The organism is Streptomyces sp. S.PB5, assembly GCF_030403745.1.
Classification (GTDB): Bacteria; Actinomycetota; Actinomycetes; order Streptomycetales; family Streptomycetaceae; genus Streptomyces.
Window position 1 is genome coordinate 170,739 of the sequence record NZ_JAQMWP010000001.1, and the last position, 112,496, is coordinate 283,234.

103 protein-coding genes, 2 tRNA genes and 2 pseudogenes (1 of these 107 only partly in view) are annotated in these 112,496 nt (G+C 70.3%); 51 read left to right on the forward strand and 56 right to left on the reverse strand.

All coding sequences use genetic code 11. The features are described 5' to 3' along the window. The 3 genes in view from PH203_RS00795 to PH203_RS00805 are tightly spaced (each overlapping or abutting the next) and all read right to left on the reverse strand, a layout consistent with a single transcriptional unit that may run on beyond the window. Positions 1 to 559, reverse strand: the 5' end (the start) of a protein-coding gene (locus PH203_RS00795) for an FAD-dependent oxidoreductase (protein ID WP_289914887.1). It extends 845 nt beyond the left edge of the window; the window shows 559 of its 1,404 coding nt (coding positions 1-559); the start codon lies at positions 557 to 559; its stop codon lies off the left edge, out of view. Next, positions 552 to 1,784 carry an MAB_1171c family putative transporter gene (locus tag PH203_RS00800; RefSeq protein WP_289914889.1) on the reverse strand — a complete coding sequence of 411 codons (1,233 nt, stop codon included), beginning with the start codon at positions 1,782 to 1,784 and terminating at the stop codon, positions 552 to 554. Before PH203_RS00800 ends, PH203_RS00795 begins: the two co-directional genes overlap by 8 nt. Further along, entirely contained in the window at positions 1,781 to 2,389 is a 609-nt protein-coding gene (locus PH203_RS00805) for a toxin-antitoxin system, toxin component family protein (RefSeq protein ID WP_289914891.1), read from the reverse strand. Before PH203_RS00805 ends, PH203_RS00800 begins: the two co-directional genes overlap by 4 nt. A 213-nt stretch (positions 2,390 to 2,602) precedes the next feature. Here PH203_RS00805 and PH203_RS00810 point away from each other — a divergent pair, with 213 nt between their 5' ends. Beyond that, entirely contained in the window at positions 2,603 to 4,120 is a 1,518-nt protein-coding gene (locus PH203_RS00810) for an alpha-N-arabinofuranosidase (RefSeq protein ID WP_289914893.1), read from the forward strand. Positions 4,121 to 4,136: 16 nt separating this feature from the next. Here PH203_RS00810 and PH203_RS00815 read toward each other — a convergent pair whose 3' ends face one another. Together PH203_RS00815 and PH203_RS00820 are read right to left on the reverse strand one after the other, a co-directional pair. Beyond that, positions 4,137 to 5,255, reverse strand: a complete 1,119-nt coding sequence (locus tag PH203_RS00815) for a hypothetical protein (protein ID WP_289914895.1) — start codon at positions 5,253 to 5,255, stop codon at positions 4,137 to 4,139. A gap of 30 nt (positions 5,256 to 5,285) precedes the next feature. After that, a complete protein-coding gene (locus PH203_RS00820) occupies positions 5,286 to 8,234 on the reverse strand; it encodes a beta-galactosidase (protein WP_289914897.1) in 2,949 nt (982 codons plus the stop codon). A gap of 92 nt (positions 8,235 to 8,326) precedes the next feature. On the opposite strand from PH203_RS00820, the gene PH203_RS00825 reads away from it, so the two are divergent. The 5 genes from PH203_RS00825 (at position 8,327) to PH203_RS00845 (ending at position 12,603) form a co-directional block, all read left to right on the forward strand. Next, positions 8,327 to 8,785 carry an Rrf2 family transcriptional regulator gene (locus tag PH203_RS00825; RefSeq protein ID WP_289914899.1) on the forward strand — a complete coding sequence of 153 codons (459 nt, stop codon included), beginning with the start codon at positions 8,327 to 8,329 and terminating at the stop codon, positions 8,783 to 8,785. Between the two features lie 169 nt (positions 8,786 to 8,954). Then, the gene (locus PH203_RS00830) at positions 8,955 to 9,605 is read left to right on the forward strand and encodes a DUF4360 domain-containing protein (protein WP_289914900.1); all 651 of its coding nucleotides are present in this window, start codon (positions 8,955 to 8,957) and stop codon (positions 9,603 to 9,605) included. A gap of 131 nt (positions 9,606 to 9,736) precedes the next feature. Next, complete coding sequence (locus PH203_RS00835; protein ID WP_289914902.1) at positions 9,737 to 11,173, forward strand: ATP-binding protein; 1,437 nt, start codon at positions 9,737 to 9,739, stop codon at positions 11,171 to 11,173. Positions 11,174 to 11,258: 85 nt separating this feature from the next. Further along, complete coding sequence (locus PH203_RS00840) at positions 11,259 to 11,687, forward strand: MerR family transcriptional regulator (RefSeq protein WP_289914905.1); 429 nt, start codon at positions 11,259 to 11,261, stop codon at positions 11,685 to 11,687. 76 nt (positions 11,688 to 11,763) lie between these two features. Beyond that, positions 11,764 to 12,603: a carboxymuconolactone decarboxylase family protein gene (locus PH203_RS00845; RefSeq protein ID WP_289914907.1), complete on the forward strand. Its 840-nt coding sequence runs from the start codon at positions 11,764 to 11,766 to the stop codon at positions 12,601 to 12,603. An 82-nt stretch (positions 12,604 to 12,685) separates the two neighbouring features. On the opposite strand, the gene PH203_RS00850 is transcribed toward PH203_RS00845, so the two are convergent. Together PH203_RS00850 and PH203_RS00855 are read right to left on the reverse strand one after the other, a co-directional pair. Continuing rightward, positions 12,686 to 12,880 carry a DUF397 domain-containing protein gene (locus PH203_RS00850; protein WP_289914909.1) on the reverse strand — a complete coding sequence of 65 codons (195 nt, stop codon included), beginning with the start codon at positions 12,878 to 12,880 and terminating at the stop codon, positions 12,686 to 12,688. Then, on the reverse strand, positions 12,877 to 13,662 hold the full coding sequence (locus tag PH203_RS00855) for a helix-turn-helix transcriptional regulator (protein ID WP_289916583.1): 786 nt from the start codon (positions 13,660 to 13,662) through the stop codon (positions 12,877 to 12,879). The genes PH203_RS00850 and PH203_RS00855 overlap by 4 nt, the downstream gene beginning before the upstream one ends. A 173-nt stretch (positions 13,663 to 13,835) precedes the next feature. On the opposite strand from PH203_RS00855, the gene PH203_RS00860 reads away from it, so the two are divergent. After that, positions 13,836 to 14,357 carry an ATP-binding protein gene (locus tag PH203_RS00860; RefSeq protein WP_289914911.1) on the forward strand — a complete coding sequence of 174 codons (522 nt, stop codon included), beginning with the start codon at positions 13,836 to 13,838 and terminating at the stop codon, positions 14,355 to 14,357. Here PH203_RS00860 and PH203_RS00865 read toward each other — a convergent pair. Both PH203_RS00865 and PH203_RS00870 read right to left on the reverse strand, forming a co-directional pair. After that, entirely contained in the window at positions 14,300 to 14,722 is a 423-nt protein-coding gene (locus tag PH203_RS00865; protein ID WP_289914912.1) for a hypothetical protein, read from the reverse strand. The genes PH203_RS00860 and PH203_RS00865 overlap by 58 nt on opposite strands. Positions 14,723 to 14,911: 189 nt before the next feature. Then, positions 14,912 to 16,528 (reverse strand): histidinol-phosphate transaminase, encoded by a 1,617-nt coding sequence (locus PH203_RS00870; protein ID WP_289914914.1) that lies wholly within the window; start codon positions 16,526 to 16,528, stop codon positions 14,912 to 14,914. A 334-nt stretch (positions 16,529 to 16,862) separates the two neighbouring features. Here PH203_RS00870 and araB point away from each other — a divergent pair, with 334 nt between their 5' ends. Genes araB through araD form a run of 3 tightly spaced genes read left to right on the forward strand, consistent with a single transcriptional unit; the run spans position 16,863 to position 20,844 of the window. Further along, positions 16,863 to 18,557 carry a ribulokinase gene (gene araB, locus PH203_RS00875; protein WP_289914916.1) on the forward strand — a complete coding sequence of 565 codons (1,695 nt, stop codon included), beginning with the start codon at positions 16,863 to 16,865 and terminating at the stop codon, positions 18,555 to 18,557. A 12-nt stretch (positions 18,558 to 18,569) separates the two neighbouring features. Next, positions 18,570 to 20,087, forward strand: a complete 1,518-nt coding sequence (gene araA / locus PH203_RS00880; protein WP_289914917.1) for an L-arabinose isomerase — start codon at positions 18,570 to 18,572, stop codon at positions 20,085 to 20,087. Between the two features lie 31 nt (positions 20,088 to 20,118). After that, complete coding sequence (gene araD, locus PH203_RS00885) at positions 20,119 to 20,844, forward strand: L-ribulose-5-phosphate 4-epimerase AraD (protein WP_289914918.1); 726 nt, start codon at positions 20,119 to 20,121, stop codon at positions 20,842 to 20,844. A gap of 4 nt (positions 20,845 to 20,848) precedes the next feature. Here araD and PH203_RS00890 read toward each other — a convergent pair whose 3' ends face one another. From PH203_RS00890 to PH203_RS00920, 7 genes are all read right to left on the reverse strand, one after another. Next, the gene (locus PH203_RS00890; RefSeq protein ID WP_289914919.1) at positions 20,849 to 21,895 is read right to left on the reverse strand and encodes an aldose epimerase family protein; all 1,047 of its coding nucleotides are present in this window, start codon (positions 21,893 to 21,895) and stop codon (positions 20,849 to 20,851) included. Positions 21,896 to 21,966: 71 nt separating this feature from the next. Next, complete coding sequence (mmsB, locus tag PH203_RS00895; RefSeq protein ID WP_289914920.1) at positions 21,967 to 23,211, reverse strand: multiple monosaccharide ABC transporter permease; 1,245 nt, start codon at positions 23,209 to 23,211, stop codon at positions 21,967 to 21,969. Continuing rightward, positions 23,208 to 24,758, reverse strand: coding sequence for a multiple monosaccharide ABC transporter ATP-binding protein (gene mmsA, locus PH203_RS00900; RefSeq protein WP_289914921.1), 1,551 nt, complete (start codon positions 24,756 to 24,758; stop codon positions 23,208 to 23,210). Before mmsA ends, mmsB begins: the two co-directional genes overlap by 4 nt. A gap of 32 nt (positions 24,759 to 24,790) precedes the next feature. Beyond that, entirely contained in the window at positions 24,791 to 25,903 is a 1,113-nt protein-coding gene (gene chvE, locus PH203_RS00905) for a multiple monosaccharide ABC transporter substrate-binding protein (RefSeq protein WP_289914922.1), read from the reverse strand. Positions 25,904 to 26,035: 132 nt separating this feature from the next. After that, complete coding sequence (locus PH203_RS00910) at positions 26,036 to 27,004, reverse strand: hypothetical protein (protein ID WP_289914923.1); 969 nt, start codon at positions 27,002 to 27,004, stop codon at positions 26,036 to 26,038. Between the two features lie 162 nt (positions 27,005 to 27,166). Beyond that, entirely contained in the window at positions 27,167 to 28,171 is a 1,005-nt protein-coding gene (locus PH203_RS00915; protein ID WP_289914925.1) for an alcohol dehydrogenase catalytic domain-containing protein, read from the reverse strand. After that, positions 28,168 to 29,328 (reverse strand): mandelate racemase/muconate lactonizing enzyme family protein, encoded by a 1,161-nt coding sequence (locus PH203_RS00920; RefSeq protein ID WP_289914926.1) that lies wholly within the window; start codon positions 29,326 to 29,328, stop codon positions 28,168 to 28,170. The genes PH203_RS00915 and PH203_RS00920 overlap by 4 nt, the downstream gene beginning before the upstream one ends. A gap of 299 nt (positions 29,329 to 29,627) precedes the next feature. On the opposite strand from PH203_RS00920, the gene PH203_RS00925 reads away from it, so the two are divergent. The 5 genes from PH203_RS00925 to yjfF all read left to right on the forward strand — a co-directional run bounded on the left by PH203_RS00925 (position 29,628) and on the right by yjfF (position 35,635). Next, positions 29,628 to 30,647, forward strand: a complete 1,020-nt coding sequence (locus PH203_RS00925; RefSeq protein ID WP_289914928.1) for a LacI family DNA-binding transcriptional regulator — start codon at positions 29,628 to 29,630, stop codon at positions 30,645 to 30,647. Positions 30,648 to 30,772: 125 nt separating this feature from the next. Then, the gene (locus PH203_RS00930; RefSeq protein WP_289914929.1) at positions 30,773 to 31,777 is read left to right on the forward strand and encodes an ABC transporter substrate-binding protein; all 1,005 of its coding nucleotides are present in this window, start codon (positions 30,773 to 30,775) and stop codon (positions 31,775 to 31,777) included. Positions 31,778 to 31,953: 176 nt separating this feature from the next. Next, the gene (locus tag PH203_RS00935; protein ID WP_289914930.1) at positions 31,954 to 33,492 is read left to right on the forward strand and encodes a sugar ABC transporter ATP-binding protein; all 1,539 of its coding nucleotides are present in this window, start codon (positions 31,954 to 31,956) and stop codon (positions 33,490 to 33,492) included. Next, positions 33,489 to 34,604, forward strand: a complete 1,116-nt coding sequence (locus PH203_RS00940; RefSeq protein WP_289914931.1) for an ABC transporter permease — start codon at positions 33,489 to 33,491, stop codon at positions 34,602 to 34,604. Before PH203_RS00935 ends, PH203_RS00940 begins: the two co-directional genes overlap by 4 nt. Continuing rightward, positions 34,604 to 35,635: a galactofuranose ABC transporter, permease protein YjfF gene (gene yjfF, locus PH203_RS00945; RefSeq protein ID WP_289914932.1), complete on the forward strand. Its 1,032-nt coding sequence runs from the start codon at positions 34,604 to 34,606 to the stop codon at positions 35,633 to 35,635. Before PH203_RS00940 ends, yjfF begins: the two co-directional genes overlap by 1 nt. Before the next feature lie 200 nt (positions 35,636 to 35,835). Here yjfF and PH203_RS00950 read toward each other — a convergent pair whose 3' ends face one another. Next, entirely contained in the window at positions 35,836 to 36,300 is a 465-nt protein-coding gene (locus PH203_RS00950; RefSeq protein ID WP_289914933.1) for a hypothetical protein, read from the reverse strand. A gap of 81 nt (positions 36,301 to 36,381) precedes the next feature. Here PH203_RS00950 and PH203_RS00955 point away from each other — a divergent pair, with 81 nt between their 5' ends. Further along, positions 36,382 to 36,750 carry a hypothetical protein gene (locus tag PH203_RS00955; protein ID WP_289914934.1) on the forward strand — a complete coding sequence of 123 codons (369 nt, stop codon included), beginning with the start codon at positions 36,382 to 36,384 and terminating at the stop codon, positions 36,748 to 36,750. Between the two features lie 700 nt (positions 36,751 to 37,450). On the opposite strand, the gene PH203_RS00960 is transcribed toward PH203_RS00955, so the two are convergent. Next, positions 37,451 to 37,918: a MarR family transcriptional regulator gene (locus PH203_RS00960; protein WP_289914935.1), complete on the reverse strand. Its 468-nt coding sequence runs from the start codon at positions 37,916 to 37,918 to the stop codon at positions 37,451 to 37,453. A gap of 89 nt (positions 37,919 to 38,007) precedes the next feature. Between PH203_RS00960 and PH203_RS00965 the strand changes: the two genes are divergently transcribed. Together PH203_RS00965 and PH203_RS00970 are read left to right on the forward strand one after the other, a co-directional pair. Then, the gene (locus tag PH203_RS00965) at positions 38,008 to 39,006 is read left to right on the forward strand and encodes an NADP-dependent oxidoreductase (RefSeq protein ID WP_289914936.1); all 999 of its coding nucleotides are present in this window, start codon (positions 38,008 to 38,010) and stop codon (positions 39,004 to 39,006) included. 97 nt (positions 39,007 to 39,103) lie between these two features. Continuing rightward, the gene (locus tag PH203_RS00970; RefSeq protein ID WP_289914938.1) at positions 39,104 to 39,532 is read left to right on the forward strand and encodes an organic hydroperoxide resistance protein; all 429 of its coding nucleotides are present in this window, start codon (positions 39,104 to 39,106) and stop codon (positions 39,530 to 39,532) included. A 69-nt stretch (positions 39,533 to 39,601) separates the two neighbouring features. Here the strand turns inward: PH203_RS00970 and PH203_RS00975 are convergent, their stop codons facing one another. Together PH203_RS00975 and PH203_RS00980 are read right to left on the reverse strand one after the other, a co-directional pair. Continuing rightward, entirely contained in the window at positions 39,602 to 40,753 is a 1,152-nt protein-coding gene (locus tag PH203_RS00975) for a serine hydrolase domain-containing protein (protein WP_289914941.1), read from the reverse strand. A 24-nt stretch (positions 40,754 to 40,777) separates the two neighbouring features. Continuing rightward, entirely contained in the window at positions 40,778 to 43,342 is a 2,565-nt protein-coding gene (locus tag PH203_RS00980; protein ID WP_289914943.1) for a M14 family zinc carboxypeptidase, read from the reverse strand. A gap of 257 nt (positions 43,343 to 43,599) precedes the next feature. Here PH203_RS00980 and PH203_RS00985 point away from each other — a divergent pair, with 257 nt between their 5' ends. The 3 genes from PH203_RS00985 to PH203_RS00995 all read left to right on the forward strand — a co-directional run bounded on the left by PH203_RS00985 (position 43,600) and on the right by PH203_RS00995 (position 45,991). After that, positions 43,600 to 44,463, forward strand: coding sequence for a hypothetical protein (locus tag PH203_RS00985; protein ID WP_289914945.1), 864 nt, complete (start codon positions 43,600 to 43,602; stop codon positions 44,461 to 44,463). A 101-nt stretch (positions 44,464 to 44,564) separates the two neighbouring features. Continuing rightward, positions 44,565 to 45,380: an EI24 domain-containing protein gene (locus PH203_RS00990; RefSeq protein ID WP_289914947.1), complete on the forward strand. Its 816-nt coding sequence runs from the start codon at positions 44,565 to 44,567 to the stop codon at positions 45,378 to 45,380. Continuing rightward, positions 45,377 to 45,991 carry a LysE family transporter gene (locus PH203_RS00995; RefSeq protein WP_289914949.1) on the forward strand — a complete coding sequence of 205 codons (615 nt, stop codon included), beginning with the start codon at positions 45,377 to 45,379 and terminating at the stop codon, positions 45,989 to 45,991. The genes PH203_RS00990 and PH203_RS00995 overlap by 4 nt, the downstream gene beginning before the upstream one ends. Here the strand turns inward: PH203_RS00995 and PH203_RS01000 are convergent. The 3 genes from PH203_RS01000 to PH203_RS01010 form a co-directional block, all read right to left on the reverse strand. After that, entirely contained in the window at positions 45,963 to 47,216 is a 1,254-nt protein-coding gene (locus tag PH203_RS01000; protein ID WP_289914951.1) for a pyroglutamyl peptidase, read from the reverse strand. The genes PH203_RS00995 and PH203_RS01000 overlap by 29 nt on opposite strands. Before the next feature lie 92 nt (positions 47,217 to 47,308). Continuing rightward, positions 47,309 to 47,575: a hypothetical protein gene (locus PH203_RS01005; RefSeq protein WP_289914952.1), complete on the reverse strand. Its 267-nt coding sequence runs from the start codon at positions 47,573 to 47,575 to the stop codon at positions 47,309 to 47,311. Positions 47,576 to 47,623: 48 nt separating this feature from the next. Further along, complete coding sequence (locus PH203_RS01010; protein WP_289914954.1) at positions 47,624 to 48,610, reverse strand: LysR family transcriptional regulator; 987 nt, start codon at positions 48,608 to 48,610, stop codon at positions 47,624 to 47,626. A gap of 58 nt (positions 48,611 to 48,668) precedes the next feature. On the opposite strand from PH203_RS01010, the pseudogene PH203_RS01015 reads away from it, so the two are divergent. Beyond that, positions 48,669 to 49,115, forward strand: a pseudogene (locus PH203_RS01015) (NAD(P)-binding domain-containing protein); the annotation flags it as partial. A 390-nt stretch (positions 49,116 to 49,505) separates the two neighbouring features. Then, complete coding sequence (locus PH203_RS01020; RefSeq protein WP_289916584.1) at positions 49,506 to 49,895, forward strand: RidA family protein; 390 nt, start codon at positions 49,506 to 49,508, stop codon at positions 49,893 to 49,895. Here the strand turns inward: PH203_RS01020 and PH203_RS01025 are convergent. Continuing rightward, positions 49,892 to 50,402: pseudogene (locus tag PH203_RS01025) on the reverse strand (TetR/AcrR family transcriptional regulator). The gene PH203_RS01020 and the pseudogene PH203_RS01025 overlap by 4 nt on opposite strands. A 106-nt stretch (positions 50,403 to 50,508) precedes the next feature. Between PH203_RS01025 and PH203_RS01030 the strand changes: the two are divergent. Further along, a complete protein-coding gene (locus tag PH203_RS01030) occupies positions 50,509 to 52,944 on the forward strand; it encodes a glycoside hydrolase family 3 C-terminal domain-containing protein (RefSeq protein WP_289914956.1) in 2,436 nt (811 codons plus the stop codon). A 98-nt stretch (positions 52,945 to 53,042) separates the two neighbouring features. Here PH203_RS01030 and PH203_RS01035 read toward each other — a convergent pair whose 3' ends face one another. Together PH203_RS01035 and PH203_RS01040 are read right to left on the reverse strand one after the other, a co-directional pair. After that, positions 53,043 to 54,017 (reverse strand): aldose epimerase family protein, encoded by a 975-nt coding sequence (locus PH203_RS01035; RefSeq protein ID WP_289914958.1) that lies wholly within the window; start codon positions 54,015 to 54,017, stop codon positions 53,043 to 53,045. Between the two features lie 15 nt (positions 54,018 to 54,032). Continuing rightward, on the reverse strand, positions 54,033 to 54,935 hold the full coding sequence (locus PH203_RS01040) for an SGNH/GDSL hydrolase family protein (RefSeq protein WP_289914961.1): 903 nt from the start codon (positions 54,933 to 54,935) through the stop codon (positions 54,033 to 54,035). Between the two features lie 281 nt (positions 54,936 to 55,216). Between PH203_RS01040 and PH203_RS01045 the strand changes: the two genes are divergently transcribed. Then, the gene (locus PH203_RS01045; RefSeq protein WP_289914963.1) at positions 55,217 to 55,711 is read left to right on the forward strand and encodes a DUF3145 domain-containing protein; all 495 of its coding nucleotides are present in this window, start codon (positions 55,217 to 55,219) and stop codon (positions 55,709 to 55,711) included. Positions 55,712 to 55,781: 70 nt separating this feature from the next. Here PH203_RS01045 and fabF read toward each other — a convergent pair whose 3' ends face one another. The 5 genes from fabF to PH203_RS01070 all read right to left on the reverse strand — a co-directional run bounded on the left by fabF (position 55,782) and on the right by PH203_RS01070 (position 60,720). Further along, positions 55,782 to 57,053 carry a beta-ketoacyl-ACP synthase II gene (gene fabF, locus PH203_RS01050; protein WP_289914965.1) on the reverse strand — a complete coding sequence of 424 codons (1,272 nt, stop codon included), beginning with the start codon at positions 57,051 to 57,053 and terminating at the stop codon, positions 55,782 to 55,784. An 84-nt stretch (positions 57,054 to 57,137) separates the two neighbouring features. Continuing rightward, positions 57,138 to 57,386: an acyl carrier protein gene (locus PH203_RS01055; RefSeq protein WP_015660680.1), complete on the reverse strand. Its 249-nt coding sequence runs from the start codon at positions 57,384 to 57,386 to the stop codon at positions 57,138 to 57,140. A gap of 81 nt (positions 57,387 to 57,467) precedes the next feature. Next, entirely contained in the window at positions 57,468 to 58,469 is a 1,002-nt protein-coding gene (locus PH203_RS01060; protein ID WP_289914993.1) for a ketoacyl-ACP synthase III, read from the reverse strand. A gap of 17 nt (positions 58,470 to 58,486) precedes the next feature. Next, a complete protein-coding gene (locus PH203_RS01065; RefSeq protein WP_289916587.1) occupies positions 58,487 to 59,425 on the reverse strand; it encodes an ACP S-malonyltransferase in 939 nt (312 codons plus the stop codon). Between the two features lie 89 nt (positions 59,426 to 59,514). Further along, positions 59,515 to 60,720 carry a helix-turn-helix domain-containing protein gene (locus PH203_RS01070; RefSeq protein ID WP_289914995.1) on the reverse strand — a complete coding sequence of 402 codons (1,206 nt, stop codon included), beginning with the start codon at positions 60,718 to 60,720 and terminating at the stop codon, positions 59,515 to 59,517. A gap of 126 nt (positions 60,721 to 60,846) precedes the next feature. Between PH203_RS01070 and PH203_RS01075 the strand changes: the two genes are divergently transcribed. Beyond that, a complete protein-coding gene (locus PH203_RS01075; protein ID WP_289916589.1) occupies positions 60,847 to 61,497 on the forward strand; it encodes a pirin family protein in 651 nt (216 codons plus the stop codon). On the opposite strand, the gene PH203_RS01080 is transcribed toward PH203_RS01075, so the two are convergent. Continuing rightward, complete coding sequence (locus PH203_RS01080; RefSeq protein WP_289914997.1) at positions 61,494 to 62,309, reverse strand: serine hydrolase domain-containing protein; 816 nt, start codon at positions 62,307 to 62,309, stop codon at positions 61,494 to 61,496. The two genes, PH203_RS01075 and PH203_RS01080, sit on opposite strands and share 4 nt — an antisense overlap. Positions 62,310 to 62,394: 85 nt before the next feature. Between PH203_RS01080 and PH203_RS01085 the strand changes: the two genes are divergently transcribed. Beyond that, a complete protein-coding gene (locus PH203_RS01085; RefSeq protein WP_289914999.1) occupies positions 62,395 to 62,868 on the forward strand; it encodes a MerR family transcriptional regulator in 474 nt (157 codons plus the stop codon). Continuing rightward, positions 62,865 to 63,881: an aldo/keto reductase gene (locus tag PH203_RS01090; RefSeq protein WP_289915001.1), complete on the forward strand. Its 1,017-nt coding sequence runs from the start codon at positions 62,865 to 62,867 to the stop codon at positions 63,879 to 63,881. Before PH203_RS01085 ends, PH203_RS01090 begins: the two co-directional genes overlap by 4 nt. Positions 63,882 to 63,884: 3 nt before the next feature. Here the strand turns inward: PH203_RS01090 and PH203_RS01095 are convergent, their stop codons facing one another. The 3 genes from PH203_RS01095 to PH203_RS01105 form a co-directional block, all read right to left on the reverse strand. Continuing rightward, complete coding sequence (locus tag PH203_RS01095) at positions 63,885 to 64,748, reverse strand: DUF4429 domain-containing protein (RefSeq protein WP_289916590.1); 864 nt, start codon at positions 64,746 to 64,748, stop codon at positions 63,885 to 63,887. A gap of 66 nt (positions 64,749 to 64,814) precedes the next feature. After that, positions 64,815 to 66,023: an alpha/beta hydrolase gene (locus PH203_RS01100; RefSeq protein WP_289915003.1), complete on the reverse strand. Its 1,209-nt coding sequence runs from the start codon at positions 66,021 to 66,023 to the stop codon at positions 64,815 to 64,817. Between the two features lie 82 nt (positions 66,024 to 66,105). Next, positions 66,106 to 66,732 (reverse strand): TetR family transcriptional regulator, encoded by a 627-nt coding sequence (locus PH203_RS01105; protein WP_289915006.1) that lies wholly within the window; start codon positions 66,730 to 66,732, stop codon positions 66,106 to 66,108. A 67-nt stretch (positions 66,733 to 66,799) separates the two neighbouring features. Here PH203_RS01105 and PH203_RS01110 point away from each other — a divergent pair, with 67 nt between their 5' ends. Both PH203_RS01110 and PH203_RS01115 read left to right on the forward strand, forming a co-directional pair. Beyond that, positions 66,800 to 68,419, forward strand: coding sequence for an MFS transporter (locus PH203_RS01110; RefSeq protein WP_289915007.1), 1,620 nt, complete (start codon positions 66,800 to 66,802; stop codon positions 68,417 to 68,419). Positions 68,420 to 68,667: 248 nt separating this feature from the next. Further along, positions 68,668 to 68,943: a small hydrophobic protein gene (locus tag PH203_RS01115; protein ID WP_289915009.1), complete on the forward strand. Its 276-nt coding sequence runs from the start codon at positions 68,668 to 68,670 to the stop codon at positions 68,941 to 68,943. Between the two features lie 36 nt (positions 68,944 to 68,979). On the opposite strand, the gene PH203_RS01120 is transcribed toward PH203_RS01115, so the two are convergent. Together PH203_RS01120 and aceE are read right to left on the reverse strand one after the other, a co-directional pair. Continuing rightward, positions 68,980 to 69,720: a potassium channel family protein gene (locus tag PH203_RS01120; RefSeq protein WP_289915011.1), complete on the reverse strand. Its 741-nt coding sequence runs from the start codon at positions 69,718 to 69,720 to the stop codon at positions 68,980 to 68,982. Between the two features lie 71 nt (positions 69,721 to 69,791). Beyond that, entirely contained in the window at positions 69,792 to 72,524 is a 2,733-nt protein-coding gene (gene aceE, locus PH203_RS01125) for a pyruvate dehydrogenase (acetyl-transferring), homodimeric type (protein WP_289915013.1), read from the reverse strand. A gap of 364 nt (positions 72,525 to 72,888) precedes the next feature. On the opposite strand from aceE, the gene PH203_RS01130 reads away from it, so the two are divergent. From PH203_RS01130 to PH203_RS01155, 6 genes are all read left to right on the forward strand, one after another. Next, positions 72,889 to 73,326, forward strand: a complete 438-nt coding sequence (locus PH203_RS01130; protein WP_289915014.1) for a DUF3052 domain-containing protein — start codon at positions 72,889 to 72,891, stop codon at positions 73,324 to 73,326. A gap of 183 nt (positions 73,327 to 73,509) precedes the next feature. After that, positions 73,510 to 73,968 (forward strand): peroxiredoxin, encoded by a 459-nt coding sequence (locus PH203_RS01135; protein WP_079309780.1) that lies wholly within the window; start codon positions 73,510 to 73,512, stop codon positions 73,966 to 73,968. Between the two features lie 113 nt (positions 73,969 to 74,081). Then, positions 74,082 to 74,657: a calcium homeostasis/redox stress adaptation protein gene (locus tag PH203_RS01140; RefSeq protein WP_289915020.1), complete on the forward strand. Its 576-nt coding sequence runs from the start codon at positions 74,082 to 74,084 to the stop codon at positions 74,655 to 74,657. 142 nt (positions 74,658 to 74,799) lie between these two features. After that, positions 74,800 to 75,375 (forward strand): TerD family protein, encoded by a 576-nt coding sequence (locus tag PH203_RS01145; protein WP_289915022.1) that lies wholly within the window; start codon positions 74,800 to 74,802, stop codon positions 75,373 to 75,375. A 125-nt stretch (positions 75,376 to 75,500) separates the two neighbouring features. Further along, the gene (locus tag PH203_RS01150; protein WP_289915024.1) at positions 75,501 to 76,640 is read left to right on the forward strand and encodes a DUF475 domain-containing protein; all 1,140 of its coding nucleotides are present in this window, start codon (positions 75,501 to 75,503) and stop codon (positions 76,638 to 76,640) included. Positions 76,641 to 76,755: 115 nt separating this feature from the next. After that, positions 76,756 to 77,493: a Tellurium resistance gene (locus tag PH203_RS01155; RefSeq protein WP_289915027.1), complete on the forward strand. Its 738-nt coding sequence runs from the start codon at positions 76,756 to 76,758 to the stop codon at positions 77,491 to 77,493. A 40-nt stretch (positions 77,494 to 77,533) separates the two neighbouring features. Here the strand turns inward: PH203_RS01155 and PH203_RS01160 are convergent, their stop codons facing one another. Further along, on the reverse strand, positions 77,534 to 78,334 hold the full coding sequence (locus PH203_RS01160; RefSeq protein ID WP_289915031.1) for a TerD family protein: 801 nt from the start codon (positions 78,332 to 78,334) through the stop codon (positions 77,534 to 77,536). Between the two features lie 197 nt (positions 78,335 to 78,531). Here PH203_RS01160 and PH203_RS01165 point away from each other — a divergent pair, with 197 nt between their 5' ends. Genes PH203_RS01165 through PH203_RS01175 form a run of 3 tightly spaced genes read left to right on the forward strand, consistent with a single transcriptional unit; the run spans position 78,532 to position 83,047 of the window. Next, on the forward strand, positions 78,532 to 79,698 hold the full coding sequence (locus tag PH203_RS01165; RefSeq protein WP_289915033.1) for an HpcH/HpaI aldolase/citrate lyase family protein: 1,167 nt from the start codon (positions 78,532 to 78,534) through the stop codon (positions 79,696 to 79,698). A 56-nt stretch (positions 79,699 to 79,754) separates the two neighbouring features. Next, the gene (locus PH203_RS01170) at positions 79,755 to 82,226 is read left to right on the forward strand and encodes a phosphoribosyltransferase (protein ID WP_289915035.1); all 2,472 of its coding nucleotides are present in this window, start codon (positions 79,755 to 79,757) and stop codon (positions 82,224 to 82,226) included. After that, positions 82,226 to 83,047: an HAD family hydrolase gene (locus tag PH203_RS01175; RefSeq protein WP_289915036.1), complete on the forward strand. Its 822-nt coding sequence runs from the start codon at positions 82,226 to 82,228 to the stop codon at positions 83,045 to 83,047. Before PH203_RS01170 ends, PH203_RS01175 begins: the two co-directional genes overlap by 1 nt. Positions 83,048 to 83,149: 102 nt before the next feature. On the opposite strand, the gene PH203_RS01180 is transcribed toward PH203_RS01175, so the two are convergent. The 4 genes from PH203_RS01180 to PH203_RS01195 form a co-directional block, all read right to left on the reverse strand. Further along, a complete protein-coding gene (locus PH203_RS01180; protein ID WP_289915038.1) occupies positions 83,150 to 83,797 on the reverse strand; it encodes a DedA family protein in 648 nt (215 codons plus the stop codon). 51 nt (positions 83,798 to 83,848) lie between these two features. After that, positions 83,849 to 84,070: a zinc ribbon domain-containing protein gene (locus tag PH203_RS01185; RefSeq protein WP_289915039.1), complete on the reverse strand. Its 222-nt coding sequence runs from the start codon at positions 84,068 to 84,070 to the stop codon at positions 83,849 to 83,851. 25 nt (positions 84,071 to 84,095) lie between these two features. Continuing rightward, positions 84,096 to 85,466 (reverse strand): hypothetical protein, encoded by a 1,371-nt coding sequence (locus PH203_RS01190; protein WP_289915040.1) that lies wholly within the window; start codon positions 85,464 to 85,466, stop codon positions 84,096 to 84,098. A 74-nt stretch (positions 85,467 to 85,540) separates the two neighbouring features. Then, positions 85,541 to 86,308 (reverse strand): DUF4097 family beta strand repeat-containing protein, encoded by a 768-nt coding sequence (locus PH203_RS01195; RefSeq protein ID WP_289915042.1) that lies wholly within the window; start codon positions 86,306 to 86,308, stop codon positions 85,541 to 85,543. 217 nt (positions 86,309 to 86,525) lie between these two features. Between PH203_RS01195 and PH203_RS01200 the strand changes: the two genes are divergently transcribed. After that, positions 86,526 to 86,597, forward strand: a tRNA-Val gene (locus tag PH203_RS01200). Positions 86,598 to 86,710: 113 nt separating this feature from the next. Here the strand turns inward: PH203_RS01200 and PH203_RS01205 are convergent. The 3 genes from PH203_RS01205 to PH203_RS01215 form a co-directional block, all read right to left on the reverse strand. Continuing rightward, positions 86,711 to 86,791, reverse strand: a tRNA-Trp gene (locus tag PH203_RS01205). 73 nt (positions 86,792 to 86,864) lie between these two features. Continuing rightward, positions 86,865 to 87,152: a hypothetical protein gene (locus PH203_RS01210; RefSeq protein ID WP_289915045.1), complete on the reverse strand. Its 288-nt coding sequence runs from the start codon at positions 87,150 to 87,152 to the stop codon at positions 86,865 to 86,867. A gap of 30 nt (positions 87,153 to 87,182) precedes the next feature. Continuing rightward, positions 87,183 to 87,509 carry a hypothetical protein gene (locus tag PH203_RS01215; RefSeq protein ID WP_289915046.1) on the reverse strand — a complete coding sequence of 109 codons (327 nt, stop codon included), beginning with the start codon at positions 87,507 to 87,509 and terminating at the stop codon, positions 87,183 to 87,185. 127 nt (positions 87,510 to 87,636) lie between these two features. On the opposite strand from PH203_RS01215, the gene PH203_RS01220 reads away from it, so the two are divergent. Continuing rightward, positions 87,637 to 87,828, forward strand: coding sequence for a hypothetical protein (locus PH203_RS01220; RefSeq protein ID WP_289915048.1), 192 nt, complete (start codon positions 87,637 to 87,639; stop codon positions 87,826 to 87,828). A 50-nt stretch (positions 87,829 to 87,878) separates the two neighbouring features. On the opposite strand, the gene PH203_RS01225 is transcribed toward PH203_RS01220, so the two are convergent. Both PH203_RS01225 and PH203_RS01230 read right to left on the reverse strand, forming a co-directional pair. Beyond that, the gene (locus PH203_RS01225) at positions 87,879 to 88,784 is read right to left on the reverse strand and encodes a 2-dehydropantoate 2-reductase (RefSeq protein WP_289915049.1); all 906 of its coding nucleotides are present in this window, start codon (positions 88,782 to 88,784) and stop codon (positions 87,879 to 87,881) included. Between the two features lie 67 nt (positions 88,785 to 88,851). After that, on the reverse strand, positions 88,852 to 89,607 hold the full coding sequence (locus PH203_RS01230; protein WP_289915050.1) for an MBL fold metallo-hydrolase: 756 nt from the start codon (positions 89,605 to 89,607) through the stop codon (positions 88,852 to 88,854). Between the two features lie 59 nt (positions 89,608 to 89,666). Here PH203_RS01230 and PH203_RS01235 point away from each other — a divergent pair, with 59 nt between their 5' ends. Continuing rightward, positions 89,667 to 89,894: a DUF2277 domain-containing protein gene (locus PH203_RS01235; protein ID WP_289915052.1), complete on the forward strand. Its 228-nt coding sequence runs from the start codon at positions 89,667 to 89,669 to the stop codon at positions 89,892 to 89,894. Between the two features lie 129 nt (positions 89,895 to 90,023). Here the strand turns inward: PH203_RS01235 and PH203_RS01240 are convergent, their stop codons facing one another. Further along, positions 90,024 to 90,581, reverse strand: a complete 558-nt coding sequence (locus PH203_RS01240; protein ID WP_289916592.1) for a VTT domain-containing protein — start codon at positions 90,579 to 90,581, stop codon at positions 90,024 to 90,026. A 251-nt stretch (positions 90,582 to 90,832) separates the two neighbouring features. On the opposite strand from PH203_RS01240, the gene PH203_RS01245 reads away from it, so the two are divergent. After that, a complete protein-coding gene (locus PH203_RS01245) occupies positions 90,833 to 91,357 on the forward strand; it encodes a superoxide dismutase family protein (protein ID WP_289915056.1) in 525 nt (174 codons plus the stop codon). 86 nt (positions 91,358 to 91,443) lie between these two features. Here PH203_RS01245 and PH203_RS01250 read toward each other — a convergent pair whose 3' ends face one another. From PH203_RS01250 to PH203_RS01265, 4 genes are all read right to left on the reverse strand, one after another. Further along, positions 91,444 to 91,893, reverse strand: coding sequence for a DoxX family protein (locus tag PH203_RS01250; protein ID WP_289915057.1), 450 nt, complete (start codon positions 91,891 to 91,893; stop codon positions 91,444 to 91,446). Positions 91,894 to 91,977: 84 nt separating this feature from the next. Beyond that, a complete protein-coding gene (locus PH203_RS01255; protein ID WP_289915059.1) occupies positions 91,978 to 93,867 on the reverse strand; it encodes an FAD/NAD(P)-binding protein in 1,890 nt (629 codons plus the stop codon). 173 nt (positions 93,868 to 94,040) lie between these two features. Continuing rightward, the gene (locus PH203_RS01260) at positions 94,041 to 95,684 is read right to left on the reverse strand and encodes an alkaline phosphatase D family protein (protein WP_289915061.1); all 1,644 of its coding nucleotides are present in this window, start codon (positions 95,682 to 95,684) and stop codon (positions 94,041 to 94,043) included. Between the two features lie 70 nt (positions 95,685 to 95,754). Next, the gene (locus PH203_RS01265) at positions 95,755 to 96,399 is read right to left on the reverse strand and encodes an HNH endonuclease family protein (RefSeq protein WP_289915063.1); all 645 of its coding nucleotides are present in this window, start codon (positions 96,397 to 96,399) and stop codon (positions 95,755 to 95,757) included. A gap of 345 nt (positions 96,400 to 96,744) precedes the next feature. On the opposite strand from PH203_RS01265, the gene PH203_RS01270 reads away from it, so the two are divergent. Both PH203_RS01270 and PH203_RS01275 read left to right on the forward strand, forming a co-directional pair. Further along, entirely contained in the window at positions 96,745 to 97,332 is a 588-nt protein-coding gene (locus PH203_RS01270; protein WP_289915067.1) for a TMEM165/GDT1 family protein, read from the forward strand. 172 nt (positions 97,333 to 97,504) lie between these two features. Beyond that, positions 97,505 to 98,173 carry an HAD-IA family hydrolase gene (locus PH203_RS01275; protein WP_289916593.1) on the forward strand — a complete coding sequence of 223 codons (669 nt, stop codon included), beginning with the start codon at positions 97,505 to 97,507 and terminating at the stop codon, positions 98,171 to 98,173. Between the two features lie 173 nt (positions 98,174 to 98,346). Here PH203_RS01275 and PH203_RS01280 read toward each other — a convergent pair whose 3' ends face one another. Then, complete coding sequence (locus tag PH203_RS01280) at positions 98,347 to 99,363, reverse strand: peptidoglycan-binding domain-containing protein (RefSeq protein ID WP_289915069.1); 1,017 nt, start codon at positions 99,361 to 99,363, stop codon at positions 98,347 to 98,349. A 138-nt stretch (positions 99,364 to 99,501) separates the two neighbouring features. Here PH203_RS01280 and PH203_RS01285 point away from each other — a divergent pair, with 138 nt between their 5' ends. From PH203_RS01285 to PH203_RS01295, 3 genes are all read left to right on the forward strand, one after another. Next, positions 99,502 to 101,598 carry an MFS transporter gene (locus PH203_RS01285; protein ID WP_289915071.1) on the forward strand — a complete coding sequence of 699 codons (2,097 nt, stop codon included), beginning with the start codon at positions 99,502 to 99,504 and terminating at the stop codon, positions 101,596 to 101,598. Positions 101,599 to 101,704: 106 nt separating this feature from the next. Beyond that, entirely contained in the window at positions 101,705 to 102,019 is a 315-nt protein-coding gene (locus PH203_RS01290; RefSeq protein WP_289915073.1) for a trypco2 family protein, read from the forward strand. A gap of 51 nt (positions 102,020 to 102,070) precedes the next feature. Further along, the gene (locus tag PH203_RS01295; protein ID WP_289915074.1) at positions 102,071 to 108,292 is read left to right on the forward strand and encodes a tetratricopeptide repeat protein; all 6,222 of its coding nucleotides are present in this window, start codon (positions 102,071 to 102,073) and stop codon (positions 108,290 to 108,292) included. 12 nt (positions 108,293 to 108,304) lie between these two features. Here the strand turns inward: PH203_RS01295 and PH203_RS01300 are convergent, their stop codons facing one another. Next, the gene (locus PH203_RS01300; RefSeq protein WP_289915076.1) at positions 108,305 to 108,796 is read right to left on the reverse strand and encodes a GNAT family N-acetyltransferase; all 492 of its coding nucleotides are present in this window, start codon (positions 108,794 to 108,796) and stop codon (positions 108,305 to 108,307) included. A 310-nt stretch (positions 108,797 to 109,106) separates the two neighbouring features. On the opposite strand from PH203_RS01300, the gene PH203_RS01305 reads away from it, so the two are divergent. Both PH203_RS01305 and PH203_RS01310 read left to right on the forward strand, forming a co-directional pair. Further along, on the forward strand, positions 109,107 to 109,817 hold the full coding sequence (locus tag PH203_RS01305) for a hypothetical protein (protein WP_289915078.1): 711 nt from the start codon (positions 109,107 to 109,109) through the stop codon (positions 109,815 to 109,817). 5 nt (positions 109,818 to 109,822) lie between these two features. Beyond that, the gene (locus PH203_RS01310) at positions 109,823 to 110,437 is read left to right on the forward strand and encodes a hypothetical protein (RefSeq protein WP_289915080.1); all 615 of its coding nucleotides are present in this window, start codon (positions 109,823 to 109,825) and stop codon (positions 110,435 to 110,437) included. Here PH203_RS01310 and PH203_RS01315 read toward each other — a convergent pair. Then, positions 110,423 to 110,848 carry a DUF1992 domain-containing protein gene (locus PH203_RS01315; RefSeq protein WP_289915083.1) on the reverse strand — a complete coding sequence of 142 codons (426 nt, stop codon included), beginning with the start codon at positions 110,846 to 110,848 and terminating at the stop codon, positions 110,423 to 110,425. The genes PH203_RS01310 and PH203_RS01315 overlap by 15 nt on opposite strands. Positions 110,849 to 110,952: 104 nt before the next feature. Between PH203_RS01315 and PH203_RS01320 the strand changes: the two genes are divergently transcribed. Further along, entirely contained in the window at positions 110,953 to 111,345 is a 393-nt protein-coding gene (locus PH203_RS01320) for a hypothetical protein (protein ID WP_289915084.1), read from the forward strand. 21 nt (positions 111,346 to 111,366) lie between these two features. On the opposite strand, the gene PH203_RS01325 is transcribed toward PH203_RS01320, so the two are convergent. Beyond that, the gene (locus PH203_RS01325; protein WP_289915085.1) at positions 111,367 to 112,038 is read right to left on the reverse strand and encodes an O-methyltransferase; all 672 of its coding nucleotides are present in this window, start codon (positions 112,036 to 112,038) and stop codon (positions 111,367 to 111,369) included. Between the last annotated feature and the right edge of the window lie 458 nt (positions 112,039 to 112,496).

Here is a 112,496-nt window from a genome sequence, read left to right on the forward strand (position 1 = left end):
CGGCCAGCCAGTGCGGGGTGCGGGAGGCGCGGCCCGTCGCGTCGATCACCAGACCGGCGTGCAGGGTGCGTTCGGCGTCGCCGGTCCGGATCCGGACGCCGGTGACCGCCGTGTCCGTGCCGTCGAGCCCGAGCACCTCCGTGCCGTCGAGCAGTTCGACCCGGGGGTCGGACAGCACCTGTCCGCGCACGGTGGCATCCAGCAGGTCCCGGCTGCACAGCAGCATGAAGTGCGACTCGGGCCAGCGCCGGAACCAGCCCTTCGACGACAGCGCCACCATGTCCGTGGTCACCGGCAGCCGGTGTGCCCCCGCCTGACGCAGCCGCCCGGTGACACCGGGCAGCAGTTCCTCCAGCGCCCGTGCGCCGCCCGACCACAGCTGGTGGACGTGGCGGGCCTGGGGCAGGCCCTTGCGCGGCTCGGATCCGGCGGGCAGCCGATCGCGCTCGACGACGACGACCCGGTCGGCGACCCCGGCCAGGGCCCGTGCCGCGAGCATGCCGGTGTGGGACCCCCCGAGCACCACGGCGACTCTGGAGGGGGAGGGCTGTTCACTCATGTACGGAGATGCTCTCTGCCGGGACGGCCGCGCGGGCGCGCACCGCCGTGATCTCGTCGGGACTGCGCAGGGCCTCGGAGACGGCGTGGATCTCCTGCAACAGGTATGCGGTGTCGGCGGTCCTCGTGCCGTCGCCCTCGGGAGCACGCCGGCCGCTCTCGACGGCGTCGCGGATCGTCACGGCGATGGCGAGGGCCTGTGCCCGGCCGGGCTCGGCGCCGCCGGCGAGGGCGGCGTCGTAGGACCGCCGTCGCAGGTCGTCGTCGAGGTGCCGGGAGAGCTGGAGGAGCGCGTCGCGGATGTAGGTCTCGCGGCGGATCAGCCGGATCTCCGGGGTCGCCCGCAGGGCGAAGGGCTCGCGCCGGCCCGCGACGGTCCGCAGCAGCCGGGCCAGCGGCTTCAGGCTGCGCTGCCGCCGGCCGACCAGCAGGCGTTCCTGGAGGTACTGGCCGGCGTGCGGGACGATGACGCCGGTCGCGACCATGGTGGCGCCGATGCAGGCGGCGGACGGCGCGACGTTGGTGTTCAGCCAGTCCAGGTCGTGCCCGGTCCACCGGGCCGCGATGGCGGTGAACTTGGCCGCGCAGAACAGCAGGTTGGTGACGTAGCCGACGCTCAGGAACCGCAGCCCCCAGCGCAGCCAGCCGTCGAGGCCGTCGGTGCGGATCCAGTTCCAGATGAGTCCGGCGGTGATCGAGCAGGACACGGTGTGCGCGACCAGGTAGAGGAGGATCGCCTCCCGCATGAACGGCGTCTCGGCGTAGTAGGTGTCCAGGTCCTCGACCTGTTCCACCGGCACGTCGGCGAGCGCGAACAGGACCCACAGCGCGACCACGACGGTCGCGTAGACGCAGACCACCCGGCGGGTCGCGCGCCGTGTCTGCTCCCGGCGGTCGGTGTGCCCGTTGCGCCAGTGCACCACCAGCAGCAGCCAGGACGCGGACAGCGCGGTGAGCAGGGAGTACACCCAGGGCGCCGCGATGTTCGGCACGCCGGTGACCCGGTTCGTCCAGGCGATGGTGCTCGGGGCGGCGAAGACGAACACCGCGCAGGCGAGCAGCAGCAGGCCCCCCACGGCACGCAGCAGCGGGTCCCGCCAGAGTTTGACGATGCTGGGCAGCTTGATCGCCAGGGCCGCGCCGAGGACCAGCCCCGGGAGCCAGAAGGAGATGTAGAGGCCGGAGAGGAACTCCACCGGTCCTTCGGCCAGCTGTGGATGTGTCACCGTGCTCCGCCTCCGCCCCCGCCTCCGCGGCCGCGGTAGCCGAGGGACCGGTGGACCGGGTCGGTGGAGGCGCCGTCACCACCGGACAGCAGGGAGCGGAACGCCGCCGCCAGCCGGTGCCCGAAGTCGTCCGCCTCCGCCTCGTCCGCCTCCCGGGAGCCGTCGCGGGCCGCCACGGTGAGCGCGAGGTCGTCCCAGCCGGGCCGCCCGGCGAGGGCGTGCGCGGCGGCGGTCCCGATGCCGTGGTGGTGCCGGTGCCCGGCGTGCAGATGCCACAGCTCATGGCCGAGGATGACCAACTGCTGCACCGCCTCGGCCCGTTCCTCGACGATGACCAGGTCGAAGTCCTGGAACTCGACGCACAGGCCGGTCACCTCGATCTCGTCGGGGAACCGCTCGAAGCGCAGTTCGACGGACCGTCCGCCGCGGCGTGCGCTCATCTCCTCGCACAGCGCCCGGCACACCTCGTGCGCCCCGGCCGGAGGAGTGGGCCGGGCCCGCAGCGCGGCGGCGAGCCCGTCGGCGAGCCGGCGCATCGCGGGCGCGGTTCTCGCGCGCCGCAGCGCCGCGGCGATCCGCCTCGCCCTGGTGCGCGCGCTGTCCATCGGTCCCCCCTCTCGCCGCCCTGCGGCAGCCCGTCCGAGCGTACGCGGCCGGAGATGTCCACGTCATGCGATCCGGGGTGCGGTCGTACAAATGGGAACCATCGCTCGCGGTTCGTGAATATCTGTCCGGGCCATTGACTAGAAAGCGCTTGCTACTTACGTTTTGTTCGAGGCTACGGGTGTCATTCGAAATCCCGTTCTCGAAAGGACCCCATGAGTAAGTCCACCGCCCGCTTCACCCTCGACCCCGCCTTCACCGTCGGCCAGGTCGACCCCCGTCTCTTCGGATCCTTCGTCGAACACCTCGGCCGCTGCGTCTACACCGGCGTCTTCGAGCCCGGCCACCCCACGGCCGACGCCGAAGGCATCCGCACCGACGTCCTTGAACTGGTCCGCGAGCTGGGCGTCACCACCATCCGCTACCCCGGCGGCAACTTCGTCTCCGGGTACAAGTGGGAGGACTCCGTCGGCCCCGCCGAGGACCGCCCCCGCCGCCTCGACCTCGCCTGGCGCTCCACCGAGACCAACCGGTTCGGCCTCTCCGAGTACATCGCCTTCCTGAAGAAGATCGGCCCCCAGGCCGAACCGATGATGGCCCTCAACCTCGGCACCCGCGGGGTCGCCGAGGCCCTCGAACTCCAGGAGTACGCCAACCACCCCGCCGGCACCGCCCTCGCCGACCTCCGCGCCGCCCACGGCGACAAGGAACCCTTCGGCATCAAGCTGTGGTGCCTCGGCAACGAGATGGACGGCCCCTGGCAGACCGGCCACAAGACGGCGACGGAGTACGGCCGCATCGCCGCCGAGACGGCCCGCGCGATGCGCCAGATCGACCCGGACGTCGAACTCGTCGCCTGCGGCTCCTCCAGCCAGTCCATGCCCACGTTCGCCGAGTGGGAGGCGACGGTCCTCGCCGAGACCTACGACCTCGTCGACTACATCTCCCTGCACGCCTACTACCAGCCCGAGAACGGCGACATCGACTCCTTCCTGGCCTCCGCAGTGGACATGGAGTCCTTCATCGAGAACGTGGTCGCCACCGCCGACCACGTGGGCGCGAAGCTCAAGTCGAAGAAGAAGATCAACCTCTCCTTCGACGAGTGGAACGTCTGGTACATGTCGAAGTGGCACGAGATCGAGAACTCCGGCGCGCGTGACTGGGCGGAGGCCCCCCGGCTCCTTGAGGACAACTACGGCGTCACCGACGCCGTCGTCTTCGGCTCGCTCCTCATCGCCCTGCTCCGGCACGCCGACCGCGTCACCGTCGCCTGCCTCGCCCAGCTGGTCAACGTGATCGCCCCGATCATGACCGAGCCCGGCGGCCCGGCCTGGCGCCAGACGACCTTCTTCCCCTTCGCCCAGGCCGCCAGGTACGGCCGCGGCGAGGTCCTCGACGTACGGGTGGACTCCCCGACCTACGAGACGGAGAAGTACGGCGAGACCGACCTGCTGCACGCCACCGCGGTGCGCGGCGAGGACGGCTCGGTCACCGTCTTCGCGGTCAACCGCAGCCGGACGCAGGCGCTGCCGCTCGAAGTCGCCCTGGGCGCGCTGAACCTGACGTCCGTCGTCGAGCACAGCGCCCTCGCCGACGCCGACCCGGACGCGCGCAACACCCTCACCGACCCCGAGCGGGTCGCCCCGCACGCGGTCGAGGGCACCGCACTGACCGACGGCACCCTGACCGCCGTACTCGAACCGCTGTCGTGGAACGTGATCCGGCTGGCCTAGCGGGCCGTGGGGCGGGTCAGCGCTCGATGCGCACCTGTGCGGGCGGATACGGCGAGGAGGAGTCCGTGCCGACGGCCCAGTACCCGCCCGCACCGGGAACGGCCGCAAGTCCGTTCAGCAGCACGGGAGTCGGGGAGAGCGGGCCCCGCTCGCTCACCCACGCCTTGCCCTCCCAGCGGAGGTGGTGGGCCCGGGTCTGGTCCCAGAAGTCCCAGCCGGCGATACGGTCCGGGCCGCCCTGTCCGTCGTCGGTGATCGCGGTGAGCATGCCCACGGTGAACGGGGCGGTGACGTACGTCCACGCGTCGCCGTCCCAGTGGCGCAGGGTGACCGACGGCGGCTTGCCGGGCGGACCGCCGACCCCGTAGTCGTACCCGATCAGCCATACGTCGTCGGCGGCGACCGGGAGCAGCCCGGTGACGTAGGGGCGCAGACCGGCCGGCGCGGGGAGCTCGGTCCAGGTCTCGCCGTCCCAGCGGGCGACGAGGGCGGCGTCGTACACCCAGACGTCTCCGTCGGGGGCCAGGCGCAGGCCGGCCGGGGCGGACGTGGGCCGGGCCGGGGGCGGGGTCACCCAGGTCCAGTCGTCGTCGCCCGTGCCGTGGAGCAGTACACAGCCGTCGCTGTTGCGGCCGGAGAGCCATACGCGGTCCTCGGCGTCCAGTGTCACCCCGGTGAGGGCCGTCCCCCGCGCCGACCGTCCGGCGAAGTCGGCCTCCTGCCAGGTCGCTCCGTCCCAGCGCAGCAGCTGGGCGACACCGCTCGGGCCGGTACCGACGGCCCAGGCCGCGCCGTGCGAACCGGCGACGGAGGTCAGATACCCGGCGCCGAGGCCGAGGTGGGCGAGATCGAGTTTCGTCCATGCCTCGCCGTCCCACACGAGGGCCAGCGGTGTCCCGCGGGTGCCGCCGCTGCGGCCCTCCTCGCCCACGGCCCACGCGAGGTCGGGGCCCGCGGCGGCCACGCTCAGCAGCTGGGCGGCCGGGGTGCACACGGGCGGCGGGACGGCCTCCCACTCGTGCGGCCCGACGACCCGGGGGACGGGCGCGTCCCTGGTGGCCCCGCCGGTCTCCGGGGCGATGCTCAGCGCCGCCCCGGCGCCGAGTAACCCGCCTATGAATCGCCGTCTTCGCACGAGGTTCTCCTCCTCAGACGTACTTCACCCTCAGACGTTCTTCACCGGCACCCCGCCCGCCGCCGCGCCCAGCAGCGTCAGCCGTACGTCCCTGGGGCCCGCCTGGGTCGTACCGTCCGAAAGGACGGCCAGGGCGAGGGTGTTGGTGCCCCTGGTGCGCAGGATGCCGTTCGGGAGAGCGAAGGTGTGCTGGGGGCCGACATCGTTGATGTACTGGCCCATGTTCCAGCCGTTGAGGAAGATCTGCACCCGGTAGGCACGGTTTTGGTCGTCGTCGAGGGTGAGGGCGACGGACGCGTCGGTGCCGGGGTCGACGGAGAGCCGGAAGGCGGTGCGGTACCAGGTGACGCCCTGGCGCCGGTCGGCGCGCGGGAGTTCGACCGGCTCCCAGTCGCCGTCGTCGAGGTCCGGGAGGTGCCAGCCCTCCCGTTCCCCGTAGAGGCCACCGTTGTTGAGCGGCCCGCGCACCGGGTCTGCGGCCGTCTCGCCCTGGAGCCGCCAACTCACCTTCGGGGCAGCCCCCTTGAAGGTGACCCCGGTCAGTCCGCGGGCCGCCTTGTGGGTGTCACGAACCTCGTCGTCCAGGTCGTGCTGCATGCGGCGCACGAGGACGGACAGCACGCCGGAGTCCCGCTCGTCCAGCTGCTCGCGGAGCTTCTTCGGGAGGGCGAAGACCGCCGTGTCCGTCCAAGTGCCCTGCCGGGCCGTCTCCTTGTCCGGCACCGGCATCCGGTGCGTCCCGAGCGGCTCCCCGTCCAGCCAGGCCATCAGCAGGCCCTGGGTCCCCGTGCTGTAGGCGAGGGAGACCGACTTCGCGCCCTTCGCCCCGGTGACCCGGCCGCGGTACCAGACGTCGCCGTAGTGGAAGCCGTAGTCGTCCGCGAAGAGGACGGGCTGCCCGTCGGGGACGGGGGTGGAGCTGAAGGAGGTCTCCTTCTCGGCCCTGACCCATGCCGAGTCGTCGAAGCCGGGCGCGGACTCGGGGTTCTCCGTCCGGCGGCGCCAGCCGTCCAGCGCGGGCAGCGTCAGCGGCTCGGGCCCGGGGAGGGGCTGGAGGGCGAGGAGGCTCGTGGTGGCGCTGAGCCGGGTCGGCACCCGTCGCCCGTTCCAGGTGAGGTTCTCGATGCCGCGCGGCCCCCACACCTCGAAGCCCGTCGACACGGTCGTGTCGCCGGTGACATGCGCGGTGGCGCCGTCCAGGGTGATGTCCCGCACCAGCGACGGGCCGTACGCCACGACCGTCCCGGACGGCGTCTCGTACGGCCACACCCGCGCCGCCCAGGCGTCGTCGGCGAACAGGAGCAGCAGCGGACGGTCCGAGCCGCCGCCCTCGACCATCAGCCGGGACATGCCGCCGACGCCGAGCGGCACCGTCACCCGCAGCAGCCCGCGGTCGTAGATCCACGCCGGTTCCATGTCGAGGCGGGTCGCCTCCGGCTCCTGCGGGCACTCCAGGACGACCTGTGCCATGTCGCCGGTCCGGCCGGAGAACAGGGCGATGTCCTGCCGTCCGGCGGCGGCGAAGAACATGAGCTGGGCGGTCGCGTACTTCAACTTCCGTCGGCCGAGCCGGAGTTCGGTGGTGAGCAGCCGGGCGTCCCGCGCCGGCACGGTCACCGGCACCTCGATCCCGGCGTCGGGCAGAGGCGTCGAGACGTCCTCGGCTGAGTCGTTGCGCACGACGTACACATGGGAGCCGGTGTCGGGGTTGGTCAGGTGGTAGACCTTCAGCCGGTCGTCGGGGGTCGTCACGTCCTTGCCGCGGTCCAGCCTGGCGAGGTCCGGGATGTGCCGCAGCGCATGCCCCAGCTGGTGCATCGGGGCGAGCTTCGCGGTCTGCCGGCGCCCCTCGTCGAGGGCCGCCCCGTAGTCGTACGACGTGTAGACCTGCGGCGCGGGCAGCCAGCCCCACGAGGTGCCGCCGTAGGTCATGTAGACGTTGTGCAGCGTGATCCCGTTGGCCAGGTTGGTGAGATGGAAGCGCCGCTCGTACGCCGCGTCCCGGGTCCGGCGCGCCTCCTCGTACCCCTTGCCGCCGGACTGCGCCCCGCCCCACGGATCGGGCCGGCCGCCGCCGAACTCCGGGAGGAAACCGGGCGTCCTGGGGCTCGCCTTCGCCCCCTCGGTGCCGTAGCTCCCCCAGTCCGGCGGGATCTCCCCGGGCTCCGGATACCCGTCGAAGCCGTACAGCCAACTCCCCTTCTCGCCACCGGTGCCGAACGTCCCGGGGGCCCAACGCCCCTCGCGCGTCCGGTCGTTGTGGAAGAGGGGTACGTCGATCCCGTCCGCCCGCACCTTCTTGTACAGGTGGGACATGTACGCCCGGCCGCCGGCGTCCGTGACGTCGTACTCGTTCTCGATCTGGTAGAGCAGGACCGTGCCCGCGCCCCGCGTGTACTGGTGGCGGACGGCGATCTCGTTCACCCGCGTCAACCACTCGTCGGCGTACCGCAGATACGTCGGGTCTGTCGTCCGGGCCCGGCCCTCGGTCGCCGTCAGCCAGCCCGGGAAGCCGCCCGCGTCGACGTCGGCGCCGATGTACGGACCCGGGCGCAGGATGACGTACAGGCCGGTCTCGGCGGCCGTGCGCAGGAACAGGCCGAGGTCGCGGACGCCGGTGAAGTCGTACCGGCCGGGCGCGGGGGAGTGGTGGTTCCAGGCGACATGGGTGCTGACCGCGTTGTAGCCGTGGGCGCGCAGTTTCTGCAGCACGTCCCGCCACAGCGACGGGCTCGGCAGCCGGAAGGGGTGCATCTCGCCCGACCACAGGACCAGCCGGCGGCCGTCGACCAGCAGCGAGTAGCGGTCGAAGCCGACGGCGTGCGGGCGGCCGTCGGCGGACGGCGGGGCGGGCGGCGGGCCGGTGGGCGCGAGTCGCGGCGCGGCGGAGGAGGGCAGCGCACCGCCACTGCCGGTCAGCGCCAGACCGAGCGCCGTCGTACCGGCCAGGGCGCTGAATGTACGTCTGCTGAGCTCCACGCGAGCGTCGCCTCCTGTTGTGCCTGCGTTTCCCGGGACGCGAGTGAGGGACCATTCTCCACGCCCGGCGGGGCACGCCTCACAATGGGTGCATGAGGATCTCGGCACGAGCGGACTACGCGGTGAGAGCGGTACTGGAGCTCGCCGTGCGCCAGGGCGACGGGCCCGTCAAGGCGGAGACCATCGCCGCCGTGCAGGGCATTCCGCACAAGTTCCTGGAGGGCATCCTCGGTGACCTGCGGCGCGGTGGTGTCGTCGACAGCAGGCGCGGCGGGGGCGGCGGCTACCGGCTGGCCCGCGACCCCGGGAAGATCACGGTCGCCGATGTGATCCGGGCCGTGGACGGCCCGATCGTCTCGGTCCGGGGCGAGCGCCCGACCCAGCTCTCCTACACCGGCTCCGCCCAGCCGCTGCTGCCGCTGTGGATCGCGCTGCGGGCCAACGTCCGGCGCATCCTGGAGGGCGTGACCATCGCCGACATCGCGGCGGACGCCCTGCCGGAACCCGTACAGGCGCTGGCGGCGGAACCGGCCGCGTGGGAGAACCCGTAGAACGTCTCGGCACTGCGCAACGGCCCCTTTTTTCCGCAGAGTTCGGGCAGTGTGAAGAAGCTGTGAAAACTGTGTCTGTGAATGGCTTGAGTTCGCCCTGACCACGGGGCGGGTCTCTCCCTACGGTCCGGGGTGCGACAACCACCCCCCAACCCTTCAGGGAGAGACCATGGCTGGTGGACTTCTGCTGGGCGGCGCGCTCGCCGCCCTGCTCACCACCGCACTGCCCGCACCGGGCCCGTCCGACGGCTTCGAGGACCCGCCGCCGGACAAGATCGTCATCAGGGTCGCCACGGTGAACGGCTCCGGCTGCCCCGCGGGTACGACCGCCGTCGCGGTCTCCGAGGACAACACGGCCTTCACGGTGACCTACAGCGACTACCTCGCCCAGGCGGGCGGCGGCTCGGATCCGACCGCCTTCCGCAAGAACTGTCAGCTCAACCTGGTCGTCCACGTCCCGCAGGGCTTCACCTACGCCATCGCCAGCGCCGACTACCGGGGCTTCGCCGCGCTCCAGACGGGGGCGAGCGGTACGCAACGAGCCTCGTACTACTTCCAGGGCTCGTCGCAGACGGCGTTCAAGAACCACCCCTTCAGCGGCCCGCTCAACGACAACTGGCAGGCGACGGACACCACCGACTGGGCCCAACTGGTCTGGGCGCCCTGCGGAGTTCAGCGCAACTTCAACATCAACACGGAGCTGCGGGTCAACGCGGGGACGAGCGCCGCGAACAAGGTCAGCTTCATGACGATGGACTCGACGGACGGGGACATCAGCACGGTGTACCACATGGCGTGGAAGGAGTGTCCGGAGTCGTGAGGTGAACGCCTCGGGTCCCGCCGCCGGCGGGACCCGAGACCCCGCTGAGGCTCGGCTCGCGCGCCCCACCCCTGAATGGTATCGATGGAGATACTATCTCTGGTGATACTTTCTCTCGCGGGAGGCTTGCCGTGCGGCGTTTCATCGGGCGGGACCGTGAGCTGAAGGTGCTCAGCGACGCCCTGCAGGCGGTGGGCGATGCCGTGGGTTCGGATTCGGCGAAGCCCGGTCAGTGTGTGCTCATGCGCGGGCGTCGGCGAGTGGGCAAGTCCAGCCTCGTCGAGGAGTTCCTCCGGCGCACCGGGACGCCGTACCTCTTCTTCACCGCGGCGGGCGGCACGGCGGAGGACGAGCTGGCGGAGCTGCTCGACGCGGTCGCCACGTCCACGCTCCCGGAGCGGGGGCTGTTCGCGGAGGAGGCGCCGGGGCAGTGGAACGCGGCGCTCAGGCTCCTCGCGGAGATCCTTCCCGACGACAGCCCGAGCGTGGTCGTCATCGACGAGGTCCCGTATCTCATGGACCGCATCGACGCCTTCGAGGGCATGCTGCAGCGGGCCTGGGACCGGCTGCTCAGCCGTAAGCCGGTACTCCTCCTCCTGGTCGGGTCCGACCTGTCGATGATGGAGGCCCTGAACAGCTACGACCGGCCCTTCCACCAGCGCGGCCGGGAGATGGTCGTGGGGCCGCTCAACCCCGCCGACATCGGCGAGATGCTCGGCCTGTCGCCGGCGGCCGCCTTCGATGCCGCCCTGATCACGGGCGGACTGCCGCTGATCTGCGCGGAGTGGCGGCCCGGGGCGGATGTGTGGGAGTTCCTGCGCGGCTCCCTCGACAACCCGATCTCCGCGCTGCTGGTCTCCGCCGAGCGCTCTCTGGCCGCGGAGTTTCCGCCGCAGGCCATGAGCAGGGAGGTCCTGCGGGCCATCGGAAGCGGGGAGCGCACCTTCACCAACATCGCGCGTGCGGCAGGCGGCATCGCGCACACGACGCTCACCCGCGCGACGGACGTCCTCACGGAGAAACGGGTGGTGGCGGCCGAACTGCCCCTCTCCCTGCGGCCCTCGAAGGAACGCCGCTACCGGGTGGCCGACCCCTACCTGCGGTTCTGGCTCGCGTTCCTCGATCCCCACATGGCGGAGATCGAGCGGATGCGCGGGGATCTCACCCTGAACCGGATCAAGGAGCGGTGGACGAGCTGGCGGGGCCGCGCGATCGAGCCCCTCGTCCGGGAATCCCTCGCGCGTCTCCTGCCGGACGGGCCGCTGCCCGCCGCCCCGGCGATCGGCGGGTACTGGACCCGCAGCAACGACATCGAGATCGACCTGGTCGGCGCCGACCGGCAGCCCGTGGCCAAGGAACTCCTCTTCCTCGGCTCGGTGAAGTGGCTGGAGAAGACGGCGTTCGACAGCCACGACCTGGCCGCGCTGCAGAAGCACCGCGCGGCGATCACCGACCAGCCCGTGCCGCTCGTGGCGGTCTCCCGCAGCGGCGTCAGCTGTTCAGGGCTCCAAGGGACGTACGGCCCTGAGGAGTTGCTCAGCGCGTGGCGCGCGCCGCGATCGCGGTGACGGAGCCGGCGCAGGCGGTGGCGGCGGGGTGTGAGTGTGAGAGTCCCCTTGCGTTGAAGCGCGCTTCAACTCGTACGGTCGTCGTGTGGCGACCGAGGAGATCGATGAGATCGATGAGATCGACGGGACTCTGACCATTGCCGAGACGTCCGAGCTGACCGGGTTCAGCCCTTCCACTCTCCGCTACTACGAACGCATCGGGCTGATCGACGGCGTGGCGCGCGGCCATGACGGACGGCGCCGCTATCAGGCGGCGGATCTGACCTGGATGGCGTTCTTGCTGCGGCTGCGGACGACCAGGATGCCCATCCGGGCGATGGTGGCGTTCGCGAAGCTGCGCCGGAGCGGAGACGCCACCGTGAGGGAGCGGCTGGAGCTGTTGCGGAGGCATCAGGCGCAGGTCAGAAGGGAGTACGAGGCCGTCATGCGCAGCCTCGACGCCATCGACGACAAGATCGCGTACTACGAACGACTCGTGGAGGAACGGGATGGGGACAGCGGACGAGAGGCCTGACGCACAGCGGGGGGAAGCGGCGGGCAGGGACAGGCGGGCCCTGCTGCGCTACGGAGCTGTGGGAGGGGTCGGCGCGATGGCGGCCACCCTGACGAGTCCGGGCGTGGCGGCGGCCGACGGTGCGGATCGTGAGCCGTCCAAGCGGTATACGCGGGGCGCCGCTCGGATGAAGGAGATCGCCGGTGAGGACGCCCTCGCCACGGTGGAGGCCCTGGAGGACATCGCCCCGGATCTGGGGCGCTTCGTGGTCGAGTTCGCGTACGGGGATGTGCACGTACGGCCCGGACTCGATGTGAGGCAGCGGCAGTTGGTGACCCTCGGCGCACTGACCGCCGCCGGGGACACCGCCCCGCAGCTGCGATTCCACATCGGTGCGGCGCTGTATGTCGGACTGGATGCGGCGCAGGTGGTGGAGGCCCTGATCCACCTCGTTCCCTTCGTGGGGTTCCCGCGGACGCTCAACGCCGTGGCCGCCGCGCGCACCGTGTTCGAGGAGCGCGGGGTGCGCATCGACCCGATCGAGGTGGAGCCCGGCGGGAACCGTTATGCGCGCGGGGAGGCCAAACTGCGGGAGGTCGACGGCGAGCACGGCATCGAGGTGATCGCGTCACTGAACGACATGGCGCCGGATCTCGGCCGGTACATCGTCGAGTTCGCCTTCGGAGACATCTACACGCGACCGGGGCTCGACCTGCGGCAGCGGCAGCTGGTCACCCTGGGCGCACTGATCGCCTTCGGTGACACGGCACCCCAGCAGAAGGTGCACTTCAACGCCGCGCTCAGGGTGGGGCTCTCACCGCGGCAAGTGATCGAGACGGTCATCCAGACCGTCCCGTACACGGGATTCCCCCGCGCGCTCAATGCCGTCGGCGTCCTGCGCGAGGTCTTCGAGGAGCGCGGGATCCGCTCCGTCTGACCCCATTCGACGGGTTGGCCGGTGGTCCGTCGTCATCGAGGTCGATGACGGTTCTGGCCATGTGGGTGATGCCTTCTCTGGCTCAGTGAGTGGCGCGCGCCGCTACCGAGGTGACGAAGTCGGTCCAGGTGGTGGGGGAGGCGGTGAGGTGGGGCCCCTGTCGGTTCTTGGAGTCGCGGATGTGGATGGTGGCGGGGGTGTGGGCGACCTCGACGCAGTCGCCTGATCCGCTGCTGCTGTAGCTCGACTTGAACCAGGGGAGTTCGTCGGTGCTCATATGTCTCCTCGCATCCGCTCCAACAGGCTCACGGAGTCTTCGAGGGGGAGAGCCTGCGAACGCATCCTGGCATACCGCTGCTTGAGCACGCCCACAATCTTGGGGTCAGAGATCAATTGCCCGCTCTCCGGGGCCTCGGTGTAGGCGAACCACCTGTTGTCGGGCGTTTCCAGCAACTGCATAGGGCCGTGCAGTCCCGCGTGGGATATCCGTGCCAACGGCATGATCTGGACGTCGACATTCCGGAGCTCTGCGATCTCCAGCAGGTGATCGATGAGTTCGCGGGTCACCTCTGCTCCCCCTGTGCGCCGCAGTAACAGCTGCTCCTCCAGGATGAAGCCGAAGGCGGTGTGCGGGCATTCCCGGAGCAGCTGTTGCCGTTGCGCTCGGGCGAGCCACTGTGCCTCGATCTGCTCATCAATCAGCGGCGGCAACTCGTCGGCGAACAGTTGCCGCGCGTATGCCTCCGTCTGCAACAACCCCGGAACCAACCGGCATTCGTACGTGTACAGCGTGATCGCATCCGCCTCCAGCCCCGCCCACCGTCGGAACCAGGACGCCAACCCCGGCTGTCGAGCCAGCTTTGGGAACGACTTCCGCAGCACCCCCGTGTTCCCGGTCGCCGCCTCCCCCTGCTCCACCAGTGCCACATCCGGCATCCGGCGCCCCAACTCCACAGAAGCCACCGTGTGCTTGGAGAACCCCACCAGCTCCCCGAACTCCTCCCTGCTCAACCCCGCATGCTCCCGCAGCGCCTGCAGCACCGCCCCGAACGTCCGCATGCTGTCCGACGACTCCGGTTCAACCCCACCGCCATCGACCACAGTCGGTCACCTCCCGCGCACATGGTCACGGCCAGTAACGCGTACTGTCCACCCCGTAACCGTGTACTCCCGCGCAGAGTACGCGGCGTAGACCTGGGGAAACGGCTCTCGGACCCGCCAGATTGGGTCCCATGACCGCACCTCCCACGCCACCCCATCCAGTTATCGCACGCACATTCACCCAGCGTCTCAGCTCAACGCCCCGCGCCGCCCGTCTCGCCAGACACCTCGCCCTGCACCAGCTCCACAGCTGGGGCATCCCGCACGGCAGTGACACCTCCGACAAGGTCGCCGTGATCGTCGCGGAGCTCGCCGCGAACGCGGTGACCCACGGCCGGGTGCCGGGGCGGGACTTCGAGTTGCGGCTCGCTCTGGTCACCGGCAGCGTCCGTGTCGAAGTGACCGACACCCGTGCGGAGTCGAGACCGCCCGCCCCCGGCGTCGTACCGCGGACGGGTCCCCTCGACGAGGGCGGCCGGGGGCTCGTGCTCGTCGACGCGCTCGCGGACCGGTGGGAGGTGCTGGACCGCGAGCCGCCCGCGAAGACGGTCCGGGCCGAGGTGGACCTTCCCGTTCGCGGGCGCTCAGTCATGCGTCAGTTGGCGGCACAGACGGACCGGGAGCTCCAGGTGCCGAAAGAGCCGCTGACGTAGCTGCCGTTGTCGACGAGGCCGACCCGGAAGTAGAAGCAGGCGTCCTCGTCCATGTTGGTGTTGTAGGTCCACGCGTTGTCCGTGTTCCACCCGGTGTATCCGCCGGTGTAGTCCACGTTGATCTTCGCGTCCTCCTTGGAGGGCGCGCCCGTGGTGGGGTTCGTGTACTGCAGCCGTACACCCCTGCCGTCGGAGCACGTGTCGAGGAAGCGGAAGATGTCGCCGTAGTCGGTGAAGGTCACGACTCCGCAGGAGTCGGAGGAGGCCAGCGTCGTGTTGGTCGCGGCGTGCGACGAGGTGGCCGTCGCGACAGTGAGTACGGCGGCGGTGAGGGTGGGTATGGCGATGCGGCTGAACTTGGGCATGCCGGTGTCTCCTTGCGGAACAGGGGGTGGACGCGGGCCGTTCACATGAGGGCCACGACGTGATCGGACTATGCCCAATATTTGATCTCTGTACAAGACTTCTTCGCTCGACGAGCCCTGTGACGTGCGTCCGAATCGGAATCGACGGTCGCCGTCCGACAGCCGCCCCCTACGGCGAACAGGCGACCGTCACGCCCCCGCGGCGTTCGGCCAGCTACCGGCGTTGGGCCACCCGGTGGCCGGCGCGGGCGTGAGCCCGTTGGTGCCCCGCACCTGTGCCGCCGTGAGCCCGCCCCGCGCCGGAACCCCCGGCGGGGTGGGCCCCTGGGGCGCGGCGAACGGATTCGCGGCCGCCGCGGCCGGAGCAACCGCGGCCGCCGGAGCGATCGGAGTCGGCGCGGGCGCCGGCATGGGCGTGGGTACCGGCACCGGGGCTGGCGCCGGGGCCGGGGCCGGCATCTGTGCGGCGGCCGGCATCGGCATGGGCATACCGACCCCGTTCGACTGGTCGTAGGCGGCGGCAGCCGGCATCGGCGCGGCGACCGGCATCGGCGCGGCGGCCGGCATCGGCTGGACCTGCGGAGCGAGCTGCACGCCAGCGCCGTTGGTCGATCCGACCAGCCGGTCCACGGCCGCCGTACCCGAGCTGTAGCTGGTCCCGGTAGCCAGCTCGGGCACGGCGGCTCCCCTCCTGGTCCCGTAGAGCACCTGTTCCAGACCGGACACCAGGCGACGCACGTCCGTCTGGGGGCGCACCACGAGTCTCAGGAAGCGGCTGGACGAGCCGATCTTGTTGCCGCACTCGCGGACCAGGATCCGGTGTTCGGAGAGCAGCCGGTCCCGGACCACGGTGCCCTCGGCGCCCACGGGGAGGCGCACGAAGAGGAAGTTGCCCTGGGAGGGGTAGACGGTCAGACCGGGGAGGGCGGAGAGCTGGCTCGACATGTCGAGACGGTCCCGGCGGACCTGCTGGAGGCTCTGCGCGTACTCGGCGCCGTGCTCCTTGAGCATGAACACCACGTGCTCGGCGAAGGCGTTGAGGTTCCACTTCGGCAGCATCGAGCGGATACGGCCCGCGAGCGCCGGGTTGGCGACCATGTAACCGAAGCGGATGCCGTGCAGGCCGAAGTTCTTGCCGAGCGAGCGCAGGACGATGACGTTCGGGCGCAGCATGGCCTCCTGGACCACCGAGGGTTCGGCCTCGGCGTCCGCGAACTCCAGGAAGCTCTCGTCGATCACGACCAGGTCCAGGTCCGCCATCGCGTCCATGAACTGCACGATCGCGTGCTTGTGCAGGAACCCGCCGTCGGGGTTGTTCGGGTTGCAGATCACGGCCGCCCGCGTCCCCCGGGCCCGTATGAACTCGGCGTACTGCGCGAGGTCGAGGGCGAAGCCGCTGGACTCCTGGAGCGGGAACATGTCGACCCGCTTGCCGGTCTCCATCGGCTGGTCGGTCCAGCGGCCGAACGTGGGGACGGGGATGGCGAGGGACTCCCGGACCAGCAAGTGGTCGATCCAGGTGATGAGTTCGGTGGAGCCGTTGCCCATCGCCACGGCCTGCGGCGGGAGTTGGAGCAGGTTGCAGAGCTCGGACGTGATGGTGTCGGCGCTGCTCGGGTAGTACGTGATGATGTCGCGCAGACGGGCGGACATCTCGTCCCACATCCCCGGGGTGGGGAAGTAGGGATTGACCGGAATACAGAAGTCGATCGGGCCGGCCCCGTCTCCCGCCGCCCGCGTCAGCGCAGCCATGGAAGGGCTGTGTGCCGCGTTGGCTCGGAACAACGAGGTGACGTTCTCGGCCATGGAACCTCCGTATGGGGCGGACCCGGCGGGGACGACCGGGACCGTCGTCTTTGGGTGGCCCGCGCGGGGGAGCACGGGCCGCTCTTACATACGGAGGCTGGGGTGGCGCTGTTCAACTGCTGAGAAATAGTTGAGAACTTGTGTGTCGCCTGTGAAGGGCGGCCGCGCGCCGGCCTCTGGTCCGAGTGGCGCCCGGTTCACCGCCGTTCGACCCCTCTCGCGGGACCTGACGGCCCATGCCCAGGGGGTGTCGCCCCGGACAGCATGGTTCTTGGGGCGCAATCACAAGTCGAACGATGGTCGATATATCGAACGTTCAGGAGGGGGCCGGCCCATGAACGCCGAGCACGCCGAGCGGTACGACCACGATCCCTGCGTCGTCGGAGTCGACTTCGGCACGCTGTCGGGGCGGGCCGTGGTGGTCCGGGTCGGTGACGGCGCCGAGTTGGGGACGGCGGAGCACGTGTACGCGCACGCCGTCCTCGACCGGGAGCTGCCCGACGGCACCCCGCTGCCGCCGGACTGGGCCCTGCAGGTGCCCGCCGACTACCTCGACGTCCTGCGCCACGCGGTGCCCGAGGCGCTGGTGCGGGCGGGCGTGCGGGCGGACCAAGTGATCGGTATCGGTACGGACTTCACCGCCTGCACGGTGCTGCCCGTCCTGGCCGACGGCACACCGCTGTGCGAACTGCCGGACCTCACCGGCCGTCCGCACGCCTACGTCAAACTGTGGAAGCACCATGCCGCCCAGGCCCAGGCCGACCGGATCACGGCGCTGGCCGCCGAGCGCAAGGAGCCCTGGCTGGAGCGCTACGGCGGCAGGATCTCCTCGGAGTGGGAGTTCGCCAAGGCGCTTCAGGTCCTGGAGGAGGACCCGGAGATCTACCACCGGACCGAGCGGTGGCTGGAGGCGGCCGACTGGATCGTGTGGCGGCTGTGCGGGACGTACGTACGCAATGCCTGTACCGCCGGCTACAAGGGCCAGTTCCAGGACGGCGGTTACCCGTCCCCCGGCTACCTCGCGGCGCTGAACCCGGACTTCGCCACCTTCGTGACCGGCAAGCTGGAGCACCGGATCGGTCAACTGGGCGAGCTCGCCGGACGGTTGACCGCGGAGGCCGCCGCCTGGACGGGGCTGCCCGAGGGGATCGCCGTCTGTGTGGGCAACGTCGACGCCCATGTGACGGCGCCCGCTGCGACCGCGGTGGAACCGGGCCGGATGGTCGCCATCATGGGCACCTCCACCTGCCATGTGATGAGCTCGGACCGGCAGGGCGCGGTGCCGGGCATGTGCGGTGTCGTCGAGGGCGGCATCCTGCCGGGGCTGTGGGGATACGAGGCCGGACAGAGCGGTGTCGGTGACATCTTCGGCTGGTTCGTACGGACGGGCCTGACCGCCGAGTACGCCGAGCGGGCCGCCGCGGCGGGCCAGACCCCGCACGAGTACCTGACCGCCCTCGCGGCCGGGCAGCAGGTGGGTGAGCACGGTCTGGTCGCCCTGGACTGGCACAGCGGCAACCGGTCCGTCCTGGTCGACCACGACCTCAGCGGTGTACTGGTGGGGCTGACGCTCTCCACCCGGCCCGAGGACATCTATCGCGCGCTGCTGGAGGCCACCGCCTTCGGCACCCGCACCATCATCGAGGCGTTCGAGACCGCGGGCGTGCCGGTGCGGGAGCTGATCATCGCGGGCGGCCTGACCAGGAACGCGCTGCTGATGCAGATCTACGCCGACGTCACCCGCCGTCCGCTGAGCCTCATCGCCTCCGCGCAGGGACCGGCCCTGGGCGCCGCGATGCACGCAGCCGTCGCCGCCGGTGCCTACCCGGACATCCGCGCCGCCGCCCACGCCATGGGCAAGGTCCACCGGGACGTCTACCTGCCCGATCCGGAGCGGGCCGCGTCCTATGACCGTCTGTACGCCGAATACCGGCTGCTGCACGACCACTTCGGCCGCGGGGGCAACGAGGTGATGCACCGCCTGCGCCGTATCCGCACCGCGGCCTCCGCCCGAACCGGATCTCTGTGAAAGGAACGCGCCATGACCGCACCGACCGAGACATACCCGGCCCAGGAGATCTGGTTCCTCACCGGAAGCCAGGGCCTGTACGGCGAGGACGCCCTGCACCAGGTCGCCGACCAGTCCCGTCGGGTCGCCGACATCCTCGGCTCCCACCCGGAGATACGCGCGCGGATCGTGTGGAAGCCGGTCCTCACCGATGCCGCCTCGATCCGGCGGGTGTGCCAGGAGGCCAACGCCTCCGACACCTGCAGCGGCCTGATCGTGTGGATGCACACCTTCTCCCCGGCCAAGATGTGGATCGCCGGGCTCAGCGTCCTGGACCGGCCGGTGCTGCATCTGCACACCCAGTTCAACCTGTCGCTGCCCTGGTCGAGCCTCGACATGGACTTCATGAACCTCAACCAGGCCGCCCACGGCGACCGCGAGTTCGCCCACATCGAGTCCCGGCTGGGCGTACCCCGCAAGATCGTCGCCGGTCACGCCACCGATCCCAGGGTCATCGGCCGGATCGCGGCCTGGTCCCGCGCCGCGGCGGGCCGGCAGGCCTCGCGCACCCTGCGCCTCGCGCGGTTCGGCGACAACATGCGCGATGTCGCGGTGACCGAGGGGGACAAGGTCGAGGCGGAGCTGCGCTTCGGGTACTCCGTGAACACCTACGCCGTGAACGATCTGGTCGCCGTCGTGGACGGCGTCCCGGACAAGGAGGTCGCCGAACTGGCCGCCGAGTACGAGGAGTTGTACGACGTTGTGCCGATCCTGCGCTCGGACGGCCCGCGCCATGACTCACTGCTGTACGCGGCCCGGCTGGAACTCGGCCTGCGCGCCTTCCTCATCGACGGTGGTTTCACCGCCTTCACCACCAACTTCGAGGACCTGGGCAGACTGCGTCAGCTGCCCGGCCTGGCCGTCCAGCGCCTGATGGCCGACGGCTACGGATTCGGCGCCGAGGGCGACTGGAAGACCTCCGCGCTGCTGCGCACCGTCAAGGTCATGGGTCTCGGACAGGCCGGCGGCACGACCTTCATGGAGGACTACACCTACCACTTCGGCCCCGGCGTCCCCCGTATCCTCGGGGCGCACATGCTGGAGGTCTGCCCGTCCGTCGCCGCGGGGCGGCCCCGCTGCGAGATCCACCCGCTGTCCATCGGCGGCCGGGAGGACCCGGTCCGGCTCGTCTTCGACGCGACACCCGGCCCCGCCCTGGTCGTCGGGCTCTCCGACCTCGGCGACCGGTTCCGGCTGACCGCCAACGCCGTCGACGTCGTCGCCCCCAGCGAACCGCTGCCCTACCTGCCGGTGGCCCGGGCCGTGTGGAAGCCGCGTCCCTCCCTGGCCGAGTCGGCCGAGAGCTGGCTGCTGGCCGGCGCCCCCCACCACACCGTGCTCAGCTCGGCCGTCGGCCTGGAGACCCTGAGCGACTACGCGGCCATGGCCGACGTCGAACTGCTCACCATCGACGAGAACACCTCGGCGGACCGGCTCGCCAAGGAGATCAGGTGGAACTCCGCCTACTACCGCCTCACCCGAGCCCTGTGATCCCCGGGAGACAAGAGAGGAGGGGGCCGCGATGACGACCGTACGCGTCCGCGACACCTTGCGGCAGGAGGTACTGGAGGCGAACCTGGCCATCCCCCGGGCCGGCCTCGCCACCCTCACCTGGGGGAATGTGAGCGGGGTCGACCGGGAGGCAGGGGTCTTCCTGATCAAGCCCTCCGGAGTTCCGTACGAGGACCTGAAGGCGGACGACCTGGTGACGGTGCGGCTGGCGGACGGAGCCGTCGTCGACGGCGGCCTGAGGCCCTCCACCGACACCGAGACGCACCGCTGCCTGTATCTGGCGTTCCCGTCCATCGGCGGCGTGACCCACACGCACTCCACCCACGCGGTGGCCTTCGCCCAGGCCCGCCGGGAGATCCCGGTCCTCGGCACCACGCACGCGGACACCTTCAACGGGCCCATTCCATGCACCCCCGACCTCACCGCGGACCAGTGCGCGAAGGACTACGAGTACAACACCGGCCGGATCATCGTCGACCTGCTCGACGGCGACGACGACCGGGCGGCCGAGGTCCCCGGCGCGCTGGTCGCCAATCACGGTCCCTTCACCTGGGGCGCCACCGCCCGCAAGTCCCTGGAACACGCCGTCATCTGCGAGGCCGTGGCCGACATGGCGATCCACACCCTGGCCCTGGCGGCCACCGCCCCGCCTCCGCGCCACCTGCTGTACCGGCACTACACCCGCAAGCACGGCCCCGACGCCTACTACGGCAACCCGGAGGTGACGAGCCTGTGACGGGTCAGCCGCCGAACGAGTGGACCGTCGTCGTCCGGTAGGTCTCGCCGGGCCGCAGCACGGTCGACGGGAACGACGGGTGGTTGGGCGAGTCCGGGAAGTGCTGCGTCTCCAGGCACAGGGCATCACCCTGGCGGTAGATGCGGCCGTTCGGCCCGACCAGCGTGCCGTCGAGGAAGTTGCCCGAGTAGAACTGCAGGCCCGGCTCGCTGGTGGCGATCCGCAGGGTGCGTCCGGAGGCGGGGTCGTGCAGCGTCGCCGCATGCTCCGGCTCGGCCGTGATCCCCTTGTCCAGCGCCCAGTTGTGGTCGTACCCCTTGGCCGCGAGCAGCTGCGGATGCTCGGTCCGCAGGTCCCGGCCGATCGGCTTGGACTCACGGAAGTCGAACGGGGTGCCCTCGACCGGAGCCAGTTCACCGGTCGGGATCAGCCCCGTGTCGGTGGGGGTGAAACGGGAAGCGGCGATGGCCAGTTCGTGCCCTTCGATCGTGCCGCTGCCCGCCCCGGCGAGGTTCCAGTAGACATGGCTGGTGAGGTTGACGACCGTCGCCTTGTCGGTCGTGGCCTCGTAGTCGATCCGCCAGTCGCCGCGTGCGGTGAGGGTGTATGTCACCCGCGCCTCGAGCGTGCCCGGGTAGCCCATCTCGCCGTCGGCGGAGGTGTACGCCAGGCGCAGGCCGACGTCCGTGCCCTCGGTGAACGGCTCGACCTCCCACACCCGCCGGTCGAAGCCCTCGGTGCCGCCGTGCAGGCTGTTCTCCCCGTCGTCCACGGAGAGTTGGTGGGTCTCTCCGTCCAGGGTGAAGCGGCCCTTGCCGATGCGGTTCCCGAACCGGCCGATCAGCGCACCGAAGTACGGGCTGGAGTCGACGTACGCCTCGATGCGGTCGAAGCCCAGCGAGACGTCGGCGTACCGGCCGTCGCGGTCGGGGATCTCCAGGGACTGCACGATCCCGCCGTACGACAGGACCTTCAGCCGGGTGCCGCCGTTCTCCAGCGACCAGCGGTGGACCTCGGTGCCGTCGGCGAGCCTGCCGAAGAGTTCCTTCACTGCTGTGCCTCCTCTCATGGAAGGGGGCCCCGCCTTCCGACGGGGCCCCCTTCAGCTTCGGTCAGGCCCGGTCATGAACCGACCTTGCGCTTGTTCCACACGTCGAAGCCGACCGCGGCCAGCAGGGCGAGGCCCTTGATGACCTGCTGCCAGTCGGAGCCGACGCTGAGGAGGTTCATGCCGTTGTTGAGGACACCGAGGACGAGACCGCCGATGATCGCGCCGAGGACGGTGCCGACGCCGCCGCTCATGGAGGCGCCGCCGATGAACGCCGAGGCGATGGCCTCGAGTTCGTAGTTCAGGCCCGCCTTCGGAGAGGCCGCGTTCAGCCGGGCGGCGATCGCCAGGCCGGCGAGCGCCGCGAGCGCGCCCATGTTGAGGAAGACCAGGAAGGTGACCTTCTTGTCCTTCACACCGGAGAGCTTCGCGGCCGGCAGGTTGCCGCCGATCGCGTAGATGTGCCGGCCGAAGACCGCGTTGCGCATGAGGTAGCCGTAGCCGACGACCAGCGCGCCGAGGATCAGCAGGATGATCGGGGCGCCCTTGTAGCTGGCGAGCAGCATCGTCACGACGAGGACCGCGGCGACGATCGAGGTGAGCTTGAGCAGGAAGATGTTGCGCGGCAGCACCTCCAGCGAGAACTCCTGCTGGCGCTTGCGGTCACGGACCTCCTGCAGCACCACGAAGACGATCAGGACCAGGCCCAGCAGCAGCGTGATGTTGTGGTAGTTGGTCTCCGGGCCGGTCTCCGGCAGGAAGCCGTTGCCGATCTTCTGCAGGCCGCCCGGGAACGGGCCGAGGGTCTGGCCCTCGAGCAGGATCTCGGTGAAGCCGCGGAAGACCAGCATCCCGGCGAGGGTGACGATGAAGGAGGGTATGCCGAAATACGCGATGAGGAACCCCTGGATCGCGCCCGCCACCGCGCCGACCACCAGGCACAGCGCCACGGCGAGCGGCCAGGACACATCGTGCTGCACGGTCAGTACGGCCGCGAACGCGCCCACGAACGCCGTCAGCGAGCCGACCGACAGGTCGATGTGGCCCGCGATGATGACCAGCATCATGCCGATCGCGAGGATCAGCACATAGGAGTTCTGCAGGACCAGGTTGGAGACGTTGCGCGGCTGGAGCAGCACCCCGTCGGTCCACACCGCGAACAGGGCGACGATCAGACCGAGGGCGATCAGCATGCCGTACTGGCGCATGTTGCGGCGCAGGCCGTCCAGCATCAGCTGCAGCAACCCGCTGTCGGAGGACGGTCCTCCGCTCTTGCCGGGCGGGACCACCGCCGGGCTCTTGGTGACGTCGGTGCTCATCGGGTTACCTCTTTGTCCTTGGTCATCTGTCGCATCAGCGATTCCTGCGAGGCGTCCGCTCGAGAGAACTCACCGGTCAGCCGGCCTGCGGCCATCGTGTAGATGCGGTCGCACATGCCGAGCAGTTCGGGCAGCTCGGAGGAGATGAAGACGACCGCCTTGCCCTGGGCGGCCAGCTGGTCGATGACGGTGTAGATCTCGTACTTGGCGCCGACGTCGATACCGCGCGTGGGCTCGTCCAGGATCAGCACGTCCGGACCCGCGAAGATCCACTTGCTGAGGACGACCTTCTGCTGGTTGCCGCCGGACAGCTTGCCCACCGGCTCGAAGACGGTCGGCGCCTTGATGTTCATGGACTTGCGGAAGCCCTCGGAGACCTTCCGCTCCTCGTGCTCGTCGACGATCCCGCGCTTGGCCACCTTGCCCAGGGCGCTGAGCGAGATGTTGCGGTTGATGGTGTCGATGAGGTTGAGGCCGTAGTGCTTGCGGTCCTCGGTGACATAGGCGATGCCGTGCCCGACCGCCTCGGCGACGGTCTTCGTACGGATCTCCTTGCCGTCCTTGAGGACCGTGCCGCCCGTGTGCCGGCCGTAGGAGCGGCCGAAGACGCTCATCGCGAGCTCGGTGCGGCCCGCGCCCATCAGGCCCGCGATCCCGACGATCTCACCGCGCTTGACGTTGATCGACACATCGTCGACCACCTTGCGCGCCTGGTCGATCGGGTGGAGCACGGTCCAGTCGCGGACCTCGAGGGCCGGGGCCTCGTCCGACTCGCCCTCGTACGGGGTGCGTTCGGGGAAGCGGTGGTCCAGGTCGCGGCCCACCATGCCGGAGATGATCCGGTCCTCGGTCGTCTCCGCGGCCTTCACATCGAGGGTCTCGATGGTCTGGCCGTCGCGGATGATCGTGACCGAGTCGGCGACCTTGCGGATCTCGTTGAGCTTGTGGGAGATGATGATCGAGGTCATGCCCTGCTTCTTCAACTCCAGGATGAGATCCAGGAGTTTGCCGCTGTCCTCGTCGTTGAGCGCCGCGGTGGGCTCGTCGAGGATGAGCAGCTTCACCTTCTTCGAGAGCGCCTTGGCGATCTCCACGAGCTGCTGCTTGCCCACGCCGATGTCGGCGACACGGGTCTCCGGGTGGTCGCTCAGACCCACCCGGCGCAGCAGCTCACTGGCGTGCCGCAGCGTCTCGTTCCAGTCGATGAGCCCGCCCTTGGCGTGCTCGTTGCCGAGGAAGATGTTCTCCGCGAGGGAGAGGTAGGGCACCAGCGCGAGCTCCTGGTGGATGATCACGATGCCGTGATCCTCGCTCGCGCGGATGTCCTTGAACTCGCAGCGCTCTCCCTCGAAGAGGATCTCGCCCTCGTACGTCCCGTGCGGATGGACGCCGGAGAGCACCTTCATCAAGGTGGACTTGCCGGCGCCGTTCTCACCGCAGATGGCGTGGACCTCGCCCTGCCGGACGGTCAGCGTGACGTCCGAGAGCGCTTTGACACCGGGAAAGGTCTTGACGATCGAGCGCATTTCCAGGACGGGTCCCGCCATGGTCGTGCCTTCCAATCAGTAGATGACGGCGGTTACTTGAGGTCGGCCTCGGTGTAGTAGCCACCGTCGATCAGGACCTGCTCGTAGTTGGTCTTGTCGACGCTCACCGGCTTCAGCAGGTAGGCGGGGACGACCTTGGAGCCGTTGTCGTACGTCTTGGTGTCGTTGGTCTCGGGCTTCTTGTCGTTGAGGACCGCGTCGACCATGCTCGCGGCGACCTTGGCCAGCTCACGGGTGTCCTTGTAGACGGTCTGCGTCTGGTCGCCCGCGATGATCGACTTCACCGAGGCCAGCTCGGCGTCCTGGCCGGTGAGGACCGGCAGCGGCTTGGCCTTGGTGCCGTAGCCGTCCGACTTCAGCGCCGACAGGATGCCGATCGAGATGCCGTCGTACGGCGAGAGGACCGCGTCGACCTTGCCGCTGGTGTAGGTGCGGGTCAGGATGTCGTCCATGCGCCGCTGGGCGGTGGCGCCGTCCCAGCGCAGCGTGGTGACCTTGTTGAGGGCGGTCTGGCCCGACTTCACGACGAGCTTCTTGTCGTCGATGTACGGCTTCAGGACGCTCATCGCGCCGTTGAAGAAGTACTTCGTGTTGTTGTCGTCGTTGGAGCCGGCGAACAGCTCGATGTTGAAGGGGCCCTTGCCCTGCGCGAGGCCGAGCTTCTCGACGATGTAGTTGGCCTGGAGCTCGCCGACCTTGGAGTTGTCGAAGGAGGCGTAGTAGTCGACGTTCGGCGTGCCGAGGATCAGCCGGTCGTAGGCGATGACCGGGATGCCCGCGTCCTTGGCCTGCTGGAGCACGCCGTTGAGCGACTTGTTGTCGATCGCCGCGACGATGAGCGCCTTGACGTTCTGGGTGATCAGGTTCTCGATCTGCGAGACCTGGTTCTCCGGGTCGTCCTCGCCGTAGACCAGCGTGGTCTTGTAGCCAAGCTTCTGCAGGTTGGTCTCGACGTTCTTGCCGTCGGCGATCCAGCGCTCGGAGGACTTGGTCGGCATCGCGATGCCGATGGTGCCGCCCTTGGCGCTGCCCTTGTCCTCCTCGCTGCCGCCCGTGCTGTCCTGGCCACAGGCCGAGAGGGTGAGAGCAAGAACGGAGGAGGCGGCTATGGCGGAGAGTACGGCTCTGCGGTTTCGCATGATCATCTTCCTTGATGTCCTAGTGGCCAGGGCGAGTTGGCGGTGCGAGCGCCCGTCGGTGGTACAGAGAACCCAGACAAGTTGTGTCGGAGTCTGTTCGACTCCGTCGGCTTCTGTGAAGGGGCGTTGTCCGGAACGTTATGCAGGCGTTTCGAACCGCTTCAGCGCGCCCGGCAGTCTCGAGCCGAGCGGCGCCATGTCGCCGTCCGCCCCGTGCCGTGCGAGCAGATCCAGAGCGAGCCGTCCGCGCCGCACTCTTTCCTTGGCGGTGGACAGCGTGAGGTCCCGCATGTGGTGCCCGTACGGGTAGATCCCGGGGGCCTTCGACAGGCCGAACTTCAGATAGAGCGGTGCGCCGCGCCGGATCAGCTCGGCGACCTCGTACATCCGGACATACCCGCCGAGATCGTCGGGGGCCTCGATGTACATGTCCATGGGGGCGCCCGACACCCGCCGGATCTCCGTGAGGTGGTCGAGCGTGAGGTCGCTGGGCACGTTGATCGAGTCGCCGCCGAGGTTCTCGTAGACGGCGTACGCGGCCGGGTTGACCGGTCCGATCAGCGCCGACACCTTCAGCGTGGTGTCGGCGGGGATGATCCCGGCGACCCGCGCCCGGTGCAGCGCCCACAGCACGCCCTCGTCGGCGACGAGCAGGCACTTCACGCCCAGCTCCGTCGCCCGGATGGCGTCCTCGACGCAGCCGGCGACCGCGTCGAGCCCGCGGGCGCGCAGCCCGCCGCCCTTGGAGTCGGTCCGGGTGGAGCCGCCGATGTCCCAGGTGCCGCGCGGACCGGTGAACAGGCAGAGCTCTATGTCCCGTTCGGCGGTCGCCTCGACCATCTCGGTGATCTCGGCGTCGGTGAGCATCCACACGCCGCTGCCCTGGCTGATCCGGTGCACCGGGACATCGAGCCGCGAGGTCTCCTTGAGGACCACGGCAAGGGCCTCGGGGCCCTCCACGGAGGGCACTTCGGTACGCCAGCGGCCGCCGCCGGGGAACGTGTGCGGGGACGCGTCGGCGGGGTCGAGGGCGGGCGCGTTCAGTCCGAGCGCAGCGAGCGCCTGCTCACCGGGTCGTCGGGCCGCGCTGGCGGTGGTCTCGGTCACAAGCTGTCCTTCAGGTTCGATATTTCGGACGAGTGTCGCGGCTCTGGATGCGGAAGGCTCCTCGGGCTTCGGACGTCCGAGGCTTCGGATGGCCAAGGCCTTGGATGTACGCCGGTACGAAGTCGTCAGGCGCCCCGTACCGGCGTACGGCTCAGGGGTGTGTCACGGCCGGAGGAGGACCTTTCCGACCTGCGGGTCGCCGGACCCCACCAACTCGATGGCCCGCGGGAACTCCTCCAGCGGCAGCTCGTGCGTGACGAGCGGCAGCGGATCGAGCAGCCCGGCCCCGAAGACCCGCACGGTGTGTGCCCAGGCGTCCGGCGGCGCCCCGAACACGGTGTGCACCTCCAGCTGCCGAACGACGAGATCGGTCGGGTCGAGACCGTCGGCGCCCGGCGCCGGGATGCCCGTCAGGACGAGGCGGCCGCCGCGTCTGAGCAGCGAGGCCGCGGTGTTCGCGGCGGACGCCGAACCGGCGGTCTCGATGACGACGTCGAAGTCGTCGGGCAGCTCCTGGTCCCGGGTGCGGAAATCGGTGGCCCCGAAGGTCTTCGACAGCTCCGCGCGGTCCGGGCGGGTGCCCACCACCAGCAGCTCCGAGGGCGAACCCGCCTTCAGGAACTGCACCGCGAACATCCCGAGCGTGCCCGTGCCCACCACGGCGACCCGCTCACCGGGCCGCGCGTTCGCCTTGATCGCCGCGGCCGCGATGCACGCGGCCGGCTCCAGGAGCGCCGCGGCCGTCAGGTCGGCGGACTCCGGGAGGATGTGCAGCAGGCGGGCCGGGAGGGTGAGCGTGGTGGCCATGGCGCCGGGCTCGGTGAAGCCCGTCTCCTCGTACCCGGCGCTGCACAGTGTGGTCTCGCCCTCGTGACAGCGGTCGCAGACCTGGCAGTTGCGGAAGCCCTCGCCGACGACCTTGCGGCCGACCAGCGACGCCGGCACCCCGGCGCCCACCTTCTCCACCGTCCCGGACCACTCGTGGCCGGGGGTGAGCGGGTAACGGACGTAGCCCTCGGGCCGGTTGCCCTGGTACACCTCGCGGTCGCTGCCGCAGATGCCGACCGCGTGCACGCGGACCAGGGCCTCGCCGGCACCGGGCTCACGAGGGGTGTGCTCGACGAGCCGGTGCTCGCCGGGCGCCTCGATGACGACCGCGGTGCTCACTGCTCGGTGCCCTTCGGCTTGCGCTGCTCCCAGCCGTCGGCCCACAGGTCGAACCGGGCCTGCTGCTGCGGGAATTCCGCGGCCGCGTCCACGTCCAGCTCCACACCGAGGCCGGGCTCGTGCGACAGCTCGAAGTAGCCGTCCACGACCTGCGGGGCGCCCTTGACGACCTTCTTGATCTCCGCGTCGGCGAAGTCGTTGAAGTGCTCCAGGATCTTGAAGTTCGGCGCGGTGAAGCCGACCTGGAGCGAGGCGGCGGTCAGCACCGGGCCGCCCACGTTGTGCGGGGCGACCAGCACGTAGTGGGTCTCGGCGGTCGCGGCCAGCTTCCGGGTCTCCCAGATGCCGCCGATGTGACCGACGTCGGGCTGGATGATGTCCACGGCCTGGCTCTCGAAGAGCTCCCGGAACTCGATGCGGTCGTGGATGCGCTCACCGGTGGCGACCGGCATGTCGACCTTCGCGGCCACCTTCTCCAGCGCCTTGAGGTTCTCCGGCGGCACCGGCTCCTCCAGCCACGCCGGCTTGAAGGGTGCGAGGTCCTTGGCGAGGCGTACGGCGGTGGCGGGGGAGAAGCGCCCGTGCATCTCCAGCATCAGCTCGGCGTCCGGGCCGATGGCGTCACGGACGGCCTCGATGAGCGAGACGGCGTACAGGCTCTGCTCGTGGTCGAGCTCGAAGTGACCGGTGCCGAAGGGGTCGATCTTCAGCGCCTTGTACCCGCGCTCCATGACTCCCTGGGCGGCCTTGTGGTAGGCCTCCGGGGTCCGCTCGGTGGTGTACCAGCCGTTGGCGTACGCCTTGACCTTGTCGGTGACCTTGCCGCCCAGCAGCTGCCAGACCGGCACCCCGAGGGCCTTGCCCTTGATGTCCCAGCAGGCCATCTCGATCACGGCGATGCCGGACATCACGATCTCACCGGCGCGCCCGTAGTCGCCGTACTTCATCCGCTTGACGAGGTCCTCGACAGCGAACGGGTCGGACCCGAGAATGTGGTTGGTCTTGGCCTCGTGCAGATAGCCGAGCAGGGCGTCGGTGTGGCCCAGCATGCGGGTCTCGCCGACGCCGGTGAGTCCCTCGTCGGTGTGCACCTGGACGTAGGTCAGATTGCGCCATGGCGTCCCGACCACGTGCGTGCTGATTCCCGTGATGCGCACGTCAGCTACTCCCTAGGCTTCTCAGCTTGTTCGAAATATCGGCTCACGTTCGAAATGCTGGCCCGACCGTAAGGACGGCTCGGTCGGGGTGTCAATGGGTCGGAGGGTCGAACGGCGTAACGGTTTTGGAGACGCCCACATCCGTCCGACATCTCAACTCTCCCAGCCTGCGGCGTTATTCAACCGTGACAACCTCCCTGATGCAGCCCTCTTGACCGGCATGAATTGTTAGCGCTCACAATGTGCACCGCTTCAACCGATCGCTGAGAGTCAATCGCTGAGAGCCAGGAGGTGCGACCGTGGACCACTTACAGCTTCGGCCGCCCACCATGGCCGATGTGGCCCGGCTTGCCGGGGTGTCCCACCAGACCGTCTCCCGCGTCCTGGGTGATCACCCCAACGTCCGCGACGAGACCCGGGCCAAGGTGCTGCGAGCGATCGAGGAGATGGGCTACCGCCGCAACTCCTCCGCCCGGGCCCTCGTCACCCGGCGCACCCGGACCCTGGGTGTGGTCGCCTCCAACACCACGCTCTACGGGCCGGCCAGCACGCTCTTCGCACTGGAGGAGGCGGCTCGGGCCCAGGGGTACACCGTCTCGACGGTCAGTCTGCGCAGGCTGGCGGTGGAGACGCTCTCCGAGGCCCTGGACCACCTCAGCGAGGGCGGGGTGGAGGGGGTCATCGCACTCGCTCCGCAGCGCTCGGCGGTCGAGGCGCTCGCCGAACTCCGGCACCCCTTCCCGGTGGTGGCCGTGGGGACCGGGTCCGGCGCCGAGATCCCGAGCGTCAACGTGGACCAGCAGCTGGGGGCGCGGCTCGCCACCGGGCATCTGCTGGCCGCGGGCCACCGGAAGGTCTGGCATCTCGCCGGACCCGAGGACTGGCAGGAGGCCGCCGACCGGGAGACCGGCTGGCGGGCGACCCTCGAAGCGGCGGGCATCGAGCCGCCGACGCCGCTCAGGGGGGACTGGAGTCCGCTCTCGGGCTACCGCGCGGGCCAGGAACTGGCAGGCTGGGTGGGCCGTGGACTGACCGCCGTCTTCGTCGCCAACGACCAGATGGCACTGGGGGTGTTGCGCGCGCTGCGGGAGGCGGGCGTACGCACGCCCCAGGACGTCGCCATCGTCGGTTTCGACGACATCCCCGAATCGGAGTTCTTCGCTCCACCGCTCACCACCGTCCGGCAGGACTTCGCGACGGTGGGCAAACACAGCATCGCTCTACTGCTGGACCTCATCGAGGGCCGGGCCCTCTCCGGGGCCACCGGAGTCGCCGTCGAACCTCAACTCGTCGTCCGGGCCAGCACGGCTCCCGACTGACACGGCCGGCAAGGCACCAAGGCACCAAGCGGATCGCATTCGTACACCAGTGTGACCGAGATTTCGAATAATGATCGACAGGCTGGACGCGGGGCGATCAGTCCTGGCTCTTCAAAGGAGAAGACATGCTCAACAGAAGGAACTTCCTCACCGCGGCGATCGGCGTCGCGGCGGCGGGCACCCTGGCGGCCTGCGCCAAGGAGGACGAAGGCTCCGGCGACTCCGCGGGTGGCGGCAGCAAGAAGATCACCCTCGGCTTCTCGCAGGTCGGCTCCGAGAGCGGCTGGCGCACCGCCAACAGCGACTCGGTCAAGTCCGCGGCGAAGGAGGCGGGTTACAACCTGAAGTTCTCCGACGCCCAGCAGAAGCAGGAGAACCAGATCTCCGCGATCCGCAGCTACATCGCGCAGAAGGTCGACGTCATCGCCTTCTCCCCGGTGGTCGTCACCGGCTGGGACGCCGTCCTCAAGGAGGCCAAGGCCGCGAAGATCCCGGTCGTCCTCACCGACCGCTCCGTCGAGACCTCCGACGACTCGCTGTACGTCACCCTGGTCGGCTCCGACTTCACCGACGAGGGCCGCCGCGCCGCGAAGATCCTCGAGAAGGTCATCGAGAAGGCCGGACTCAAGGGCCCCGTGAAGATCGCCCAGCTGGAGGGCACCACCGGTGCCGCCCCCGCCATCGAGCGCGCCAAGGGCTTCAAGGAGGTCATGGACGCCGACCACGCCGACGACTGGAAGATCGTCGTCACCCAGACCGGCGACTTCACCCGCGCCGGCGGCAAGCAGGTCATGGCGGCCTTCCTGCAGTCCAACCCGGACATCAACGTCCTCTACGCCCACAACGACGACATGGCCATCGGCGCCATCCAGTCCATCGAGGCGGCCGGCAAGAAGCCCGGCAAGGACATCCTCATCGTCTCGGTCGACGGCGTGAAGGACGGCTTCGTCGCGATGTCCGAGGGCAAGATCAACGCCATCGTCGAGTGCAACCCGCTGCTCGGCCCCCAGCTCATGGAGGTCGTCAAGACGGTCCACGAGGGCGGCACGGTCGAGCGCTGGATCAAGACCAAGGAGGGCGACTTCATGCAGGACCAGGCGAAGGACGCGCTCCCGACCCGCAAGTACTGACCGCAGTACTGAATCGGTCGCGGCACCGGTCGCGGCATGACCGACCGCACCACCGACCGCACCACCCGACAGGGAGCCTCCGGCCGGCCGAGTACGTCTCGGCCGGCCAGGCTCCCCGTGGGCTTGGTCCCTCCGGGGGCCTGAAACGAATCGATGAGTCCAAGAGGAGCGCTGCCATGGCAGAGCCGCAGCCCGTCCTGGAGATGACGGGCATAGTCAAAGAGTTTCCGGGGGTAAGGGCTCTGTCGGGCGTCGACTTCCGGCTCTTCCCCGGCGAGATCCACGCCCTGATGGGCGAGAACGGGGCCGGGAAATCCACCCTGATCAAGGTGCTGACAGGGGTCTACACCCTGGACGGCGGCACCGTCACCCTCGACGGCAAGGCGGTGCACATCGACAGCCCGCTGCAGGCGCAGCAGGCCGGCATCAGCACCGTCTACCAGGAGGTCAACCTCTGCCCCAACCTCTCGGTGGCGGAGAACATCTTCATCGGCCGTGAACCCACCCGCGCGGGCCGCATCCAGTGGAAGCGCATGCGCAAGGAGGCGGCGGAGATGGTCGACCGCCTCGGCCTCGACATCGACGTCACCGCGCCCCTCGCCTCGTACCCCCTCGCCGTGCAGCAACTGGTCGCGATCGTACGGTCGGTGGGCCACGGCGACAGCGACGGCTCGGGCTCCGGCACCAAGGTCCTCGTCCTCGACGAGCCGACCTCCAGCCTCGACCGCGACGAGGTCCTCGAACTCTTCCGTCTGATGCGGCAGTTGCGCGACGAGGGCGTGGCGATCCTCTTCGTCTCCCACTTCCTCGACCAGATCTACGAGATCTGCGACCGTATGACGGTCCTGCGCAACGGCACCCTCGTCGGCGAGCACATGGTCCGCGACCTCGACCAGGTCGGCCTGATCGAGCTGATGATCGGCAAGGCCCTGGACCAGCTGGAGGAGCTGCACGACCAGCAACTCCACGCGGACGTCGGCGAGTCGCTCCTGAAGGCGGAGGGCCTCGGCCGCAACGGCGGCATCGCCCCCTTCGACCTGGACATCAAGAAGGGCGAAGTCGTCGGCCTGGCGGGTCTGTTGGGCTCGGGCCGCACCGAACTCGCCCGCCTCCTCTTCGGCGCCGACCAGCCCGACGCGGGCAAGGTGACCATCGGCGGCAAGCAGGTGTCGATGAGCGCCCCGAACGACGCCATCGGCGCCGGGGTCGCGTTCTGCTCGGAGAACCGCAAGACCGAGGGCCTGGTCCCCGACCTGACGGTTCGCGAGAACATCATCCTCGCCCTCCAGGCGGCTCGCGGCTGGACCCGCCCCATCCCGACGGCCCAGCGCGACGAGCTGGTCGCCAAGTACATCAAGGCGCTGGACATCCGCCCCGCCAACCCCGAGGCCCGGGTGGGCCAGTTGAGCGGCGGCAACCAGCAGAAGGTGCTCCTCGCCCGCTGGCTGATCACCCAGCCGAAGCTCCTGATCCTGGACGAGCCGACCCGCGGCATCGACATCGGCGCCAAGACCGAGATCCAGAAACTGGTGGTCTCCCTCTCCGAGGACGGCATGTCCGTCCTCTACATCGCGGCCGAGCTGGAAGAGGTCCTCCGCCTCAGCCACACCATCGGCGTCCTGCGCGACCGCAAGCTGGTCGCCCGGCTCACCAACGGCCCGGAGATCACCACCAGCAAGATCCTCGAGACCATCGCGAGCGGAGAACAGCAGTGACCACCACATCCCGCTGGCGAGCACTGACACGCCATAACCTCTTCTGGCCGGTCGCGGTCCTGGTGGCCCTGCTGCTCGTCAACGTCCCCTTCACCCCCGACTTCTTCGCGGTCCACATGACGGACGGCCACCTCTACGGCAGCCTCGTCTCGATCGTGCTGTTCGGCTCGCCGCTGATCCTGGTGGCGGTCGGCATGACCCTCGTCATCGCGACAGGCGGAATCGACCTGTCGGTCGGCGCGGTGGTAGCCATCACAGGCGCCCTGACCTGTTCGTACATCAGCGACCAGGCGGACCAGGACGCCCTGGCCGGAGTGCTGCTGGCGATGGGCCTGGGCCTGATCGCCGCGGTCGTCTGCGGCCTCTGGAACGGCTTCCTGGTGGCCAGGATGGGCATCCAGCCCATCATCGCGACCCTCATCATCATGGTCGCGGGCCGAGGAGTGGCCCAGCTGATCACCGACGGCCAGATCATCACCATCAACAGCGAGCCGTACAAGCTGATCGGCGGCGGCTACTGGCTGACGCTCCCGTTCTCCATCTTCGTGGTGGCGGCGGTGGTGGCGGTCACGGTGCTGCTCACCCGCCGCACGGCCCTGGGCCTCCTGGTCGAATCGGTGGGCGGCAACGCGGAGGCCAGCCGCCTCGTCGGCATCCGCTCCCGCCGCATCAAGATCATGGTGTACGTCTTCTGCGCCCTGTGCGCGGGCATCGCGGGCCTCATGATCAGCTCCAACACCTCGGCCGCGGACGGCAACAACGCCGGTCTGTGGATCGAGCTGGACGCGATCCTCGCGGTGGTGATCGGCGGCACGTCGCTGCTGGGCGGCCGGTTCTCGATCGGCGGCACGGTGGTGGGCGCCCTGGTCATCCAGACCCTGACGACCACGATCTACACGATCGGTGTCCCCACCCAGACCAACCTGGTCTTCAAGGCGGCGGTCGTGATCGTCGTATGCCTGCTGCAGTCCCCGAAGTTCCGGGCGAAGGTCTTCGGCGCCCGCGCGAAGAAGACGGCCCCGCCGGCCCCGGCCGAGGCCCCCGCGGAGCCCACCGCCCCGACCGGTCCCGCCGACTCCACCGGCCCCGCTCCCAAGATGGAGGTGTCGTGATGAGTACGACGACCAAGACCCCCACGACACCGGACAGGCCGGAAGCGCGTACGCCGTCCGCGGCGGCGCGGCTGTTCGGCGACCGCAGGCTGCCCGTGCTGGTGACGGCGGCGCTGTTCCTCGCGATGTACATAGCGGGCCTGAGCCGCTACCAGAACTACGGCTTCGGCGACTCGCAGGTGTTCCTCAACCTGTTCATCGACAACAGTTATCTGCTGGTGGCCGCCGTCGGTGCGACGTTCGTCATCATGTCCGGCGGCATCGACCTGTCCGTCGGCTCGGTGATCGGCTTCACGACGATGCTGACGGCGTGGCTGGTGCAGGACGTGGGCCTGCCGCTGCTGGTGGTGATCCCGATCTCGCTGGGCGTGGGAGCGTTCGGCGGCTTCCTGATGGGCTACGTCATCCACAACTTCGAGATCCAGCCGTTCATCGTGACGCTGGCGGGGTTGTTCCTGTTCCGCGGCCTGTGCCTCGTGATCAGCAAGGAGTCGATCGCGATCAACGACTCGGCGGTGAGCAGCCTGGCGGAGACGCGGGTGTCGCTGGGGCTCGGGGAGCTGTCGATCGGCGCGATCGTGGCGCTGCTGGTCCTGGCGGCGGCCTTCTACATCCTCCACTACACCCGCTTCGGACGCCGGGTGTACGCCATCGGCGGCAACGAGCAGTCGGCGCTGCTGATGGGGCTTCCGCTGGGCGGCACGAAGATCGCGGTCTACACGATGAGCGGCTTCTGCTCGGCGCTCGCGGGCCTGCTGTTCATGCTCTACATCCAGTCCGGTGACCCGCTGCACGCGGTGGGCATGGAGCTCGACGCGATCGCCGCGGTGGTGATCGGCGGGACGCTGCTGACGGGTGGCTCGGGTTATGTACTGGGCACGCTGTTCGGTGTCCTGGTCCTCGGCCTGATCAAGAGCATCATCCAGTTCGAGGGAACGCTCAGCTCGTGGTGGACGAAGATCGCGACGGGTGTGCTGCTGTGTGCGTTCATCCTTATCCAGCGTGTGATGACGACTCGTAAGGAGACGTGAGGCGAGTCGAGGGGAAACGGACCGTTCCGGGGGGATCATCCTCAAGCCGCCACGCCGGAACGGTCGGTTCCCCACACAATTTTCACAGATGACTCTAGGAACACCACCGGTTAGGAACTTAATCTTCCCGCGTCATGGACTACTGCCTCCCGTGCCAAAGGCACCTCAACGGCGCCCTGGCTTGCCCGGGGTGCGGCACTTCAGCCCAGAACCTGCCCACGCAGATGCCCGAACCGGGGGTTCCCACCCAGCAACAGCCGTATGTGCAGCAGGGGGTGGGGGCGGTTGCGGCGTATGAGGGGTACGGGGCGGCGGCCTATGGGGCCGATGGGTCCGGCCGGTTGCCTGTGTCCCATGGCGACGGTCACGGGAATGTGGCGTACGGCGACGGGCCCGAGAGCGGCGATGCGGCTGCTGATGACCGGGGTGAGGCTGCCGAGGCGGTGGCCGAGTCGGTCGGGGGTGGCCGTGCGGCGCGGCGGCGTGGGCATGGGCGTGGGCGGGGTCGTGGGGGCGGCCGGGCCGAGGAGGTCCATGAGGAGTACGACGACGCCGCCGAGTACGACGATGACGAAGCTGACGAAGCTGACGAAGCTGACGACGGCGAGGAACTGGACGGCCCCGGCGGTGGTGCTAGTCGCCGTGACCGCAAGGCGGCGGCCCATCGGCGCCGGCGCCGGCGTCTCCTTCTGATCACCGCGGGCTTTGTGCTGGCGGCGGGGGGCCTGAGCCTGGCGGAGCTGGGTATGGACGCGCCGGGTTCGTCGCCCACGCCGGCGGCGGCGGGCGGGGAGTCGGCGGAGGGGGCGGCGTCGGACGAGGCGAGCGGGGCGGCGGGTGCCGTGAACGACGAGGACGACGTGTCTCCGTCGTCCTCGGCGTCATCGGACGCGTCGAAGTCCGCGTCGCCGTCGGCGTCGGAGAGCGCGAAGGAGTCGAAGGGCCCCGACAAGGACACCCAGTCGGCGACCTCGGGCACCGTACCGGGCACGGCCACGTCGGCCCCGGCCGCGACGACTCCGGCCGCGACCCCCACGTCGGACCCCACGACGTCGGAACCGACCGCGGATCCGTCCCCGACGGAGTGCAAGCGATTCCTGTGGTGGTGCACGTAGGCCTCCGGCGGTGGGGCGGGGTGCGGCGGCCTCCGGCGGTGGGGCGGGGTGCCTGCGGCGGCCCGTTGCTGGTTGGTGGGGGTTCGCGTTGCGCACTTGCGTTGCGTTGTGGGTCGGGGCCGCGCCGGGGGGTGTCCGTCCTCGGTCGGGCGGCTCGGTTTCTTTCAGGGGTGCGTGGTGTCGGACGCCCGCCGCTGCGGGCGGACACCCCCCGACACGTCCCCTGCTCGCCGTTGCGCCGGCGCGGGTGCGATGCGGCCCGCTACACGCCGACGACGGGCTCCCACTCACCCATAGGCGCTGAGACTTCAGCCGGTCCGGTGCGTGAGGGCAAGGGCTTGCCGTCCCGATCCCCCACCCACCCGCTGGGGCTGGGCCTCGGGGTGGGAGTTGTGCCTCTGGACGGCGGTGCAGGTCATTTCAGCCCGTCCGGTGCTTGAGGGCGAGGATTTGCCGTCCCGATCCCCCACCCACCCCTGGGGCTGCGCCTCCGGATGGGGGCTGAGCCTCTGGGTGCCGGTTCCGGTAACTCAGCCCGTCTGGGGGTGCCCCCTCTGGGGGAGTTTGAGGACGAGGCCCCTTAAGGGCCGAAGCGGGGTCCGGGGCGGCAGCCCCGGGCGGGGTCGAAGGGGCGGCAGCCCCTGGGGACGGGACGGGTAGGGGCGGCGGGGGCGAGAGAACGTCTGGGCGGTACCAGCGGCTAAGCGGCCAGCATCCGCCGCAGCAACCCCCGCAACAGCTCCCGCTCCTCATCCGACAACCCCGCCAACGGCTCCCGCGCGAAGCGCAACTCGTCCCGCAACCCCCGGGCCACCACCCGCCCGGACTCGGTCACCGCCGCCAGCTTCACACGCCGGTCCGCAGGGTCGGGTCGTCGCTCCACCAGCCCCCGGGACTCCAGCCGATCCACGATCCCGGTGACGTTGGACGGCTCGCACCGCAGCTTGTGCGCCAGCTTCCGCATCGGCAGCGGCTCAAGGGACAGCAGGCTCAGCAGCCGCGCCTGCGCCCCGGTCAGCGCATGCTCCGCCGCCGCCTCCTCGAAGTCCGCGTAGAAACGGGCCACGACATCACCGATCAGCTCGACGACCTCGAGGGTCAGCGCATCGGGACGGCGATCGGACTTCCGCGGGGCGGGCGTGGCGTCGGGCATGGCGGCGTCTGGCATGGCTCAAGCCTACCCCCATTATTTGACAACATGAAATATTCAGGAGCATGGTTGTTTCAGGTACTGAAGTAAATCTGAAAGGTTCCGTCATGATCAACCGCGAGTGGCACCTGCTCTCCCGCCCCGTCGGCTGGCCCAAGCCCGAGGACTTCGCCCTGGTCGAGGCCGAGGTCCGGCAGCCGGGCGAGGGGCAGATCCTCGTGCGGAACAAGTACCTGTCCGTGGACCCGTACATGCGCGGCCGCATGAGCGCCGCGAAGTCGTACGTCGCCCCCTTCGAGCTCGGCAAGGTCATGCAGGGCGGTGCCGTCGGTGAGGTCGTCGCCTCCGGCGCCGAGGGGATCGCCGTCGGAGACCACGTCCTGCACTTCGGCGGCTGGCGCGAGTACGCCACCTTCGGCGCCGCCCAGGCCGTCAAGGTCGACCCCGAGGCCGCGCCCCTGTCGACGTACCTCGGTGTCCTCGGTCTGACCGGCCTCACCGCCTACGCCGGCCTCCTGCGCACCGCCGTGTTCAAGGAGGGCGACTCGGTCTTCGTGTCCGGCGGCGCCGGCGCCGTCGGCAGCCAGGTCGGCCAGATCGCCAGGCTGAAGGGCGCCTCGCGCGTCATCGGCTCGGCCGGCTCGGACGACAAGGTCAAGCTGCTCGTGGAGGAGTACGGCTTCGACGCCGCCTTCAACTACAAGAACGGTCCCGTGGGCGAGCAGCTGCGCGCCGCCGCCCCCGACGGCATCGACGTCTACTTCGACAACGTCGGCGGGGACCACCTGGAGGCCGCCATCGGGTCGCTGAACCAGGGCGGTCGCATCGCCGTCTGCGGCATGATCTCGGTCTACAACAACACCGAGCCCGCCCCCGGCCCGCGTAACCTCGCCCGTCTCATCCAGACCCGCGGCCGCATCGAGGGCCTGCTCGTCGGCGACCACTACGACCTGCAGCCGCAGTTCGTCCAGGAGGTCGGCCCCTGGGTCGCCTCGGGTGAGCTGAAGTACCGCGAGACCGTCGTCGAGGGCATCGAGAACAACCTGGAGGCGTTCCTCGGCGTCCTGCGTGGCGACAACACCGGAAAGATGATCGTCAAGCTCTGACGTCTACACCCGGATTCCGGCATGCGGTAACTTCTTTCCGAAACCGTCGTCGATCGTGGGCGCGAGTCGCACGGCGGACCTAGGAGGAAGACACCGCATGTCCAGCAGCCCCATCAGTCGTACCGACGTCCTGTACACCGCCGTCGCCACCGCCGAGAACGGCCGCGACGGCCGGGTCGCCACTGAGGACGGCCGTCTCGACGTCGTCGTGAACCCGCCCAAGGAGATGGGCGGCTCCGGCGAGGGCACCAACCCGGAGCAGCTGTTCGCCGCCGGCTACAGCGCCTGCTTCCAGGGCGCCCTCGGCGTCGTGGCCCGCCAGGAGAAGGCCGACATCACCGGGTCGACGGTCACCGCGAAGGTCGGCATCGGCAAGAACGACGACGGATTCGGGCTCATCGTCGAGATCTCGGCCCGCATCCCGAACGTCGACGCCGACACCGCCCGGACCCTCCTTGAGAAGGCCCACCAGGTCTGCCCGTACTCCAAGGCGACCCGCGGGAACATCAGCGTGACGCTGGTCTGACGCCGTTCGTTGCATACGCCAGAGGCCGCACCCTTGGACGTAGGGTGCGGCCTCTGCTCTTCCCCTCGTTCAAACAGCCAGCGCCGCGTTGTGCACCGCCCTCACCAGCCGGTCGTTCTCCGGTGCCGCCCCGCCCGGGTAGGCGAGCCGGCGGCGGGTGTAGCCGTAGGCCAGGCCGCTCCACGGGTCGGCGAAGGCCTGGGAGCCACCCGCGCCGCTGTGGCCGAAGGTCCCGGTGCCGAGGAACGGGTGGCGGGTGTCGGCGATGGCCTGGAAGCCGAGGCCGAAGGAGCGGTGGTCGCGGGCGACCAGGTCGTAGCCGGTGGAGTGGATCTGGCCCACCTCGGCGATCGTGTCCGGCTTGAGGAGGGGCGGACGGTCGTCGATCTCGCTGATCGCCGCCGCGTACATCCCGGCCAGACCGCGCGCCGCCGCCACTCCGCCGGCCGACGCCGGGCCCTTGGCGCGCACGGTACGGGAGTTGGCGTAGTCGACCAGGTCACCCGGGTCCGGGACATGTCCGTTGAAGGCGATGGACGACAAGGTGTGCGGGCCGGTGGGCGTGGCGTCGATCTCGGCCTGCTGGACCGGGGTCGGGATCATCGGCTGGGCGGGGCGGTAGCGGGGCTCCAGGGCCGCCGGGAGGCCGAGGTGGAAGTCCAGGGCGTACGGGGCCCGGATCCGTTCCTCCCACAGTTCCTGGATCGTACGGCCCGTCGCCCGCCGTACGACCTCGCCGGTGAGCGCGCCGATGACCAGGGCGTGGTAGCCGAACGCCGTACCGGGGCGCCAGAACGGGCGCTGGTCGGCGAGGCGTTCGGCGATCACCCGGTCGTCGGCGAGCTCGTCCCGGCTGAACCCGGCGTCCAGGCCGATCAGTCCGGCCCGGTGGGTGATCAGGTCGCGCAGGGTCAGCGCACCCTTGCCCTCGGCCCCGAACTCCGGCCAGTAGTACGTCACTTTGCGGTCCAGTTCGAGCGTGCCGTCCTGGACGAGGAGAGCGACGACGAGATGCGCGGCACCCTTCGTCGACGAGAACACGGCGTGCAGGGAGCCGGCCTCGTTGCCGTCACCCGTCCACAGGTCGACGACTCTGCGACCGTGCACATACGCGCACAACTGGCCCTCGTAGTCGGAACGTTCACCGGCCACGAACGCGGCGAACTCCTCGCGCACCGCCTCGAAGCCGTCGGCGACGGTGCCGTGGATCTCCTGGGTCATCCGCTCTCCTTGACTGCTGAACCGCTAACCGGCGTGTGCCACGCCGAACAACGCCTTTGCGACCTGCGGGAATTCTCCCTTCGGATGGTCTCGGAAGAGGGGCTCGGTGCCGAAGAGCACCGATTGCGGACCACTGACGACCGAGGGCTTTCCGGCCGCCGCGGAGGGTCCGCCGCTGCCGTCCTGCGACGGCCGCCAGTGCCCGGAGACAAGGGGGTTCCCGGTCGCGTACGACTGCTCCACGCGGACCCCGGGACCGAGATCCGTGAACCAGACGGGCGCGTACACGAAACCATGGCCGGGGGCGCCGGAGGTCACCGGACCCGCGTTCACCACCCGTACGACACCGTTGGCGTCCCCGTTGCCCTCGACCGGCTTCACCGCCAGCAGACCGGTGGCGGTGGCGAGTCCGGCGCCCGTCACCCCGCGGCCGACCAGGCCGTGGCCCGCTGCCAGGAAGGTGTCCAGGGCCGTGCGGGCGGCCGGGGTCAGTTCGCCGTACTCCAGGCCCGTCGACACGAACAGGACATCGACCGAGGACCAGTCGAAGCCCGCGTTGAGCGCGGTCGTCGAGACCGGGGTGACCTCGAAGTTCATCTCGCGCAACGCGAAGAGCTCGCCCGCTGTCACGGCGGCGGCGACACGCGTGCGGGGGAGTGCCTGCGCGCCGGTGAGCTTGGTGGCGTCGAAGGCCACGTCGTACGTCCGGGCCGCCCCGGCCGCCTTCGCCCGCGCCGAGCCCGGCACGATCGCACTTCCGCCGTCAGCGGTCCGTCGTACCGGAACACCCTGCTGGAGAAGGGAGTTGACGGCCGCGACCGCCTGCGGGTCGTCCAGGCGCAGCCGCAGGTTGCCGTGCGGGGCGACATAGCCGACCGCCGTGGCCTCGCGCACCGGGCGCAGCGGCAGGCCGGAGAGCTTCCCGGACGGCACCGGCTGCACCGTGGCGCCCCACAGCCGGCCCAGGCTCCAGCCCGAGATGTCGTACATCACCGAGACCTTGTCGCTGATGTCCCGCCCGTCGGCGAGCAGGACGTTCGCGAGGCCGCGCTTGGGCTGGCGCATGTCGACGACGTACGAGCCCTTCGCGTACGTCTTTCCGCCGAGCCGGAAGGAGTGGCTCGCGCGGGTGACGCGTACGTCGTTGGCGATCAGGTGGTCGACCAGACGGGCCGTGGCGGTCGCGTTGCCGGTGGCGGGGAGGACGTAGGCGCGCGGGAAGGTGGTCGTGTAGACGTCCTCGGGGCCGATGCCGGGGACGCCGGGCACGGTCGCGGAGGAGACCGGGACCTGGGCCGCGCCCGCCGCGCCGCGCCGGAAGACCTCGATCTGGTCGGCGATCAGTGAAGTGCGCTTCTCCTGCACGAAGTTCAGCGTCGCCCGGATCGCGGCGCCCGCGACGTCGACGTTGATGGCCGAGCGGCGCCGCAGCTCCGCCACCGGCAGGGTGTTGTAGGCGTTGTTGTTCACCTGGAGCGGGATCTCCACGGTGTGCGCGGCGACCGTGCCGTGGAAGGCCGCGTACTGCGGGGTGAAGACCGGCGGCCAGTCGTCCCAGCCCTCCGGGAAGTCACGGAAGGGGATCTGGGCCGGGTCCACGCCGTCCTTCTCGGGCGTGTAGCCGAGGCCGTTGACGGCGGTCTCCATGGCGAGGGCGTTGGCGTAGGTGTTCTTCAGGAAGAGGTCGTACTCGTAGTTCTCGCCGTGCGGGGGAGTGGTGGGCTCGATGAGCGTGCCGTTGACGTAACCGTGCAGGTCGAGCATGACGGCCGGCTGCTTGTCGATCTCGATCTGCCGCATCGCCCGCACCTCGGGCTGCGAAGCGGTCACGAAGTCCCGGTTCATGTCGAAGCCGTTGGCGTTGGTACGGGTGCCCGCGACACGGCCGTCCGGGTTGGCGGTGATGTTGAAGTAGAGCCGGGAGTGGGCGAGCAGGTCGCGTGTCCTCGCGTCCTTGGCGGTGGCGAGCTGCTCGATGAGCTTCAGGGAGGCGTCGGTGCCCTCCCACTCGTTGCCGTGGATGTTGTTGTTGACGAAGACCGGAGCCTTGTAACTCTTCTTGATCTCAGGGGACTTGGCGGCACCAGCGGGCGCGTTCTCGATCAGCTCGCGCATCCGCTCCTGGGCCCGGGCCTGACCGGCGGTCTCCGGAGCGGTCACGGTGACCAGGTACAGCCGGTGCCCGCCGGCCGACTGCCCGGCGATCTCCACGCTGACGCGGTCGCCGAGGGCCTGGATGGCGTTCAGCTTCGGGGCGATCGCGTGGTACGGCGCGAGGCCGAGCCTGATGGACTTGTCGGCGGGGTTCACCGGGTCGGGGGAGAGGACCTGCTCGCGCGGATAGCCGCGCACGGTGCCGTCGAAGGCGCTGCCCCGGGACTCGGCCAGGGCCCTCTTCGCGGCGCTCGCCGGGGCCTCGGCCGCGCGCTGGTCGTGACCGGAAACCTCCCCGCCGTCCGCCGCGCGGGTGACGGGCGGTTCGGGCGCCGCACCGGCCGTGTGCGGGCTGAGGAGCAGTGAGCCCGCCGTGGTGACGGCGAGGGCGGCGAACAGTACGGGTCTCACAGGGGTGGTTCTCGTGGTGCGCACCTGTCGTACCTCCTCCGGAGCTTCCTGAGATCGGTACGGCGACATGTACCTGTTCGACTCAACCGGAACAAGAGGCAGTTGGTGTCACGGATGCCCCGGATGGCGCATTCCACGGGCCGCTGACGGGGCATGCTGAGGTCGGGACACCCGGCAACCGCGGCTTGTCAGGCGACGCACGAGTGGGCCGAAGGGTGCGCCGTCCCGACACCGGCTGGAAGCGCCCGTAGGTGAACGAGCCAAGAAAGGCGGAGAGCCTCATGGCACCGATCCCTCCCCTCCCGAGCAGGGAAGACGTACTGCGCATGGCGCGCAGCACCACCGACATCACCGGCCAACTCCTGGACACGGCCGGGAACATCACGAGGATCGCGATCAACACCTTCGACCCCAGGGACGGTTCGGGCCAGGAAGTGCTCCGGGTCCTGCGCGAGACGACCGCGGAACTGGCGGAGGCGAGCGCGTCCCCGCAGGCGCAGGAGGCCTTCTACCGCATCGTCGACACCCTCACCCGCCTCGGCACGAGCGGTGCTCCACTCGCCGTCCATCCGGTCAGCCAACCGGCCCAAGCCCTGCTGACCGCGCTGGGCGACAGCCTGCTGCCGGTGCTGGACGCGGTGGAACCGGCGGTGGAGGAGTTCGCGACCGCTCTGGGCGACCTGGTGGAGGCGATGTCCCCGCTGCTCCCCGCGGCGGCGGGCCTCGCGGCGGGCACACTCCTCGCCCTGACCCCGGTGATCCGGTCGGCGGCGGAGGTGCTGCGGGACTCGTCCCCCGAACTCCGCCGCATCGCCGATGCGCTGACGGCGGCCCTGGCCCCGCTGATGCCCCTGCAGGTCGCCCTGGCGGAACGCGCGGCGGCAGCCGGCGCGGGCGTGGTCCGGGCCTCCCTCCAGCCCCTGGCCGACCTCACGGAAGCGGCGGCGGCCACCACCAAGGCGGCCCGGCCGGTACTGATCGCGGGGGAGGAGCTGTTCGTCGCCGGACTCGAACAACTCCAGCCCCTGCTGCTGACCGGGGCATCCCGGGCGGGACGGGTGGCGAGGGCGGCGGCGGTACGGGTGCAGGCGGCGGTGAGCCCGGCGGACGAGCGGGGGGTCGTGGTGGCGGTGGCGGCGGGGTGATCGGAACGGGGTTCCAAGGGCCGCCTTCCCCCTCCCCGGGCGGCCCGGCAGGCCTCCGTGCGACCGCGAACCCCGGACCGGCCGCCCGATAGAGTTCGGCCATGCGCGATCTTGGGGTGGGTTTCAAGTTTCTGCTGAGGGGCCAGCGATGGGTGGCCCGGCACGGCAAGCAGTACGAGTTCGGGCTGATCCCGGGGCTCATCACCCTCGTTCTCTACGGGGCGGCCCTCGTCTCGCTCGCGATCTGGGGCGATGACTTCGTCGCCTGGTCCACCCCCTTCGCCGACGACTGGTCGAGCCCCTGGCCGGGCCTGTTCCGTGGGTTCCTCACCGTCGTGCTCTGGTCCCTCGCCCTGCTCCTCGCCGTCCTGACCTTCACCGCGGTCACCCTCCTCATCGGCCAGCCCTTCTACGAGAGCCTCTCCGAGAAGGTCGACCGGGACGTCTCCCCGGACGGCACGGCACCCGAGTCGGGCCTCCCTCTCTGGCGGGAGCTGTGGATCTCGGCGCGGGACAGCCTGCGCATCCTCGGCCGCGCCGCGCTGTGGGGCGTACTGCTCTTCGGCCTCGGCTTCATCCCGTTCGTCGGGCAGACCGTCGTCCCGGTGATCGGTTTCTTCGTCACCGGCTTCTTCCTCACCGAGGAACTCGTCGCCGTTGCCCTCCAGCGCCGCGGCGTCGAACTCCGCGACCGCCTCGCCCTGCTCCGCTCCCGCAAGACCCTGGTGTGGGGCTTCGGCACCCCTCTGGGCCTCGCCTTCCTGGTGCCGTTCGTCGCGGTGTTCCTGATGCCGGGCGCGGTCGCGGGCGCCACGCTCATGGCCCGCGAACTGCTCGGCGAAGAGACCCGCGAGGACGCCGACTCCGACGGCCACGACAACGACCACGACAACGACGCGGAGGAGATCACCCCGTGACCGAGATACTCGCCGTCGCCGTCATCACCGTCCTCGCGGTCATAGCCCCCGGCGCCGACTTCGCCATGGTCGTCCGCAACAGCTACCTCCACGGCCGCCGCACCGGCCTCCTCGCCGCGACGGGCGTCGCCGCCGGCGTCCTGGTGCACGTCACGTACACGATGCTCGGCGTGGGCCTGCTGATCGCGTCCTCGACGTTCCTCTTCACGGTGATCAAGCTGGTCGGCGCGGCCTACCTCGTCTACATCGGCGTACGAACCTTCCGCACCCGGGGCGAGGTCGAGGTCGACCTGGAGACCACGTCGGACCTCACCCCGCTGCAGGCCCTCCGCTCCGGTTTCCTCACCAACGTCCTCAATCCCAAGACGACCCTCTTCGTCGTCTCGACCTTCGCCCAGGTCGTCAGCCCCGGCACCCCGGTCGTCCAGCAGGTGGGCTACGGCCTGTTCATGTCGCTGGCCCACCTGCTGTGGTTCGGCGTCGTCGCGGTCTTCTTCTCCCACGACCGCATGCGCACCCTGATGCTCCGCGGTCAGAAGGTCCTCAACAAGGTGATCGGCTCGGTCCTCGCGGGCCTCGGCATCAGCCTCGCGTTCGCCCCGTCGCACTGACCGCCACGGTCACGATCGACCGCACCTGGGCGATGATGTCCAGCCGGTTCTGCACGAACACGGGATCGGTGACCTCGGTGGTGTTCCCGGTCCCGAACTGCAGCACCGGCGTGTGCACATGCCCGCCGGGCAGTGCGTCGTGCAGCCCGAGCCGGTCCCGCAACAGCGTGGCCCGGTAGGCAATCTCGTTGGACAGGTAGTCGCCGCCGCCCCCGGCCCGGGCCGTCGACCCCTCCGTGGGCCCGTCGGGCCGCACCACGGCCTGTGTGCCCCCCGCCGGGATCTCGGTCACGCTCGTGTTGTCGTACACGGGGAAGCGCCCGGTGTTCGCGGCCACGATCTCCGGGTACGGCAGGGTGGTCGTCGTCCACTGCGGCTGCGTGGCCGGATCGGCGACCGGGATGGTCTCCGTCCGCCCGATGTTCTCGTTGTCGCCGAACCCGCCCCGCCAGGCCCCGTTGGTCCGCTCGACGTCGAAGCGTCCGACGCGCCCCTGACTCACGGTGGCGAACAGATCCACCCGCTTCAGATACGGCCGCAGGGTCCGCTCCACGGTGCTGTCCGCGAAGTCCTGCCAGCGCACGGGAAAGACGGCGGTCTCGACCCGGGCCGGCCCCTCCGCGGTCTCGATCACGGTCCCGTCGAGCGCCAGCGCGGTCGCCCCGGACGGATTGGAGATCCGTATGTCCCGGTCCAGTGTGAACGGGTCGAACCCGGTGACCAGCACCCGCTTGAGCCCCTTCGCGCCGGCCGGGTACCGAATGGAGGTCTGCCCCCGAGAGGTCCGCTCCAACTCGTCCAGCAGCGCGGCCCGTTGCTCCTCGCTCAGCGGACCGAACCCCGGCTCCCAGCCCCGCACCTCCCGTGTCATCCCCAACCGCGCCCAGTACAACGGACGGTCGTCGTCCCGGCTCAGATCGCCCCCGGCGGGCCCCCGTCCCTGCGCCCGGTCGACGGCCCGCTTCCACAGCGCGGAACCCGCGCATGCGACGATCCGCCGCGCCTCCGCATAACTGTCCGCGGAGCTCAGCGCTTCGGCGAAGTCCGGTGCCACGGAGTCGAATCCGGACCTCCGCAGGATCTCCTGGGGCACGGCTCTGTCGAGCCGCAGTTCCTCGACGGTGGCGGCGGGAGCGGCCTCGGCGGCCTGCGCCCCTTGTGGGGCGGCGAGGCCGGCCAGCAGGACCACACCGAGGACACCGATGCGAACACGTAGGGAATTCAAGGGAGTTCAGCCTTCCGTCGCTGTGGGGAGCGTGGGTGACGCCGACGCCGGAAGTATGCGTGACGGAAGTGATCTACGCCATGGGGTGTGACTCAGGAGGGGCTCATCAGCGTGATGAGCGCGAGCACGGGGATCATCTGGAAGGCGGCCGCTCCCCACAGCCGGGCGAGCAGCAGTGCGACCCCGATGACCGCGACCACCGCGCACGCCGTGCCCAGCTCGGCCATCGGCGGCGCGTACGGCTCCTCGTTCCAGTTCGCCGCCCACGAGGTCCAGCCGGCCGCCCACCATCCGTAGGCCACGGCAAGGAAGTTGACCGGAAGCAGCGCGAGCACGGTGACGGTGTTCTTGGCCTTCATGACGATCATCCTCGCCGTGACGGAGAACGACCGCCTGAGCATCCGTACCTATTCCGCAGCCGTCCCGTACCCAGCCCGTGCCTGTCCCGGAATCCGTCCCGCCGCCTCCCGCAACGCCCCCACGAACGCCTCCACCGCGGGCACCGCCGCCCGCCCCCGAACCGTCGCCGCGTACACCGCCCGGGCCGGCGCCCCCTCGTCCAGCACCGGCACCAGCGCGACATCCGGCCGTACGGACGCGGCGGCCAGCGCCGGGACGAGGGCCACGCCCAGCCCCGCCGCGACGTACCCCTGCTTGGCCGTCCACTCGGCGACCACATGCGCCACACGCGGCCGGAACCCCTGCCGCAGCGCCGCGTCCAGCAGCGTCCCCTCCGGGCGCGCGCTGCCGGAGATCCACTCGGCGTCGGCGAGCCGCCCCAGGGGGACCGGGTCCCCGCCCGCCAGCGGATGCCCGGCCGGGACCGCGACGTACAGCGACTCGTCGAGAAGATGACGCAGCTCGTACGCCTCCAGCGGCGCCCGTCCCGTCGTCGAGACCACCGCCAGGTCCAGATGCCCCGCGGTCAGCCGGTCCAGGAGCACCGGCGTGAACCCCTCCTCGCGGGAGAGCCGGACCCGGGGATGCAGGGCCCGGAACGCGGCGAGGGCATGCGGCACCAGCGCCGCGTCGGCCGTCGCGAACGCCCCGAACCGCAGCCGCCCGCCCGCCGCTTCACGCAACGCCGCCAGCTCCCGCCCGGCCCCGTGCAGGGCCTCGACGACCGTCTCCACGTGCGGCACCAGGACCCGCCCCGCCTCGGTGAGCCGTACGCCCCGCGGCAGCCGGTCGAAGAGCGGCGCCCCGCCCAGCGCCGACTCCAGCGAGGAGATCTGCCGGGACACCGCGGACTGGGTCCAGCCGAGCGTGCGCGCGGCGACCGTGAAGGACCCCTGGCGGGCCACTTCGAGGAAGGCGCGCAGCCAGACGGTGGAGAGGTCGAGCGACTCGGAGCCGGACTCGGAGTCGGACTCGGACTCATGCGAATGAGGCATGGCTCCCATGCTAGACATTCGCTTGTCGCATCACATGCCCGGACATAGCGTCGACGCCATGGAGCACATCGCATTCCTCGGCCTCGGCCGCATGGGCGCCCCCATGGCCCGCCGACTCCTCGCCGCGGGCCAACCGTTGACCGTCTGGAACCGCACCCCCGAGAAGGCGGAGCAGCTCGTCGCCGAGGGCGCCCGGTGTGCCGCCTCCCCGGCCGACGCGGTCCGGGACGCCGACGTCGTCATCACCATGCTCGCCGGACCTGACGCGCTGGACGCGGTCGCGCAGGCGGCCGTGGAAGCCCTGCGCCCCGGCGTGCACTGGGTCGAGATGTCCACCGTGGGCCCGGACGCCGTCCGCCTGCTCGAAGCCCGGCTCGAAGCCCGGCTCCCCGGCGGCGTGACCCTCGTCGACGCTCCCGTCATGGGCAGCACCGACAAGGCGGCCACCGGCGCCCTCGGCATCCTCGCCGGCGGTGACACGACCGGCGTCGAGCACGTCCTCGCCCACCTCGGCACGGTCACCCGCACAGGCCCCCTCGGCTCCGGCGCCGCCCTCAAGCTGGTCCTCAACTCGGCCGTCATCAGCGGCGTCGCCGTGGTCGCCGAAGCCCTCCGCCTCGCCGACGCCCTCGGTCTCGCCGACGACACCGTCCGTACCGCCCTCGCGAACGGCCCCCTCGCCGGAGCCGTCGCCCGCGCCTTCGCCGAGGGCGTCCACTTCGACGCGCCCCTCGCGGTGAAGGACCTGGAACTGGCCACGAGGACGACCCGACTGCCCGCGGCCGAGGCCGTGTTGGAGTACTACCGCCGTGTCGCGGAACCCGGCGAGGACCTCTCGGCCGCCGCCGCCCGCATCCGCACCGCCTCAACTTCACAGAAACAGAGGGGGATTCCCATGAAGGTCACCATCGACAGCCCCGCCGGCGCCCCGCAGCCCCTGAGTCCCTACTACTCCCAGGTCGCCCGGGTCGAACAGGCCGACGGCAGCGCCCTGTTGTACCTCTCCGGCCAGATCGCCGAGGGCGACACCCTCGCCGAGCAGAGCAGGGGCGTCTTCGAGACCATCGACGCCCTGCTGAAGGCCCACGGCGCCACGCTCGCGGACATCATCAACATCCGCACGTATCTCACCGACATCGACAAGCTTCAGGAATACGGCGCCGTACGAAGGGAGTTCCTCACCGGCACCCCGCCCACCAGCATGACCTTCGAGGTGTCGAAGCTGTTCCGCCCGGAGGCGCAGATCGAGATCGAGGTCGTCGCCGCGATACCGGCGAACCGCTAGCCGGGCCGGTCCGGGTCCTCGCCCAGCAGTCCGAGGAAGTCCCGGAACGCCCCCGGCATGTCCACGGACTCCGGATCCAGCAGCCACTGGTACTGGAGTCCGTCCATCACCGCCACCAGCAGCGGCGCCGTACGCTCCGGCGTCAGCCCGTTCGGCAGCCGCTCCCCGTACTCGGTCCGCAGCACCGCCGCCATGCTCTCGCGCACCTGCGCATAGCGCTCGGTGAAGTACCCGCGCGCCGGATGCCCGTCCGTCACGCTCTCCCCACCACTTGCCGGCCGGCACCGCGTCCCACTGGTCCCGCTCCTTGAGCACGGCGACCAGCAGCGCCTCCTTCGTCGGGAAGTGGTGCAACAGCCCCTGCGGGGTGAGCCCGACGCGCTCCGCGACGGCGGCGAGACCCGCCCCTCGGTAACCGCGCTCGGCGATCACCTCCAGGGCCGCCCGCACAATCTCCGCGCGCCGACCGCAACCATCAATTGAGGAACCACGACGGCGAGCAACCACGTCCGCGAGAGCGGCAGCGGTTCAGCCGCGAAGAAATGCTCGACTGCGTCGCGGCACACCGAGGCAGGATGAAGGCGTGCATGGACTTCGACGAGGAGGCACCGCGATGCAGGGAACCGCCGATTTCGAGCGCGAGGCTGCCGTAGTGGCAGCCCTCGGCAAGCTCGACCTGGACGCCAAGGCCCGGCTGCTCTCGGGCCAGGACATGTGGACCCTGCCCGCCCTGCCCGAGATCGGTCTCGCGTCCCTCGTCATGTCCGACGGGCCGATCGGTGTCCGAGGGGTGCGCTGGACCGCCGACGACCCGTCGGTCGCGCTGCCCTCCCCGACCGCCCTCGGCGCCACCTGGGACCCCGGACTCGCCCGCCGCGCCGGTGCGCTGCTCGCCCAGGAGGCCCGCCGCAAGGGCGTCCATGTGCTGCTCGCCCCGACGGTCAACCTCCACCGATCCCCGCTCGGCGGCCGCCACTTCGAGGCCTACAGCGAGGACCCGTACCTCACGGGGCTCATCGGCGCGGGCTATGTGCAGGGCGTCCAGTCCGGCGGCGTCGGCACCACCGTCAAGCACTTCGTCGCCAACGACGCCGAGACCGACCGCTTCACCGTCGACAACATCGTCTCCGAACGCGCCCTGCGCGAGCTGTACCTGCGCCCCTTCGAGCTGATCGTCGAGAACGCCCGCCCCTGGGGCATCATGACCGCCTACAACCAGGTCAACGGCGTGACGATGACCGAGCACCACCACCTCGTGAACGAGATCGCGCGCGGCGAATGGGGCTTCGACGGCTTCAACGTCTCCGACTGGATGGCCGCCCGCTCCACGAAGGGCGCCATCGAGGGCGGCCTCGACGTCGCCATGCCCGGCCCGCAGACCGTGTACGGCCCCGCCCTCGCCCAGGCGGTCCGCGACGGCGAGGTCGACGAGGCCAAGGTCGACGCCGCCGTACGCAACGTCCTCCGCCTCGCCGCCCGCGTCGGCGCCCTGGAGAACGCCGAACCGGTCGTCACCGAGCTCCCGGACCCCATCGACGGCGAGGCCCTGGCCCGCGAGATCGCCCGCCGCGCCTTCGTCCTCGTCCGCAACCAGGGCGCCCTGCCGCTGCGGCCGAACGGCACGGTCGCGCTCATCGGCTCCGCCGCCCGCGACGCCCGCGTTCTCGGCGGCGGCTCCGCCACCGTCTTCCCCGCCCGCATCGTCTCCCCGCTCGACGGCCTCACCGCCGCCCTCCCCGAGGGCACCCTCACCTACGCCGTCGGCGCCGACCCGAACGCCGAACTCGCCGTCTTCGACGCCGGCTTCGAACTGCGCGCCGTCTGCCGGGACGGCGACGGCAACGTCATCGGCTCCGACTCCGCGCCGGGCGGCCAGCTCAAGTGGATGGGGCCCTCGGGTCTGCCCGCGGGCGTCACTCACGAGCGACTGCACACCGTCGAGCTGACCGGCACCTTCACCCCGCGCGAGAGCGGCACCCACACCTTCGGCATCCAGGGCATCGGCACCTTCAAGCTCACCATCGGCGGCACGACGTGCTTCGACGACGTGCAGAACCCCGCCAAGGACGACCCCTTCATCACCTTCTTCGGTGCGCCCACGCCCCGCGCCCAGGTCGAACTCACCGCCGGCGAACCGGTCGAGGTCTCCCTCACCTACGTCGTCGAACTTCCCGAAGACGTCCCGATGCAGGCGATCATCTTCGCCCTCGCCCACCAGGACCCGCAGCGCGACCCCGACGAGCTGATCGCCGAGGCCGTCGAGGCCGCCCGGAACGCCGACACGGCCGTCGTCGTGGTCGCCACCACCGAGCGCGTCGAGTCCGAGGGCTTCGACCGCACGGACCTCATGCTCCCCGGCCGCCAGAACGACCTGGTCCGCGCCGTCGCCGCCGCCAACCCCAACACCGTGGTGGTCGTCAACTCCGGCTCCCCGGTGGAGCTGCCGTGGCGCGAGGACGTCGCCGCCGTGCTGCTGAGCTGGTTCCCGGGCCAGGAGGGCGGCTCGGCCCTGGCGGACGTCCTCACCGGCGCCCACGAGCCGGGCGGCCGCCTCCCCACCACCTGGGGCTCCCTGGCCGCCGCCCCGGTCACCCGGGTCGTCCCCGTCGAGGGCGAACTCCCGTACACCGAGGACGTCTTCATCGGCTACCGCGCCTGGGAGAAGGAGGGCCGGACCCCCTCGTACCCCTTCGGGCACGGCCTCGGCTACACCGACTGGACCTATGACTCCGTCGAGACCGAAGGCACCACGGTCCGCGTCCGGCTCCACAACTCCGGCGAGCGCACCGGCCGTGAGGTCGTCCAGGTCTACCTCGCCCCCACCGCGCCCGGGAACCGCCCGCAGCGCGAGCTGGCCGGCTTCGCCGCTGTCGAGGCCGCCCCCGGCGAGAGCGTCGAGGTCACCGTCGAACTCCCGCGCCGCGCCTTCGAGACCTGGACGGAGGAGGACGGCGCGGAGGGCTCGTGGTCGTTTGTGAAGGGTTCGTACGAGATCCAGATCGGCCGCTCGATCACGGACCGCCGTCTCACCGCCACGGTTAACGTCTGAACCGGGACGAGCCTCCCCGCAGAGCAGCCCCGGTCCGGGACCTGACACCCGGGCCGGGGCTTATACCTGTCCGGGCCGTCGCCGGGCGGGCACCGGCGTCATCGGGCGGAGAAGGCGTACACCGTCTCCGAGCGGAACACCTCGCCCGGCCGCAGCACCGTGCTCGGGAACTCCGGACGGTTCGGGGAGTCCGGGAAGTGCTGGGTCTCCAGGGCGACTCCGTCGCAGGGCGCGAAGGGTTCGGTCAGATGGTCGGCGGTGTACAGCTGGAGGCCGGGCTCGGTGGTGGAGACCGTCAGCACCCGGCCGGAGGAGGGATCGTGCAGCTCGGCGACCTCGACCGGGGCGTCCGTGACGCCCTTGTCGAGCACGAAGTTGTGGTCGTAGCCCGACCCCGACTTCCGGCCCTCCCGGAAGTCGAACCGGCCGCCCGTCACATCCTCCAGCACCCCGGTCGGGATCAGATCCGCGTCCACCGGCGTGTACCGCGAGGCGGCGATCCGCAGCTCATGACCGCCCGCGTGCCCGCCACCGGCCAGATTGAAGTAGCTGTGGTTCGTCAGCGCGACCACCGTCGGCGCGTCCGTCACCGCCTCGTACGCGATCCGCAGCGCCCCGTCCGTGTCCAGCGAGTACGTGGCCGAGACCTCCAGCCGGCCCGGGAAGCCTTCCTCGCCGTGCGGACTGACCCGGAACAGCCGCAGCCCGTGCTCGCCGGCCGGCTCGACGTCCCACACCCGCTTGTCGAAGCCCCGCTCCCCGCCGTGCAGGGAGTTCGGCGCGCCGTTGGGCTCCAGCGCGTACGTCACCCCGTCCAGCGGAAAGCGGCCACCGGCGATCCGGTTCGCGTACCGGCCGATCAGCGCGCCGAAGTAGGGCCCGGTGTGGGTGAGATAGCCGTCCAGATCCGCGAACCCCAGCACCACGTTCGCGAGGTTCCCCTCCCGGTCCGGCACCTCGACGGACTGCACGATCCCGCCGTACGACAGCACCCGCACCCGCACACCGGACCGCTCAAGGGTCCAGCGGTGCACCGGGGTGCCGTCGGAAAGTGCGCCGAAGAGTTCGTTCATGTGCGGAACTCTAGGTCACGCCTTCTTGCCGGTGACCTCGCGGTAGGCGATCTCCGCCAGCCTGGCCTGGCCGTTCACACTCGGATGGAACCAGTCGATATGGCTCAGCTGGTCGGTCCCGAACCGGTACTCGTAGACCGCGCCCCCGTCGAAGCGGCACAGCTCGTCCTTCGCGCAGACCTCCTTCAGCACCTCGTTGTACTCCTGCACCCGCTTGTGCACGGTGTCCCGCCGCTCCGTCGCCACCGCGTCCAGGGCATCGGCGTCGCCCAGCATCGACGGGCATATCCCGAGCTTCCACACCTGCTTGCCCACCGGGTTGGTGCGTCCCTGGGACCACAGCCGCTTCAGATCCGGCACGCTCGCCACATAGACCTGCGCCTTCGGCGCCGCGTCCCGCAGGGTGCTCATCGCGTCCTCGAACTGCGAGCGGAAGTCGGCCACCGACGTCATCTGCGCGGTCGAGTCCCGGCAGGCGTCATTGGCCCCCGCCATCACCGTCACGAGCCCGGGCTTCTTCGCCGCGGCCTGCGCCATCTGCCCGGCCAGATCGTCCATCCGCGCCCCGCTGACCGCGTAGTTCCAGCTGTGCGAGGCCGCCTTCGCCGTCCCCAGCAGCCGTACGGCGAGACTGTCCACCTTCGTACTGCTGCCGGTCGCCCAGGAGGCCTCGGGGCAGTCCTGGAGGAGGGAGCAGGCGTCGAAGGCGCGGGTGATGGAGTCGCCCACGGCGGCGAGCGACGCCGGGCTGGAGTCCCAGACGGGACCTGTCGGGGTCGGTTTCGACCGCTGCGCGGCGGTGCCGGACGGGGACGGTGCCGATTCGTCGCCGCCCACCGCGTCACAGCCGGCTGCGCCCAGGACAGCCGCCGTCATGACGGCGAGAACGGCGCGCGAGCGCTGCCTTCGCTTCCGCATCCCCTGGTGATCCCCTCGGTCGACATGCCATCCCCTGCGAACTTCGTCCCCCTCCATGACAACGTTCGGGAGTTCCCGGCCCCCGAACGGGACGGGGCAAGCGCAACGGATCACGCCCGTACTAGCGTCCTGCCGGGTGAATGGCGGGCGTTTCACGGCATCGGGACCGACGGTACGTCACACTCCTTGCGCCGCCGCACGGTAGCCTCGCCATCAACGTGGCTGCCGCCACCACCGCTCAGTCAATTCGCACAATGGTCCCGCTCTGCCCGGAGGTCCCGGTGACGACACGTGGAGTTCTGTACGTGCACTCCGCTCCGCGCGCGCTGTGCCCGCACGTCGAGTGGGCCGTCGCCGGAGTGCTCGGCACGCGCGTCAACCTCGACTGGATCCGGCAGCCGGCGGCCCCCGGCACCTGGCGCTCGGAGTTCTCCTGGAAGGGCGAGGTGGGCACGGCATCGAAGCTGGCGTCGGCCCTGAGAGGCTGGCACCTCCTCCGCTTCGAGGTCACTGCCGAGCCCTGCCCCACCGCCGAGGGCGAGCGCTACAGCTGCACCCCCGACCTCGGCATCTTCCACGCGGTCACCGGCATCCACGGCGACATCCTCATCCCGGAGGACCGCCTCAGGGCGGCCCTGGCCCGCTCCCAGGGCGGCGAGACCGATCTGGAGTCGGAGATCGCCAAGCTGCTGGGAAAGCCGTGGGACGACGAACTGGAGCCGTTCAGGTATGCCGGTGAGGGCGCCCCGGTGCGCTGGCTGCACCAGGTCGTCTAGCGCCCCTGAGAGACACGCCGAAGGGCCCCCACCGACCGGTGGGGGCCCTTCGGTTGCGTACGGAGGTCGCTCAGACCGTACGGAACGCCAGCACCACGTTGTGGCCGCCGAATCCGAACGAGTCGTTCAGCGCGGCGATCCGGCCCTCGACCGGCAGCTTGCGGGCCTCCCCGCGGACGACATCCGCGTTGGCCTCCGCCTCCGGGTCGAGGTTCTCGACGTTGATGGTCGGCGGGGCGACCCGGTGGTACAGGGCGAGGACCGTCGCCACGGACTCCACACCGCCGGCGCCACCCAGCAGGTGACCGGTCATGGACTTCGTACCGGACACCGCGAAGTGGTCGGTGTCGTCGCCGAACACCTTGCGCAGCGCCTTCAGCTCGGCCACGTCACCGGCCGGCGTCGAGGTGGCGTGCGCGTTGACGTGCACGATCTCCGCCGGGTCCAGGTCGGTGTTGTCGAGCAGGTTCTGCAGGGCGTGGGCGATGCCACGGCCCTCCGGCTCGGGCTGCACGATGTCGTGCCCGTCGGCGGAGACGCCCTGGCCGACGGCCTCGGCGTACACGCGGGCACCGCGCTTGGCGGCGTGCTCCGCGGACTCCAGGACGATCACACCGGCACCCTCGCCGAGGACGAAGCCGTCGCGCGCGGTGTCGTAGGGACGCGAGGCGCCCTGCGGGTTCTCGTTGTTCTTGGACATCGCCATCATGTTGCCGAACGCGGCGATGGGCAGCGGGTGGATCGCCGCCTCCGTGCCACCCGCGACGACGACGTCGGCGCGGCCGGAGCGGATCATCTCGATGGCGTAGCCGATGGCCTCGGCGCCGGACGCGCACGCGGAGACCGGGGTGTGCACACCGGCGCGGGCGCCGACGAGCAGACCGACGTTGGCCGAGGGGCCGTTCGGCATGAGCATGGGGACGGTGTGCGGGGAGACGCGGCGGACGCCCTTCTCCTTCAGCACGTCGTACTGGTCGAGCAGCGTGGTGACGCCGCCGATGCCGGAGGCGATGACGGCGCCGAGGCGGTCGGGGTCGACGTTCTGGTCCTCACCCGCCTTGCCCTCGAAGCCGGCGTCCTTCCAGGCTTCCTGGGCCGCGATCAGCGCGAACTGCGCCGAGCGGTCCAGCCGGCGGGCCTGCGGCCGCGGGATGACCTCGGTCGGTTCCACGGCGACGGGCGCCGCGATACGGACGGCCTGGTCGGCCGCCCACTCCTGCTCCAGGGGCTTCACACCGGACTTGCCGGCGATCAGGCCCTCCCAGGTAGAGGCTGCGTCGCCACCCAGCGGTGTGGTTGCGCCGATACCGGTGACGACCACGGTGCGATTGGTCGGGCTCACGGGAAATCTTTCTCCAAGTATCACGAGGATTCAGCGGCGCCACCGCCGGGTGGCGGGGCAGTGCAGCCGGGCCTAGAGGGTGGCTCAGGCCTGGTGCTTGAGGATGTAGTCGGTCGCGTCGCCGACCGTCTTGAGGTTCTTGACGTCCTCGTCCGGGATCTTGACGTCGAAGCGCTCTTCAGCGGCGACGACGACCTCGACCATGGACAGCGAGTCGACGTCCAGGTCGTCGGTGAAGGACTTGTCCAGCTGGACGTCCTCGACCGGGATGCCGGCGATCTCGTTCACGATGTCGGCGAGACCGGCGACGATCTCTTCCTGAGTGGCGGCCATTGAGGCGCTCCTTCGTAGATATCCAGAGGGTGTGGCAGGTGGTACGTCCCGCACCGGATCGCACGATCCGGCACGGAGTGCCTAGGGGAGGGTAACGACAGTCGCGGCGTAGACGAGACCCGCCCCGAAGCCGATGACGAGCGCGGTGTCGCCGCTCTTGGCCTCGCCGGTCGCCAGGAGCCGCTCCATCGCGAGCGGGATCGAGGCGGCCGAGGTGTTGCCGGTGGTGCGTACGTCACGCGCGACCGTGACGGTCTCCGGCAGTTTGAGTGTCTTCACCATCGAGTCGATGATCCGCTCGTTGGCCTGGTGCGGAATGAAGACGTCCAGGTCGTCTGCGGTGATGCCGGCGGCATCCAGCGCCTCCTTGGCGACCTTCGCCATCTCGAAGACGGCCCAGCGGAACACCGCCTGGCCCTCCTGCGTGATGGCGGGGAACCTGGCGACCTCGCCGTCGCGGTAGTCCGTCCACGGCACGGTCTGCTTGATCGTCTCGGACTTGTCGCCCTCGGAGCCCCACACGGTCGGGCCGATCTCCGGCGACTGGGACGGGCCCACGACGACCGCGCCCGCACCGTCACCGAACAGGAAGGCCGTCGCGCGGTCCTCCAGGTCGGTCAGGTCGGACAGCCGCTCGACGCCGATGACGAGGACGTACTCCGCGCTGCCCTCGACGATCATGCCCTTGGCGAGGGTCAGGCCGTAGCCGAAGCCCGCGCAGCCGGCCGAGATGTCGAAGGCGGCGGCCTTGTTCGTGCCCAGCTTGTCGGCGATCTCGGTCGCCACGGCCGGGGTCTGCTTGAAGTGCGAGACGGTCGAGACGATCACACCGCCGATCTGCTCGACGGAGATCCCGGCGTCGGCGATCGCCTTGCCGGACGCCTCGATCGACATGGCGGCGACGGTCTCCTCGTCGTTCGCCCAGTGCCGGGTCTCGATGCCGGAGCGCGAGCGGATCCACTCGTCGGACGAGTCGATCGTCTCGAGGATCACCTCGTTGGGCACGACCCGGGTCGGGCGGTAGCCGCCCACACCCATGATCCGCGCGTACGGGGCGCCCTTGCTGGGCTTGATCTTCGACATTGCTCTGTCGCTCCTTTTCAGGCGCCCGCCGCGTCAGCGGCAGATGTCACGGTCTCGGCGATGAGCTCGCGAGCGGCGTCGAGGTCGTCGGGTGTCTTCAGGGCCAGCGTCTTGACGCCGGGCAGTGCGCGCTTGGCGAGGCCGACCAGCGTGCCGCCGGGGGAGACCTCGACGATCGCGGTCGCGCCGAGCTCCTTGAAGGTCTCCATGCACAGGTCCCAGCGGACCGGGTTGGCGACCTGGCCGACCAGCCGCTGCAGCACCTCGGCGCCGGTGGCGACGGTCCGCCCGTCCTTGTTGGAGACGTAGGGGAGCGTCGGGTCGGCGGGCGTGACGGCCTCGGCGGCCTTCGCCAGTACGTCGACCGCGGGCGCCATGTGGTGCGTGTGGAAGGCGCCGGCCACCTTCAGCGCGATGACCTTGCGGACGCCCTCGGGCTTGTCCTCGTTCAGCGTGGCGAGCTGCTCCAGCGTGCCGGCGGCCACGATCTGGCCGGCGCCGTTGACGTTCGCCGGGGTCAGGCCGAGCTTCTCCAGGTGCGCGACGGAGGTCTCCGGGTCGCCGCCGAGCAGCGCCGACATGCCGGTCTCGGTGACCGCGGCGGCGTCGGCCATGGCCAGGCCGCGCTTGCGTACGAGGGTCAGCGCGGTGGTGTCGTCGAGGACACCGGCGAAGGCGGCGGCGGTGAACTCGCCGACGGAGTGCCCGGCGACCGCGCCCGGGGTGACGGCACCGAGTGCCGAGGCGGACAGGATCCCGGCGGCGACCAGCAGCGGCTGGGCCACGGCGGTGTCACGGATCTCGTCCGCGTCGGCCTGGGTGCCGTAGTGGGCGAGGTCCAGGCCGATGGCGTCCGACCACGCGGCGACGCGGTCGGCGGCACCGGGGAGTTCGAGCCAGGGGGTCAGGAAGCCGGGCGTCTGGGCGCCCTGGCCGGGAGCGACGAGTACGAGCACTCTCACACTCTCTCTTGGAGGCGGCCCAAGCCGCCCGTGGGGACAGGGACGAAGAACACGAGGGGGTTTTGTGGGCCCCCGACAAAAGCCTAGAGCTGGAGATCCCCGTCGGCCAGACGCCCCAGGATGAGCGCGATCCGCAGCGTGAACGCCGAACGTACATCCGAAGGCGACCAGCCGGTGACGTCAGTCACACGTCGAAGCCGGTAGCGCACGGTGTTCGGATGGACGAAGAGCATCCGGGCGGCACCTTCGAGACTGGACGCCTGTTCGAGATAGACGGAGAGGGTCTCCAGGAGCGCGGACCCGGCCTCCTCCAGCGGTCTGTAGATCTCCTCCACCAACTGCTCTCGGGCGCTGGGATCCCCGGCGATGGCCCGCTCCGGAAGCAGATCGTCCGCCAGAACGGGCCGCGGGGCGTCCTGCCAGGCGGAACAGGCCTTGAGCCCCGCGGCGGCGGCCTGAGCGGACCGGGTCGCGGCCAGCAGATCGGACACGACGGGCCCGGCGACCACCGGTCCGGCGGCATAAGGCCCGATCAGCGACTTGGCGACGGCGATCGGATTGTCGCTGCCCCCGGCGATGACGACCAGCCGGTCCCCGAGCACCCCGGTGAGCACCTGGAGCTTGGCATGCCGGGCGGCCCGCCGGATGGCCTCGACGGTGAGCTCGGAGTCCCCGTCGGGAGCGGTGCCGAGGACGACACAGACATGCTCCGGAGCGTTCCACCCCAGGGCGGCGGCCCTGCTCACCGCCCCTTCGTCGGCTTCCCCGCTCAGCACGGCATTGACGACCAGCGACTCCAGCCGGGCGTCCCAGGCGCCGCGCGCCTCCGCGGCCTGGGCGTAGACCTGGGCGGTGGCGAAGGCGATCTCCCGGGCGTAGACGAGAAGGGCCTCCCGCAGAATGCCCTCGTCCCCGGGAGCGGCCACCTCGTCGATGGCGGACTCCATGACCTCGATGGTGGTCCGCACCATCTCCACGGTCTGCCGCAGCGTGATCGCCCGGGTCAGCTCCCGAGGAGCCGTACCGAACACATCGGTGGAGATCGCCTGCGGGGCGTCGGGCTGCCGGAACCACTCCGTGAACGCGGCGATACCGGCCTGCGCGACCAGCCCGATCCAGGAACGGTTCTCCGGGGGCATGGCCCGGTACCACGACAGTGTCTCGTCCATCCGCGCGATCGCCTGCGCGGCGAGCGACCCGGACGACTTCTCCAGCCGCTTCAGGGTCGCCGAGTGCGGATGAGACTCACGTACGACGGCTTCGGTGTTGCTGGCTTCGGGTTCGGGCACGTGACAAGACTGCCTTATCGGATGGGTCGGTCGCCTACGGGGTGCTTTTTACCGGTGCCGAGAGCCCGACCGTGCTCAGCGCTTCCGTCCGTTCGGGTCGGTCGGCGGCAGTACCGTGGGTCCGTGATGGACGTACGGCGCGCCGCTGGGCGCTACCCAGGCGGCGACCCGGCGGCCGGAATCGAGTCGCTGCACGCCTTCTCCTTCGGGCCGCACTACGACCCCGACAACCTCCGCTTCGGCGCGGTGATCGCCTGCAACGAGGAGCGCCTGGCCCCCGGCGCCGGCTTCGACGAGCACCCGCACAGCCACACCGAGATCGTGACGTGGGTGGTCGAGGGCGAACTCACCCACCGCGACTCCACGGGCCACGAGACCACGGTCCGCCCCGGGGACGTCCAGCGGCTCAGCGCGGCGGCGGGCGTACGGCACGTCGAGCGCAACGACGCCGACACCCCCCTGACCTTCGTGCAGATGTGGCTGGCCCCCCGGACCCCGGGCGGCACCCCCTCCTACGAGATCGTCCACGGCATCGCCGACTCCACCCCCTACGCCGTCCCCGAGGCCGCCGCGATGCTCCACGTACGGCGACTGGGCGCGGGGGAGCGGACGGCGGTGCCGGACGGGCGGTACGTGTACGCGCACGTCGTGCGGGGTGAAGTGCGGCTGGACGGTGAGCGGTTGGGGCCGGGCGACGCGGCCCGCATCACGGACGCCAAGAACCTGGACGCGGTGGCCGTGACGCAGGCCGAGTTGTTGCTGTGGGAGATGGTCTAGAGCTCGTTCAGGACGGCGTCCGTGAACGCCGGCCACGCCTCGACCGCCCACGGTCCGAAGGCGCGGTCCGTCAGCGCCACGCAGGCCGCGCCCGCGGTCGGGTCGATCCACAGGAACGTGCCGGACTGGCCGAAGTGGCCGAAGGTGCGGGGCGAGGAGGAACTGCCCGTCCAGTGGGGGGACTTGGAGTCGCGGATCTCGAAGCCGAGGCCCCAGTCGTTGGGGTTCTGGTGGCCGTAGCCCGGCAGGACGCCCTTCGTGCCGGGGTACTGGACCGTCATCGCGTCCGCGACCGTGCGGGGGTCCAGGAGGCGGGGGGACTGGACCTCGGCGGCGAAGCGGATCAGGTCCTCGACCGTCGAGACGGCGTCCTTCGCCGGGGAGCCCTCCAGGGTCGTCCGCGTCATGCCCAGCGGCTCCAGGACCGCCTGCCGCAGGTACTCCGCGAACGGGATGTCCGTGGCCTTCGCGATGTGGTCGCCGAGCTGCTCGAAGCCGGCGTTGGAGTACAGCCGCCGCTCACCGGGAGGGGCCGTCACCTTGTGCTCGTCGAAGGCGAGGCCCGAGGTGTGGGCGAGCAGGTGCCGTACCGTCGACCCCGCGGGACCGGCCGGCTCGTCCAGCTCGATCGCGCCCTCCTCGTACGCGACGAGCACCGCGTACGCCGCCAGCGGCTTGGTGACCGAGGCCAGCGGGAAGCGGTGGCCGACCGGACCGTGGCTGCCCAGCAGCGTCCCGTCCGCCCGGACGACGGCCGCCGCGGCGGTCGGGACCGGCCAGTTCTCGATCAGGGAGAGGCTCTTCAACGACATGCGCCGATGCTAACCACCGAGCCTCGCCGAATTCTTACCGGCTCCGCTTGCCTGGAGTGCACTCCAAGGCCATAGCGTTGAAGTCATGACGGTGATGGAGACCACGACCACCACGGGTACCAGGACCGACAGCTGCAGCGCCCCGCCGCGCCCGCACCGGCGCCCCGAGGGGCAGGACAGCTACACGATCAGCGAGGTCGTCGCCTTTACCGGCCTGTCGGCACACACCCTCCGCTGGTACGAGCGCATCGGCCTGATGCCGCACATCGACCGCTCGCACACCGGCCAGCGCCGCTACAGCAACGCCGACCTGGACTGGCTCGACTTCGTCGGCAAGCTACGGCTCACGGGCATGTCCGTCGCCGACATGGTCCGCTTCGCGGAGCTGGTCCGCGAGGGCGACCACACCTACGGCCAGCGCTCCCAGCTCCTGGAGGCGACCCGCCGGGACGTGCTGTCCCGGATCGCGGAGCTCCAGGACACGCTCGCCGTGCTCGACCTGAAGATCACTTTCTACAGCGAGGCGGGACGCACCCGCGAAACGGAGAAGGCCGGATGACCGACAGCAGGATCCCGACCGCACGACTGGGCGCCGGCGGCCCCGAGGTGGGGGTGCAGGGCCTGGGCTGCATGGGCATGAGCTTCGCCTACGGCCCCACGGACGCGGGCGAGTCCCGGGCCACCCTGGAGCGGGCCCTGGAACTCGGCGTCACCCTCTACGACACGGCGGACGCGTACGGCGCGGGGGAGAACGAGAAGTTCCTCTCCCCCTTCTTCAAGGCCCACCGCGACGAGGTCGTCATCGCGACCAAGTTCGCCCTGTCGATCCCGCCGGACGACCCCACCCGCCGCGTCATCCGCAACGACGCCCCGTACATCCGCCAGGCCGTCGAGGCGAGCCTGAAGCGTCTCGACGTGGACGTCATCGACCTCTACTACATGCACCGCCGCGATGTGAACGTCCCCATCGAGGACACCGTCGGCGTCATGGCCGAGCTGGTCCGCGAGGGCAAGGTCAAGCACCTCGGCCTCAGCGAGGTCACGGGCACGGAACTGCGTACGGCCCAGGCGGTGCACCCCATCGCCGCCGTGCAGTCGGAGTGGTCGCTGTTCAGCCGCGACATCGAGACCGGCGTGGTCCCGGCCGCCCGCGAGCTGGACGTGGCCCTCGTCCCGTACTCCCCGCTCGGCCGGGGCTTCCTCACCGGCTCCTTCGCCAACGCCGACAAGGACCTCACCGCCGACGACTTCCGCCGCCAGCAGCCCCGCTTCACCGGCGAGAACGCGGCGGCGAACGTGGCCCTGCTGGAACCGATCCGCACGGTCGCCGAGGCCCACGGGGTCTCCCTGGGACAGGTGGCCCTGGCCTGGGTCCAGCACCAGGCCCGGGTGCACGACCTGACGGTCGTCCCCATCCCGGGTACGAGGAAGGCCGGCCGGGTCGAGGAGAACACGGCGGCGACCAGGATCGAACTGACGGAGGAGGAACTGGCCCTGCTGGAGCCGATCGCGGGCAAGGTGGCCGGGGACCGGTACGCGGACATGGCGTTCACGTCGGCGGGCCGGGAGTGATTTTCAGAGCTCCGCCAGCAACTCCGCCTTCTTCACCGAGAACTCCTCGTCGGTGACCAGGCCCGCCTGGTGCAGCTCTCCCAGGTGACGGATGCGCTCGGCGATGTCGGCCGGATCGCGCCTCGGCGCGCTGGCCGGCACCGCCGCCATCGAACCGCGTTCACGGACCGCCGCCAGCACCGCCGCCGCGAACGGCAGTGACTCGTGCACGGGCCCGTATCCCAGCCCGAACACCACCGCCGCCGGATCCTGGTCGGCCTGCGCCGGCTGCGCCTCGCCGTCCCGGCGCAGCAGCCGCAGATGCCCCTCGAAGGCCTCCGGCGAGCGCCACTCCACCCCACTGAGCTCGGCGACCGGGAAACTCTGGTCGCCCGCCTTCCACTTCGCCGACGACGCCCCCGTCCAGAACCAGCGGTAGTGCACGGTCTTGCCGTCGAAGGACGCCTTGCCGTCGTACGCCTTGAAGGACAGCGGCACTTCGGGCGCCGGCACCAGAAAACGCTCGGCCGGTTCATCGGCGTCCGGCAGCAAGCGGGACCGCAGCTCGTCCGCGTAGTACTCGGCGAGCACCTCCCGCTCGGCCGGCAGCACAAGGCGGTACGGATCGCACCCTTCCTTCAGCTGCCCCGCGGCCGCCTCCATCAGCGGATCGGCGCCGGGGCGCGGCTCGGCACGCAGCACCACGGTGCCGCGCTTGCCCGGCGTCAGCGTCACGCCGGCCAGTGCCGAGAGGGGGATCCGCCGCTCTCCCAGGGACTGGAAGAGCTTGGGTGTTCGAATCCCCCGTTCGTAACGGATGAGCACGGAGTCGGACTCGAACTCCCAGGCGGCATGAAATCCGGCCAGTACGTCACCCATGCGGCTCATCGTATGCGGCACGAGCCCCTCCGTCGCCTCCCTGCGCGGGCCGCAATTCCTGCGGCGCTACGCGCGTCAGCCCGCCACGGTGCCGGACAAACCGGCCCGGCAGGCCTTGTCATTCTCCGCACAGTGCACCGAGCGGTACGCGCCAACGCCGATCTCGGCGAAGTTCAGCAGACTCTCGGTGCCCGGCTCGAAATAGCCACTGTGCCCCTTGGCGTCCTTTGCCGACAGCACCCGCGCCCCGAACGCCGAGGAGACCGGGTCGGCACCATGGCCGAGACCGCCGAGTTCCAGGTACGGCACGTCCTGGATCCAGTCGTCGGTGTCCCGCATCGCCCACACCTGTGCCGAGGTGTGCAGCTGCGAGGCGCTCGTGACCCGCATCCCGGGGCTGCCGGCCACCGCGATGTCGGCCACCCGGCCGGGCAGCCGGTGCGCGGCGACCCCGCACACCACCGAGCCGTAGCTGTGGCAGAACAGGGAGACGGGCGAGTCGCCGGGCAGCGCGCGCACCAGCGCGTCCAGCCGGACGGCGCCCTCCTCCGCGCGCGCCCCGGTCGCCGAGTCGAGGCCGAGACCGCCGGGGGCGGTGTAGTCGGCCCAGGCGATGACCGCCGTGCGCGTGGAGGGACTGGCCGCCTTCTCCGCCGCGTACAGGGACTTGGCCATGCCGACCGGGGCCGAGTACTTGCGGTGGGTGCGCTGGAAGGTGAGCAGATCGGTGTCGACGCCGGGGACGACGACCGAGATCCGCTCCGCCTTGTTCAGATTGCCGAAGACCTCGGCGATCCGCCCGCTGCCCTCCGGGTCGAAGGCGAGGATCTTGCGCTTGTCGCTCATGAGCGACTCGTAGCGGTGCATGCGGCGGCCCGCCTCGCGCTGTCCGTCGGGCGAGAGCCGGCTGTCGTGCATGCGCTTGCGCTCGGACGCGCGGGCCTGGCCGAGCGCGACGCGGTTGGCGCGGTAACGCAGCTCCACGGGAGCGCCGTTCATGTTGCCGACCGCGAGCGGAAAGCGGTGGGTGAGTACGGTGCGCTGCTGAACGGTCAGCGAGGCGAAGAAGCGGGAGAGCTTCGCCGGTGCGGAGTCCGGGTCGGGCAGCCGGTGTCCGGCTATGCGGCCGTGCTCCCAGGCGCTGAGCGAAGCCTGGAGCGGGGACGTGCTCCGGTTGCTGCGCAGGGCGGTCCAGCCGGTGGTCGCCAGCATCACGAACACCACGGCCAGCGCGAGCAGTGCGCGCCAGACGTTCAGTTGGGGAGAGGTGTCGAAGGAAGTCACTGAAAGGACACACTAGGAGAACGAGAGGGTCTCGCGTTAACCCAGTGACGGAGGTCACGTTTCGGCCCGCGTGACGATGGCCTCAGTTTGTCCGCCAGTCACCGGTGAGTGCCGGGCCCACCTGTTCGAGATACGAAACCGTGAGCGTCCGCATGGCGTCCAGGCTGAAGTCCGCGCCCGTGCTCCACTGCCGCTCGGTCACCCGCATCACCCCGCTGAACACGGCGACGGCCAGCCGCGGCCGGGGATCGGTGTCCACGTCGAGCCCCTCGCGCTCGGCGATCACCCGCGCGACGGTCTCCTCCACCTCCATCGAGCGCCGCAGATGGGCGGCGAGCAGCACCGGCGTCGACTCGATGACCCGGTACATGCGCAGGTACAGCTCTACCGGTACGACGGACTCGACGATGTCGTTGAGTGCGTCCCAGCCCTCCAGGACCGCCTGGCGCAGGGCCTCCATCGGGGCCTCGTGCGGCGGGCGGCCGCGCAGCACCTCCATGAAGTGGTCGACCGTCATGGCCTCCACGGCGAGGGCGGCCTCCTCCTTGTTCGCGAAGTAGCGGAAGAAGGTGCGCTGCGAGACCTCGACGGCGTCGGCGATGTCGTCGACGGTCGTCTGCTCGTACCCCCGGGTGGTGAACAGCTCCAGAGCGGCCCGCAGGAGCGCCTCCCGGGTGCGTTGTTTCTTGCGTTCGCGCAGGGTTTCCATGCTGTGTCAGTTACCGACTTATGAATTGGTTTGTCAATTGTCAGTGGCTGTCATTAGATTCGAACGCATGACTAGTCAGACCACGCTCGACAAGACGGGGCCGGGGGACGGCAGGCCGGCCGCCCCGTCGGACGGGGCGCGGGCCTCGGGGCTGCGCGGCCACCCCTGGTTCACGCTCATCACCGTCGCCGTAGGCGTCATGATGGTGGCCCTCGACGGCACCATCGTGGCCATCGCCAACCCGGCCATCCAGCAGGACCTCGGCGCCACCTTCGCCGAGGTGCAGTGGATCACCAACGGCTACTTCCTCGCCCTCGCGGTCGCCCTGATCACCGCGGGCAAGCTCGGTGACCGCTTCGGCCACCGCCAGACCTTCCTGATAGGCGTGGTCGGCTTCGCGGCCGCCTCCGGTGCGATCGGCCTGTCCGACAGCATCGCGTTCGTCGTCACCTTCCGGGTCTTCCAGGGCCTGTTCGGCGCGCTGCTGATGCCGGCCGCGCTCGGTCTGCTGCGGGCGACCTTCCCGGCCGAGAAGCTCAACATGGCCATCGGTATCTGGGGCATGGTCATCGGTGCCTCCACCGCGGGCGGCCCGATCCTCGGCGGTGTCCTCGTCGAGCACGTCAACTGGCAGTCGGTGTTCTTCATCAACGTGCCGGTGGGTGTCCTCGCGCTCGCCCTGGGCGTGGTGATCCTGTTGGACCACCGCGCGGAGAACGCCCCGCGCTCCTTCGACCTCCTGGGCATAGCCCTTCTCTCGGCCGCGATGTTCTGCCTGGTCTGGGCGCTGATCAAGGCCCCGGAGTGGGGCTGGGGCGACGGACAGACGTGGACGTTCATCGCCGCGTCCGTCCTGGGCTTCGCGTTCTTCGCCTTCTGGGAGACGAAGGTGAAGGAGCCGCTGATCCCGCTGGCGCTGTTCCGCTCGGTCCCGCTCTCGGCGGGTGTGGTGCTGATGGTCCTGATGGCCATCGCGTTCATGGGCGGCCTGTTCTTCGTGACGTTCTATTTGCAGAACGTGCACGGCATGAGCCCCATCGACGCGGGCCTGCACCTCCTGCCCCTCACCGGCATGATGATCGTCGGCTCCCCGCTCGCGGGCGCGATGATCACCAAGCTCGGCCCGCGCATCCCGCTGGCGGGCGGCATGGCGGCCACCGCGATCGCCATGTACGGCATGTCGACGCTGGACACCGACACCGGCAGCGCGGTGATGTCCCTCTGGTTCGCCCTGCTCGGCCTCGGCCTCGCGCCGGTCATGGTGGGCGCGACGGAGGTCATCGTCGGCAACGCCCCCATGGAGCTGTCGGGCGTGGCAGGCGGTCTCCAGCAGGCCGCGATGCAGATCGGCGGCAGCCTCGGTACGGCGGTCCTGGGCGCCGTCATGGCCTCCAAGGTCGACGGCGACCTCGCGGGCAACTGGAAGGACGCGGGCTTGCCCCAGCTCACGCCGGCCCAGCTCGACCAGGCCGCGGAAGCGGTGCAGGTCGGTGCGGCGCCGGTCGCCAAGGGCACCCCGCCGGAGATCGCCGCGAAGATCACGGACGTCGCGCACGACACCTTCATCTCCGGCATGAGCCTGGCGTCCCTGGTGGCGGCGGCGGTCGCGACGGTCGCGGTGTTCGTGGCCTTCCTCACCAAGCGCGGCGAGAACGCGGAGGCGGGAGCAGGAGCAGGCCACATCTGACGTGCGTTCAAGGCGACTTCGCCTATCAGGGTGAAGACGCTAAAGATTCCTCGCCCCCGGTACGCGCCGCAGGTCACAGTTAGTCAAGCCCTCCGCACGGCACGGAATATGCCGGGTGAGGGTGGCCGGTGCTGCGGCGCGCTGCCGGAGGGGGGCGGCGCGCCGCAAGGCCGGAGGATTGAGCCGTGCTGTGGGGGTACCCGCCTTCTCGAACCCAACCTGCCTAGGGGTTCTGGGAGTTGTTGACGATGGCGGGCTTCGGACACCGAACGCGCAGGCACCCCCGCTCACGTGGCCGGACGTGGTCACGGACCGGGCCGGATCGCGCCACGCTCGGAATCATCGGAGTCATCTGTGCGATCGCGGGCTTCTTCGTGCTGGGGATTCTTCTCGGTCCTCTTGCGATCGTGGCGGGTTGGCTGGCCATGGGCCGTAGGTGGTCGGGCGGTCGCCCGGTGACGGCTGTGGTGGCTGTGGTTCTGGGTGCCATCGACACCATCGCCGCGTTGATGTGGCTGATGTGAGGGAGGGGCCCCCGGCGGATGGGCCGGGGGCCCGCCTCACTGTCTGATCGAGTGCTGTTCCTGGAGGGCTGTCACCTGGGCTCGGAGGGCCTTTACCTCCTCCGTCAGGGCCACGATGGCTTCCGTCTGGAGGCGTTCCTCCACGTCGTCCTTCTCGAAGCGGGCGATGAACCAGGCCGCGATGTTCGCGGTGACCACACCCAGCAGGGCGATGCCGGACAGCATCAGGCCCACGGCGATGATCCGGCCCAGTCCGGTGGTCGGCGCGTGGTCCCCGTAGCCGACCGTCGTCATCGTGGTGAACGACCACCAGACCGCGTCACCCAGCGTCCGGATGTTCCCGTCCGGTGAGTCCCGCTCCGCGGAGAGCACCGCCAGGGAGCCGAACATCAGCAGGCCCACCACCGCGCCGGCGACGTATGTGGTCAGCCGGATCTGGGAGGCCATCCGGGCCCGCCGCTGCACCAGCAGCAGCGTGGCGACGACCCGCAGCAGCCGCAGCGGCTGGATCAGCGGCAGCACCACGGCCCCCAGGTCCAGCCAGTGCTTGCGCACGAACCGCCGCCGGTCCCGCGACAGCGACAGCCGTACGAGGTAGTCGGCGGCGAACGCCCCCCACACCGCCCACTCGATCGCCGTGCACACGGTCGTGAGCGACTGTCCGGCCGCGTCGTCCACGATCGGCACGGCATAGGCGACGGCGAACACGACCGCGAGCGCCATCAGGGGCCGCTGGGTCAGGTGTTCCCAACGCTCCTGCGCCGATTGTTCCTTCATGACCGCATCGTAAAGAAAAGGTAAGGGCGGTGGGGGCACGGGGCCCCACCGCCCTTCACACACCTACCGGTTTACGCGTCGCCGCCCGCCGCACCCGGGTCCGCCGCCGACACGTCGAGAAGCTGATAGCGGTCGATCGCCTGCTTCAGCACCGACCGGTCCACCTTCCCCTCCTTCGCCAGCTCGGTCAGCACACCCACCACGATCGACTGCGCGTCGATGTGGAAGAAGCGCCGGGCCGCGCCCCGGGTGTCGGCGAAGCCGAACCCGTCGGCGCCCAGCGACTGGTACGTCCCCGGCACCCACCGCGCGATCTGGTCCGGCACCGACCGCATCCAGTCGGACACCGCCACGAACGGCCCCTGCGCCCCCGACAGCTTCCGCGTCACGTACGGCACCCGCTGCTCCTCCTCCGGGTGCAGCAGGTTGTGCCGCTCGACCTCGACCGCCTCGCGCCGCAGCTCGTTCCAGGAGGTCGCCGACCACACGTCGGCGCGCACGTTCCACTCCTCGGCGAGGATCTTCTGCGCCTCCAGGGCCCACGGCACCGCGACACCGGACGCGATGACCTGCGCCGGGATCGACCCCGAAGTGCCCTCGCTGAAGCGGTGGATGCCCTTGAGGATGCCCTCGACGTCCACGTTCTCGGGCTCGGCGGGGTGCTGGATCGGCTCGTTGTAGACGGTGAGGTAGTAGAAGACGTCCTCGGCGTCCGGCCCGTACATCCGCCGCAGCCCGTCCTGCACGATGTGCGCGATCTCGAACCCGTACGCCGGGTCGTACGCGACACACCCCGGGTTGGTCGAGGCGAGCAGCTGCGAGTGCCCGTCCGCGTGCTGCAGACCCTCACCGGTCAGAGTCGTACGTCCGGCAGTCGCACCCAGCACGAATCCGCGCGCCAACTGGTCCGACATCTGCCAGAACTGGTCACCGGTGCGCTGGAAACCGAACATCGAGTAGAAGACGTACACCGGGATCAGCGGCTCGCCGTGCGTGGCGTACGCCGAACCCGCGGCGATGAGGGAGGCCGTGCAGCCCGCCTCAGAGATGCCGTCGTGCAGCATCTGCCCGGTCGGCGACTCCTTGTACGCGAGCAGCAGATCCCGGTCGACCGCCTCGTACTGCTGGCCGAGCGGGTTGTAGATCTTCGCGCTCGGGAAGAACGAGTCCATGCCGAACGTCCGGTACTCGTCCGGCGCGATCAGCACGAACCGCTTGCCGAGTTCCTTGTCCCGCATGAGGTCCTTGAGGAGGCGGACAAAGGCCATCGTCGTCGCGATCGACTGCTGACCCGACCCCTTCTTCACGGTCGCGTACGTCTTGTCGTCCGGCAGGGCCAGCGGCTTGGCGCGTACGACACGCGTCGGGACGTAACCGCCGAGCGAGCTGCGGCGGTCGTGCATGTACTGGATCTCCTCCGAGTCCCGGCCCGGGTGGTAGTACGGCGGCGCGCCGGACTCCAGCTCCTGGTCGGTGATCGGGATGTGCAGCCGGTCGCGGAAGCCCTTGAGGTCGGCGACCGTCAGCTTCTTCATCTGGTGCGTGGCGTTGCGGCCCTCGAAGTTGGGGCCCAGCGTCCAGCCCTTGATCGTCTTGGCGAGGATCACCGTCGGCTGGCCCTTGTGCGCCTTGGCCGCCGAGAACGCCGCGAAGATCTTCTTGTGGTCGTGACCGCCGCGCCCCAGGTGCAGGATCTGGTCGTCGGTCATGTTCTCGACCATCGCGCGCAGCCGGTGGTCGTCACCGAAGAAGTGGTCGCGGATGTACGCGCCGGTCTCGGTGGCGTACGTCTGGAACTGGCCGTCCGGCGTGGTGTTCATCCGGTTGACCAGCACACCGTCGCGGTCCTGCGCGAGCAGCGGGTCCCAGGAGCGGTCCCAGACCAGCTTGACGACGTTCCAGCCGGCGCCGCGGAAGACCGACTCCAGCTCCTGGATGACCTTGCCGTTGCCGCGCACCGGGCCGTCGAGGCGCTGCAGGTTGCAGTTGACGACGAAGGTCAGGTTGTCCAGGCCCTCACGCGCGGCGATGGTCAGCTGGCCGAGCGACTCCGGCTCGTCCATCTCGCCGTCGCCGAGGAACGCCCACACATGCGACTTGGAGGTGTCGGCAATCCCGCGCGCGTGCATGTAGCGGTTCATCCGCGCCTGGTAGATCGCGCCGATCGGACCGAGGCCCATCGACACGGTCGGGAACTCCCAGAAGTCCGGCATGAGCCGCGGGTGCGGGTACGAGGAGAGCCCGTACGGCGCCTTGGACTTCTCCTGGCGGAACGCGTCGAGGTTCCCCTCGCTCAGCCGGTCCAGCAGGTACGCGCGCGCGTAGATGCCCGGGGAGGCGTGGCCCTGGAAGAAGACCTGGTCGCCGCCGTCGCCCTCGTCCTTGCCCCGGAAGAAGTGGTTGAAGCCCACGTCGTACAGCGAGGCCGAGGAGGCGAAGGTGGCGATGTGGCCGCCGACGCCGATGCCGGGCCGCTGGGCGCGGGAGACCATGACAGCGGCGTTCCACCGGGTCGCGTTCAGGATCTTGCGCTCGATCTCCTCGTTGCCGGGGAAGAACGGCTCGTCCTTGGTGGCGATGGTGTTGACGTAGTCCGTGCTGCGCATCTCGGGCACGGCCACGCGCTTCTCGCGGGCCCGCTCGATCAGCCTCAGCATCAGATAGCGGGCCCGCTCCCGGCCGCGCTCGTCGACGGCGGCGTCGAGGGAGTCGAGCCACTCCTGGGTTTCCTCGGGATCGAAGTCAGGAACCTGACTCGGAAGGCCGCCAATGATGATCGGATTGCGATCGGATCCGGAAGCCACGCTGTTCCTTCGCTGTCAGAGGGCTGTTTTCGATGGGTATGCGGGATGTCTGCACCGCTCCCCATCGTGTACCTCGGGGAGGCAAACGTCATCTCTACTGAGAGGTAACCAGGGCCCTTCACCAGCTCTCTCAAGTTTCACTCCGGTTCCCAACGGTGCAAAGCGGGCAGAAAGGTGTGGCATAGGTCACTTCCGTCAGGAATCGTGTGCCTGGAGTTGCGGTGACACGGCCAGGAACGTCACCGTTTCGGCGGTCTGAACGGCCGGGTACTTGCGCGATCCGTCCCGCCCGTGTGGACTACGGCCAATGCTTCGCGCACGCGCGTGGCTGAGTTATTCCCAAAACATGATCAGGAGGCAACCCGTGAGCGCGACCGCGGACCACGCGGAGGAGCGGACGAACCCTGCCGCAAGGCTGGGGTTCCAGCCCGAGCAGGTGGTCCAGGAGATCGGCTACGACGACGACGTCGACCAGGAGCTCCGCGAGGCCATTGAGGAAGTCATCGGCAGCGAGCTGATGGACGAGGAATACGACGACGTCGCCGACGCCGTGGTGCTGTGGTTCCGCGACGAGGACGGCGACCTCACCGACGTACTGGTGGATGCCACCACGTACATCGAGGAGGGCGGCTCGATCCTGCTGCTGACGCCGAAGACCGGCCGCGACGGCTACGTCGAGCCCAGTGACATCTCCGAAGCCGCGACGACGGCGGGGCTCTCGGCCTCCAAGAGCGTCAGCGTCGGCAAGGACTGGAGCGGCAGCCGGCTCGTGACGCCCAAGGCGGCCAAGTCCAAGCGCTGACGCTCCGCCGGTCGGGCCGGTGATTCTGGGGGCTGCGCCCCCAGACCCCCGATCGGCCTGAACGGCCTCGTCCTCGAACGCCGGACGGGCTGAGATTCCTCAGCCCGTCCGTCGGCTTTCGGTGATCGCTGCGTAGTGTGGTCCCACCACCCGAACAGCCTCACCGAAAGGGACATTCACGCGATGGCGATCCAGGTCGGCGAAAAGGCCCCCGACTTCGAGCTCAAGGACAACCACGGTGCGACCGTGAAGCTGTCCGACTTCCGCGGCAGCAAGAACGTCGTCCTGCTCTTCTACCCCTTCGCCTTCACCGGGGTGTGCACCGGCGAGCTGTGCGAGCTGCGCGACAACCTCCCGCAGTTCTCCGACCGCGACACCCAGCTGCTCGCCGTCTCCAACGACTCCATCCACACCCTGCGCGTCTTCGCCGAGCAGGAGGGCCTGGAGTACCCGCTGCTCAGCGACTTCTGGCCGCACGGCGAGGTCTCCCGCGCCTACGGCGTCTTCGCCGAGGACAAGGGCTGCGCGGTGCGCGGCACCTTCGTCATCGACAAGGAGGGCGTGGTCCGCTGGACCGTCGTCAACGCCCTGCCCGACGCGCGTGACCTGAACGAGTACGTGAAGGCCCTCGACACCCTGTGATTGTTGGCTCCCAAGCCCTGCGTAGGGCGGGAACCCGTCACTAGGATCGACTCGTTGATCCGGTATCAAACGCATGGCGGGGCTCCCCGCCCCTGGACACCAATGGAGGACTCGTGGGAGTCAGCCTCAGCAAGGGCGGCAACGTATCGCTGACCAAGGAGGCCCCGGGCCTGACCGCGGTCATCGTCGGCCTGGGGTGGGACGTCCGCACCACCACCGGCACCGACTTCGACCTGGACGCCAGCGCCCTGCTGCTGGACGCCTCGGGCAAGGTCAGCAGCGACGCCAACTTCGTCTTCTTCAACAACCTCAAGAGCCCCGACGGCTCGGTCGAGCACACCGGCGACAACATCACCGGTGAGGGCGAGGGCGACGACGAGCAGATCAAGGTCAACCTCGCGGGCGTGCCGACCGAGATCGAGAAGATCGTCTTCCCGGTCTCCATCTACGACGCCGAGAACCGCCAGCAGTCCTTCGGCCAGGTCCGCAACGCCTTCATCCGCGTCGTGAACCAGGCCGGCGAGGCGGAGATCGCGCGCTACGACCTCTCCGAGGACGCGTCCACCGAGACCGCGATGGTCTTCGGCGAGCTGTACCGGCACGGGGCGGAGTGGAAGTTCCGCGCCATCGGCCAGGGCTACGCCTCGGGCCTGCGCGGCATCGCGCAGGACTTCGGCGTGAACGTCTGAGGACAGGACGCCTGAGGGGGGAGCGCCGTCAGCGCGCTCACCCCGAGCCGAACCACCCCCGTCCGGCGCCGTACCGACCGCGGTGCGGCGCCGGACGCGCAGGACCACGAGTAAAGGCAGCACACGGGGAGGGACCAGCACTATGGGCGTCACGCTCGCCAAGGGAGGCAATGTCTCCCTGTCCAAGGCCGCGCCGAACCTCACACAGGTGATGATCGGACTCGGCTGGGACGCACGCTCCACCACCGGAGCCCCGTTCGACCTCGACGCCAGCGCACTGATGTGCAACAGCGGACGGGTGCTCGGCGACGAGTGGTTCGTCTTCTACAACCAGCTCAAGAGCCCGGACGGCTCGGTGGAGCACACCGGCGACAACCTCACCGGTGAGGGCGACGGCGACGACGAGTCGATCCTGATCGACCTCTCGAAGGTGCCGGGCCAGTGCGACAAGATCGTCTTCCCGGTCTCGATCCACGACGCCGACAACCGGGGCCAGACCTTCGGCCAGGTCAGCAACGCGTTCATCCGTGTGGTGAACCAGGCCGACGGCCAGGAACTCGCCCGCTACGACCTCAGCGAGGACGCCTCCACCGAGACCGCCATGATCTTCGGCGAGGTCTACCGCTATGGCGGGGAGTGGAAGTTCCGCGCCGTGGGCCAGGGGTACGCGTCCGGACTACGGGGCATCGCACTCGACTTCGGGGTCAACGTCTCGTAACGCGTTATGAGCAAAAACCGGGGGCCCACGGGGGGTGCAGAGGGGCCGACTAGACTCCGCTTCAAAGTTAGGTAAAGCCGAGTACGGCAGCGGGGGAGACCCGTACATACAGGATTGGGTAGCCAGTGGTTCTGAAAACCTTCGGCTGGTCGTTCGCGGTCACCGCGCTCGGCCTCGTAGCGGCGGTCTTCTACGGGGGGTGGACCGGCTTCGGCATCGTGGCGATCCTCTCCATCCTTGAGATCTCGCTGTCCTTCGACAACGCGGTGGTCAACGCCGGAATCCTGAAGAAGATGAATGCCTTCTGGCAGAAGATCTTCCTCACCATCGGTGTGCTCATCGCCGTGTTCGGCATGCGGCTGGTGTTCCCGGTCGTCATCGTCGCGGTCACCGCCCAGATGGGTCCGATCGAGGCCGTCGACCTCGCCCTCAACGACAAGGACCAGTACCAGCAGCTGGTCACCGACGCCCACCCGGCGATCGCCGCCTTCGGTGGCATGTTCCTGCTGATGATCTTCCTGGACTTCATCTTCGAGGACCGGGACATCAAGTGGCTCGGGTGGCTGGAGCGCCCGCTCTCCAAGCTCGGCAAGATCGACATGCTGTCGGTCTGCATCGCCCTCGTCGTCCTGCTCATCACCTCGATGACCTTCGCGGCCAACGCCCACCAGCACGGCGGCGCGCACGTCGACAAGGCAGAGACGGTTCTACTCTCCGGTATCGCCGGTCTCATCACCTACATGATCGTCGGCGGGCTCTCCGGCTACTTCGAGGACAAGCTCGAAGAGGAGGAGGAACGCGAACACGAGGAGGAGGAAGAGGCGGCCCGCACCGGCAAGCCACGCTCGGCCGTCGTCCTCGCCGGCAAGGCCGCGTTCTTCATGTTCCTCTACCTCGAGGTCCTCGACGCGTCCTTCTCCTTCGACGGAGTCATCGGCGCCTTCGCCATCACCAACGACATCGTGCTGATGGCACTGGGCCTCGGCATCGGCGCCATGTACGTCCGTTCGCTGACCGTGTACCTGGTCCGCCAGGGCACCCTCGACGACTACGTCTACCTGGAGCACGGCGCGCACTACGCGATCGGTGCGCTGGCCGTGATCCTCATGATCACCATCCAGTACGAGATCCACGAGGTCATCACCGGCCTCATCGGTGTCGTCCTCATCGCCTGGTCCTTCTGGTCCTCGCTGCGCCGCAACAAGGCCCTCGCGGAAGCCGAGGGAAAAGCGGGCTCGGACGAGAAGACTGAGGTCTCCGTCTAGCACTCGATGTGCCCGAAGGGTGTGACAGCCTTTCGGGTGAGGAACGCTCTGAGCGGGGCGGCGTCGACTCCTCGACGCCGCCCCGCCGGTCTTTTACGTGAACGTGGGGGCGGGAATGGGCTTCTTGGACGGACTCTGGAGCGGACGCGCGGCCGAGTTCGACTCGGGCAACGCGGCGACCAACTCGATCGAGCTGACCAAGCGGCACGACCGGGTCTCCCTGAGCAAGCAGGGGGCGGAGACCGGGCATCTGCGCATCAACCTGGCCTGGCGGATGCGGACCTCCGACATCGGCGGCTCCCAGCGGGAGAGCCTGCTGAGGCACCCCTTCCGCGCGCTCAAGCCGCCGGAGGTCATGGGGCACAGCCAGAGCATGGTCAACGTCGACCTCGACCTCGGGTGCCTGTACGAGCTGACCGACGGCTCCAAGGGTGTCGTGCAGCCGCTGGGCGGGCTCTTCGGGGACGTGAACTCGGCGCCGTACGTGAAGCTCAGCGGGGACGACCGGTTCGGGTCGGCGTCCGGGGAGACGATCTACGTCAACCTCGACCACCGGGAGTCGATCAAGCGGATCCTGGTGTTCGTCTACATCTACGACCAGACGCCGGCGTTCGACCGTACGCACGCGATCGTGACGCTGTATCCGAGCAACGGGCCGCGCATCGAGATAGGCCTCGACGAACGTCACCCGCAGGCCCGCTCCTGCGCAGTCGTGATGATCGAGAACGTCAAGGGCGAGATCATGGTTCGGCGCGAGGTGAAGTTCGTCTACGGGTTCCAGGCCGAGTTGGACCGGTTGTACGGGTGGGGACTGCAGTGGGGACGCGGCTACAAGACGAAGGCTGAGCGTTGAGCCCTGACCCCTAACTCCTGCCCCCTGACCCCGGACGCCCCTAACCCCTGATGAACTGCGGGCCCTGTGGCGGCAACCGGAAGTCCGGGCCCGGGGCCGTTGCCGCTGCCGGTGCGGGCTGGGGGTAGCCGTACGCCGGCTGGCTGGTCGGCTGGGGATAGCCGTAGGCCGGCTGGGTCGTCGGAGGGGCCTGGGGGTAGCCGTACGCCGGCTGCGGCGGGACCGCGGTCGCCGGCTGCTCGGGGGGAAGGGGCTGAGACGGCTCGGAAAGCGGGGCCGGCTCCTCGGCGGCCGCCTCCGACTCGTCGACCACGATGCCGTAGTCGCTCGCCAGGCCCTGCAAGCCGTCCAGGTAGCCCTCACCCAGGGCGCGGAACTTCCAGCCCTCGCCGCGGCGGTACAGCTCGCCGCAGATCAGAGCGGTCTCCTGGCCGGTCTGCGGCTTGATGTCGAAGTAGGCCAGCGGTTCGGCATCGGCGACCGTGGCGTCGTACAGCAGAATGCGCAGACCCTTTACGCGGTCGAAGGTGACGCGGTCCGCCGATGCGACCAGAAGAATCTGCCTGACGTCGGGCTCGACACCGGTCAGATCTGTCTGGATCGTATCGGTGAGGCCCTCGGCGACCCGCTTCTTGCCGAGCAGCCGGACCTTCCCGGAGGGGTGCCGGGGCTGGTTGTAGAAGACAAAGTCCTCGTCGGAGCGCACACGTCCGTCGGGGCCGAGGAGCAGCGCCGAGGCGTCGACATCCGTGTCCCCCTGCCCGGGCGTCCAGCGCACCACGGCGCGTACCGTGGTGACTTCGAGCGGGACGTTCGACCCCTTCAGCATCGCGTGCGTCATGCGGTCATCCTGCCCTCTCGGTCGCGGTCACGACAACGCGGGGGTGCCGGTTCCGGGGGCCGATCCGCCCCCGGCCCTGCCCTGCAGCGTTACCTGAAATTCATGCCCGGTGGGAACCCCTGACATGGGTCTCTACGTACTATTACCGGCCACCTGTGAACCGTTCACAGGTGACTCAACTGCCACGGGGGAGTTATATGCGTCATTTCGGGCACATCGCCTCAGAGGTGCGCCAGCGCCTCTTCCACCAGGAGCCGTGCGAGTTCGACGCCGACTCTCCCGCCCGGCTGCTCTCCGCGGCCCTGGGCGCCACGCTGTACAGCCCGGCCACGCGGCCGCGGCTCGCCGACGACATCATGAAGCAGGTCGGGCGTGGCGTGGTCTCGATGGTGCTGTGCCTGGAGGACTCGATCGGCGACGAGGACGTCGTGGAAGCCGAGGAGAACCTCGTACGCCAGTTCGCCGAGCTCGCCGGCCGGGCGTCGGCCGATCTCCCCCTGCTCTTCATCCGGGTCCGCCATCCCGAGCAGATCCCCGACCTCGTGCAGCGCCTCGGCCCCACCGTCCGGCTGCTGTCCGGATTCGTGTTCCCGAAGTTCACCGAGGAACGCGGCATCCCCTTCCTGGAGGCCCTCTCCGGAGCCGAGGCCGCCAGCGGACGCCGGCTCTTCGGCATGCCCGTCCTGGAGACGCCCGAGCTGATGTACCGGGAGTCCCGCGTCGACGCCCTGGAGGGCATCGCCCGCGCCGTCGACAAGTACCGCGACCGCGTCCTGGCGCTGCGCCTGGGCGTCACCGACTTCTGCTCCTCGTACGGGCTGCGCAGAGCGCCCGACATGACCGCGTACGACGTCCAGATCGTCGCCTCCGTGATCGCCGACGTGGTGAACATGCTGGGACGCGCCGACGGCACCGGATTCACGGTGACCGGCCCGGTCTGGGAGTACTTCCGCGTCCAGGAGCGCATGTTCAAGCCGCAGCTGCGCCGCAGCCCCTTCCTGGAGGGCCAGGCCGAGGAGCTGCGCGAGGCCCTCATCGAGCACGCCATGGACGGGCTGCTGAGGGAGATTACGCTTGATCAGGCGAACGGTTTGATGGGCAAGACCTGCATCCATCCCTCGCACGTCCTGCCCGTGCACGCACTGTCCGTGGTCAGTCACGAGGAGTTCAGCGACGCCCAGGACATCCTCCGCCCCGAGCGAGGCGGCGGAGGCGTACTGAGGTCGCAGTACACGAACAAGATGAACGAGGTGAAGCCCCACCGCGCCTGGGCCGAGCGCACCATGCTGCGCGCCGAGGTGTTCGGGGTGGCGCGCGAGGACGTCGGCTTCGTGGAGCTGCTCGCCGCCGGAATCCCCGACTGAGCCACCCAGCCGACTGAGCCGGTTGCACACATGAGCCGGTGACACACAAGGGACGCATGAACAACGCAGTGAACGACGAGGTACCGGGCGAGGTCTGGACCGGGACCTGGGTCGCCGAACGACTCGGGGTCGAACTCCAGGGCGACGACACCCTGACCGACCTGCTGGGCCTCGCCCTGCGCCGCAACCCCAAGCGCGCCCACCTCCTGGTCTCCAACGTGCTCGGCAAGCACGTCCCCCAGTCACCCTCCGTGGTCTACGGCTACGGCTTCGCACTCGGCCGCCGGGTGCGGGACCTGCTGGGCGCACAGGAGGCGGGACGCGCGGTCGTCCTCGGTTACGCCGAGACCGCGACCGGTCTCGGCCACTCCGTCGCCGACGGCATCGGCCTCGCCCCCTACCTCCACTCCACCCGCCGCCCGGTGGCGGGCGTCGCCCCGGCGGGCGGCTTCGAGGAGTCCCACTCCCACGCCACCTCGCATCTACTGCTCCCGGAGGACCCCGCGCTGCTGGTCGGCGACGGCCCGCTGGTCCTGGTCGACGACGAGTTCTCGACCGGCAACACGGTCCTGAACACGATCAGGGACCTGCATGAGCGTTATCCGCGGCGACGGTACGTCGTGGTGGCGCTGGTGGACATGCGCTCGGCGGCGGACGCGGGCCGCCTGGAGACGTTCGCGCGCGAGATAGGCGCGAGGGTGGACCTGGTGGCGGCGGCTTCGGGGACGGTGGGTCTGCCGGAAGGGGTCCTGGAGAAGGGGCAGGACCTTGTAGCGAGGTTCGAGATGCCCAACGCAGGGGCGCGGCAAGCCCCCACGGGCCCGCAGCCGACCCACAGGCGAGTCGACCTGTTCTGGCCCCACGGACTCCCCGACGGCGGACGCCACGGCTTCACGCCCCAGCACCGAATACGCCTGGACAACGCACTCCCCGCGATGGCGGCCCGCCTAGCCGAGGCTCTGCCGCGCAACGCCCGCCGCGTACACATCCTCGGCTTCGAAGAGCTCATGTACGCCCCCCTCAGGCTCGCCCGTGAACTGGAACAGGTGGCCGACGTCGAGGTCCGCTACTCCACCACCACCCGCTCTCCCGTCCTCGCCGTCGACGACCCCGGCTACGCCATCCGCACCCGCATCACGTTCCCGGCCCACGACGCCCCCGCGGACGGACCCGGCGACCGCTACGCCTACAACATCGCCGGCGCCGGCTTCGACGCGATCGTCGCCGTGATCGACTCCACCGCCGACACACCGGAACTGCACGCACCGGACGGCCTGTTGGCCCGGCTGGCCGAACACACCCCGCAGGTCCTCCTCGCGGTCGTCCCCTCCTACGTCCCCGAGCCCCTGTACGTCCCCGAAAGGCCCCCGATGCTGCCCGAGCCCCTCCGCGGCCCCGCCTTCTCCTCGTACGCCCCCGAAGAGGTCGGCTGGCTGCTCCAGGACCTCTCGGACGTCACCCTGGAGGCCCCGACGGAGGAGCGCGAGGAGGCCATCCAGAGCGGCGGCGCGCACTACGCGGAGTCGCTGCCGGTGGAGTACCAGCCGAGCGAGCAGTACCAGCAGCTGTTCCACACCGCGCTGGACGCCTCCGCGGCCCGGCTCGCGCAGGCGGTGGGCGCGGTCACCGAGATCGTCCTCGCCGAACGCTCCCCGCGCCCGGTCCTCGTCTCCCTCGCCCGGGCGGGCACCCCGGTCGGCGTCCTGATGCGCCGCTGGGCGAACTTCCGGCACGGCCTCGACCTGCCCCACTACGCCGTGTCGATCGTCCGCGGCCGCGGCATCGACGCCAACGCCCTGCGCTGGCTGGCCGCCCACCACGACCCCGCCGACGTCGTGTTCGTCGACGGCTGGACCGGCAAGGGCGCGATCACCCGCGAACTGGCCGACGCCATCAAGGAGTTCGAGACCTCCGACGGCATCACCGGCTTCGACCCGGAGATCGCGGTCCTGGCCGACCCGGGCTCCTGCGTACGGACCTACGGCACCCGCGAGGACTTCCTCATCCCCTCCGCCTGCCTCAACTCGACGGTGTCCGGCCTCATCTCACGGACCGTCCTGCGCTCCGACCTCGTGGGTCCCCACGACTTCCACGGCGCGAAGTTCTACCGCGAACTCGCCGGCGTCGACGTCTCCGTGGACTTCCTCGACGCCGTCGCCGCCACCTTCCCCGAGGTCGTGGACGCGGTCGACGCCCAGACCAAGGAACTCCTGTCCGGCGACCGCACCCCGACCTGGGAGGGCTGGGCGGCAGTCGAGCGCATCAGCGAGGAGTACGGCATCCACGACGTGAACCTCGTCAAGCCCGGTGTCGGCGAGACGACTCGCGTCCTGCTGCGCCGCGTGCCCTGGAAGATCCTCGCGCGCGCCGGAGCGGGCGCCGACCTGGACCACGTACGCCTGTTGGCCGAGCAGAGAGGTGTCCCTGTGGAAGAGGTCGACGAACTCCCGTACACCTGCGTGGGGTTGATCCACCCCAAGTACACGCGGGGAGCAACGGGCGCCGACGGCAAGGCGGTGAACGTCTGATGCCGGTACTGGTGGCGAGCGACCTCGACCGTACGCTGATCTACTCCTCGGCGGCCCTCGCGCTGACCATGCCGGACGCGCGGGCGCCCCGGCTGCTCTGCGTCGAGGTCCACGAGAGCAGGCCGCTGTCGTACATGACCGAGACGGCCGCCGCGCTGCTGGCCGACCTCGGCGACGCGGCGGTGTTCGTGCCGACGACCACCCGGACCCGTAAGCAGTACCAGCGCATCAACCTCCCCGGCCCCGCGCCGACTTACGCGATCTGCGCCAACGGCGGGCACCTCCTCGTGGACGGCGTCTCGGACGCCGACTGGCACGCACGCGTACAGGCCCGCCTCGCCGACGAGTGCGCGCCGCTGGACGAGGTCCGCGAGCATCTGCTGCGGACCGCCGACCCCGTGTGGGTCCGCAAGCACCGCGTCGCCGAGGACCTCTTCGCCTACCTCGTCGTAGAACGCGAACTCCTCCCCGAGGACTGGGTCAAGGAACTCGCGGTCTGGGCGGAGAACCTCGGCTGGACGGTCTCCCTCCAGGGCCGCAAGATCTACGCCGTCCCCAAGCCGCTCACCAAGAGCGCCGCCATGCACGAGGTCGCCCGCCGCACCGGCGCCGACCTGACCCTGGCGGCCGGCGACTCCCTCCTCGACGCCGACCTCCTCCTCGCCGCGGACCAGGGCTGGCGCCCGGGCCACGGCGAACTGGCGGACGAGGGTTTCTCCGCTGCGACGATCAGCGCACTGCCGGAGCGGGGGGTGCTGGCGGGCGAGCGGATCCTGCGGGAGTTCCTGAAGGGGGTGCGGGGGGTTCGCGAGGGGTCCTGACGACCTGATGGAGGGCTGAGGTGAGCCCAGGGAGTCCGAGTGGGTTCCTGGCGGGGCGGCGCTGGAGTTCGTGAAGGGCGCGGCCCTCGCCTCGAAGCCCCGCTATGAGTTGGCGCCCACGTCCTGCGTGCGCCGGCGTCGGCCGGAGCCCGGGCGCCGCAGGAGTCGTACGGCGATGAAGGCCGCCACCGCCAGTACCGCGCCGGCGAGGACCACCTTCGAGTACGCGGACACCAGGTCCGTGACCTGGGTCCAGTTGTCGCCCAGCAGATAGCCCGCCAGCACGAACGCGGTGTTCCACAGCGCGCTGCCCAGCGTGGTCAGGCCCAGGAACACCGGCAGCGGCATGCGCTCGACGCCGGCCGGGACCGAGATGAGGCTGCGGAAGATCGGGATCATGCGGCCGAAGAAGACCGCCTTCGTGCCGTGCCGCAGGAACCACGCCTCGGTCTTCTCGATGTCGCTGACCTTCACCAGCGGCAGCCGGGCCGCGATGGCGACGGTGCGGTCACGGCCGAGCAGCGCGCCGACGCCGTACAGGGCGAGCGCGCCGATCACCGAACCGGCGGTGGTCCACAGCAGCGCGGCCCACAGGTTCATCCGACCGGTACTGGCCGCGAACCCCGCGAGCGGCAGGATCACCTCGCTCGGCAGCGGAGGGAAGAGGTTCTCCAGGGCGATGGCCAGTCCGGCGCCGGGCGCGCCGAGCGTGTCCATGAGTCCGTTGATCCACTGCGGTGCGGCTGTCATACCGATCACGGTAGGGAACCGAACCTGAAGGCTTCCTGAGGAAAAGGCCTCTCAGCCGCAGCAGCCCCCACCGCAGCATCCGCCGCCACCGCCGGCGGCCCGCGGCGCCGGTGCGGGCGCGGACGCCGAGCCGCCGACGGCCACCGTCGACAGCAGCTTCACCGTGTCGTCATGACCGGCCGGGCAGTCCGCGGGAGCGGAGGACTCCGCCATCGGACGGCTCAGTTCGAAGGTGTCGCCGCAGGTCCGGCAGCGGTACTCGTAGCGAGGCATGCGCACAGGTTAGCGGCCTGGGGCCTCAGTGCGCCGCCCCTCGCTCCTCCCGGATCTGCGCCACCACCCGCGCCACCGTCCGCCGCACCGCCTCCGTCTCCGTCAGGAAGTGCCAGTAGTCGGGGTGCCGCCCCTCCAGGGTGCCGATCGCGCGCTCCAGGCGGGCCACGGAGTCGTCGAGAGGGCGGGCATGGCGGGGATCGGGGGTGTTGCGGCCCGTCATGGCGAGCCGCTGCGCGTCGCGGATCGCGAAGCGGGTGCGGTCGATCTCCTGCTGGGGGTCCTTCTGCACGGCGTTCAGCCGCCGCAGGCGGTCGCCCGCCGCCGAGACGGACTCGTCGGTGGTGTTCAGCAGGGCCCGTACGGTCGACAGCAGCGCGGTCGCGTCCGGCCAGCGCTGGTCGTCGCGCGCGGCGCGGGCCTCGGTCAGCTTCTGCTCGGCCTGGCGCACGTTCTCCGCGGCCTGGCCCGGGACCTGCTGGAGGTCCTGCCAGCAGGCGGCCGTGAAGCGGCGGCGCAGCTCGCTCAGGACCGGGTCGACCTGGCCCGCGCGCGTGGTGAGGGCCTGGGCGCGGGTGCGCAGGGAGACCAGCCGGTGGTCGATCTCGGCGGCCTTCTCGGGCAGCCGCTCGGACTCGACCCGGACCGCCTCGGCCTCCCGCGCGACCCGCTCGGCACGCTCCAGGGTCTGCGGGACGCCATGCTGACCTGCGCCCTGGTTGAGCTTTGTCAGCTCCGGGCCGAGGGCGGCGAGACGGGCGGCGATGTCGTCCGCCTTCAGCCCCGACTGCCGTACGGCGTCCAGGGCGTTGGAGGCGCCCAGCAGACCCTGGCGGGCCCGCTCGACGGCGGGGGCGAGACGGGCCAGCTGGGTCTCGGCCTTGCCGAGGAGCGGACCGAGGCTGTCGCCGAAACGGTCCAGCTCGCGCTTGACGTCGGCCAGCTCGTCCTTGGCCTTGGTGAGTTCGGTACGCGCGCGTACCGCGACCGAGGCCTCCAGGTCGTCACGGTCGAGGTCATGGGCGTCGACGGCCTCGATGTACCGGTGGCTCGCCTCGTCGATCCGCCGGCTGATCGCCTCGAAGTCGGTGACCGCACGCCGGGCGGCGGGCGAGTCGTCGACCGCGGTGATCGTCTCTATCGAGATCCGCAGATCGCGCTGGGCGGTGTCCAGCTCGTAGAACGCGGCCGCGGCGGCGTCCTTCGCGGCCTGTGCCTCGGCCCGCTGGCTCTCCGAGCGGCCGCCGAACCAGCGCCGGGTGCCGCCGCCGGCGAACGCGGCCGGCAGCGCGAGCGCGGCGACCAGGGGCAGGGCGACGAGGGTGAGTGCGTCGCGCAGCGCGTGACGCGCGCGCGGCTCCGACGGCGAGTACGGCTGCGCTGGTGTCGCCGTCACATCCCTCTCCCGTGCTGTGTCCGTCCTGGCCCGGTGTCATTCTCCCACCGGTTAAGGACGAACACACGGGCCCGTTAGTTCGCGGTCCGGACCGTGACTTTGCCGTCACCGGTCCGCGCGTCGATGACATGGCTGCTGGAATCGGCCCGCGGCACGGAGACCTCCACCCCGCCGTCACCGGTCTTGGTCGTCACCTTGTACGTCGCCTCGGGCACGTCTATCGTCACGGACCCGTCGCCGCTCCTGGACTCCACCCGGTCCGGCACGGCCCCGAGTTCGAGATGGACCGACCCGTCCCCGGTCTCGGAGGTCACCTTGCGCGAGGTCACCTCGGCCCGCACGGACCCGTCCCCGGTCTTCAGCTCCAGCGGCCCGCTGGAGTCGGTGACATGCACGGACCCGTCCCCCGTACGAATGCTCAGCGCGTCCTCGAACCCCTTGGCCCGCACGCTCCCGTCCCCGTCCTCGACCTTCACGGAGACACCGCGCGGGACCTCGATACGGTGCTTGGCCGCACAGTCGGCGACCACGCCCGAGCACTTCATCCGCAGCTTCAGCGTGTCGTCCTCCATCGACCAGGTGACCTTCGGGTCCTTCCCGATGGCGACCGTCCCCTGGAACCACCGGGTCACCTCGACCTGCCCCGCCTTGTTGTCATCGGCGGCGACGATCTCGAGCGCCGAGTCGTCGGAGTCGATGGTCAGTGTCTTCCCCTGAAGCGCGAAGGTCCGCTGTTCCGGATCCTTGTCATCCCCGGCGGAGGCCCCACAGGCACTGACACCCCCGATGAGGGCGACGGCCCCGACGCTGAGAACGACGCGGGCGATGACGGTACGTGCCATTGGGATCTCCCCCTGGAGCCGGACTGACGAGGTTCTTCGACCGTACGGACCGGGAAGCCACGGGGGGATCCGGGACGCTCCCGGATCGGGGGTGGGGGAAACCCCCGGAAAACCCTGGGGTCCGGCCCTGAGGAGCGGCTCCGCGATATGGGTTTGCAGACCAGGGGCTGCGGCAATGTAGGCTGTCGACTCGTCCTGGGCGCAACAGCTCAGGCCCGGGTGCGTAGCTCAGGGGTAGAGCGCCTGCCTTACAAGCAGGATGTCGGCGGTTCGAAACCGTCCGCGCCCACCGATGAAGTACGGCCCTCCGGAGCGATCTCCGGGGGGCCGTTTCATGTGTTCAGAGATCAAGGTCGGCGGCGGCGACGTAAGCATCCTGGGCCGCTGGACGACACCGGCCGGAGCCGGCGGCGGGATTCGAACCCGCGTCGCTCTCTTTGGAGGAGAAGTAGCCGCAGCCTGCGCACCTGAACGACGCCCAGCCTATGACGGCCTCCTGGCGGGGGCACGTCAATTACCGGGGGCAGGGTGGTTCACGGGGGCTGGGCGGTGTGGTTCAGCAGAAGAGGGAGCGTTCTGCCCAGTCCTTCGCCGACGCGCACGGGGCGGCGTTCTGTGCGGCGGTCATCTCCTGGTCGTCGAGGAGCTGTTGGGCCGAGGCGCGGTCGTCGACGCTGAAGCAGGCCGGGTTCTGGGTGACGATGAGGGCGGACTGCCGCCACTCGGTGTCCGCCTGCTCCCGTTCCGTCTCGCTGAGGGTGGTGACGTCGGCGTTCGCGGTGATCGTCTGGGCGTTGCCGATGTGTGCCCGCACGCGCTGGTGCGATCCCTCGTGCTGTTCCAAGGTCCCCCCTCGGTCATGTGGCACGGGATCTCAGTCGCCGTCGGCGTGCTTCAGCTTCATGCGGGCCTCCACCCGCTCGGCCCCCGCGAACTCCGACCAGAAGCGGTGGCCGCTGACGAAGACCGCGAGTTCGTGCTCGCGCCGCCTGAGCTTCTCCACCTCGGCCTGTTCGTCGGCGGTCCAGCCGGGGGAGGCGGGGCGCTCCACCTTGCGCCAGCCCGCGGAATCGCTGAATCCGTCCAGGGGCTCGACCGACCAGGGAAGCCGCTTGAGCAGGGCCGACAGCTCGGCCCGGACCTGATGCAGCTCCTCCTGACCGGCGAGGAGGTCACTCGGAAAGTCATAGGTCGTAGCCACGGCGCAATGCTACGCCTGTTCGATTTAGGGGTGCGAGTTTCTTGGGGTAGTTCGTGTGTTCGAAGCGGACGGCATGCGTGAACTGAGAAGATCGCCACAGTCATACGGACACAGGGACGGGGAAAACATGATCACTCTGGTGCTGCTGGGCGTCCTGGCGCTGGCCGTCTTCGGATGTGTGTGCGTGGTGTGGGCGGAGCGTGGCGGGCCGCGCTGGGTGCGGGTCGTGGCGGCGGTGACGGTCGGTCTGGGGAAACTGCTGGACAGCTCGCGCAAGAGGGCGCGCTCGTCCAGCGGCAACAACAGCAGCGACGAGTAGGGGCCCGGGCGGCGGGTGACCCCGCCCGGACCCGACGGCTCAACCCCGTCTCAGTGCCCGGCGTCCCGCAACTCCCGTACCAGACGGGCCGCGACCGGCACCGGCACCCCGTGCGCGTCCGCCGCGCGCAGCAACGCCCCGCCGATCGCGTCGAGTTCGAGCGGCAGACCGGCCTCGGCGTCGCGCTGCATGGAGGACTTGGTCTGCGGCGGGAACGCGTCGTAGCGTGCGAGGGCCTGTGCCGCGTCCACCGTGGCGCCCGAGGCGTGGCTGACCGCGGCGGTCTCCTCGACCAGGGCGGTCAGCTCCTCGCGGTGGCGTGTGCGGATGTCGCCCAGCGGTGCCGCGTACCGCGTGGTGAGCAGGGCGAACGGTGCGAGGAACGCCATCTTGGCCCACAGCGCCGACGTCTCGTCCGGCAGGATCCGGGTGCTCGGCCCGGCCGCGCCCAGCACCTCCGCCAGCGTCTTCAGGCGGTCCTCGGGCACCTTGTCGCCGCTGAGGTCGATCTCCGCGATCGGGCTGCCGTGGACGATCTCCCCCGGCGCCACCCGTGTCGACTCCGTCCGGATCACCGCCGGGGCCACCGCCTCCTCGCCGTAGCGGGCCCGCAGCGCCGCCGGGTGCTCCACACCGTTCAGGAACGGTACGAGCAGCGCGTCGCCCAGGGCGGCGGGCGGTACGCGGTCCAGCGCCGCGTCGAGCGCGGTGTGCTTGACCGCCACCAGGCAGACGTCGACGGGCGTACGCAGTTCGGTGTCCGCCTCCACCTCGGCCGTGAAGTCCCCGTACGGGCCGCTGCGGACATGGATCCCGGACGTACGCAGCGCCGCGGCGGTCTCGTTCCCGGCCAGACAGATCACCCGGTGCCCGTCCCGGGCCAGCAGCCCGGCGAGCAGGCCGCCGATACCGCCCGGACCCAGTACGGCCACGGTGAGTTTCCGGTCGTGCGTCATCACACGAACTCCCTTCGTGGGTCGGCCCCTTGGGTGGTGGCCGCCTCGCAACGGATCATCGCAGACGTCACAGCCGTACGGTCTCGCCGGGTGCGAGGAGGTGCAGCCGCTCCGTCAGTCCGGCCTCGGCGAAGGCCTTCGTCAGCGTCGGTCCGTCCTCGGTGAAGTGGGCCCAGTGCTCGAAGTGCAGCGGTACGACATGGCGGGCGCCCAGGATCCGTGCCGCCTCCGCCGCCTGCTCGCTGGTCAGGGTCAGCGTGGCGTCCGGTACGACGGAAGTGCGTGCCGCCCCCGCGAAGAGCACCGCCACGTCGAAGGGGCCCTCGCGGTCGGCGATCTCCCGTACCCGGTCGAGCGAGGCGTTGTCGCCGCTGACGTACACCTTGGGCAGTCCGTCCCCGGAGAGGACGAAGCCGGTCACCTCGCCGACGAAGGGTTCGGAGCCCTCGGGGCCGTGCAGGGCGGGGACGGCGGTGATGCGTACGGCGCCCAGGTCGACGCTCTCCCAGGCGGGCAGGGCGCGGACGGGGGCGCCGACACGCTGCTCGGCAGAGGCCGTGGACAGGACGAGGGGGACGGAGGCGAGGCAGGCGCGGCCCGCGGTGTCGAGGTTGTCGGGGTGCTGGTCGTGCGAGAGCAGGACCGCGTCCACCGGGCCGAGTTCCGCCGCCGTGGTCGCCGGGCCCGTCTTCTTCACGAGCTTGCGGTCGCCGATCCGGTACTCGCCGGGCGCGTCGAAGGTGGGGTCGGTGAGGAGACGCAGGCCCCCGAGAGTCAGCACGGCGGTCGGGCCGCCGACGTAAGAGATCTCCACTGTCGTCATGCTCCCCACAATTCGGCGGAGCCCCGGTGCTATTCCCCGGGGCGAGCGAGACTGGACGCATGTGCCGAAGCATCAAGACCCTTCGCCCGCCCGTGCTCCCCGAGGAGGCGACGGAGGACGAGATCCGCGCCGCCGCCCTCCAGTACGTACGCAAGGTGTCCGGCTTCCGGGCGCCGGCCGCCCACAACAAGGAGGTCTTCGACCGGGCCGTGGAGGCGGTCGCCGAAGCGACGGCCGCGCTGCTGGACGGTCTGGAGGTCCGCGGAGCCGCACAGAAGGCCGGCTGACCGGGACACGGCGGTGCGGCCGTCGGGGCGCGGGGCGGTATCGGTCCGCGGGTGCGCCGCGTGGGCAGGGCCGGCCGTCACGGCGCCGCGGCCGGGCGGCCCGGCTGTGGCCGCGCTTCCTGCGGAGCGCTACGCCGGCTGCCGCCGCATCACGTACGCCGCTCCCGCCCCCGCTCCGAACAACGCGAGCACCGACACCCCCGTGGCCAGCCACGTCGTACCCAGCCACTGCGCCCCGTAGTACCCGAGCGCGACGCTGTAGACCGCCCAGGTCAGGCCCGCCAGCGCCGACCACGGGAGGAACTCCCGGATCCGCCGGTGGGCCGCGCCCGCGACCAGGGAGACGACCGAGCGGCCGGCCGGGGCGAAGCGGGCGAGGACGACAAGGGGGCCGCCGCCGCGGGCGAGGGCCGAGCCGAGACGTTCCTGCGCGGTGGTGAGCCGGCGGGAGCGGGCGATCGCGCGGTCGAGACGGGCGCCGCCGCGCCAGGCGAGCCGGTAGGCGACCAGATCGCCGAGCACCGAGGCGGTCGCGGCGATCAGGGTGAGCAGCAGGAGGTCGGGGACATCGCCCGGTACCTTGCCCGCCGCCGTGCCCGCGGCCGCCGCCGTGGCCGCCGCGATGACGAGGACGCCGCTCGGCAGGACCGGCAGGAACACATCAAGCAGCACCGAGGCGGCCACCATCGCGTAGATGACCCCTGGGCTGCCGGTCAGCGCGCCCGTACTGCCAAGACTCTCGAACACCGTCTGCTCCCCGTTTTCCCCCGTAACAGCCTTACAGCGTACGCCCGGGGTGTGACAGCGGGTTCACGGGGTGCGCGTGCGTTCGGCACAGCTTGTTCACTCGGGCGGCCCGCCCTGGGGGCGGTCGGCGCGGGTGTCCCGTAGCACGGGAGAGGGGCAAAACAGCCTGAACGTGAGGGACGGTACAGATCATGGTGGCAGGAATATGCGCGGGCGCCGTCGCCGCGGCCGTGTTCGCGGCCGGTGCCCACGGCTACTCGATGCGGACGGACGCCCGGTTCGCACCGCCCACCGCCTTCGTCCCGTCGGCCGCGGTGACGTACGACAGGGAGCTGGTCCCGGCCGCCTCGTGGATCGAGGTGCGCCAGAAGAGCAGGGAGCGCGGACCGACGACGGTGAAGCTGCGGGTGACGGGCTTCGTCGCCGGCCATGCGTACGGCGTCCATGTGCACCAGAAGCCCTGCGCCGCCGACCCCGCCGCGGCGGGCGGCCACTACCAGCACGAACCGTCCGGCGAGCCGCATCATGTCAACGCCGAGAACGAGGTCTGGCTCGACTTCACCGCGGACGAGCAGGGCTCCGGCGAAGCTGTGGCGACCCACGACTGGGGCTTCAGACGGGGTGAGGCGTCCTCCGTCGTCATCCACGACGAACCTGGCATCAAGGGTGCCCGGGTGGCCTGCTTCACGGTGCCCTTCGGGTGGGAGACCGGCTGAGGGACGCCGGTTCGGCGAAGCGGCGCCCGTCCCCGCATGAGCCGTGCGGGAACGGGCGCCGCCGTGTGGTGCGGGCGCCTGCGGGGTCAGGCGGCCACGGGAGCCTGCTCGGTGGCGGGCCTGGCGGCCTTCGAGCGCTTCGCGAGCAGGTTGTCGACGCCGAACGCGCCGGAGCCGGTGAAGATCAGCAGCAGGAAGGCCCAGCAGAACATCGCCGCGCCCTCGCCGCTGTTCTCGATCGGCCACAGGGCCTCGGGCTGGTGGACCTTGAAGTACGCGTAGGCCATCGCGCCCGAGGAGATGAACGCGGCGATCCGGGTGCCCAGGCCGATCAGGATCAGTGCACCGCCGACCAACTCGATCACGGCCGCGTACCAGTTGGGCCAGGCGCCGGTCTCGACGGTGGCGCCCTTGCCGTCGACGCCGCCCAGCACGCCGAGCAGCGAGACGGCGCCGTGGCAGGTGAAGAGCAGCCCGACGACGATCCGGTAGAGGCCGAGAGCGTATGGCTGAGCCTTGTTGAGGCTGTCAGTCATGTGGGGGTACTCCTTCGGTGGGCCGGTCCCTCGTGAGGGCCGGTCTGGGGACGGAACCGAGTGAGCGCCCTACGTTAGGACGACCTAATCAATACTTTCAAGTTCAACATTTGGCCACGGGTTTGCTTCCGCTTGGGGTTCCGTTGCCCCTGTAGCCGCACGTAGAGCCGCTCTCGCCACCGCATCCGCGTCCGAAAGTGTGACCGAATCCACACCTGGCCGAGCCCCCGCCGCGGTCACCCAGTGCACCCCCTCCGTCGGCACTCCGAACGCGAACCGCCTTGCGTGCGCCCGGCCCTGACGGTCGATCAGACGGTAAGGCCGCGGTGTTACATCCAGCCCCCCGGTCTCGTAACCGCCGACCGAGTGCGGCCGGCACTGCCCGGTCCTCAGCAGCCGGGCGAGCAGCCCGTCCGCGGTGTGCCTCAGATCCGGTTCCGGAAGCCGCGCCTCGATGAGCGTCGTCACACGTACGCCGGACCCGGGCACGTCGGGAGAGCGCGCCACCCAGGCCCCGTCCGCCGCCTCGACCTCGAGACGCGGCCCGAGCACCTCCAGCACGCCCGCCTCCACCAGCGCCACCAGCTCCTCGATGCGCCGCCGGGGCGGGCCGATGGACACAAAGGCGTTGAGCGGGGTGTACCAGCCGTCCAGGTGATCCCGGCGCGAGTCCCCGGCGATGCCTCCGTGGTCGACGATCAGCCGCAGCTCGTTGCGCAGATCACGCAGCACGTCGAGGGCCGCCTTGAGCGGGCCCGCCACATTGCCGAGGGCGGCCTGCGCGGCGTCCTCGCGCAGATGCGTGAGCAGCCAGTCGCGCCACTGCCCCGGGTGCGCGAAGCCACGTCCCGCGTACGGGCGGGAGATCCGGTCCCAGCTCCAGCGATCGGCGTGCGGGACCCCGAACTCGTCCAGGAGAAGCGCCTCTTGAGGGGCGCCGGGCGGGACGGCGAGGAAGCGGTCCCTGAAGTCCCGCCGCCCCAGCAGGACTTCGTAGTACACCGCCTCCACCTCCTTCGCGACCAGCGGCCATATCTCCGCGCGGAAGTCCGGCGCCTCACCCGAGTCCGCGCGCTTGCGGAACCCGGCGACGACCTCCGGGGTGAGGACCAGCGGGAGGTGACGGCCGTACGGGCCCTTCGCGTTGTCGCCGCGCGCCTGGTACGGGACGCCGCGCCGGGAGCCGGCGTACAGCCGGGGTTCGCGGCCCGAGCGGACGTACCGCAGCCCGCGCCGATCGTGTACGAAACGGCCGCCGCGGCCGGTCGTCAACAGGGCTGTGTGGTCGAAGAAGTTGAGGCCGAGGCCGCGCAACAGCACCGGTTCGCCCGGGGAGACGGGGGAGAGGTCCACGTCGGCCGGGTTGGCGGGCGGGATGTGGAGCAGGCCGTGGGCGGCGGCGTACCCGGCGGCCTCCCGCTGTGCCCGGTCCGGGACGGTCGGCAGATGGCCCTGGGCGAGGACGACGGCGGACAGGCCGGTCAGTTCGTGCCCGTCGTCGAGGGTGAGGACCTGGCGCCCGTCGGGGGCGTCGTCGAGCCGTACCGCACGGGAGCTGTGCGTCCGTATGCGCACCTCGGGCGGCGCCTCGCGGACCGTACGCGCGAACACCCACTCCAGATAACGGCCGTAGTGGGCGCGGGTCGGGTACTCGTCCGGGTCCAGTTCGCCGCCGGACCACTCGTGCAGGCTGGGGCCGGGGCGGACGGGACCGGAGCAGTCGACGCTCTCGTCGGTGAACAGGGTCACCTGGCAGGCCACGGTGTTCATCAGCAGCTCCGCCGGCTGCGCGGTGCGCCAGACGCGGCCGGCGCCGGGCGGTGCCGGGTCGACCACATGGACGGTGAGCCGGGAGCCCGGCGGGAGCAGCTCCGGGGCGGAGGCGCAGAGGCGTTCCAGGACGCTGGTGCCGCGAGGCCCGGCGCCGACCAGGGCGACGGAGACCGGCGGACACGCCGTGGTCGGTGCGGACAAGAGGAGAACTCCCGTGCGTGTGGGGGCGCTGGGCAGCGGTCCGTCCGCCGGGGAAGCGGAAGGTCCGCCTCATCATGCCTTCGGGGGTCACGGAAGCCAACGGCGGTCCCGGCCACCTCGTAGGTCACACGCGGGGAGCCGGACACCTCTCGCGTCCCGCCCGCAGGGTTCGGCTACTTCTCGCTCAGCACCGACTCCGTCACCACCGCGAGCCGCGCCCTGCCGCCCCGTACCGCCCGTGCCTGCTCCAGCCGAAGCCGGGCCGAACGCCCCTGTACGGCAAGGGTCATGAGCTGGTTGCCGAACCAGGGCCCGCCCGTGCGCCGCCAGTCGACCGACGGGCGCGGACAGCCGCCGTGCCCCGCGAACCTGCGTCCGAGGGCGCGGGCGGCGGCGCTCCAGCCGAAGCGGAAGCCGAGACGGATGGAGAGCGGGATGGAGTTGTGGACGGGGGAACAGGTCAACTGGAGCACCCGGGCGTCGGGCCCGCCACCCGCCGGCCAGCTCGGCTCGGCGACGTACGCGTGATGGACGTCCCCCGACAGCACGCACACCGTCGCCGGAGCGTCGGGCCCCGAACCGGCCTCCGCGATCAGAGCCGTCAGCGCCTCGAAGGACGCCGGGAACGCCGCCCAGTGCTCCAGGTCCGCCCGCCGCCGCAGATCCTCCCCGAACCGCGCCCAGCGCGCCCCGCGTTCACCCCGGCACAGGGCCGCGTTCCAGGCCTCGGCGTCATGCACGAGGTGCGGCAGCAGCCAGGGCAGGGAGGTCCCGATGAGGAGATGGTCGTACGACCCCGGTGCGTCCAGGGCCTGTTCGCGCAGCCACTGCGCCTCGCCCGGGTCGAGCATCGACCGGCTCTCCTCGTCGAGCACGCGCGCCGCCCGGGTGTCGACCATCAGCAGCCGTACCCGCCCGAAGTCCCGCCGGTAACTCCAGCGCACGGAGGCCGGATCGGCGTCGGCCTTGCAGGCGAAGGCGCGCAACTCGTCGGTGCCGTCGGGGTATTGGCGCACGGCGGCGTAGAGCGGGTCGGTGGCGAGCTCGGCGGGGGAGAGGTTGCCGAGGTGCTGGTGGACCCAGTACGACATCAGCCCGCTCAGCAGCCGCTCGCGCCACCACGGGGTGGCCCGCATGTCCTCCAGCCAGGCGGCGGAGGTGTTCCAGTCGTCTATGACGTCGTGGTCGTCGAAGATCATGCAACTGGGCACGGTGGACAGCAGCCAGCGGATCTCGGGGTCGAGCCAGGACTCGTAGTAGAGGCGGGTGTACTCCTCGTAGTCCGCGACCTCGTTGCCCGGCGGATCGCTGAGGTCGCGGCGGGCGGCGAGCCAGCGCCGGGTGGCCGGGGAGGTCTCGTCGGCGTAGACCTGATCGCCCAACAGGACGAGGACGTCCGGGCGTTCACGGTCCGGGTCGCCCGCGATCCGGGCCGCGAGGGTGTCGAGGGCGTCCGGGCCGACGGGGTCGTTCTCACCGTCGGGCGGCGCGGCCCAGCGGCAGGAGCCGAAGGTGAGGCGGACGGTGCCGCCCTCTTCCGGCGTGCGGATGACGGACTCCGGGAACGGCGAGCCGGGCAGCGGCCACACCCGGACGCCGTCCAGGAACACCTCGTACGAACGCTCGGTGCCCGGGGCGAGGCCGTCGACGGGGATCAACGCGTAGTAGTGGCCCGCGATCTGGAAGGTACGGGCTTCACCGCCCGCCCCGTCCGCGCAGCGCACCTCGGCGGTGCACGGACGGCTCGCCTCGACCCATACGGTCGCGGACGAGCCGTCGGCGTACCTGAGCAGCGGTCCCAACCGAAGTTCGGCCACATGTCCTCCTCCGTCGCCCCGTACGGTACGGAACGACGGAGGCCGGCGGGGAGGTTCCGTCACCGAATCGTCAGCAGGCGGACAGATAGCTGGTGAGCGCGCTCTTCTCGGCGGAGTCGACCGAGAGGTCGTAGTAGTACTTCACCTGGACCCAGGCGCGGACGTAGGTGCAGCGGTACGCGGTCCGCGAGGGCATCCAGGTGGCCGGGTCCTGGTCGCCCTTCGCCTGGTTGACGTTGTCCGTGACGGCGATGAGCTGCGGGCGGGTCAGGTCGTTGGCGAAGTTCTGGCGCTGGGTGGAGGTCCAGCTGTCGGCACCGGAGTCCCAGGCCTCGGCCAGCGGGACCAGGTGGTCGATGTCGAGGTCGGAGGCGAGGGTCCAGGTGGCGCCGTCGTAGGGGGAGTACCAGCTGCCGCTGGTGGAGGCGCAGGCGGAGTCGGTGACGACGTTCGTACCGTCCCGCTTCAGGACCGTCTCACGGGTGTTGCAGGTGCCGGAGATCGTGATCCAGTGGTTGAACAGGTCGCGGTTGTACCCGGTGCGGTCCTCGGTCGCCACGGTGAGGGAGGCGAGGTAGGTGCGGGCGGTGGCGGCGCTGACCGGAGTGGGGAGGGCGGCGGAGGCGGTCGGACCGTTGAAAAGTCCGACCGAGGCTATGAGGCCGGTGAGGGCCGCGAGTATGCTGAGCCGTCGACGCGCGTAGAACTTCGCCATGCGAACTCCCTGTGAGGGTGGGGGTGTTGAAGCGCGAGCGCTGGAACTCTCGCGGCTTCGCGTTGCCGGGAGGTGTGCGTTGGGTAAGAAGTTAATGACGCGTACATGACACGACAAGGTTTACGTCGAAACGATCTCGTATGATTGACGGAGTTGAAGGGGAGTAGCTCTTCGCCGGACCGTCGACATACTGCTCAGCTCGTCTGAGCCGGCGCCCGGAGGCAGGTCCTGTGTGACCGGCCAGCGAGACCTTCGGCCAGTAGTGCACTGACTGTGTGCTGCCGTGCCGAGGTGTCGTTTCGCAGCAAGACTCTCGGTGGGGCGGCCCCTACCGATTGAGGAACCTTGATCAGCTTCACCGTGACGGCCGTCGTCTTCGGCGTCGTCTTCCTCGCAGAGCTGCCGGACAAGACCGCTCTGGCGGGACTGGTGCTGGGCACCCGCTACCGCGCCTCGTACGTCTTCGCCGGCGTCGCCGCCGCCTTCGCGCTCCATGTCGCGCTCGCCGTCGCGGCGGGCAGCGTGCTGACACTGCTGCCGCAGCAGATCGTCAGCGCCCTGACGGGTGTGCTGTTCCTCGGTGGCGCGGCCGTGCTGCTGATGACGAAGGGCGGGGCCGATGGGGACGCGGAGGTCCGGCGTCCGGAGAACCAGTCCTTCTGGAAGGTCTCGGGCGCGGGCTTCATGCTGATCCTTGTCGCCGAGTTCGGTGACCTGACGCAGATCATGACGGCGAACCTGGCCGCGCGGTACGACGATCCGCTCTCCGTCGGTCTGGGGGCGGTGCTGGCGCTGTGGGCGGTGGCCGGGCTGGGGATCGTCGGCGGCAAGGCGCTGATGAAGCGGGTGCCGTTGCGGTTGATCACGAAGGTGGCGGCGCTGCTGATGCTGGGGCTCGGGCTGTGGAGCCTGTGGGAAGCGGTCACCGGGTGAGCTGAACGGTGAGTGAACGATTTCGGGGGGTGCTGGCGTAACCGGGGCCAGATTTTGTACCGTAGAGAAACAAAGTGGCTTCCCGCCCTCTTTCCCTGACCGGTGGGCGGGAGCCACCTTGTCCCTCCGGGTGATCCCCGGACCCCTGGTTCCCCGCGCCCTGGAGCTGCCGATGACGGCCACCGCCGTACCCACCGTGCTGACCGCCCGCGCCCTCCTCCTGGACATGGACGGCACCCTCGTGAACTCCGACGCCGTCGTCGAACGCTGCTGGCGGCGGTGGGCCTCACGGCACGGACTGGACGGCGACGAGGTCATGAAGGTCGTCCATGGCCGCCAGGGCCACGCGTCGATGGCGCTGCTGCTGCCGGACCGCCCGATGGCCCAGAACCACGAGGACAACGCGCGCATGCTCGCCGAGGAGACGGCGGACATGGAAGGCGTCGTCGAGATACCGGGCGCGGCCGCCTTCCTCGCCTCGCTGCGGGACGTACCGCACGCCCTGGTCACCTCGGCGGACGTTCCCCTGTCCACGGCACGGATGGCCGCGGCCGGTCTGCCCCTCCCCGCCCTGCGCGTCACCGCCGAGTCCGTGGGCGAGAGCAAGCCCCACCCCGAGGGCTTCCTCAAGGGCGCCGCGGAACTGGGCGTGGCACCGGAGGACTGCATCGTCTTCGAGGACTCCGGAGCCGGCATAGCGGCAGGACGGGCCGCAGGGATGCGGATCGTGGGCGTCGGCCCCCGAGCCGACTCCTACGAACCGGACGTCGTCGTACGCGACCTGACCCAGGTACGGGTGGAGAGCACGGCGGACGGAACGGTTCGCGTGTACATCGGCTGAAACTCGCTCGGCCCTTCGGTCAACCGGAGGGAGCACGGAGCCGCACCGGCGCAACGGCGAGCAGGGGACATCCCCCGGCGCGGCCCCGACCCCCGATGGCGAGCAGTGCGCAACGTGAACCCCCACCCCACCCGCGCAGGCCGCCGCAGGCACCCCGCCCCACCGCCGGAGGCTCACGGCTCCTGCGTCTCCGCCTCAAGCCGCTCCCGAGTCACCAGGTCGTACACCCCGTACTCCTCCACGGGAATCCCCCGAGCCCACTGATAGCGGGTCACAGCGTCCTCGACCGCCTCGTTGTAGTGGCCGCCCGCCTTGCGGGTGTACAGCCCCAGCTGAGTGAGGCGGAGCTCCAGTTCCACCACCTCCTCGCCCGAGGAGCCCCGGCTGAGCACCGGAGGCGTTGACTCGCGGGAACCGGCGGAGCCGTCTGCCGTGGCCGAGGCGGCGGAAGTGGCCGGGGCCGTCGACGGGGCGGTCGACCGGGACGCGCTCGGCGAAGCCTTCGAGACGGACGGGGACGGAGTCGGGGACACCGGCGGGACGGTGCTGGGCGGAGCGGCCGGAGCCGTGGGGGTCGGCCGCTGCGACGTCGCGCTCGGCGACGGCGACACGGACGCCGCGCTCGGCGTCGTGTCCGGGACGCTCGCCCGCGCCTTCTCCGGCAGGGCGCTGTCCCGGGTCGGGGTGTCGTACGAGAAGAACCCACTGGCCAGGCCGGCCGCAGCGATCACCGCGGCGAGGCCGCCCGCGGCGCCCACGAGGAGCATGCGGCGGGGCCGGCGGCGCGGTGAGTCGGCGTGGGCGTCGAGCGGTTTGTCCCCGTCCGGCGGCTTTGCCCCGTCGAAGAGGCTCAGGTCCGTCGTGCTGGGAGCGGAGGCCGACGGAGCCAGAGGGGTGGGCAGCTCAGCAGGAACCGCCCGCAACGGCATCGTCTCCTCGGCGGCGCGAGGCCCCGACGGCGCCGCCTCCGCCCCCGCACCCGGTGCCGAGCCCGGCGCCGCGCTCTCGCCCTCCAGCTCCACATAGGGACGTATCCGCAGCGGGTCGAAGTCCTCCGCCGCGGCCGCCTCCGCCGTGCGGGCGTCGCGCAGGGCGTCGGACGCCCGTTGCGTGCAGCCGCAGGACGGGGTGTTGTCAGCGCCTCTGGGTGCCCCGCACTCCGGGCACAGATGGCCGCTCGAATCCGCCATGTGTTCGTCCCTCCCCTCGCGAACTCCAGAGATTATGCAGACCCTCTTCACACTCCTGTGTCGCTAGCCCCCGGAATGTCGGATTCCAACAGGACTCGACAGGCCATAAGCGGGCACACCCACCACGATGGGGGTGGGATGTCCAACGAGACCGGTCTGGAGGTCTTCATGACGCAGGACCAGGCAGGGGATCAGGCACGGGACCAGACTCGGGACCAGACTCGGGCCCGGAAGCGGGACGACCATGTCCCCGGCAACGTCCTCGTCTCCATCGGCGCCCTGCTCCTCGGGATGCTGCTCGCCGCCCTGGACCAGACCATCGTCTCCACCGCTCTGCCGACCATCGTCAGCGATCTCGGCGGCCTGGAGCATCTGTCCTGGGTGGTCACCGCGTATCTGCTCGCCTCGACCGCCGCGACCCCGCTGTGGGGCAAGCTCGGCGACCAGTACGGCCGGAAGAAGCTGTTCCAGACCGCGATCGTGATCTTTCTGATCGGGTCGGCGCTGTGCGGCATGGCGCAGAACATGCCGCAGCTGATCGCGTTCCGGGCGCTGCAGGGGCTCGGCGGCGGTGGGCTGATGGTGCTGTCGATGGCGATCGTCGGGGACATCGTCTCGCCGCGGGAACGCGGCCGGTACCAGGGGCTGTTCGGCGCGGTCTTCGGAGCGACGAGTGTCCTCGGGCCGCTCCTCGGCGGGCTGTTCACCGAACATCTCAGCTGGCGGTGGGTCTTCTACATCAACCTCCCCGTCGGCGTCGTCGCCCTCGCCGTCATCGCCACCGCGCTCCGCATCCCGCGCAGGTCGACGCGGCACGTCATCGACTACCTCGGCACGTTCCTCATCGCCTCCGTCGCGACCTGCCTGGTACTGGTGGCATCCCTCGGGGGCACCACGTGGGGCTGGAATTCGCCGCAGATCATCGGGCTGGCCGTGCTCGGTGTCGTCCTCGCGTTCGCGTTCGTGGCGGTGGAGCGAAGGGCCGCGGAACCCGTCCTTCCGCTGAAGCTCTTCCGTATCCGCACGTTCACGCTCTCCGCGGTCATCAGTTTCATCGTCGGCTTCGCGATGTTCGGCGCGATGACGTATCTGCCGACGTTCCTGCAGGTCGTACAGGGGGTCAGCCCGACCATGTCCGGGGTGCACATGCTGCCGATGGTGGCCGGGATGCTGCTGTCGTCGACCGCGTCCGGGCAGATCGTCAGCCGTACCGGGCGCTGGAAGGTGTTCCCGGTCGCGGGGACCGGTGTCACCGCTCTCGGTCTGGTGCTCCTGCACCGGCTCGACGAGAACAGTTCCACCGCCGAGATGAGCACGTACTTCTTCGTCTTCGGTCTCGGACTCGGTCTGGTCATGCAGGTGCTCGTCCTCATCGTGCAGAACTCGGTGTCGTACGAGGACCTCGGCGTCGCCACCTCCGGTGCGACCTTCTTCCGCTCGATCGGGGCGTCCTTCGGCGTCGCGATCTTCGGCACGATCTTCGCGAACCGCCTCGGCGACAAGCTCACCGCCGCGTTCCGGGGCGCCGAACTCCCGCCGGGCGCCTCGGTGGACGGCCTGGAGTCCGACCCGCGCGGCATCACGGACCTGCCGGGGGCGCTGCAGCCGCCCGCGGTGCACGCGTACGCCTCGTCGATCACGGATGTCTTCCTGTACGCCGCCCCGGTCGCCCTGGTCGGCTTCGTGCTGGCCTGGTTCCTGAAGGAGGACCGGCTGCGGGCGTCCGTCACGGCGCCGGATCTCACCGAGACGCTGGCCAGCAACCCGGTGCAGCGGTCGTCGTACGACGAGGTGTGCCGGGCGCTGTCGGTGCTGGGGACGCGGGAGGGGCGGCGGGAGATCTACCGGGAGATCACGGAGCGGGCCGGGTACGACCTGCTGCCGGCGGCGAGCTGGCTGCTTCTGCGCATCAGGAAGTACGGGTGGGTCGAGCCGGCCGTCCTCGCCGAACGCACCGCCGTTCCGCTGCAGGCCATCCTCGCCGCCGCCCGCCAGGTCGAGGAGCGGCGCCTTGCCCGCCGTGACGGACTCGACCTCGTCCTGACCGACACCGGCCGCGAGGCCGCCGTGCGGCTTGCCCAGGCCCGCGAGGAGTCGCTGGCTGAGCTGCTGGGGGACTGGTGGGGGCCGGATCGGTCGACGGATCTGACACAGCTGGTGAAGGACCTCAACAACGAGCTGTGCGGCTCGGACCGGGAACAGCCGCAGAACGGGGTGGGGGCGCGGCTGGGGTGAGGCCGCGCGCCTTGTCGGATCGGTAGTCGCTGACCTTTCGTTTCGCCACAATGGGTGGGCAGACGGAGCCGGTTGGGCCGGGACGAGAGCAGTGAGGGGGACGGCGATGGGGGAGCCTGGTGCCGAGGACGGGATGGACCTGGCGGACGCGATCGCACTGCTGCGGGAGCAACTTTCCGAGGCGCAGAGGCGGATCGAGGCCGACGGGGACAGCGGAGTGGTGTTCACCCTGGGGGAGATCACCCTGCAACTGGGTATGGAACTGACCCACACCCGTGGCATGGACGGCGGCCTGCGGTTCTCCGCACTGAGTTTCGGCGGTCGACGGGAGAAGTCGGAGCGGGCCACCCACACCCTGACCGTCCAACTGAACGCTCAGGGCACCGACGGTAAACCGCTCAACGTCAACGACCGGGAGTGATACGCCCGCACGGCGGGGCACGCACCACTTGCAGCAACGGGGGAGGAACCGATGGAGTTCGACCGTCGGGTGCAGGTCCGGCTCCATGAGCCGGGGTACGAGACGCCCAGACTGGGTTCCGGCTATCTGGTGGCACCACACCTCGTGCTGACCGCCGGCCATGTGCTGGGCGACGAAGCGGGTCCGGCGCCGGGCACGGTGACCGTGAGCCGCCCCGATGCCGAGGGCCGGGAACATCCGGCGGAGGTGCGCTGGCACCGGTGCGACAGCGGGACCGGGATCGATGCCGCGCTGCTGGAGGTGACCGGGCGGGCCGGCTGGGTGGTGCCGGACTCGCTGCGGGAGGTCGAGGGACGGCCTCCGCAGCGCTGGGGCGAGTTGGTCGGCACCCGCAAGGTGCCCGTCGCCCTGATCGGCTTCCCCCGTATGCAGAAGGACCCCGAGGACGGGCGCCGCCACGAAGAGCAGCTCATCGGCCACATACAGCCCGGCACGGGTTCCTTCGCCCAGCGCTACGAGGTGTTCGGCAGCGATCCCACCGTGCCCCTCCACGCACCGGGCGGCAGTCGGTGGTCCGGCATGTCCGGCGCCGCGGTGCTCAGCGGCGAGCTCCTGTGCGGCGTCCTCGGCCAGGACCGCCGGGCCGAACACGGCAGCCGTCTGACCGCCACCCCGTTACGCGCCCTGCTCGCCGACGAGACCTTCTGCCGTCAACTCGCCCTGCACACCGGCTGGGAACCCCTCCTCGAACCCGCCGAAGCGGCGCCCCTGCTCATCCCCGCGGCCCGTGACCTCGACCTGCGGTCCGTGGCCACACTGCTGCGTGCCGATGTCGAGGCCGTCACCTTCCACGGCCGCCACGACGAACGCGAGCAACTGCTCCGCTGGTGCCGCGGCGACGAGACATTCGCCGTACAGGTGCTCACCGGACCGGCCGGTCAGGGCAAGACCCGGCTCGCCCGCCATCTGACGACCACCCTCCGCGAGAAGGGCTGGATCACCGGACACCTGCGCACCAACCTCAACGACACCGTGGCCGAACCCGACTTCACCGGTCTGGACACCGCTCGCGACCTGCTCCTGGTCGTCGACTACGCCGAGACACGGCCACGCCTGGTCCGCCACGTGATCGAGCATCTGCGAGGCACCCGGCACCGCGTCCGGCTGCTGCTGGTGGCGCGCACCGGCGGCGCCTGGAAGACCGACCGCCTCGACGCCGGCGCCGCCGCCCACGACCTCCTCGCGGCCGCCCCGCTCATGCCGATCGGCCCCCTGCAGCCCCGCGATCTGCCACTCAGCGACCGCACCGAGGCGTTTTCCCGGGCGGCCACGGACCTCGCCCGCCTGATGGGCCGGGTCCCGCACCTCCCCGATGCCGACTGGGCCGCCATCGCCACCGCGCTCCAGCTTCCCGACGACCTGGCCGACCCCCGCTACGACTCCGCCCTCACGCTGCAGATGAGCGCGCTCAACTCCCTTCTGCAGCACGGCCCCGCCCCGGTCGGCACGAACCCCGGGGAGCCGGCCGAAGCGGTGCTGCTGCGCCATGAAGAGGCCTACTGGGACAAGACCGCCGACAGCCCCGGATTCCGCCTGGGGCTGAGTACGAGGACGCTGCGCCGCGCCGTCGCCACCGCCGTCCTGTGCGGCGCCGCCACGGAGGAGCAGGCCACCGACACCCTGACCAGGCTCCCCGGGCTGCCCGCGGACAAGATCCCCGACACTGCGGAATGGCTGCGTGCCCTGTACCCGCCCGAGCCCGACCGCTACTGGGGCTCCCTGCAGCCGGACCGTATCGCGGAGTACCACGCCTCCCAGTCCGTCGCCCAGGCCGGCCTTCCGCTGCCCGCCCTCCTCACCGATGCGGCTCCCGAGCAGCAGGCACAGATCATCACTGTGCTGGCCCGTGCCACGACCGCGCACTACAACGCGAACCGCAGAGCGCAGAGCGACCTGATCCTGCGCCGCCTCGACGAGGCGCTCGAACGCACCAGCCTGCACACCGAGGCGCTGGACAACGCGAGTACGGCGCTGCCGCACCCGTCGCATCTCCTCACACCGCTGTCGCTACGGCTCTCCGGTGACCTCGTGAACGCTTATCGCCGACTTGCCGCCGAGAACCCGCCCGCGTACGAGAGCGACCTGGCCCGTGCGCTGACCTGGCACGGCGTCGATCTGACGGATATGGGCCGGGCTGAGGAGGCGCTGGCGGCGGATCAGGAGGCCGTGGCGATCTACCGCCGGCTGGCCGCGGGGAACCCGTCCGCCCACGACGCACGTCTGGCCCGTGGGCTGGCCAATCTCGGCGTCGATCTGGCCGAGATGGGGCAGGTGCATCAGGCCACGGCCGTGACCGAGGAGTCCGTGGAGACGTACCGGAGACTGGTCGCCGACAGCCCTGGCGTGCATGAGGACGACCTGGCCCAGGTGCTGATCGGCCTCGGCAGTCGGATGGCGGAGGAGGGGCGGGTGGACGAGGCCGTCCTGACCGCTGAGGAGGCCGTGGAGATCCTCCGCGGGCTTGCTGCCGAGCGGCCTGTCACCCACCAGCGCACCCTTGCCTATGCGCTGGCCGACCTCGGCAACCGACTGGGGAGGGCGGGGCGCGAGGACGAGGCCTTGGTCGCTGCTCAGGAAGCCGTGGACATCTACCGTCGGCTCAACGTCGTCAACGCGGCCGCGCACGAGGCCAGTCTGGCCTTCGCGCTCAGCAGTCTCGGCGTCCGGCTGGGGAACGCCGGGCGGACGAGTGAGTCCCTGGCCGCGGCCGAACAGGCCGTGGAGATCTACCGTCGGCTCAGCGCCGCCAAGCCTGGCGTGCATGAGGCAAGTCTGGCCTACGGGCTGAGCGCTCTCGGCGTCCGGCTGGGGAGTACCGGACGGGCCACCGAGGCCTTGGCCGCAACAGAGGAAGCGGTAAGGATCTACGGTCGGCTCGACGCCCCCAACACCGCCGCGCTCGCTGCGGACCGGGCCAACGCGCTGGCCAATTTCGGTATCGGGTTGGGGAATGCCGGGCGGACGGACGAGGCCTTGGCCGCGACCGAAGAGGCCGTGGAGATCTACCGTCGGCTGGCCGCCGACAACTCCGCCTTGTACGAGGCGAACCTGCGCGCGGTGCTGAGCCGCCTCAGTGACCGGCTGGTCGCCGCCGGGCGTGCGGAGGAGGCCCTGGCCGTCGCTCAGGAGGCCGTGGACATCTGCCGCCGACTGTCAGCCGCCAACCTGGCCGTGTACGACAGCGATCTGGCCCCCGCGCTCACCAGCCTCGGTATCCGGCTGGCGGAGGCCGGGCGTGCGGAGGAAGCCCTGGCGGTCGATCAGGAGGCCGTGGCCGTCCTCCGGCGGGTCGCCGCCGTCAACCCGGTCTCGTATGACAGCGACCTCTCTCACGCGCTGCTGAACCTCAGCATGGATCTGGCACAGATGAGCCGGGGGCACGAGGCTCTGGCGGTCGCGCAGGAGGCTCTGGACATCTTCCGTCGACTGATCGAGCTCAACCCGGCTGCGTATGAGGCCGGCCTGGCCCGCGCGCTGAACATCGCCGGTAACCGCTTGGCTGATGCGGGGCGCGCGGATGAGTCCTTGGCCGTCACCGAGCAGGGGGTGGAGATCTACCGTCGGCTGGCCGCTGACGAGCCCGGAGAGTACAGGATCAGCTTCGCCCGCATCCTGGCGAGGATCGGCCGCCGGCTGACCGCCGCGGGACAGGAGGACCGGGCTCTGGACACCTATCAGGAGGCGGTGGGCGTCTACCGTCTGCTGACCGCGGACGACCCTGCCTCGTACGAGGCCGAGCTGGCAAGCGTGTTGACCGGTTTCGGGGTGCGTCTGACGAAGGCGGGGCGTGCGGAGGAGGCACTGGCGGCCGACGAGGAGGCGGTCGAGATCTACCGGCGCCTGGCCGTCGGCGCTCCCGAGAGGTACGAGGCAGACCTGGCCCGTGCACTGACCAACCTCTGCATCGACCTCCAGGAAACAGGCCGGTCGGAGGAGGCTCTGCCGGCCGGTCAGGAGGCTCTGGGCATGTTCCGGAGGCTGGCCGACGAGGACCCGGGTGCTCATATGGCCGATCTGGCTTCTGGACTGGCCCATTTCGCTGAACAACTGGTCAGCGCGGGGCGCATGGAGGAAGCCCTGGCAGTCGACGAGGAGGCCGTGGCGGCCTACCGCCGTCTGACCGCGGACAACCCTGGCAGGTATGAGGTCGAGCTGGCCCGTGTGCTGACCAATTTTGGTGTGGATCTGACCGAGGCCGACCGTCAGGGCGAGGCTGTGGCCGTCGGTCAGGAGGCCGTGGAGATCTACCGACGCCTCGCCGCGCGCAGTCCCCGCACTCATGGAGCGGACTTGGCCGGCGCACTGACGAGCTTGTCGACGCGGCTGTCGGACAGAGGGCGCGCACGGGAGGCCGTGGCTGCGGCTGAGGAGGCCGTGAGCGTCTACCGACGGCTGGCTGCCGATGATCCGGACAGCCATGAGTCCGACCTCGCCCATGCGCTGGCCCAGCTCGGTGACCAGCTGTCGACGGCGGGGAGTGCGGACCTTGCTCTGTCCGTGGCCGAGGAGGCCGTGGAGATCTTCCGTCGGCTGGCCGCTGACGAAACCGTGGGGTCCGAGCTGGATCTGACGCGGGCACTGACCGGCTTTGGGATCGCGCTGACGGAGGCCGGGCGGCAAGACGAGGCCCTGGCGATCGGTCGGGAAGCCGTCGAGGTGTGCCGCCGGCTGGTCGCCCGGGATCCTGTCGCGTACGAGGTCGAGCTGGCCCGTTCACTGTCCAACCTCGGCATCGATCTGAAATGGACGGGGAGCGGGGACGAGGCTTTGGCCGTCACCGAGGAGGCCGTGGACATCCTCCGTCGGCGGGCTGTGGAGAACCGAGCGATGTACGAGCCCGACCTGGCCGTTTCGCTGACCAGACTGGTGGCACGGTTGTCGGCCGTGGGGCGGGCGGACGAGTCCTTGAACACGGGCCAGGAGTGCGTGGAGGTCTACCGTCGGCTGGCTGAGGAGAACCCCGCCCTCTACGGGGCAGGGCTGGCCGGCGCACTCGCCGACCTCGGCACCGACCTGGCAGAGGCGAGGCGCACGCAGGAGGCTTTGGCCGCCTTCGGGGAGGGTGTGACGATTCATCGTCGGCTCAGTGAGGCGGACCTCGCGGCGCATGGAGAAGGGCTGGCCAACGCTCTGGCCCGCTTTGGCCGCAGGCTCACGGAGGCGGGGCGTGCCGACGACGCCTTGGCCGTCACAGAAGAGGCCGTGGGGATCTATCGTCGGCTCAACGCTGCCGATCCCGCCGCGTACGAGGATGAACTGGGCAGTGTGCTGACCAGCCTCGGCAACTGCCTGACGGACGTGGGGCGCGAGCAGGAGGCTCTGCCGGCCGATGAGGAGGCCGTGGCCGTCTACCGCCGGCTGGCCGCCGGCAACCCCGCCGAACACGCCCCCGCCCTGGCCCGTGCGTTGGGCAACCTCGGTCTCGATCTGGTGCTTGCCGGGCGGGCATATGAGGCCCTGGCGGTCGATCAGGAGGTCGCGGCGATCTACCGCCGACTGGCCGCCGACGACCCCGCCGAGCACGAAGCCGTCCTGGTCCGCGCACTGACCAGGCTCCGTAACCAGCTCACGGATGCCGGGCGGATGAACGAGGCGTTGGTGGTCGGCCGGGAAACGGTGAGCGTCCTGCGCAGACTCGCCGCGACTGCCCCGGCCGAGCACGAGCCCGACCTGGCCCGTGTCCTCGCCGATCACCAGGCGAATCTGGTCCAGGCAGGGCGATCGGACGAAGCCCTGGTCACAGCCGAGGAGGCGGTGGCAGTCCACCGTCGGCTGGTCGCCGCCGACTCGTCCGGGCGGGAGGCCGACCTGGCCCATGCGCTGATCAGTTTCGGTGTCCGGCTCACGGAGGCGGGGCGGGCGAGCGAGGCGCTGTCAGCCGACGAGGAGGCCGTGGCCCTCTTCCGCAGGCTCGCCACGGAGGACTCCGACACGCACGAAGTCCACTTGGCTCGCGCGCTGACCTATCTCGCCGTCGATCTGTGGGATGTCGGTCGCGCGGACGAGGCCGTGGCGGCCGATGAGCAGGCGGTGGAGATCTGCCGTCGGCTGGCCGTCATCGACCCGGCCGCGTATGAGACGAGGCTGGCCGGTGTGCTGACCACCCTTGGCAACCGGCTCACAGAGGTGGGACGGGATGACGAGGCCTCGGCCGTCAACGAACAGGCCCAGGAGATCCGCCGCCGACTGGCCGCCGACACGGCGCAGCCGTGACGGGGGGCGGCCCTACAGCCCCTTGCTGAACCAGTGCTCCGCATACCGCTCCTCGTTGTGCGGCTCCGTCTCCGTGTAGCCGAGGCGGGCGTACAGGGCGCGTGCCTCGGTGAGGTCGTGGCGGGTGTCGAGGACCAGGCGTACAGCGCCCAGCGCGCGGGCCGTGTCCTCGGCCGCCCGGACCAGCACCGCGCCGCCGCCCTTGCCGCGCAGTTCCTCACGGACGAACACCCGCTTCAGCTCGGCGGTGTCCGTGTCCAGCAGACGTACGCCCGCGGTGCCGGCGGGCTCGTCCCCATACCTGGCCACCAGCAACTCTCCCTTCGGTGAGGTGAGTTCGGACCAGTCCGCGCCGGTCACCTCGCGCTCCAGTTCCGTCGCCTCGGTCCTCCTGCCCGCGTGCAGGAGGTAGTAGCGATCGCTGACCTCCGTGTAGTACGCCCGCCAGAGGGCGGCGGCCACGGGGGAGTCGTAGGGCTCGGGGGCCACGGTCCAGTGCGTCATGCGGGCATTCTCCGTGGAAGGGCGGGGTATCGCCCCACGGGATCTCGCCGGAGACGAACATGGTGGGGCACATCACCGCCGCGCCGTCCGCCAGGCCCGGCCCAGTCCCTCGCGCCAGGCGCACAGCCCGAACGGCCACCGGTGAGCCGTTCGCCGCCGATGCCCGACGGCCTCGCTCATGACAGCCTCCTCGGTTGCTCCGCAGTTCAGCTCTCACTCCTGTGCCGATCCGCACCGCGCCCGACCGACACCTCGGCCCGGCGGATTTCCGGAGCGGTTTGAGGAAGACGTCCGGGGCTACCCGGTACTCATGTCAACAGGCCTGATCATCGCTCTGATCGTGATCGTTGTGGCCGTCATCGCCGTGGCGGCCTTTCTTGCCCGGCGGGCCCGGGGGCCGCAGCGCGGCCGGAGTCTGAAGCGGCGCTTCGGGCCCGAGTACGACCGGGCCGTCGCCCGGCACGACGGGGACCCGCAGGCTGCCGAGCGGGAGCTCGCCGAGCGCGTCGAGCGGCACGGGTCGCTGCGCGAGCGGTCGCTGGAGCCCGCGCAGCGCCAGGAGTACGAGGCCCGCTGGACGGCCGCCCAGGAGCGGTTCGTGGACTCGCCGCGGGAGGCCGTGGCCGAGGCCGACCGGCTGCTCGCCGAGATCGCCGGGGCCAAGGGGTTCCCGGACGGACGGCAGTACGAGGAGCAGGTCGCCGCGCTCTCCGTGCACCACGCGGACCATGTCCAGGGCTATCGGCGCGTCCACCACGCCGCCCATCTGCGCGGCGGCGAGGAACCGGACGGCGGCCGGGCCGGCACCGAGGAGATGCGCGAGGCCCTGGTCGAGGCCCGGGCCCTGTTCGAGGACCTGGTGGGGCACAACGGCCGGCACGCCGAATCGGCGCGGCAGGCCGAGCGCTCCGAGAAGGCACCCACACACGAGAAGTCCGACGGCGGCAGCCGGGCCGCCCGAAGCGACGGGCGCGGCCATCTGCCGTGGACGTTCAACCGGCGTCACGCGAAGGGGAGTTGAGTGACATGACGGACGCGACGACCGGCCAGGGCGCCGAGGGCGCCGGTGGCGCGCGGCGCGAGAACAAGGAGACGGGTCCGGCGGGGCGTGCGTATGCGGCCGGCGGTCAGTCCGGTACCCCGCAGAGCGACCGGTCCACGGGACCCCGCGGTGAGGAGCACGCTCCTCTCGTGGCCGGGCACGAAGGCGACGGCGCCTCCTCCGCCGGGCAGGGCGAGAGGGCCGACAAGGACAAGGACAAGGGTGACGGGTCCCGGTCCCCCCTCGTCGCCGGGCCCGCCGGGCACGAGGCGGCGGCCCAGGGCGAGGGGGCCCGTCGTGAGGGCCCGCACCGGGGGCGGCTGCTCCCGCACGACGAGTGCGACAAGCTCTCCCTGCGGCTCCAGCACGCCGTCGCCGGGTTCGTCGACGGGCCCCGGAACGCCGTCGAGGAGGCCGACCATGTGATGGAGGAGGTCGCCGCCCGGGTGACCGACGCGCTGACCCAGCGCCGCCGCACCCTGCGCCACTCCTGGCAGCAGGACGGCGAGGACAAGCACGCGAACGCCGGTGACACCGAGCAGCTCCGGCTCGCCCTGCGGGACTACCGCGAGCTGGCGGACCGGCTACTGCACCTCTGACCCGCCCGCCGCGGACCGGCGCTCACGCCACAGCCGTACGACGTCCTCGACGTCGTACGGCTTCATGCCGAGCGGGGGGCCGGGCGGCGGCCGGAACATCATGTCGCGGATCTTGGTGTTGACGTCCGTGATCAGTTTGCGGACGGTGTGCTCCGAGGGGGCCGTCAGCGCCGCGGCGAGGGTGTCCTCGGCCTCCTTGCGCAGGGCGAGGGAGGGCGGCAGCGCGGCGAGGCCCTCGCGGGCCATCTTGCGCCTGATCCACCAGAGTTCGTCGTAGGGGGTTTCGAGGTCGGCGGGCAGTGGCTCGCCCGTGCCGGTCAGCCGGTCGAAGTCGCCGCGGCCCTGCGCGTCTCGGATCTGCTTGTCCACCCAGGACTCGAACGGGATGCCGGGTGGCTTTCGCTCGGTCATGAGTCCATTGTGCCGGACGTGGAATGGCCGGCCGATTTATCATGCGGCCGCTGTGCAAGCACACTTGCACGGGGACATTTCAGCAACTGCACAAGGGAGCGCACGTGCTCGAACTCACCATGGCCGCCGTATCCGCGGCGGAGGAGGGTGCCACGGCCGGCATGCAGATGGCCGACGCGCCCAGTGACCCGGGCGCCGTGCTGCGAGTGGGCCGCGACAAGTCCGTGTGCCGGCTCTCGACGCCCGACGACTGGCTGTTCGTCTCCCGGGTGCACCTGGAGTTCCTGTGCGGACCGGAGGGCGCCTGGCAGGTGACCTGGCTGCCCGGCTCGCAGGCCGAGCCCTCCTCCGAGGTGCACCTCGTGGTCGGCCAGTACGCCCAGCCCCTCGTCTACGGCGGCACGGTCCCGCTGCCCAGGGGCGGCAACGGCGAGATCGTCATCCGCGACCGCACCGCCCCGCGCAGCGTCAACGTCGGCTTCTACCACGAGGGTTGACCGGCGCGGGCGAGCCGAGGGTTACGGCAGCACCCGCGCCAGCGCGAAGCCGTCGTAGCCCTTGCCGCCCACCGTCTGGATCGCCGTGCCGCTCAACCTCGGGTGGGAGCCGATCAGTTCGATCGCGGCCCGGGTTCCCCGGACGCCCGGGTCGGTGCTGTCCGCGTGGGCGACCCGGCCGCCGCGTACGACGTTGTCGACGATGATCAGGCTGCCCGGGCGGGTCAGTCGCAGTGCCCACTCCACGTAGTGCGGGTTGTTGGCCTTGTCGGCGTCGATGAAGACCAGGTCGAAGGGCGGCGGGTGTTCGTCCGCCAGCCGGGACAGCGACTCCAGGGCCGGGCCCACGCGGATCTCCACCAGCTTGTCGAGGCCGGCCCGCGCGATGTTGCGGCCGGCCACCTCGGCGTGGACCGGGCTGTACTCCAGGGAGACCAGCCGGCCGTCGGCGGGCAGGGCGCGGGCCAGCCAGATGGTGCTGTAGCCGCCCAGGGTGCCGATCTCCAGGACGGTCCGGGCGCCCTGGATCAGAGCCAGCATATGGAGCAGCTTGCCCTGCGGGGCGGTGACGGCGATGTTCGGGAGGGCGGCCGCCTCGCTGTCGCGCACGGCCGCCGCCAGGGCTTCGTCGGCGGGGGCGAGGTGGGCGGTGAAGTAGGCGTCCACGGCGTCCCAGATCTGCGGTTCGCTCATCCGACCTGTGCCTTTCGTGTTCAGGGTTGGTCCATCGACGGTGGGTGGAGCGGCTTCGGGGGGATCGCCGGGCGTCTTGGACGTCGTACGGCGAAGAAGGTCATGGCGGTGAGGAGGGCCAGGGTGCCGGCCACCGTGAGCATCCATGCCGGGATTCCGACCACCTTACGCAGCCGGTCCTCGTAGACGGCCGGCCTGGGGGGCGAGCAACGCCATTCAGAAGACCTCAGATTCCAGAAGACTTCAGACGGTAATACGCCGGGAGCGCACGGTTCCGTTCCTGCCGCTGTCGCAAGTGATCCACGTCGCGTTCCGACGAGGCAGGGCAATGGCGGGCGGACTATCGTCGTTCGGACAGAAGCAGGACTGACGTCAGGTGAACCGGGGGTTGCCTGCGTCTCTCCCCGGGGGGCGGTGCGAGCCTCATAAGGTTCGCAAAACAGCCCTCACGCGGATGC

Excerpts from the sequence above, each read along its gene's own strand:
- PH203_RS00865 (WP_289914912.1), bottom strand. The coding sequence starts at position 14,722 with ATGCCCAAGTTCAGCCGCATCGCCATACCCACCCTCACCGCCGCCGTA.
- PH203_RS01275 (WP_289916593.1), top strand. The coding sequence starts at position 97,505 with ATGACGGCCACCGCCGTACCCACCGTGCTGACCGCCCGCGCCCTCCTC.
- PH203_RS01250 (WP_289915057.1), bottom strand. The coding sequence starts at position 91,893 with ATGACTGACAGCCTCAACAAGGCTCAGCCATACGCTCTCGGCCTCTAC.
- PH203_RS01115 (WP_289915009.1), top strand. The coding sequence starts at position 68,668 with ATGGCGGGCTTCGGACACCGAACGCGCAGGCACCCCCGCTCACGTGGC.
- PH203_RS01295 (WP_289915074.1), top strand. The coding sequence starts at position 102,071 with ATGGAGTTCGACCGTCGGGTGCAGGTCCGGCTCCATGAGCCGGGGTAC.
- PH203_RS01055 (WP_015660680.1), bottom strand. The coding sequence starts at position 57,386 with ATGGCCGCCACTCAGGAAGAGATCGTCGCCGGTCTCGCCGACATCGTG.
- PH203_RS01020 (WP_289916584.1), top strand. The coding sequence starts at position 49,506 with ATGAAGGTCACCATCGACAGCCCCGCCGGCGCCCCGCAGCCCCTGAGT.
- PH203_RS01040 (WP_289914961.1), bottom strand. The coding sequence starts at position 54,935 with ATGCGGAAGCGAAGGCAGCGCTCGCGCGCCGTTCTCGCCGTCATGACG.
- yjfF (WP_289914932.1), top strand. The coding sequence starts at position 34,604 with ATGAGTACGACGACCAAGACCCCCACGACACCGGACAGGCCGGAAGCG.
- PH203_RS01310 (WP_289915080.1), top strand. The coding sequence starts at position 109,823 with ATGACGGACGCGACGACCGGCCAGGGCGCCGAGGGCGCCGGTGGCGCG.
- PH203_RS01090 (WP_289915001.1), top strand. The coding sequence starts at position 62,865 with ATGACCGACAGCAGGATCCCGACCGCACGACTGGGCGCCGGCGGCCCC.
- PH203_RS00955 (WP_289914934.1), top strand. The coding sequence starts at position 36,382 with ATGGACGCGCCGGGTTCGTCGCCCACGCCGGCGGCGGCGGGCGGGGAG.
- PH203_RS01110 (WP_289915007.1), top strand. The coding sequence starts at position 66,800 with ATGACTAGTCAGACCACGCTCGACAAGACGGGGCCGGGGGACGGCAGG.
- PH203_RS01135 (WP_079309780.1), top strand. The coding sequence starts at position 73,510 with ATGGCGATCCAGGTCGGCGAAAAGGCCCCCGACTTCGAGCTCAAGGAC.
- PH203_RS00990 (WP_289914947.1), top strand. The coding sequence starts at position 44,565 with ATGCGCGATCTTGGGGTGGGTTTCAAGTTTCTGCTGAGGGGCCAGCGA.
- chvE (WP_289914922.1), bottom strand. The coding sequence starts at position 25,903 with ATGATCATGCGAAACCGCAGAGCCGTACTCTCCGCCATAGCCGCCTCC.
- PH203_RS01315 (WP_289915083.1), bottom strand. The coding sequence starts at position 110,848 with ATGACCGAGCGAAAGCCACCCGGCATCCCGTTCGAGTCCTGGGTGGAC.
- PH203_RS01185 (WP_289915039.1), bottom strand. The coding sequence starts at position 84,070 with ATGCCTCGCTACGAGTACCGCTGCCGGACCTGCGGCGACACCTTCGAA.
- PH203_RS01165 (WP_289915033.1), top strand. The coding sequence starts at position 78,532 with ATGCGTCATTTCGGGCACATCGCCTCAGAGGTGCGCCAGCGCCTCTTC.
- PH203_RS00985 (WP_289914945.1), top strand. The coding sequence starts at position 43,600 with ATGGCACCGATCCCTCCCCTCCCGAGCAGGGAAGACGTACTGCGCATG.
- araA (WP_289914917.1), top strand. The coding sequence starts at position 18,570 with ATGACCGCACCGACCGAGACATACCCGGCCCAGGAGATCTGGTTCCTC.
- PH203_RS00870 (WP_289914914.1), bottom strand. The coding sequence starts at position 16,528 with ATGGCCGAGAACGTCACCTCGTTGTTCCGAGCCAACGCGGCACACAGC.
- PH203_RS01155 (WP_289915027.1), top strand. The coding sequence starts at position 76,756 with ATGGGCTTCTTGGACGGACTCTGGAGCGGACGCGCGGCCGAGTTCGAC.
- PH203_RS01030 (WP_289914956.1), top strand. The coding sequence starts at position 50,509 with ATGCAGGGAACCGCCGATTTCGAGCGCGAGGCTGCCGTAGTGGCAGCC.
- PH203_RS01180 (WP_289915038.1), bottom strand. The coding sequence starts at position 83,797 with ATGACAGCCGCACCGCAGTGGATCAACGGACTCATGGACACGCTCGGC.
- PH203_RS01080 (WP_289914997.1), bottom strand. The coding sequence starts at position 62,309 with ATGTCGTTGAAGAGCCTCTCCCTGATCGAGAACTGGCCGGTCCCGACC.
- PH203_RS00855 (WP_289916583.1), bottom strand. The coding sequence starts at position 13,662 with ATGCGGACGTTCGGGGCGGTGCTGCAGGCGCTGCGGGAGCATGCGGGG.
- PH203_RS01010 (WP_289914954.1), bottom strand. The coding sequence starts at position 48,610 with ATGCCTCATTCGCATGAGTCCGAGTCCGACTCCGAGTCCGGCTCCGAG.
- PH203_RS01075 (WP_289916589.1), top strand. The coding sequence starts at position 60,847 with ATGGACGTACGGCGCGCCGCTGGGCGCTACCCAGGCGGCGACCCGGCG.
- PH203_RS01325 (WP_289915085.1), bottom strand. The coding sequence starts at position 112,038 with ATGAGCGAACCGCAGATCTGGGACGCCGTGGACGCCTACTTCACCGCC.
- PH203_RS00960 (WP_289914935.1), bottom strand. The coding sequence starts at position 37,918 with ATGCCAGACGCCGCCATGCCCGACGCCACGCCCGCCCCGCGGAAGTCC.
- PH203_RS01035 (WP_289914958.1), bottom strand. The coding sequence starts at position 54,017 with ATGAACGAACTCTTCGGCGCACTTTCCGACGGCACCCCGGTGCACCGC.
- PH203_RS01145 (WP_289915022.1), top strand. The coding sequence starts at position 74,800 with ATGGGCGTCACGCTCGCCAAGGGAGGCAATGTCTCCCTGTCCAAGGCC.
- mmsA (WP_289914921.1), bottom strand. The coding sequence starts at position 24,758 with ATGGCGGGACCCGTCCTGGAAATGCGCTCGATCGTCAAGACCTTTCCC.
- PH203_RS00845 (WP_289914907.1), top strand. The coding sequence starts at position 11,764 with ATGGCGGCCACCCTGACGAGTCCGGGCGTGGCGGCGGCCGACGGTGCG.
- PH203_RS01160 (WP_289915031.1), bottom strand. The coding sequence starts at position 78,334 with ATGACGCACGCGATGCTGAAGGGGTCGAACGTCCCGCTCGAAGTCACC.
- PH203_RS01305 (WP_289915078.1), top strand. The coding sequence starts at position 109,107 with ATGTCAACAGGCCTGATCATCGCTCTGATCGTGATCGTTGTGGCCGTC.
- PH203_RS01265 (WP_289915063.1), bottom strand. The coding sequence starts at position 96,399 with ATGGCGAAGTTCTACGCGCGTCGACGGCTCAGCATACTCGCGGCCCTC.
- PH203_RS01005 (WP_289914952.1), bottom strand. The coding sequence starts at position 47,575 with ATGAAGGCCAAGAACACCGTCACCGTGCTCGCGCTGCTTCCGGTCAAC.
- PH203_RS01085 (WP_289914999.1), top strand. The coding sequence starts at position 62,395 with ATGACGGTGATGGAGACCACGACCACCACGGGTACCAGGACCGACAGC.
- PH203_RS01285 (WP_289915071.1), top strand. The coding sequence starts at position 99,502 with ATGTCCAACGAGACCGGTCTGGAGGTCTTCATGACGCAGGACCAGGCA.
- mmsB (WP_289914920.1), bottom strand. The coding sequence starts at position 23,211 with ATGAGCACCGACGTCACCAAGAGCCCGGCGGTGGTCCCGCCCGGCAAG.
- PH203_RS01175 (WP_289915036.1), top strand. The coding sequence starts at position 82,226 with ATGCCGGTACTGGTGGCGAGCGACCTCGACCGTACGCTGATCTACTCC.
- PH203_RS01235 (WP_289915052.1), top strand. The coding sequence starts at position 89,667 with ATGTGCCGAAGCATCAAGACCCTTCGCCCGCCCGTGCTCCCCGAGGAG.
- PH203_RS01095 (WP_289916590.1), bottom strand. The coding sequence starts at position 64,748 with ATGAGCCGCATGGGTGACGTACTGGCCGGATTTCATGCCGCCTGGGAG.
- PH203_RS00825 (WP_289914899.1), top strand. The coding sequence starts at position 8,327 with ATGAGGATCTCGGCACGAGCGGACTACGCGGTGAGAGCGGTACTGGAG.
- PH203_RS01245 (WP_289915056.1), top strand. The coding sequence starts at position 90,833 with ATGGTGGCAGGAATATGCGCGGGCGCCGTCGCCGCGGCCGTGTTCGCG.
- PH203_RS01195 (WP_289915042.1), bottom strand. The coding sequence starts at position 86,308 with ATGGCACGTACCGTCATCGCCCGCGTCGTTCTCAGCGTCGGGGCCGTC.
- PH203_RS01060 (WP_289914993.1), bottom strand. The coding sequence starts at position 58,469 with ATGTCGAAGATCAAGCCCAGCAAGGGCGCCCCGTACGCGCGGATCATG.
- PH203_RS01300 (WP_289915076.1), bottom strand. The coding sequence starts at position 108,796 with ATGACGCACTGGACCGTGGCCCCCGAGCCCTACGACTCCCCCGTGGCC.
- PH203_RS00975 (WP_289914941.1), bottom strand. The coding sequence starts at position 40,753 with ATGACCCAGGAGATCCACGGCACCGTCGCCGACGGCTTCGAGGCGGTG.
- PH203_RS01240 (WP_289916592.1), bottom strand. The coding sequence starts at position 90,581 with ATGGTGGCCGCCTCGGTGCTGCTTGATGTGTTCCTGCCGGTCCTGCCG.
- PH203_RS01170 (WP_289915035.1), top strand. The coding sequence starts at position 79,755 with ATGAACAACGCAGTGAACGACGAGGTACCGGGCGAGGTCTGGACCGGG.
- PH203_RS00965 (WP_289914936.1), top strand. The coding sequence starts at position 38,008 with ATGATCAACCGCGAGTGGCACCTGCTCTCCCGCCCCGTCGGCTGGCCC.
- PH203_RS00935 (WP_289914930.1), top strand. The coding sequence starts at position 31,954 with ATGGCAGAGCCGCAGCCCGTCCTGGAGATGACGGGCATAGTCAAAGAG.
- PH203_RS00860 (WP_289914911.1), top strand. The coding sequence starts at position 13,836 with ATGACCGCACCTCCCACGCCACCCCATCCAGTTATCGCACGCACATTC.
- PH203_RS01290 (WP_289915073.1), top strand. The coding sequence starts at position 101,705 with ATGGGGGAGCCTGGTGCCGAGGACGGGATGGACCTGGCGGACGCGATC.
- PH203_RS00850 (WP_289914909.1), bottom strand. The coding sequence starts at position 12,880 with ATGAGCACCGACGAACTCCCCTGGTTCAAGTCGAGCTACAGCAGCAGC.
- araB (WP_289914916.1), top strand. The coding sequence starts at position 16,863 with ATGAACGCCGAGCACGCCGAGCGGTACGACCACGATCCCTGCGTCGTC.
- PH203_RS01280 (WP_289915069.1), bottom strand. The coding sequence starts at position 99,363 with ATGGCGGATTCGAGCGGCCATCTGTGCCCGGAGTGCGGGGCACCCAGA.
- PH203_RS00830 (WP_289914900.1), top strand. The coding sequence starts at position 8,955 with ATGGCTGGTGGACTTCTGCTGGGCGGCGCGCTCGCCGCCCTGCTCACC.
- PH203_RS00930 (WP_289914929.1), top strand. The coding sequence starts at position 30,773 with ATGCTCAACAGAAGGAACTTCCTCACCGCGGCGATCGGCGTCGCGGCG.
- PH203_RS00810 (WP_289914893.1), top strand. The coding sequence starts at position 2,603 with ATGAGTAAGTCCACCGCCCGCTTCACCCTCGACCCCGCCTTCACCGTC.
- PH203_RS01120 (WP_289915011.1), bottom strand. The coding sequence starts at position 69,720 with ATGAAGGAACAATCGGCGCAGGAGCGTTGGGAACACCTGACCCAGCGG.
- PH203_RS01220 (WP_289915048.1), top strand. The coding sequence starts at position 87,637 with ATGATCACTCTGGTGCTGCTGGGCGTCCTGGCGCTGGCCGTCTTCGGA.
- PH203_RS01225 (WP_289915049.1), bottom strand. The coding sequence starts at position 88,784 with ATGACGCACGACCGGAAACTCACCGTGGCCGTACTGGGTCCGGGCGGT.
- PH203_RS01105 (WP_289915006.1), bottom strand. The coding sequence starts at position 66,732 with ATGGAAACCCTGCGCGAACGCAAGAAACAACGCACCCGGGAGGCGCTC.
- araD (WP_289914918.1), top strand. The coding sequence starts at position 20,119 with ATGACGACCGTACGCGTCCGCGACACCTTGCGGCAGGAGGTACTGGAG.
- PH203_RS01230 (WP_289915050.1), bottom strand. The coding sequence starts at position 89,607 with ATGACGACAGTGGAGATCTCTTACGTCGGCGGCCCGACCGCCGTGCTG.
- PH203_RS00950 (WP_289914933.1), bottom strand. The coding sequence starts at position 36,300 with ATGGGCCGCCGCCTTGCGGTCACGGCGACTAGCACCACCGCCGGGGCC.
- PH203_RS00805 (WP_289914891.1), bottom strand. The coding sequence starts at position 2,389 with ATGGACAGCGCGCGCACCAGGGCGAGGCGGATCGCCGCGGCGCTGCGG.
- PH203_RS00970 (WP_289914938.1), top strand. The coding sequence starts at position 39,104 with ATGTCCAGCAGCCCCATCAGTCGTACCGACGTCCTGTACACCGCCGTC.